Here is an 85,407-nt window from a genome sequence, read left to right as displayed (position 1 = left end):
ACAGTCGATCGCTCATCACAGTCGATCGCTCATCACAGTCGATCGCTCATCACAGTCGATCGCTCATCACAGTCGATCGCTTAATATTTCTTTATACCACACTGTTTATTTATGTCCTACTACTTATATAATGTAGTTGTCACAATAATTAGGTTTGGCAATTGAATCGCCCTATCCAGCTTCTTCGAGTTCGAGATCGACAGGTAGTTAATGCTATCCTGACATCCGTTACTGAGAAGCATTTAGAAGATGCCACAACCCTCTGGGAACCAACCCTTCGAGGGAGTGGAGAAGAAGATGAATACTGGAATTGGGTTAGCAAAAGCTATCGAACTCAATTTTTACCGGGAGATGAACTATATGCCATTGAGTGTGATGGCATAACTCAGGGTTTAATGACTATCGATATTTTAAAAAAACGCTGCTATATTGAGTCTCAATTGAGACGAAGATTGGTCTACGTCAGAGCCCTAGCAACGGCTCCGTGGAATCGACCAGCTATTAGCAATCCTCCCACTTATAAAGGAGTAGGTGGAACTCTGATAGATTTTGCGATCGCTCGTAGTGAGGAACTAGGATACCAAGGAAGGATAGGCTTCCACGCATTGCCTGGTGCGCTAGTATTTTATAGAAAGTTGAAAGTGGGGCTGCTAGACTGCGGTTCAGATCCTGAAGAACCAGACAATCTTAATTACTTTGAAACATTAAGGAAAGATAAATGAGTAACTCAATTCCCTCCCAGCCCCAATCCACAATAGATGATACAACCAGTTATCCGCGCTTGATGGAACTGATAGAAGCAGAAGATGCAGCTAATGGAGAAGTTGGCTGCGGTCGGAATTTGGGTAATAAACCTTCAGTTTATCTGAAAACCTGCGGTATCAATATCTCTGATGAAAAGCTAAGAAATTTGTTAAGGGAGTATTTAGGTCATTTATTGATGGAGCTAGATTTTGACTCAATCATCAACCAGGTGAGTCATTTCGTAGAGTCATTAGTCGTGCAGGAACACACTCAATTAGAGCAGACAAGACCAACATTAATGCTTTTAGAATCAGTTTTTGAGCAGATTCCTGCGAAAGAACTCAAACAATGTATTGAGTCAGAATTGAGGGAGTTTTGTTCGGAAACTGCGATCGAGCAAATTGTTCAGTATACTGGTCAAGTGATTCACTATTCAATTCTCCAACCTCGACATAAGTGGCCCAAACCTATTTGGGTACTAAGTGTTCTTGAGAAGGTGTATATTGCTCAGGCATCTAGTTTAGATGCAGCAATTGCCCAAGTTAAAGCACAATATCCCGACGAAACCGGAGAGCTGCAAGTAATAAAAGTTGGAGGTGTTCTTGCACCAAACCAAGTGATTTGCTTGGACTTAATGAACAATTAATAAAAAATGCAGAATATGTCCGGTATTCTGAGTAACGCTGGAGTATGTCTTGTGCAGTTAGCAGTTTCATTGCACGATCACAAAAAGTTTTCAGCGATGCGAGCGCGATCGCGGTTGGAAAAATGAACTTGCTCAAAATGTTGGGTACGATCGCTCTCTCCAGGTCAACTGTAGGTAATCATTGTAGATTCGGATTAGTTGGAAACCCACTTAGGGCATGATTATACATCTCCATAAATTACAGATAAGTCTAAGCAGGATAAGGGTTTCAGATTCATTTTTGGAGATGTCTATTGGTTCATTTCGACCGATCGCGAGATTTACTTTAGCAATTGCTCAACTCGCTTGTACACAAGAGCGAGTTTTTTAGTGCAATAATAACAACAATTGCTATTCCCTGTTATTAAAGCCCAAATGGAATAGCCCAAATTACAGGAGGACTCAGGCATGAACGTGTCTTTGACACCGGAGTTAGAGCAGTATGTCCAAGAGAAAGTCTCAAGCGGACTATATTATTCTGCCAGCGAGGTGATCCGTGAAGGGTTGCGCCTGTTGAAAGAACGGGAACAATCCCAGCAAACTCGCTTGCAGGAATTGCGGCAGGAAATTCAGCTAGGGCTAGACAGCGGTGAGGCAACTCCCTTGGATATGCCAGCAATCAAGGCAAAAGCGCGGCAGCGTCGGCGGAGGAAACCGCAGTAATGGCCACGATCGTTAAACGCCCGCGTGCTGAACTGGATTTGCTAGATATTTGGGACTACATCGCTGATGATAGTTTAGATCGGGCTGACGAGTTTTTAGATCGCGTTGAAGGAAAACTGCAAACCTTGGCACGTAATCCAGGATTGGGCAGAAGGCGTGAGGAACTGTTAGCTGGGTTGCACAGCTTTCCGATTGGGAACTATGTGGTGTTCTACCGGGAAATTGAAAATGGAATAGATGTAATTCGTGTTCTGCATGGTTCACGGGACATAGAAGACATTTTCAGTCGCGGCTAATTCCTTATACTTTATTTTTTGGCGTTAGCAAACTAACTCGGATTTGCGGAATCGTTAGGGTGCGTTGTGTGGCTGTAAATAGCAGAGATTTCATCGGAAGCTTAGGGTTACGCAGATCCTATCCTTTGTGCAGCTAAAGTTTAGCAAAACAGTATGATGACGAACAATCCAAGCAATATCAAGGTCAAGCTCATCCAGGTATTAGTTGCTTTAGGAGCGACTATAGGTGCTTTAGCAGGCATAGTCGCTATATTACAGTTTTGTGGTATCACGCTTATCAAACCTCCTCAATCGGTAACTTTCATTTGCGGTGTGAGCCGTGACAATGTACCCACTACGTTTGCACAAGAAACCACAAACGGGGGCATTCCAAAGAGTAAGTCAGTGATTCGTTGGGTTTCTGACTTTGGGGATAAAGTGAACTATACACCACAAAAACGCTGTGAAGAAGTATCGAACCGCTTTCAGGATTACAGTAATCAGGGACTCCTGGATTACATAACAACTGGTAAAGAGAATGGTTTAGACACCATCTGTGTAAAAGATAAAGAACGCGGCGGCCCTTGTCGTTTACTGTGGACGCTAAAGCCAAAAACAAACCCTAAACTTGTTCTCCACCAGTTATTGTCAGACCATCTAGGAACAGGCACACTAGAAGAAAAAGGTTCTAATGACTCTGACATCTACATTGATGTGAACAAGCTTCTTAGCAAAATTCCTGTTGATAAAAACTAAAAGCCAGGATACTCAAATGCCAGCCAATCGTCGTTATCTTACCTTAACTACCGTGAGTCTATTGTTCGCCACTGCTTGTATTGGTGGCGCAGTGACAATGAGAATTACAGGCACAAGAATATGGGATATTCCTGTCTTTGCGCCTAGTGAGAGCGCTCAACCACTGACAAACCAACTTTCTTCAGAAAAAGTACAGGTAATCGCTCGCTCGATTACTGTCAAAGTCCTATCAAACAAGACTAGCGGGTCGGGAATATTGGTTAGCCAAAAAGGAGCGAATGGCAAAAAAGAAGACATTTATAGTGTCTTAACCAATCGGCACGTCTTGGTTCCTGGTGAACCATATCGCATCCAGACACCAGATGGTAAAATTTATCAAGCTAATGTGGTTAAGGATGTCAACTTTAAACGTAGCGATTTGGCTTTGCTACAGTTTAATTCGGCTCAAGATTACACTTTAGCTGAGTTGATGAGTGTATCGACACTGGCTGTGAATCAGCAAGTATTTGCCGCTGGATTTGTCTCTGACACTAAGAAGCTGGTTTTTACAAGTGGCGAAGTTTCTCTGTTGCCAGATCTGGCATTTCAGGATGGCTATCAAATTGGTTATACCAATAATGTTCAAAAAGGAATGAGCGGGGGGCCGATTCTAAATCAGCGAGGTGAAGTAATAGGCATTAATGGTATTATTGCCAATCCTATCTGGGGCGATCCTTATGTGTTTAAGGATGGTTCAAAACCTAATAGCAGTGAACGTGAGAAGATGAGCCGTTATAGCTGGGGAATAGCAATTAAGACTGCTGTTGAGCTATCGCCTGAGTTTGTCGAAACCAATCAAGTGAAAGAATTAGACAGGATTGCGGAAGAGATTACGGTTCGTATTGATTTTCCTAATGGCAATGGTTCTGGGGCAATTATTGCCAAACAAAATGGACTTTTTACTAATAATTATTACATTTTGACTGCTTATCATGTCGTGGATGAAGCAGTAAAATATCAGGTTGTTACGCCGGATGGCAGGCGACATTCAGTAGATTATAGCACTGTGAAACGTTTACCAGGGGTGGACTTGGCAGTGTTGCAGTTTACTAGCAATCAATCTTATAGAGTGGCAAGTTTAGCTAGTAAATCTCTATTTAACAAAGACCATTATTGGAATTTTGTCTGTGTTTCTGGGTGGCCAATTTCAAAAAATACTGGTGATCAACCTAGTCGTTTATTTTCTGTTGGTGCAATTATTGAACCCAATCTTATAGAGTTTGTAAGAAAAAATTCCGGGTCTTTGACTGATGGGTATGAAATGGCTTATTCAAATATAACAACAGGTGGAGTTAGTGGTGGCCCGGTTTTAGACATTAAGGGACAAGTAATTGGAATTCACGGAAGAGCTGATGGGGAAGAGACAATAAATCAGGCTGGTCAACAGCGTCGTATCCAGTTAGGTTATAGTTTTGGTATTCCCATTAGTAAATTTTTAGGGATGACCTCGCAAATAGGATTAAAACTTGGTGAATTTAAAATTGGTTATCCTGTATTACTAGACCTAAGTTTAGACAGAAATAATGTTCGCTCAAAAGAAAAAAGGATGCGAGACCTACTAAACATACTTGTAGCTTTATTGACGACAAATCCCTATTATTCTAAAGATTTAGATACTTCTAAAGATCCAATTGAATTAACAAATTATGCAAATAGCTTGTGGAGAATAGGATTAAATGCAGAGGCTTTAGAAGTTTTAAATAGGGCAGTTAAAATACAGCCCGAACTATATCAAGCATGGTATTTACGGGGATTAGTCTTATCGCTTAACAAACAAAAGTCAAAAGAAATAAATCAAGAAGCGTTGGCATCTTTTGCAGTGGTCACTATTATTGAACCTAAATTTTCCGCCGCTTGGCGATGGCAAGGTATGTTTTTACAAGAATTAGAACAATATGAAGAAGCACTATTATCTATAAATAAAGCTATTGAGATTGACTTTAATGATAGTAGGCTCTATAATGTGAAAGCTCATGTTTTGGGAGAACAAAAGCGGTATAAAGAAGCAATTGCCGCCTATACTCGCTCCATAGAAATTCAACCTAATTGGTATGCTTATTTCAACCGAGGAGTGCTGAAAAATAATTACATGAAAGATCGGCAAAGAGCATTAGATGACTATACAAAAGCAATTGAACTTAAGCCTGATTTCTTTCAAGTTTATGCCTATCGAGGGGGGGAGCGTTATGCGTTAGGAGATGCAAAAGGAGCATTAGATGATTATGCAAAAGCAATTGAACTTAAGCCTGACTATGCAGAAGGTTATGTACAGCGAGGTATGGTACAATTTTTATTAAAAAATAAGAAAGAAGCATTAGCTGATTATGAAAAAGCTATTAAACTTAAGCCTGACTATGCAGAGGCGTACTTTGCACTTGGCAATTACTACTTCGACTCTGAAAACTTACAAGCAGCAATTATTAACTTGACGAAGGCTATTAACCTGAATCGCAACTTGTTTGCAGCTTACTCGCTCAGGGCATCAGCTTATTATAAGCGCAATGATATTAAGCTCAATGATATACAGAATACAAGAACTAATTTCACTCAATCAATTCAGATCAATTCTGACCATTTAGAAGCTTACCAAGGTCGCGGAGAACTGTATTATAATATAGGAGAATATCAAAATGCAATTCTTGACTTTAGCCAAGTTATTCGGCTGAAATCTAACGATTTGCAAGCTTACAATAACCGAGGATTATCTTACCTTAAAATTAATAATCTTCAGAATGCTCGTAGTGACTTCGAGCGGGTTATTCAACTCAATCCTAATTTAGCTGAGGCTTATCTTAGTAGTGGGATAACCAGATTTAAATTGAATGATTATTCGGGAGCAGTTGATGATTTGACTCAGGCAATTAAGCGCCCTAGTTCTGATAATATCTGTACTGCCTGCGCTTACAAAATAAGGGGGATTGCTCAATCTCAACTGGGAAATCGTCAAGGGGCCGTTGCAGACTTAGAAAAAGCTGCACAACTTTTCCGTGAACAAGGGGATATGGCTAAATACCAATCGGCATTGGATCTGCTTAGGAAAGTTCAGGAATAATTCGATTGCAGAAATTGGACAAGTTATTGCTCGAAATGCTAGTCCGGGGGAGAGTAAAGACAATGAGTTTTTTGAGAAAGCAGGCGAATTGATGGCGAAGGGTTTAGTGCAGTTGGCAAAAAGCAGTCCTTACCCGGATTTAGCTTTTGTGTACGCAATTATTCAACTGCCAGATTTGGTCAAGCGCATCGACCACGCCGTCCACCGACCCGACGGTCATCCCCTCAAAATGGACAGGTGGATTGCCTCTAGTTTTTCGCAGTTATTAAGTTCAAAAGATGCTGAAAAAACAGTGGCGGGCATTAAGGCAACCGCAGAGGCAACCTATTCCAGTTTCATTCAAAAAGATTTGCTGCGGGCATTTATTGGTCGCAGCACCATTCCAATTGCTTTAGAAGGTAAAAAGTGCATTATTTTCAAATTAAATAACAAGTGGCGCACTGTAGTGGGGCCACTGTTAGCTGCTGCTATTCACTTATGTGTGGTGTCTAATTTGAGTCGGGTACGTTCTGACCCATTTTTGTACTGCTTAGACGAGTTTCCGTCTCTCAAGTTCGACAGAATGGATCAGTGGGCTAACGAATATCGTTCTGCTGGCGGCGTGCCGATTGTTGGTATTCAATCGCTCAATCAACTCTATAATCTCTATGGGGATAAAAAAGGGGCGGCGATCGCCAGTGCTCTGTCAACTCATGTCCTCTTCAACCCCGGCGATTTTGAGACAGCCGAAAAATATTCTAAGCGGTACGGGGAAGTGGAAGTGCTGGTAAAAAATCGATCGACCGGCAGCTCGACGGGGCAGCAAACGAGCCGTTCTGTCAACTGGAGCGAACAGTTGCAAAAGAAACCGCTGATTAGTCCTGACGAAATTCTGAGGTTTCCTCAAGGCAAGTGCGTCATCACTTCACCGGCCTACGCAACGGGGACGGAAGCTTTATTTCCCTACCCTCTCAAGATTCCGGTGCGGCCCGGCGACATAAAGCGAGCTAAAGAGTCTGAACAACTGTGGGACAGCAGCATCAGACCGCAGCTTGAAAGGCGGGCGAAAGCTTTGTCAGTAGAGCAGCAGACGGGTAAACTGCTCAATATAGATGAAGAGCTGGATCAGCGGATTCGATTCGCTTACCAATTGCTGCCACATCCGAACGATCCAGAAGAACCCGTGACTGTGGCTGATGTTAAATCGCCTGTTAATGCTGCTGGTGCGAACAGCGCGGCTGAAAAAATAGCGGTTGACAATATTCGTAAAAAACTTAAAAATCTGTCATTTGGCGATCGATAATGGAGCAAACTGAACAATTTTTGGCTGACATTTTGATTGTTGACGATATTCCAGCTAACATTCAACTACTGTCTCAAGTGCTAATTGAAAACGGTTACAAAGTCAGGAAGTTGATTAGTGGACAGCGAGCTTTAAAAGCAGTAGAGTTGCAAGCGCCAGACTTGATTTTGCTCGACATAAAAATGCCCGGTATGGATGGCTATGAAGTTTGCCGTCAACTTAAAGCATCTGAAGCTACTTGTGATATCCCTATAATTTTCATCAGCGCTTTAGATGACGTATTTGACAAAGTAAAAGGGTTTGAGGCGGGCGGTGCTGACTACATTATAAAACCTTTTGAGCCTGTTGAAGTGTTAGCGCGGGTATCTGCCCAACTTAAAATGCAGCGCTTGCAGCAGCAACTTCGCTGCGCTAACGTGCAATTGGCTGCACAAAATGTTCAGCTAAGCCAGGAAATTCAAGAAAGACAGCAAGCAGAAGCTAATTTAAAAATGCTGTTGCACGCTGTTTCGCACGATTTGCGATCGCCTCTATCGGGAATGTCGCTGCTGCTGCGAAGTCGCCTCAATGATGCTGCCAGTAACATTGCTATTGATAGGCGGACTGTGGAGGTTATGGTGCAAAGTTGTTCGCGCCAACTCCAGTTGATTGAGTCACTAACAGCAACACAACAGTTTGATGTGAAAAGTGCTTCTTTAGCCATGAAGCCGCTGTCGCTGCCCACTTTAGTCCAAAATATTATTATTGAAAGATTACCAATTCTCAACCAGCATCGAGTTAAGGTAAAGCAGCTTTTTCCAGCAGATTTGCCTTTAGTCAATGCTGATGCTCAGCAGCTTTGGCGGGTTTTTGGCAATCTGATTGACAATGCTGTTAAATACAATCAGTCTGGGTTTATTTTGACTGTAGAAGCTAAAAAGGAAGGTAAGATGGTTCGCTGTACGGTTGCAGACAATGGGGCCGGAATTTCTCCTCAGCAATGTGCAAGATTATTCGAGCCTTATACGAGGGGAGTTGGGGTTACTTTAAGGCAAGGGTTGGGATTGGGACTTTTCATTTGCAGGCAAATTGTTGAGGCTCAAGGCGGAGAGATTGGTGTTGATAGCGAATTGGGAAAAGGAGCGAGGTTTTGGTTGACCTTGCCAAAGTTTGAAGATTGACAAGATGTCATAAACTATAATTGTTTTGCGACTAAAATTTATCAAATACGAACGCCTATTTGAGAACAATAAAAAAAAATACTGACCCGATTTATATCAAATCCGTTGGCCTCGAAATTATTCCTCTCTCTCTTCCTCTGCATCCTTAGCGCCTTCGCGGTTAAATCATTCCGAGCCAACCGGATTTGGTATTATTATTCACTATCGTGCAAGCCAAAGAATATCTCGAATAACTGCTGTCTCCACTAGGAACAGTTAATGTCGATCGCGATGTCATATCACTTCCGGCAGCATCGGAATGATATCATAGCGATTGCGATTGCTTCGCTAAGAGCTCGCAATGACATATTTCTATCAAATTTGAAATGATATCATTCCGGTATAAACGGAATTGATATCACTTCTTAAATACGCGAAATTAACGTTTACTTCAGTCCGACTGCCGTCACTCCAGAATATGCATAAACCCTGGGAGTTTTGGGAAAAATGGCAACCGCAACAGTAATCTTTGAACCGTTTAGTAACTCGGTTACAGGTGTAGGAAAATGTCACTTTCTCTATTCTAACGGTTAAACCAGCCCCAAGCGCAGTGCTTTAATGGCTGCCTGGGTGCGATCGCTCGCTTCAAATTTAGCTAGAATCATCTCTACATGACCTTTGGCGGTGTGGACGCTCATTCCTAGTTGAGCAGCGATTTGTTTATTGCTTCTACCCTCAACTAGCTGCTGCAAAACCTGCATTTCTCTTTCTGTCAGTTTGATGTCGTCATTCGCACAGTTATCGGGCAGTGGCGTTTTGAGATTTTGCAGCACGCAGTCGGCAATCTTAGGGTCCAAGTAGCTGCCACCTTCTTGCACAGCCGTAATCGCTGCTAGAAGTTGTTCTGCGTTAGTGCCTTTAACGCAGTAACCGTGAGCGCCGCTTGACAAAGCAGCCATAACTTGAGTTGGATTGCTGTGGTGGGTGAGCATCAGAATCCGAGTATGCGGCAGTGCGGCTCTGATTTGCTGCGCGGCTGCAATACCGTCGATTCCGGGCAAGTCAATGTCCATCAGCACAATGTCTGGTTGGTGTTGCAGTGCGACACTGACGGCTTCGTTACCGTTAACAGCTTGGGCGACAACTGTTAAATGGGGTTGCTGATTGAGGATATGCTTTAGACCGAGCTGCATCATCGGGTCATCTTCAACTATCAGGATGGTTTTTAGTTGGCTTGTTTTTGATTGTGTCGGGGTAATTGCAGTCACGGCTAACATTCCTACTACATTTTATCCATACTATATTGTTTTTCCTCATATTAAAGAGTGTCATCCTCCTATCGAGAGAATAAAAGTATTAACTTCTGGGCAATTTCGTCTGGAAGAGAGTGGAGGTCTCTCGATAGGAGGATGGCAACAAAGTCCGTTTTCCTGAGTTTTAGGTGATAATAAAAATTTTCGTGATGCGGGCCGGAAAGCCCGCGTGAGTGCCTCACACTACCGTTTTCACCACAAATTCAGGAGACCCATACAGTCTGAACAAATTAGATCGACACTTCGTTGATTTCATCCAAATTAATTTCATCCAAATTGATAGCTGTTACTACTTCCTTCGGTTGAGATGTTAGATAACCGTTGAGTTTGACAACTGTTTGTTCTGTCTCTCGTTCAATGGTAGTCAAAAGCCAATTTTGAGTTTTTCGGTGTTGCTTGCTGTCCCAGGCAAACTGAACTTTTTCTGCTGGTTGAGTCGGGTGCAGTGCCAAAATAATCAGTTGCAGCTTGTGAGGCTCGATCTCGAAAAATTCGGTAGCTACCCATAACTTAACTCGGTCTTGCCAAGTCAGTACAGGATGGCGAATCGCCCACTCAAATAGTCTGGGTGTTCCTTTGACTAAACCCACATTTGTACGGACTTGTATCACTTTGAATGGAGGAGAAGGGGAAGAGTTTTCTTCTGTCACTCCCCTTTTTGTTCGGTCTAGTTTTGTTTGAAGTGGAATGTCAACAAATAGTTTGCGCTGCGGTAAAAACAGTGATGGCGATAGTTCTTTGAGTTGGAAAACCCACTGCTGGAACTGGGGGTGACTGTTGAGAATTGGCTCGACAGGTAATCCCATTAAATTTTGCTTGACAAGCAGTTGCAAGCGTTCTTGCAGATAGGAAGGAACAAGAGGCGGCTCTTGTAGTGGGCTAGTATGAATAGTTTGATTGAGGTCTGATAGAGTAAGGAGGTACATTGCTCAGAGCATAAAAGACTGAGCAATAGCGGCGATCGCCAGAAGTCAGGGAGAGTCTTTGCTGACAACTTAAGACCGATCGCTGGAGTCAGGAGTCAGGATTCGGATACTTAACGATTTTTTGATCGCTCCGATTTGAGTTTTCTAGCCAAAATCCGAGTCAATTCTGATCGTAATTGCTGATTGACAAATGCTTCCTTAACTTAAGTTGTCACCAATTGGGGGAGTGGGGAATGAGACGGTGATTTTTCCGGCTTCTCAACTGAAAACCGTAAGGGTGCAGGCTGCTTGTTACCAACTATACAAGTTTGGCTAAAAATGCTACTGATGAAGAAATGATATCGGCAATATCATCTGGATCGAGGGAATAAATCTTTGCTAAAACTTCTTTTTTAATTTTTTCAGAGCCTACCCTCTTGCTGCCACTCACTTGACCGATCGCCACCTCATCCAAACCGCGTTGATAAACTGATAGGGATATTTCTCCATCCAAATAAAGTTGCAGAGTCTTGGTACTGCCACCGCTTAACTTTGCCAGTTGCCGAAAGTTCTTAGAATCGGATTCGGGTATCGTTTTCCCCTTTAACCACCGATATACAGTTGAAAAATCTACTCCGATAGCGGACGCTAAAGCGCTTTGAGTCCAGCCTTCTTTCAGCAGCAGCTCGATCAACTGAGTCAGCCGCTTTTGGCGATCGAGTATAAGAGAAGATACAGAGCTAACAGTCACAATTGCTTACCGAAAATTTAGGTTTAAAGTCCTGGGGCACACGGGAACTAACGCCCTTGCGAGACATCGACAAGAGTTTGGCTGAGGAGACTCCTCCGAGTGTAAGCCGAGTCGTGGAAAGACGAAGCCTAAAGAGCGGTCTTTGGAATCCCCGTGCACGAACGCACCCGGAGGATGTCAACTGACGCTTTTACCGTACACTATTTTACTTTTTGCTGCGTTGAAACCGATAGTTTTTCGCTATTTTACCCCCTTTCTACAAACTTTGAGCAATCAAGGCCTTAATCGATTACGCAACTATTCTTGCATTATGCAATACTTAATCTTGCACCGCGCAAGAAGGACGGAACATCAATGTCATCCTCCAACACAGTTCGCGGTTCTGATGCACATAACTTCTCTGTTGTTCGCAGCGCTGAACTCACTGCGAGAGTTGCACAGGACTGCCAGCTAAACAAAGCCGACGCTAAAGATTTGTCTGCCCAGAGCACGCTCACTGATGCTGAAGCATTAGAATTAAGCAGCTTGGAAGCTACAGTCGAACGGAGTTTGAAAGCTTTTTGGGAAATAGGGCAAGCTTTGCGCCATATCCGGGATCGACGTCTCTACCGACAAGACTTCTCGACTTTTGAAGACTATTGCACTAATCGGTGGGAAATGTCTCGTCGCTGGGCTTACCAATTGATCGAGGCGGCAACCGTGTACGAAAATGTGCGCCATGGCGCACAAATCCTTCCCGCCAATGAGCGCCAAGTTCGCCCTCTAACAGCACTACCCTCCCAAGAGCAGCCTAGGGCTTGGGCCCAAGCCGTTTCTACTGCTCCGAACGGCAAACTTACGGCTTTTCACGTTGCCCAAGTTGTTGAAGAACACCAGAAAAAAATTTCGAGGAATAAGTCTAACAACGAGAACAGTTCCAAAAACCAACGAACTCAAACAGCCAATCATCCGTCAAACCGTGAAATTTCAGCATCCACTCAAAAGAATGCTGGGGAATTGGGAGCAACATCCAGTCAGACAGAAACTCCATGCCGAAGCTGCTGGAATTGCTATCATTGCAGTTTTGAGCCTGTTCAAGACGACCCTCACAGTTTTTATTGTCAAAAGCTAGGCAAACTAAGCTTTATTGAGAAAGATGGTAACGAACGAGGATCTAAATGTAAATTGTGGCTCGATCGATGGATCGAGCCAGAGTTAGTCAAAAAGGCAAAACGAGCTGAACGAGATACTTTTACCTTAACTATACAGCTCCCGATACACCTGCAAGCCCAGATGCAAGATGTGGCTAAAACTCAAGGGCTGGCTGTAGTAGATTGGGCAGCACAAATCCTTCAAGCAGCAGTTGGTAAGTAGTATTGGACTAGAAATCGTCCAAATTAAACAGCGTAAATTGGTGAGGCGATGTCGTCGTCTTTCTGGGTCGGCGTTTGCCCTTAACAACTTCTTGAACTACTGAATTTGAGTGAATTGATGTCTTCTCATTCAAGTCAATAACTTCTGAGCTTTCTCCTGAACTTATTTCATGTTCGACTGGACAATCAGTATCATTTTTAGCCTGAGACTCGACAGGCTCAAACCACTCATTATACCAATAAGTGGCGTTCGTTGATTGAGGTCGATCGCTACTTAAAGTATTGCCAAGGAGCAAATCAGTTTGACCCAACCACCAAATCGGAACAGCCAGCCAAGGTGAAAACATATAAAATTGGAACAAAGCGCATTTTAACACAGTAGGATCTATATCTTGACCGATACCGCTCAGACAGTAATTTGACTGTGTTAACATTAAAGCACCCGTACCGCAAGCGGGTTCATTGAAGCTGGAAATTCGCTCTGTCTTATCCCCGCTGACTAACTTAGATATGAACTGACACAAAGCTAAGGGTGTCGGATAAAACCCTGAACTTTTTTGAGCAGTCTTTCCGCAAATTTGGGGCAGCAGCCGGCCCATGTAATCTTCAGGATACAGCATGACAATTGACAGGTCAAACATCTGATAAAGACGCATTGATGCACCTTCACAGCCGGCGGGTTCTTTGGGTAAAATCTTGTAAGCTGGATGTCCGAATGCGAACAAAACCCAGTCCAAGAAAAACTCCAAATAGTCCCAAGCTGACCAAGTTTTCCATTCTCCATGTTGAGGAATGCAATTGAGAGTGTTATCTAGCATGGCTTCTGCGGCAGGAGAATGCTGCCATTCGATTTGGGGAATCGGTTCTGCTGGCAAAGTTTCCTCAATTACAAATTTGGGTAAGCTTTCGGGTTTTCTGTTCTCCAGAAGGGCTAGCATTGGCTCCATCTTCCACCGCATCCAGGCATGACTGGGGACAGCTTGACACAAAGCCCAATAATCCCACCTTCCCCATAAACATCGGTCTATTTGTGCGAGAATTGTTAAAAGCCAGCCATGCTTTAAATCTCGTTTTAGGTTGGGGATTAAAGCTTGCTTTTTCTTTGGTTTATAGGGTTGATTTCTGAAATGTAACAGTGTTGACTCTCTAATTTTGGAGTCAATGATTGGCAAGACAAGCTTGTTTTTCATGAGTATAAGTCTGAAAAATGCACCCCTAAAAACCGCAGTAGCGGTTCGCACAATTCTATGTTGATGCAAGCAGCGTCTTGTTTAATAAAAACAGTAAAAACAAATTGGGAATAGAGCGTAGCTTTTTTGTTTTAAAAAAGCTACACTCTATTCCCCACTCCCCTCTTCCCTATTTCTCTCTCCCCCTTTCCCTTTCTCAGCCGTCTATTCCACCAATTATTTTGATATTTGAGGAGTAGAAAATGCTTCGCACAGCAGCAGCCCCACCTGCTTGAGTAAAGCTTTGTTACCATCAGGGCATCCCGACTGAATCAAACATTTAGGACAGCCAGAACTGCAAGAACAACTGCGGGCTAACTCAGCAGCCGCATGAGCTAATTGAGGGAGGGAACGAAAAATAGCTTCCGAGGTTCCCGAACCCCCTTCTGCTAAATCGTAAAAGAGTCCTGCATAGTCATTTGCACCTCTCTTCTCTACCACAAAATTCACATCATTAGCTGAAGCCAAAATAGTCAGAGGTAAAGCTGCTAAAATTTGATGGCCGAAACTGTGAATAGCCAACAAATTCGCGGGGTACTCCCACAACTGCTGATATCCGGGCGGAATCTCCTGTTGAGATTGAAGCAATTCCTGGCGAGTAGCTGTTACTACCTGTTGCAGATAACATTCAACCGGGGAATTAAAACTAATTTGCAGTACAGGAGTCGCAAATTTTATTTCGTAAGGTTGCTCAAAGTTTACCTCATTAAGAACCGATGTTAGCTCAGCAGAGCGAGTTCTCTTGCCACAAACAGGACAGGCAGTACATTTTGGTAAATGCTCTTTGTAATTGACACACTTTCTATTGAGACAAGTTAACTCGTAATTGCGAGTTAATAATTGATAACCAGTGACGAGTTGGCTAATTTCTCCCCAAACCAGTTCCAGAATAGCTTGAGCTGGAATTGCATTACTATCCGTTGAATTGGTTTGAACATTTCCTTCAACTTCTGGAATAACCAACGGGATTTGTTGAGGCAAACTCAAATTCTGCTTGAGGCTGGTATGAGTGTGGCTAATCGCTACAGTAAACAGTCGAGTTTCAGGGGTGTTTTGCAAAATAGCTTTGCCATTCAAGAGCGAGCGCGAAGTATAAGTCACCAAACAGCCGTCTGAGTTTTGCGTGCGGTAAATAGCACCAGGAAATACCTCTCGATAAGCAATCTCCGCACTGAGGAGTTCAATCTCTTCTTGAGTATCCGCATCCACCAGTTGTATCGTGCTAGCACCCGTTCCCCCTCGAAAGTTTACATCTTTATGCGGAAAGCCTTTAGCCCATAATTTATCCCGGCTTTTGTGAAGAACACCTTGCTCAATTAAAGCCGTTGCAATTATATGAGCGTTCTTGCCAAAGTAGTGCTTGAGCTTATTGGCAGGAATGCCTGTTTCGACAGCCGCGCACATCAAATGTTTGGCAATATCTATGGGATAATTGGCATTAAAGCTCACCACTTCAGATTCGGCCGACAGCAACAATTCAGGGCGCTCGGCAAAATAGTTATCCAAAGGTGATTGTGCAATGGGAATGAAGACAATTAAACCGGATTTTGTCCGACCGGCCCTGCCAGCCCTCTGCCTGAAAGCTTGCAAGCTTCCCGGCCATCCCCTAATAATAGCAAAATCAAGTTGAGGCAAATCAATTCCCGCTTCGAGAGCGCTGGTGCTGAGGATACACTTAACTGTTCCTGACTGCAAAGAGTTAATAATTCCCATGCGGCGCTCGCTTGTTAAACTGCCGTAGAAAATTGCTACTTGCGACTCAATTCCACAGTTAGTTTGAGCTATAGCTTCTTGCTTAAAAGTTGCCCACAAGTTCTTAATTGCTTGTCTGCCGTTACCGAAGCAAATTCCGCTTTTCCCTTGCTGCAACAAAAACATAATGATGCGAGCAACATCGGAATTAGCATCATGAGTGGGTTTAGTAACAATTAATTGCCGTTCTGGGACAGCAGCTCCGCTAGAGTTAATCCAAACTAACCGCTCGGGTTTATTGATATTTCGCTTTCGACTTCTACCAGATAGTAACTTCGCTAATTTAACGGGATTGCCAACGGTAGCACTTAACATCAGGAATTGCAGTTTTTGAGAAGAACCTCCGCGCTCGTCTACTGCCAATTTTAATCGGCGAATTAAGCTAGCCATGTTAGCTCCGTAAACTCCGTTAAAAGTGTGAGCTTCATCTAGGACAATATAGCGGAGGCGACTTAAAAAATGCTGCCAAGGCTGACTCCAGTGAACGCCTTTCAGCGCATAGTGAATTAACTCTGGTGTTGCGCTGATTATGCTAGGGTTTGCAGCTAATAATTGTTCTCGGGTTTTGGGAGGAGTATCCCCAGTTAGAAGGGCAAGGCGCGGGCGCGCAGGCTCAGGAATCAGTTGGAGCAAATCGGCAAGTTTTTGACTTTGGTCGGCTGTTAAAGCTTTCAAACCATAAATAGAGAGTGCAGTAAATTGATGTTGGAGAATGCCCTCTAAAATAGGCAAGTACGCACTTAAAGATTTGCCAGAAGCTGTTGCTGTGCTGAGGATGACATCTTTGCCCTGGCGCACGGCTTTAAGTGTTTTAATTTGGTGCGAATAAAGCTGTTGAATGCCTTGGCTGTGCAAAGCAGAAATTATTGAAGGCGGCAAGTCTTGAGGAATTTTGTAGAGCTTAGGAGTTATAGCAGGCGCGATTGTCTGATAAATAACCTCTTCGCCTAAAAACTCACACAAATCGGCTGTTGCAGTTGGCTGCAAATGGCTTGCTTCTGGGAAGTTATTTTGGTTAAAATCATGTCTGGCTATTAGTTGGGAAAGAAGGTTGATATAATTGGGAGGCATTGGTCACTCTATGAATGAATCTTTTCTCTCTTACTACCGATAGGTAGGAAAAAGAACGAGAGAGGAAATGGCAAAAAAAACAACTGGGAGTCGGACTGCTTTTGGTAGGAATTACAACCTTTTAAACTTGCGACGATCTTGACAAAATTTACAATTATGCTAGAATCAATTAGATTGATTAAACAAAATGCAATTTATTCCTATTTGAGACTGGTCTTAATTACAAAAAAATCAATAAAGGAGCATTAATTGAGTATGATAGAAAGGGATAACATCATGCAATTAAGTCAGGCTATTGTCAATGGATTTCAGCCAGAAAAAATTATTTTATTTGGCTCCTATGCTTATGGAAACCCTCAAAATGACTCGGATGTAGATCTGCTAGTGATTTTGCCATACAAAGGGAGCAATTTTCGCAAAACTTGGGAAATTTTAAATAAAGTTCAACCAAAGTTTGCCATAGATTTGTTAGTGCGAACTCCTGTAGAGATTGAGCAACGCCTAGCCTGGAATGATTTTTTCTTGCGAGAAATTATAGAAAAAGGAAAGGTGATTTATGAATCCGCTAACAGTTGAATGAGTTGATAAAGCTGAAGGGGATTTTACTACGGCTTTGCGGGAATTACGAGCGAGGAAATCTCCCAACTATGATGCGGCGTGTTTTCACGCTCAACAATGTGTTGAGAAATATCTAAAAGGGCGTTTACAAGAAGCGGGAATTAGTTTTAGTAAAACTCATAATTTGACATTTTTATTGGATTTACTTTTACCTGTTGAACCTAATTATGATATTTTTCGCCAGAAACTTTTAGCGTTAACTGCTTTTGCGGTTGCTTATCGTTATCCAGGGGCTTCTGCTGATAAGGATACAGCACGTCAAGCATTAAAGTTTTGCAAAGAAGTCCGGCAAGAAGTGAGGTTAAGTTTGGGATTGAGTCCATAAAAAAGCGATCGCACTTCCATTGAGTCAGAAACCGGGTTTCTTAAAGATATTTAGTTTTCCCCAACAGTCCCTAACTAGAAACCCGGTTTCTTGTCTTGGGAAAAAAGCGCGATCGCGTTTCCTTGAGAAACCGGGTTTCTGGAGATATCTGGTTTTCCCCAAAAGTCCCTGAGCAGAAACCCGGTTTCTTCCCTTAGAGGAGTTCGTCGGTTATCCAGACGACGTGCAAACCCACCTTAGCATCCGCGATCGCCTATATTTTCGGCTAATTCAGAGATAATTGCCGCTTAGAAACAACGCAGTCTTGCAAATAAAAATTAATTAGTTCCTGAGAAGATATACCTTTTTCCTGAGCCATCGTTTCAAAATATTCAATCACATCAATTCCGAGAGAAATAGTGACCTGTTTTTTTAACTGTTTAGCAAAAGGATTCGGTCTTTTTTTCATTTTTGACAGATCGTATTCCGGTTCCATTGTTTTATCTCCTATATTCTTGACTTTCATTCCCTGATTTTGGGGTGGTCACTTGGAAGCTGATTAGCCCGATAGTGGAAGTGATGAAATCATTGTCATTTTAGCCAATTAATACTATAATATAGATCTAGCTGATTGATGATTTACAGAAAACCGGGTTTCTTCAAGAAACCCGGTTTCTAAGGATAATCCCATGCCTAATATCAATTCAAATCCCCAGGAGCAAAACCTAGAACTGAATAATGCCGAAGTAATTTTCTATCCCGGCCTATTTCAACCTCCAGAAAGTCACCAACTCTTTACCGAATTATTGAATCAAATAGCCTGGAAAGAAGAACCGATAAAAATCTTTGGCAAATCGGTGCTTCAGCCTCGGTTAACCGCTTATTATGGAACTCAGGCTTATACCTATTCCGGTGTGACCATGCAGCCCTTACCCTGGAATGAACCGCTATTACAAATCAAAGAAAAAATCGAGCCTTTAGTTAATACTCAGTTTAATGGAGTTCTGCTGAATTTATATCGCAATGGTCAAGATTATATCGGCTGGCATAGTGATGATGAACACGACTTAGCCAAAGGTGCGGTAATTGGTTCTCTGAGTTTGGGAGAAACCAGGCGGTTTATTTTTAGACGTAGGGACGATCATCAAAACAAAATTGAACTGAATTTAAGTGATGGTGATTTTTTGGTGATGGGGAGTGGTACTCAGAAGTTTTGGCAGCATCATGTCCCGAAAACGGCTAAATCGACTCAGCCCAGAATTAATCTAACTTTTCGGGTGATTAAATAAATTAATGTGAGAAACCCGGTTTCTTTGGCCCTGCGTAAGTCCTAATTTATTTAGACTTGGGATGATCTTGACACACTTTTAACTTTTGTTTTTCCTCTGGACGAGTAACGAAATAATCTTTTAACCAATCGCACCCTGTCGCTAATAATTCATTTTTATTTGCTCTTTTATTAGTCTTTACTAATTCCGTCACAGAGGTGTCTATCACTATCGCTGACATTGGCACTGGGGTTGTGCAAATACGCACGCACCTTATCGCAACCGCGCACCAATAAATCGTCAAAATTCCAATTCCATAAATCCACTTTGTCCTCATTCCCAACAGCCAAGGTTTTACCATCGGGGCTAAAACTGACACTCCAAACCTCATACCTATACCCCCCGATACTCAAAATTTTGGAATCAGGGGTAGTGACATCCTCGACTTGGACGGTTTTATCCTCACTACTAGAAGCCAAGGTTTTGCCATCGGGGCTGAAACTCACACTTAAAACGTTCTTGATGTGTCTCTTGAGGGTACGGATTTCCTTGCCGGTGGCGACATCCCAGAGTTTGATGGTGTTGTCATCACTGCCAGAAGCCAAGGTTTTACCATCGGGGCTGAAACTGATACTCGTAACTAATCGGTTATGCCCATTGAGGGTGCGGATTTCCTTGCCGGTAGTGACATCCCAGAGTTTGATGGTTTTGTCATCACTACCAGAAGCTAAGGTTTTGCCATCAGGGCTGAAACTGACTACCCTAGACCCCTGGAGGGTGCGGATTTCCTTGCCGGTGGTGACATCCCAGAGTTTGATTGTGTTATCACCACTGCCAGAAGCTAAGGTTTTGCCATCGGGGCTGAAACTGACACTCAACACCATATTGCCATGCCCCTTGAGAGTGCGGATTTCCTTGCCGGTGGTGACATCCCAAAGTTTGATGGTGTTGTCCCAACTGCCAGAAGCCAAGGTTTTGCCATCGGGGCTGAAACTGACACTATAAACAAAATTGCGATGCCCCTTGAGGGTGCGGATTTCCTTGTTGGTGGTGACATCCCAGAGTTTGATTGTGTTGTCAGCACTGCCAGAAGCCAAGGTTTTGCCATCGTGGCTGAAACTGATGTCGAAAATTAGATTGCCATGACCCTTTAGGGTGTTGATTTCCGTGGGGGTGGAGACATCCCAGAGTTTGATTGTGTTGTCATCACTACCAGAAGCTAAGGTGTTGCCATCAGGGCTGAAACTGACACTCCAAACCTGATTGCTATGTTCCTTGAAGGTGCGGATTTCCTGTCCGGTCGAGACATCCCAAAGTTTGATGGTTTTGTCGTCACTACCAGAAGCCAAGGTTTTGCCATCGGGGCTGAAACTGATACTCAAAACCCCATCACTATGCCCCTTGAGGGTGCTGATTTCCTTGCCGGTGGCGACATCCCAGAGTTTGATGGTGTTGTCATCACTGCCAGAAGCCAAGGTTTTGCCATCATGGCTGAAACTGACTACCCTAGACCCCTGGAGGGTGCTGATTTCCTTGCCGGTGATGACATCCCAGAGTTTGACGGTTTTGTCAGGACTGCTAGAAGCCAAGGTTTTGCCATCATGGCTGAAACTGATACTCAAAACCTGATTGCTATGCCCCTTGAGGGTGCGGATTTCCTTGCCGGTGGTGACATCCCAGAGTTTGATTGTGTTATCACCACTGCCAGAAGCTAAGGTTTTGCCATCGGGGCTGAAACTGACACTCAACACCATATTGCCATGCCCCTTGAGAGTGCGGATTTCCTTGCCGGTGGTGACATCCCAGAGTTTGATGGTTTTGTCATTACTGCCAGAAGCCAAGGTTTTGCCATCGGGGCTGAAACTGACACTATAAACCGCACTGCTATGCCCCTGGAGGGTGCGGATTTCCTTGCCGGTGGAGACATCCCAAAGTTTGACGGTGTTGTCAGCACTGCCAGAAGCCAAGGTTTTGCTATCGGGGCTGAAACTGACACTCAAAACCTGACTGCTATGAGTTTCCAAGCGGTTACGTTCTCTTACCTCTAAAACTACTTTTTGCAAAGCACCTACTAACTCAATTGAGGGTTCCGCTTTGAGACGTTGAACTAATACTCCTGCCCGTAAACTTTGCATCAGCGCAGCCAACTCTTTCCCTTGGCTCAAACTTATGTACACAGAGCTAACAATAACATCGCTTTTGGTGATTTCGGCTTGTCGCCATTGCCAAACAGCACCGATAGCCAATAAAGAAACAGTTACTAAACCCGCAGTTAACCCAGAAATTAGTTGTTGACGTTGGCGATCGCGTTTTTTCTGACTTTTCTCAATATACCCCCTTTCCTTCTCAGAAATTTGTTTCCCCCGTTGTTCTAACCAACTTTCAGCCTCTTTTAATAACCCCCCGTCTAACAAATCCTCATCTTTCTTTTCCCTCTCCCATTTAATCAAATCGTCGCGTAACCGTTCTTGCCAGCGCCGAAAGTCCCAATCCCGATCAATCCAATTTTTTAAACGTTCCCAAGCAGTAATTAAAACTTCATGAATTAACTCAACAGAAGCCCCCTTTTCCTCATCTGTCACCACTAAACGTTGATCCGCAAACTTAGTTACTAATTGCCAATTTTCCTTACCAATATCTTCAATAGTCGCTATTTTCCGAGTAACGATGCGATTGACTTCCCCAGGATTTTGTTGTGTAATTGGTTGTACTAACTGTGTCATAATTTGGCGCGATCGCTCTTTTTCCTCTTCCCCTAATTTTAGATAAATATTCTCAGCATAATTTCCTAAAATTTTAGTTAAACCACCCATTTTTTCATAACTTTCTAAAAAAATAAATCCATAGTTTTGCTGTTTCCACAATTCCTCTAAAGCAAATTGCAACATCGGTAAATGACCGGAATTTTTTCGATAATCCTGAATAATTTTATTGATTAATTGTTCCGAAAATTCCACCTCAAAATTTTTTACAGGTAGAGTGATCGCTTCTATTAACTCCTCATCCGTCATCGCCGTAATCAACTCTTTCCCACCCTGGTTTAAAATCTTCCCTAACGCTTCATAGTCTAACGCTTGAGGTAAAAAATCAGCGCGTAAAGTTAAAACAATTTTCCAACCCGCTTCATGGTTAACCGCATACACTAAAGCGGATAAAAATGATTGACATTTATCAGAAGGACATAAAGTATAAAGTTCCTCAAATTGATCGATCGCTAATAAAATTTTACAAGCAGATTTTTCGACTTTAGTTTGTACAATCTGAGTTAGAATTTTAGTTAATTCCTGTTCATTGGCTTCTAAATTAACCACTAATTCTAAAAATTTTATTCTATCTTCAGTTAAAGAAGGTAAGATTTTTCCTAATTCTTCTGCTAAATTTTCCCAAGGATTACTCTGGGGAAAACCCGGACGAATTTTGACTACAAAACGGGGTAATATTTCTGTAGCTTCAGCTTTCCATACCGGAATTAAACCCGCAGAGACAACAGAAGATTTCCCACTTCCAGAAGCACCAATAACAGCTACCAGTTTTTCAGTTTCCACAACTTTGACAAGCTGCTTAGTAAAAGTTTCTCGCCCAAAAAATAAGGCTGCATCTTTCTCTTGAAAAGCCGATAAACCCTGATAAGGATTAGGGGGAATTACTAAATCGTGCCAACGTAGCGGAATTTCCGCTGGATTTTGGCATAAAACAGGCAACCAACTGACACAGGGAACATCACTTTCTAAGATTTGTAACCGTTTTCGACTATCACGGATAGCGGCAGATAAGGATAAACCTTGAGTATAAGCTTTTAGGAAATGTTGGAGAAATTTAGGGGCGATCGCTATCGGTAAAATCTCCCGCATCACAATAATTTGCGGTAAATATAAATCTTCTCCTTCTGCTAATTGATAGGCAATCCCTAACCCATCGCAAGCATTAAAAATTGCTAACTTTAAACCATTATTTATAGCCCTTTTGAGATGATTCTTAATTTCATCAATTGTCAACCAGTCTTGAGAATTAATTTTAATCTTGCCGATACTTCCATCACTCTCTGTTTTTCCATGACCCGCAAAAAATAAAATATCCCATTGTTTCTCCCATAAAGGTGCATCTAAATCGCGCCGTTGAGGTTCTTTTAACCAACAAATTTCAGCATCAGGAATTAATTTCTGAATGACGGCTTCATCCGCATCTGTTCCCGCATTATCTCCCAAAATGACTAAAATTTTAACTTTCTCTTTTTTCCCTGAATTTCCTGAACCTTTAACCTGTTTAAACTTAGGAGAAGCTAAAACAATTTCCGCGTTAGGAATATGCTCTAATAAATTCCATTCATACCAAGGTAAACGTCGCAACCAGTGATTTTCTGTGGCTAATAAAATTCTGGTGCTGGTTGAGTCTTGTAAATGATTAAGGAGTAAATTGACTATTGATTGAAAATCGGGCGATTGTAACCAATTATTTAAGGTGTCCGCTAATAACTTAGCCGCCTTTCTACAAGCTGCAAAAGCTTCATCCTTATCAGAAGCATTCGTCCAACCACCTGTCTTACTTAACCGGCTAGGAAAAAATTCCTCTAAATTCTTGTATAAGCTTTGCCAATGACGATATTGTTCTAATAGTTCAATATGTGGTGGTAACTTCCCTGATGCACCCGCAATGGCCAAATTAGCTTGATTTTTTGTGGTTCCTCCATCTTGCCGGACTTCTGCCTGTACGACAAAACCCTTGTCAAATTCCCCACTAATATTGAGAGTAACTAACTTTTCCATAAACCCTCCTAATTTTATGAATTCTGTTACCAACTGGAGCAATATTGAATTTGTTTGAAATTTATCATTAGGAGTTATGCAAAGAAACCGGGTTTCTCTGAAATTCCTTCGTTTCCCAACTAGATATCTACGAAGAAACCCTGTTTCTGCCCTCGGTTTCTGCCTTCGGTGTGCGTAAGCCCTGTATCATATTTTTCAAGGAAAATTATACCACATTCATAATACAAGGGGTATCTAGCTTTACAAATTGTAAAAAATGCCTAACAGCTATCTGGATTAAATGACAAAATCTTCTGTTACTACCACATCCCCTAAAACTAATTGTACTGAAAATTCTTCTCCTACTTCCCCTTCAAATTGACATCGCATGAAAACATCAGCACTTCTAGCTGTCACTTCTTCAAACACTTCATTGTCTTCACTTAAAACCAGCAGCTTTAAACTAGGAGGTAAATAGACATCATCGCCAGTTGGATAAACCCGCAAAGTTATTTCTATAGAAGAGGAATCATCATTATCGCGGGTTAAATTAACCAGCAACACGACAGAATGACTCAACAAATCTGCGCGCAAATCAATTAATTTTCCCCGTTCAAGTTTTTGAGTCCGTGCGGTAGCTTGCAACTGTTGGGGATTTAATAATTCTGTTGCAGTTTGCCAACCTGCGGTAAAAGCATTGTCAAACCATTGATTGAGATTTACTTGAGGTTGTAAATCTGAAATCGTAGAACCCAACAACTCACTTAATTCTCCTCGTTGATAACAGCTTAAAATGTTTTGATAGGATTCATCAGAACTTTCTAAGCCTATGATAATACTTCCCTTTTTAACGTATTTAACAATAATCATGCCTTTGCCCACGTTTTCAAGTTTAGCCATGATCTCAGGTAAGAGATTTTCTTGAAAATCTGATAAATCATCGATCGTTACCTCAAGATTCAAATTCCAAGACTGAATTGACTGGGAAAATTTTTGATGTTCCATATCTGAGATGTCTCTCCATTTATCAAAAAACATTTCAATTTCTTTCCTTTCATTTTCTTTGTCTGTTTCATTTCTTTTAGAAAAAGCAGTGGCTAACTTTTTTATAGTTGTCTAATTTGGATTCAGGATCGTTTGTTTCGTCATTTTACTGAAGTAGGATTTGCTAAGATGACTTATTTTAGCTAGATCGTAAGCTGACTCAAAATTTTTACTTTTGTAAAATTCTCTGAAAGCTTTTGCAAAATCGGAGGCAAAATCGGACATAGCGATCGAACTCCTTAATTTTTCGCTCTGGTTTATGGCAGATTACACGACACCTAATGATGTTAATGGTACGTCACACCAATTTTAGTATAATCGCAAACAAGGATTAAGTGTGATGTGACATACCGGGCAAATCACCAGGCGTAAGAATCTTAGCTTACTTATAAGGTTCAGATTCTAGTGCCGATGCTTTCCCATGTTCCAAACTGCACCAATACCGACGATCGCACCTAAAGCATAACCAATTGGAGCCCCAGCCGGGCCAGCGATCGCGGTTCCGATCATCCCACCAATTTTGATAGGTGCCATAAAAGCTAATTGGTAAGCTTGGGTGTGCGGATCGTTGTGAACCGGTGGCATTAGATTGTTATTCATTGATTTGTCCAAGTAACAATAACTAAAACATACAGCTATCAAAAAAATATATCAATGATTGAATAGATGAATTCAATTAATTGAGCAGCCAGCATATAAATCAAGGGTTTCAGACTTATTGGTTGAATTATTTAGTCATTATTCTTGGATTTGATAAAGTGAAAAGTGTGGAGGATAACAACTCCGCTAGACTATAAAACTTCAAAAACACTGAACTAAGTCAGGAGAAAATATGACACGCGAAAAATCAGAAAGCCTAAAACTATCACATCACCTTCCCCATTATCACGTTCCTCACTACCACTACCACGCGCCACACAAGCACGATTTTTCTAACTTAGGCAACGGGCTGGCTACTGGATTTTTGGCTTCCAATGTTGTTCCGGCTGCCACGATGGGTTCTACCCTCGCAGCTATTGCAGTAGTGGCTATTCCAGTTGTGGCAATCGGCGGACTAATTTGGTGGGCTGCTTCCCAAGATGAATAACAAATAGCGTGTGTGGGAGATTTTCACACGCGCAAAAACCAAAGTAGCTGCCGAATATTTGGAAATCATTTGTCTCAATTTCGGTAGCTACTTAGCAATTAACAACGATATATTTGACAACAGGAGAGTTTTGAATGAGAACGGAGTCGTTTAAGGTTCTACAGACTTTTGGGCTTGAGTATCCCAACTATAAAATGCTGGTTCAAGCCAAGAGTGGTAATCGTTATATTGTGTGGTATCCCGACAGTCTTGGGGTAGATGTAGGTCAAGAAGTCCTAATCGATTTCAATGACGATTCCTGGCGCACAATAGATAATCCGAGAAATGGGAAAAAGTCGGATATCGCAAAAGTTAGCAAAGTCAATTAGCAGAAAGGCAGAATTATCAAGGGATAATTTTCCTTTTAGATCGCCTTATTACCTTCAACTTCAAAGGAGTTTTTCAATTATGAACAATAATGGTTTAGCCACTACTGCCGGCGGTGCCTTAATTGCCGCCAAATTAGCCACCGCTACTGGTGCAACTGCTACTGGGATTGCTACTACCACTGGTGGTGTTGGTATCACTACTGTGGCTACAGCAACAGGAACCGCAATGTCAGTCGCGATCGCACCCGCCGTTGCAATTGCAGCACCAGTAATCGCTGTTGGAGCATTAATTTGGTGGTTAGCGCGTGATTAATTCTCGCTAAAATACCGATCAAAGCGGTTAATGAAAGGCTGCCGAATTAACTCGGCAGCGCTTTCCTGTTATTTAAGGTGAGTGATTCTGAGGAAAGCAGGCAACATCGAGTCAGGCTTATCTCCTGTTTTGAGAGCAATTTCTAAATCAAACAAAATGGAGAGCGATCGACTTAAGAAGTTCGCAGATACTTCCTTAACCTCCTGCTTAAGGAAATACAGCCGTTTGGGGTTACTAATTCCGCACATACTAGCAATTTCGCTATCAGAACGTTGTTGGTCGGAATTGATAGTAGCTTTTACCCACAGCCAAGTTTTAAACTGAGTTTGGAGAGTGGCAATAATTGCTAAAGGAAACTCTGCCCGAGATAGCAATTCATCAAGCACCTTAATTGCTGCCACTGCTTGACCTTTTAAAAGAGCTTCTGCCAGTTGAAAACAGTTGGCTGTGGTAGCTGGAACGAGGATTTTAGCAGATTCTTTGGTAATGCGATCGCCCGCAGCATAAATGGCTAATTTCTCCAGTTCACTAACTCTTCTAGCAGAATCGTTACCAATCGCTACCGCTAGATAACTGACAGCATCTCTGGCAATTGAGAGATTTTTTTGTTTAGCAGTAACAGCGATCGCACTTTCAATCAAATCAGTACGCCAAGGAGGAATGAGAGTAAACTCCTTGAGGTTACCAAACTGCAACAAATGCTTGACTACCTTGAGTCGTTTGTCGATAACAGCAGCAGTGAAGACTAAGTGCGTTGTAGCGGGTAATTGGGGCAAAATTTGCAGCAATTCTAGCCCCATTTCTCCAAATTGCTTGAAATCGCAATTTTCAACGACAATAAGTTTGTTTCCACCGCCGAAAGGAACTGAAGCAGCAGCAGAGAGGGCTGCATCCAGGGAAGAAGCATCCAAGCGGTGGATGTTGAAATCTCGCCAGAGAGGATGAGTTTGAGTCTTAAACTTTTCAACTTCTCGTTCAATTGCGTAGGTATCATTCCCAATTAGGATGCTAATCATGCTGCTAACTCTTCCTGTTGTTTGACAGTTACAGTAACAGAGCGGCCTAAAGCTTTAGTAACGATCCGCTGCACGGATTCAAGGTGACTCTGAAACTTGTTCGCGTATTTTCTTTCTACTGCTAACACACATGAATCAGCAGAAAGTTCGGCAATTTGAGCGCGGTTTAAGAGGCTACGATTGCCTGGTTTCGCTGCTGCTACTACTTGCGCCCAAGTTGTCTCAAAGTCAGGAGAATCTGCCTCTATTTTTTGAGGGGTTTTATCAAATTTGTCAGGCTGATTAGATTGGGAAGTTGCCGACAACCGCGTTTCGGGGGCAGCGGGTTTGCTTGACAGCATCAAGTTCAGCAGGCAGACTTCTAACCAGGTAGCCGCATTGGTGCTAGTTCTCAATTGAAATTCTGATTTCTGCAATTGTACACAAGCCGCATCAATTGTTTCAAAATCAAGAGTGCTAGCGATCGATCGCAGTTGTGAATAGCCTACTGGCCCTGCAATTAAATTCTGGCAGTGGCGCGTTGATTTGACAATGAGCAAATCTCTCATTGCTGCTAGCAAGCTACTGAGAATAAGTTTGGGGGTTTTGCCGCTGTCAATGAGCGTTCTCGAAGATTGCAGTACGCTTAAGGTATCGCCAGAATGAATGGCTTTAAGAAGGGCGATCGACTCTTGCTCGCTGATACTGCCAGATACTTCTGCAACTTGAGTTAGGGTAATCTCTGAGTTTAGCAGTGAAAGCTGAGAAAGTAATTGCAGGGCATCTCTTAACCCCCCGTCACAGGTGCGAGCGATCGCCCGCATGGCCTCACTTGCGATCTCAATAGATTCAGTGGAGCTAATTTTGTGCAATTGTCCGACAATAGCATCAACTGACAAGGCTCGGAAGTTAAAAGTTTGGCAGCGGGAGATAATTGTCGGCAGGACTTTATGTGCTTCAGTCGTACAGAGAATAAACACCACATGAGCCGGAGGTTCTTCAAGGCATTTGAGGAGAGCATTTTGAGCGCTGGTACTGAGTTGGTGGCACTCGTCTAAAATCCAGATGCGGTAAGGGCTCATCGCTGGCGCAAAGTTGCTGTGTTGTATTAATTCTCTGGCATCATCCACGCCATTATGTGAAGCAGCATCGATTTCAGTTACGTCTAAGCTTGAACAGGAGTCAATGGTTTTGCAGCTTGAACATTCTCCGCAAGGAGTGGCGGTTTGCTTTTTGCTATTCAAACAATTGAGGGATTTAGCAAGGATGCGAGCGGTTGAGGTTTTGCCTGTTCCTCTGGGGCCAGTAAACAGGTAAGCTTGAGCAATTTTGTCGGAGGTGATGGCATTGGTCAAGGTTGTTTTGATGGTGTCTTGACCCACTAATTCTTGTAGGTTTTTGGGGCGGTATTTGAGGTGCAGTGGTTGGTACATTTTGAGTCGTTAGAATACTTCTGGTAACTATTCCCCGATAGGGGAGCCGTGAGCCGTGCCTGAAGTTAAACTCATAGGACTTACGCATAAGCTCTATCTGTAGTATAAAAATTGTGCATTTTACCGCTACCAATAGTGTTACCAAGTATTTTTTGCGTAAGTCCTGGCTCAGTTGTTGACGCTGGCGCGCCGAACACACTACCGCAAGGAAAAATTGCTAAACCATCTGCTGCTGAGATACAGCAAAAAAGCACGGCATGAAGCAATACGCTTGGGATAAGACACTCATGGAGACAAAACACTGTGAAAAATAGATACTGCGAAGGCGCGTGCCTGCCCGAAGGGCTTATGCTTCGCCCAAAGCTCTCTTCGGACAAAAAAAAATTAACTGAACCGTATTGCGGCATGAAGGAAAAATCGCAAGCAAAAAGTTTGAGCAAGTGGAAACTGATTCCCGATCGCAAAACAGGGGCAATTTACACCCCGCTTACTTGCGGTGTTGGGAGTTTTAAAGATGCCAAATTGTCGGCTGTCGCGAGCTTATTTAAACGAATGGAGAGAAACATTCAAACTCACTAATTTACTAGCAAATATTTTGCTTAAATCACAAAAATAAATAGTAAAAAATATGTGGTTTTTTTTCGACAATGTACTCTTGCAAAAAAACCCTTAAACCCTCCTAATTTATACAGCAATAGGCTCCGATTTGTTGCAGGAGAGGGCATTAAATTTAGATGCCCCTCCCCACCTTTCAACTATTCTTGCGGAGCGACAATATATTCGCACTCTAAAGCCTCTGTACCCGACGCAGGCGTTCCAAACGGTGCAATCAGTAGGGGAGCGGTAGGAGTTGCCATTAACACCCGCAAATCAGAGCTGGAAATCGCTTTAGCTGTATCAATCAAATAGCGGATGTCGCACTTGAGACAAAACTCACAGCCCCAGAGTTTAGCATCAACTGTTTCAGTTCCTGAACTGAGAGTATTGTTGAGTGATGCTCGCACTTGTTGGGCATCTAAATCGAATTCTAAAATAGCTGTTAGGTGAGACTTGTCGCTGTGAGAAGCTAACCTCTCTAAGGCTTTTAAAAAGCTCAGCCTCTCAACCACCACTTGATGGCTAAATTCAGGGCGGTAGGGAGCGATAATTTGGTCGCAAACCGGATATTGCCCTTCTAGCAACTTCGTTGTCAACCGCCAATTATTCCACTCGAATGCGACAAAATTACTAGGTTGCTCTGGCAAACCTTCATAGTAAATCGTAACTTTGTCAGCAGAATTCAAAGAACGCTCCAATAACCGGAGTACCTTAGCAGGGACAGTAAAATTAATTATTTGACTGCTCAAAAGGTGGGAATTGCTGCTTTCGTTCAATCCTAAAACCATTGCTACCCGATGCCCGTCTGTCGTCCAAACTCTCAGTTTATCGAGGCCTCTGTCTGCGTCGCGGCTGAGTTGAAAATTACCTCCAGTTAAAATGCGTTTATTTTCCTCGGAACTAACAGCAAATAAGCTAGCTTTGAGGACAGAAATTAACACGCTAGCAGGAAGCGTTACAAGTTTCTGTTGAACGCTGGGGATAGCCGGAAATTCGTCCGCAGCTAGCCCACGAATGGCGTGCTTGCTTCTTGACGCACTCAGAGTGGCACTGACTGATGGAACGTCGCTTCCTTTAATAATTTCAGAAGAACTCTTTAAGGTAAGGCTGCCGTTAGGAAATTTTCCCAAAATGTCAGCAAGTATGGGTGCGGGGAGGGTAAGCTTTCCAGATTGATTGACATTCGCACCAAAGCTCACTTGCATTCCAAATTCTAAATTGTAAGCAGTCAGGTGCAAATGTTGAGTTTCAGCATCAGCTTCTATCAAAATATTGGACAAAATGGGATGGCTGCTATTGCTGGGAATGATGCCTTTCAGAGCTTGCACGTAATCGTTGAATTCTCTTGAATCGCAGGCAACTTCAATAGGTGATGGGAGAGGGGAAAAAGAAGGCAAAATTACCTCATTTGGCAATGTTTCTAGAGAAGGAGCATCGACTGCTGGAAGTGCTGCAAAATTTGTGCAAGTTTGCGAAGCTTCTACTTTTTGTGGAGAGATTGTTAAGGGTTCGCAAACCGAGTCAGTTTCAGTTGTTGGTTTGACTGATTTCTTCACAGTTTTGGCAGAATTATGTGCTGTGGCAGTCGAGCGTTTTTTCTTAACTGTTCTCTCCAAATTTTCCTCTTTAGGCGGTGTTCCTGTTAGTCGAGATTTTGCCATAATTAGCCTGGTGTCAGGGGTGCGATTGGCCGCTGCGGTAGCAGCACTTGTTATGATGCCTCAGAAAGGGGAGTGAGAAAGGGGAAAGATAAGGGAAAGGGGAAGGAAAATAGGAAAGAGAATATAGCAATCCTAAATGATTCAATGGCACATCTTACTACTACAAATAGTGTAAAAATAGAAGGAATGCAACGTAAGTCCCGATGGAAAAGCTTTCTAAAAGTTGAGCGTTACCGACTGTTTTCTACAAAAGTATGTGCCTGTTAGTTAAGGACTTTACCTGTTATAGCAACCGCCAAGATGGTTAGGACACTTCGACGTAGTTTATCCTGAGTCCTTCACTACGCTCAGGATAAACTACGTCGAAGGGCTCATTGCATCGCATTCCTAATCGCTGTAATCATTGCTATTACTGCTTCTTCCTTCTGCTAGAGTTGAGGACTTTACCTCTTGGTTGAGAACTTTACCTCTTGGTTGAGAACTTTACCTCTTGGTTGAGAACTTTATTGTTTGAGTACAAGTCATTGGGGGCAACAAATAATATCCGATATCGGCAGCGACTTGCACCGACATAATAAAGTCGATGGTACTCTTTAAGTTTCTGTTGACTGCTCAAATCTTTGCCGATTAACAATCTGCTGAAAAGGTCGCTTCCGTCAATACCAACTTCATCAAAAGTGCTGCCTTGCGAATTGTGAATAGTCAGAGCAAAGCAATTGTCAATTTCAGCAAACAAGTCATCTTTGAACCAGTAATATTTCCTCCAAAGAAATCCATTGCGTTTAGCACTCTTGAGCTTTTCTTTAAGTTCAGCCTGGTAACGCTTATTTTCAGACTCGTGCAGGACAAAGATTTGCCGAAATAAACCGTCATCAGTCACAATTTTTAGCAGCCAAACTCGGTAGCCGCAGTGCTGGTTAATCTCAACTTCCTTGACGGTAAATTCCGTTGAAGTCGGCAAAATTACGGTTTTGCCGTCAGGTGCCATGACGGGTTTTTTGGTAATTAGCCTTTCTCCCGGTACAAATTGGGGTGCAGCTTGACCGTAGACTTGTTCTCTGATAAGCTGATTGTAGTATCTGACTCGTTTGTTAGTCCAGCACAGAATTCTGAAACGATCGGGATTTTGACTAAATTCTCGATCGATCGTTTTGACGGCATATTGTAGCAGCGTTTCTGATTTAACTTTGAATGCACCGTTTGACTTGTCTCCTTTCTTGTATTTGGAATGCGGCAAAAATATGTCGGCTTTGCTATTGACAAAAGAGCGGCATTCTGTTATGAAATCGAGTACAGGGCTTTCCCCTGCTTGCCTGACAACTTGGGTCAGTACAGCTTTATTGGTAATGCTGAAAGCAGGCGACTTTTTTTCTCCTACAGGATTGAGTTGAGCGGGGTCGCCCATTAAAATTAGCTTGCGGTGATTGAAGAATGTGCGTTCAAAATTGCGTTCTATCCATTTCCACAATTCGCTTCCGACCATCGAACATTCGTCGAGGAAGATGATATCGTAGAGGTGAAGGCTGCTGGAACTTGTCTGTGACAAAGCTTTTTCTTGTTCTTTTCTGACCATGCCTAATCCTAAAAGTTGGTGTATTGTCATAAAATCAACTCCGAAAATGCCTTGAGACGCTGCCATTTTTCTGAGGATGCCGACTGCTTTGTTAGTAGGTGCTGTGAGGGCAATGCGTTTGCTTTGACTCAAGAGTTCTTGGATAATTTGAAAAACGATTGTGGATTTTCCAGTTCCTGCATAGCCGCACAGCAAGAAGAATGACTCGGTAGTGGTTAGAAATGTTCTCAATTTGTCAAGGGCTTGCTGCTGTTGCGGTTTGAGCGTGAAGGGAAATTGTGTAAGTTTTTGGGGTTGTTCGAGTAAGGCTTGAATCATTAGTTAATGTCCATTACTAATTTTATCAATCTCTGATTAAGCGTTAGCTTGACGGGGAAGTCTTTCAAGAGTAGGTTTTTTAGATTCCGGGCAAGGGAGAGAGGGAGAGAGGGAGAGAGGGATAAGCGAAAAAGCCCGGATTTCGACTTGTTATGCCTTTAAAACTTGCCTCTTGCTTGCCCTCAATTTCTGAATTGTAAAAAACCTACCCTTGAGGGGAGAGGGGAATGGACGCTTATTAAGTAGTCCGATAATCCCTCTTAATCGCTCATGATTTACGCAGCGAGAATGATTTTTTGTCATTCACAAGTGTTGGCTTTCACTGCGTTCTGCAATAGGAGTTACGTTACGCGAAAACCGTTTTTTTTTAGGAAAATACTGCATTTGAGTCTTTAATAGGAGTTAAAAAACCAGTTTCTTTGGTATTTATGCGTCCAGGACTATGCAAGTAAACTCCAAATCCCAAACCCTTATGTTGCCCTTACAATTCGTAAGTCCTGTTATAAAAATTTTAAGACAAATAGGAAATTTTTCTGTATTTTGTCCCAGCAAAAAAGCACCGTTTACACCCTACGGAGTGCTCGCTACTTCCCACTCATCTCGTAAATGGCGTCCTTTCTAAATCAAGTTCAGCAACTTTGGCGAGAGCTTCTAAACGCCTGTTTAATGTTTTATGTCGGGGACATTCTACAGCATACTCGTATTTATAACCCGTATGTTGAAGTTCCGAAATTTGGCAATCAATTAAATTGCTAAGGTGGCCGATTAGCTTTTTGACAGGTATTAGCCACGCTTTAGCTAACGCTTTAGTACGAAACCCAATCCAAGCTGTAAAGTAGGAGCCGTCTTCGCTAATTTGATAAGCCACATTGGGCGATAATTTAACAATAGGTTTGATGCGGGCAATACCCAAACCTTTGAGTTCTCTCAAGCTGTAACTTAGGAGTTCTCCGCTGTTCCACTGGATGTGAAATGGACGTGGCTCTTCAACGTTCAAGTGTTGGACTCTCCCCATTCGTTGAAATCCTTCTCGGTGCTGTAAAATGCAATCTCCCTCTCTAAATCCGTAGAAGCCTTGTTTCTTTGTTAGGTTTTCTAACTGCTGCTTCCAGGCTTCTTCCCAAGCTATGTCAAAGTCGAGAAGTTGGTAATTTTCTTCGCTCAATTGTTGAGCTATTTTTTCTTTTAACTGCTGTTTGTAGATTGGCATAGCGAATTCTAAAAAGTTGTCGGGTACTTCGAGAGCTAAATGCGTTTTAGCTCTGATTATGATATCGGTAACAGATAAATAGCTGGCGGCTTTTAATTGCTGGGGTGTCGGGATATCTATGGTACAAATTGTCGGGTAGCCGGGAAACAGGTTGATGGGAAAGTGATACAATTGGTCGAGAGCCCAGATGAGAATGTGGTGTTCGCTCAGCGATTCTACTTTGAAAGGAGTTGCATTGCTGAATTGTACCTGTTGGGAATTAGCGAGTACGATGGTTGTGCAATTTGGAAGTTCTCCAGCAGTCTTTTTAGGGATAAAGTGAGGCACGATGGAGATTTTAAGGGCGCGGATTTCATCAAGGCTATAAGTCCAAAAAAATGCCTTTTCGCCCGAACTTGCGTCCCAAGTAATTGTCACAGGTTTTTCAGTTTGATTTAGAGAAGTAACAGTACCGTATTGGTTACCAGTTTTAACGATATCATTTAACCTGAAGGGATGTTCTTCAGCAGGTGCGGGAATGAGGAAAGGAAAAATTACTGCAACTACTTCTTTGGCTTGAGGGAAGTGCTGGCTAGCTGATTCAGGAAAGGTCTTGTGGGGGTTTATAATAGACTTGTTAGCGTTCATAACAGCAAGAAGTTGGTTATCCCTCAACTTCTCCCGCTAGGGAATAGCTTTTAATTTAGAGATTTCCTCAACAAATGCTTCTTGCATTGCCGGAAATGACTTAGCTGTTGTTAGAGGGGAGACTCTGTTGCGATCGCCAGCTATACTGGTATCACCCACATTTACGATCGCACAGCTATTAGTGTGAGTATATTTACTCATATAATTAGAGTGATCGGTACAAAATGCGATCGCCTTGTCGCGTTAATCAAGACTAGAATAACAAGCTATACACTTAGTACACTTTGACAAGCCTGCCTTTGACAATCTATCCAGTTAATAGCACCTAATTGATAAAAAATTCTCCCAGTTATCAGTTGCTTCTATAAACTGGGAGAATTTGCGGGAAAGCCGATATATTCAGGACTTACACAAAAATTGGCTTAACACACTACTCATAGCGGTAACGTGCGCCAAGTGCACCTACGGATAGAGTCTGTGGGTAATTCCTGATATTAATCTAACGCAGGTATCTCGATTAATTCGATTTCAAACAGAGCTGCGTCGTTATTCTTTAGGCAAAGTAGGCTTTGGTGGAATGTCAAAAACAATCACAAATGTGAATTCTTTGACAAACCGTTGCAAAACCCGAAAATGATCGTCTGCATCCCTCCTGCTGCGAAATCGCGCCACAACAATACGCTGACAATTAGGAAGCAGCTTAATGATGCACCACGGATGCAATCTCTCAAAATAAGTCATTTTAACCTCACCAGCGACAGTAATAGGTTGCGTTCTTTTTTCCTTGCTTGCCATTACGCTAGTTGAGAGAATATTCTTCAAGACAGGTCACGCTGACCTTGACAATTAATTAGGTTTGTGCTTTCAACCGCTCAAATTCTTTTCTAACGCACCTTCTTATCTTCGGAATGCGGACACAGCAAGTTCGCCAGTATGTCGGGAATCTCCTCAAAATGTTCCAGCAGAAAATCCATTACTGCCAAATGGCGCAAATCAACAGCAGTAGGAAATCTTCGATTTTTCCCGCGTTTAAACCAACCCTGTACCGTCGAATCAGAGCGGGAACAAATGGAGGCAATTTGCTCGTAACTTACGCCCCACTTGACATAAAACTGTTTCGGCGTCATGCCCAATTGGCATTGGCTGTAAACTGCAATCAAATTGCGTTCTCTATCTGTCAAAGTATGCGGGTTTTTCATCCTCACACCTCTCTAAATCTTCCTCCCACGCCGTATCAAATTGACACCAAGCTGCACTCTTGGAATCAGGAGCCAACCAAATTATGTAGCACCACATCCAACAGCAACGGCGCGGTTCGTAGTTGTAAAAATTGCCAATAACTATTCCCCAATCGGCTTCTTCGCCAACATCGGCCCAGCGCACCATCTCGCCACACTCAAAGCGCGGGGGATGAATTTTGGCAAAATTTGCAGGCAACTCAGTTGCAGGCGGCATATCCTTCAACTGTTTTAGTGGCAGGGTCGAAATCAAATCTCGCTTTCCTTTTGAGATTGACATGAGTTTTTAACTGTGCATCGACTGCAACAGATTTGTTTTGATAGGTTTTTAGGCCAATTTCTTGATAAAGAAATTGCAGCGCGATATTTCCTTAAATCAATCAATTGGAATCTATATTTGACGAACTATTCTCAAAGCCCAACTCTGGCTAGGCTATCAGTTTTTTGAGATACCGCCCAATCGCGTTGATGTCAAGTCCGGTTGCAGCAGACTGGTATAGTAAAGGTGTAGTTGCTTTCGTCAGCGAGGTGCGATGATCGACAAACGTCTCCAAATCGAACCACACCGGGAAGTAGAAGAACTATTGGAGAATATTGATGACTTGTTCTTCAGAATATAACCAGCCCGCAAAAAAGGTTGCAGGTAGAATCAAACAATAGTATAATTAGATTAGTTACTAATAATTTTCTTGGTAGCGCGGTGTTATGAACGCCCAAAAACCTGTTACCTTCAGAGACCTCATCGACGCGATCGCCACCTTGCCGATTATCAACTTTCCCGAGAATTCGAGTCAGTTGAATAGCAATAAGCGGGAAGTAAGTATTTAAAGGCTTACAATCCAGATGTGGGTTTTTTGTTTCCGGGGCGAGACAATACGAAGCCTTTGACTCGCGCCGCATCGGATGTGATTTTTAAAGAAGCTTGCAAGCGGGTAAGAATTAAGGGGGCTTCAACACATTCGATGCGGCGGACGGCGCTGACTAATTTGAGCAATGCGGGGGTGCCGCTGCGGGTGATTATGGAGATTTCGGGACACAAAAATTTGTCGAGTCTCCAGCGCTATTTGGAGGTACAGCCGGAACAGCTTGTCAAGGCGATTGGGCTTTTGAAGTGAGGCGACAGAGTTCAATATTTTCCTGTCTGTCCTTTAATATTACCGGAGTTTATAGATATTCCGAAACCGACAGCATTCAGCATCAAACAGCAACTTAACCGTTCCCGTTCCGCTATTCCGTCCTTTCAATCCAATAATTTCAGCCGTTCCCCCATCAGGAGAATCAGGATTGTAATAATCGTCCCTGTAAACTCCAAGCACAACATCCGCATCCTGTTCAATTCCACCAGAGCCACGCAAATCTGATAAACTTGGACGCTTGTTCGTGCGAGTCTCTACCCCCCGATTGAGCTGAGAAAGCAGCACAACCGGCGCGTCAACCTCGCGAGCCAAAATCTTCATCTGCCGCGTAATTTCGCTAATTTTATTGACAACATTTTCATCCGCCGAATTCACCATCAATTGCAAGTAATCAACAATTACCAAACCCAATGGGCCGCGCTCACAAACAAACTCCCTAACTCTGGAACGAATCTCCAAGGGAGACGGTTCCAAACTTTCGTCTATCCAAAAATCAGCATCGCTAATTTTCCCCAAAGCCGAAGCTAGCACTTCGTACTTACCAGCTAGGTTAACTTGCCTGATATCTTTCACCGACACCCCACTCTCAAGTGCCATTAACCGCGCTGCCAAGTCCCGACCCGGCATTTCCATCGAAAACATCAAAACCCGACCGTTCCTGGGGAGGGAAGCAATGTTGTACCCAAGCGCGCAAGCCAAAGCTGTTTTGCCGCTGCCGGGGCGACCTCCTATGACAATCAATTCGCCTCGGTAAAATCCCCCTCCCAAGAGGTCGTCGAGGTCATAAAACCCCGTGCTGATTCCAGGACAGTAGTTAGCAGTCTCCAAGCGCTGTTCCTCAATTTCATCTAGATATCGCCAAAGTTCGTGGCAGTATTCCGAAAGAGGCCTCATAGCTTTTTGCCGCTCTTCTTTGTACTTATTGAGGACAAAAATCTTTTCCTCGGCTTTATTTAGTATCGCATCCAATTCGGTGGAAGTCTCGTAGCCAAGCTGTACGATGTCATTGCCAACTTTGATGAGTTCGCGCCGGACAAACTTGTCCACGACTAGCAAAGCATATTGGTCGATGTTGACGGCTGAAACAGTTCGGTCTACCAGCATTACCAGTTTGGTTTGACCCCCTACTACTTCCAGCAGGTTGTGGTCGTCGAGGAAGGTGGTGATGTTCATCAAATCTGTGGGCTGCTCCTTAGAGTGCAGCGCTAAAGCGGCCCGATAAATATGTTGATGGACTGTAATTGCCAATGCTTCGGGACGCAGGATATTTGCGATTCTTTTAATGGCGATTGGGTCAATCAGAATTCCGCCTAAAACTGCTTCCTCTGCATCAATGTTGCTCGGCATAATTTTGTCAAAAAAACTGACTGCCATATCTGGTATTCTCCTTTGAGATTGTTGTTACTTGAACTGTTTTCAAAGTTGTCTAAAGGATTAGATGCTGTCCACATGGATTAAATAATCACTGTTTTCACAGCTAAGCTAAATAGCTAAGTAGTAGATAATTTGTTGAAAATTTGTTTTACGTGCTGAGGAAATCGCTGCATCCACTGCAAGTAAATTTGCTGCTGAATACCTACCGCTGCGAAAGCTTCTTCGCCTAGTTCCTGGAACTGTTCGCATAACTTTCTATGAGTTTTTAATGGCATATACTGAGGGTCAATATAATCCTCAGTTATTCTTGTTGTCTGTGCAGAAGGAGAATTTTTTGGAGTTGGAGAAGAGCCTGTTGAAGCTGGAGATGACACAACATTTGTTGGGTTAGAGTTTTGAAAACCGTTAGTTTTTTCCCACCAACGACCGCGCAAACAGTCAACGATCCATCCTGAAGGGTTAGATATTTGCTTTGTTTGGCTTCTGATTTGCAGCAGGTTTATGGCTGCTTGGATTTCCTCTAAGTTGTACTGGAGGACGCAAACTCTCAATTCGGGATTCATCCCTCGTGTGGTTTGCATAACTATCTCGACAATCTCAGTCGCATCGGGGTTGGTAATTGCAACCGCTTCAGAGTTAGGAATTGCATTAGGGTCGGCAATTTCAGTCGTTTCGGAATTGACAATTGCAACCACTTCGATAATTTCAGTTACATCAGGATTGGCAATTACAACCGCTTCATGATTGGCAATTGCAACCACTTCGACAATTTCAGTTGCTTCGGAGTTAGCAATCGCAACTGCTTCGGCAATTTCAGTTACATCAGGGTTGGCAATTGCAATTACTTCGGCAATTTCAGTTGCTTTGAAATTGGCAATTACAACTGTTTCGACAATTTTAGCGACTTGAGGATTAACGAACGAAGATGTTTCGAGATTTAACCGGACAGCTTTGTTGGTTATTGTTGGTTCGGCGCCAGAGATTCTTTGATGGTGGAGGCTGTCGAGTTTTGTGGGTAGTTTTTGCGGGGGTTCAGACGTTAAACCTGTTTGTTCTGAACTGCAAGGTATTGTCGCATCATCGATCGCTTGAATTTTATCTGAATTAGTATTCAGATATTCAGCGGTCGGGGCGGAATATTTGTCCTCAGCCAGAATTTCTAGTTTTTGTTGTGAATTTTCATTTAACTGACTGTCTTTGGTCTGGACTTGAGTAGCAAGTTTTGGTTCTACATTTTTTAGTTTTACATCTGTCTTGGCTAAATTTTCTCTTTCTTCAAAAAACCTTAAAAAAACAGCAGCATTTTTGGTGCTTTGTTGCTCTTTTTTATCCTCTGTAAAGAGTACGGCACCATAAGGGTTTGAACCCTCTGTTTGCTCAATTTTTGACTGTTGACGTTGATTTTTTGATGGGTTGCTCAGTTTTTGGAATTTTGAGTGGGTATGAGTGAAGGGGCGAACGTCGCCCAGGTGCTGTACTGCTATGCGGAAAATGCCACGCCCATAGTTTTTAAGGATTTTGACCAAGCCAAGTTTTTCGAGTTGTCTGAGGGCTGCCCGCCTGGTGTTGGGGCTGTAGGGCTTGCCGTTGCGGACTGGGGTGGCTCGTTTTTCGCCCAAGGGGATGCAGTTGATGTCGATTTCCTCTGGTTTGCCACCGATGCAGGTTCTGTACAGGTAGAGGGCGAGTTTTAGGGCGCTGGGAGTAGCTCCTTCTAGTATGTCGGCTAGGGCTTCGTAAACTGCTGCGTGTCTAGCGAGTGGTGGCTTGTGCCAGGTAGTTGTAGCTACAACCATTTTTTTCTCCGGGGTAAAAATGAGCGTAAATGTCAGGAATTGTGGCTGTGACAGTCGCAAGGTGTGCCACAGCGGTTGTTGTGAATTTGACCGCAGGGTATTGAGCGCGAATGCAGCCGCTGCACTCAGCAGGATTTTGGGCAGGCTGCAACAACCAGGCGTGGTAGTTGCGCTGGAATTAGATTCATAGCGCCGTCGCTTGAACTGTCGGCAAACTTTGCTAAGGCGAGGCGGTTTTAAGGTCTTGTACTTTTGCGATCGCCTTTTTGTAGCGATGCAGTTGTACTAACTCCAGCAGTGTTTAGACTTACCGCCCCGCTAAAAGATCAGAAAGGGTGCGCGACTATTTTTTAAATCCTGCCAGACCATCCGACACGGGATTTTGTGGTGCATTAGTCTTATCAGACTAATAAGAGTTGTTCTAAAGGCTGAAAACTTTACGTGGCAAGAGTTTCAGAAATGAGTTGTCGCGGCATTCTAGAGGTTTTGTCGCGGCATTCTAGAGGTTTTGTCGCGGCATTCTAGAGGTTTTGTTCTAACGGTCAAACTTATATTGGGTATGGATTTGAGAGCTATTTTCAATACCTACTTTTTTTAGAACAAGTTTCAGAACAGTCCGAGCATCCTTTGCTGAAAAAAAAACCAGCCGGGAAAGGTGGGTTTGTAGGGTCGCTTTGGTGAGAGTTATGTCCTGGACACACGGGTGGTCATCACCTGAGTTTGATGGACGAGAATACAGAGGCTACAGCCCTTGAACCGGGGAAAAAACTAAGGTGATGGCGATGTTAGTCAAGCTCTGCTTGCTGTCGCTGTTTGAGCGTAGAATCCCCGTCTCTTGACTAGCGGGGAGTATGTCAAATTAGGACTAAGGCTAAGCATCATCAGGATAGAGGCTCTTCAGGGGGGGTTGCCCCTACTTTCACACCGTATATTGAGGCTGTGCGTAAGTCCTAAATATGTCAATCTGAAATGCTTAACAGATGCCAGATTTGGGATTCTAGTTCTGGTGCAGGGATTCGCTCCCCACGTTCCAACATGGATACATAACGCTGCGACACCCCTAGCCAGCCAGCCAATTGTGCTTGAGTCCAACCTTTGGCTGTTCTTGCTTCTTTTATCTCATTGCTTGTCAGTTTAGGTTTGGGAGCTTCTTTCAGGCGGGGTTGAACCTGTTTGAGTTCAGCTTTGCTTGCCAGGAGTTGGGGGATAGGTGCTGGCGGATGGATGGTAATTTTGGCTGCCAATAGCGTGTCAAAGTATCCTCGTTTTTTTCGATCCTTGCTACCGGGTCTCAGCCATTCTGGGTAGGTCTCTTGGTCAAACTCGATTTGAAACGCTCGCTGGAGTTTCAACAGCACTTCCAGGGTGTGATTCCAGCTATTCATCAGCGTGTAAGCTTTTCTACGGTCAGACCGGGCTATATCGATTACCGTTTGGGATAGGAGCGCTTTTAGAAGGGTTTCCACTTTGTAACTGCCACTGGTGTGAAATCGGCTTTCCATCGTCAGATGAAGTGCTAAGCGCAAAGCCAGTTCATCATGGTAGGCATCGATTTTGAGAATCTCCTGGGCTAAATAGCCAAACTGATACAAGGCTTCTTTGGCGAAGTAACCTGCTTTGTTCAAGAAGGCATGAGTCCAGAGCCCCGGTTGGACTGTGATGTAGACTTCATCAGGCTGCTCTATTTTGCCCTCCAGATTCTGCTGACCTGTTAACTGAATTTGAATATTCCACATTCGCGAGGTGTCAACGCTGGCTCTAATTCCACCTTTTTTGTGTTTGCCTTCAACCCATGTGGCTTTGATTGCTAGGCAACCTAGAGCATACGCTGTTTTAGCTAGTTCATTCAGTTTTTTAGACGCGGGCAAGTCTGTGCGTTTGTCCCAGCCCATTTCCTTGATTAAGTCACTGCCTTCGAGAGTGAATAAGCTTTCCCACGGCTCTTCTTGTCTCATAATATGAGCGGCAAAAATCAGGTGTAACTTGGCAGCGGTCAGCCCAAACTTGTCAATAATTTGCATGGCCTCGTCTAAGGGCAGCAGCGTGATGTCGCCGGGGTTGGCGATGTAGTGCTCGATGATGTTGTTGGGGTTGCCCTTGGCTCGGTGTTGGAAGTAGCCGACACCTGAAGGGTATTGCTGCCACAAGTCTGTTCTCAGTTGTGCGTGGAGGCTGGATACCATAGGAGGGGGTGTCGCAACAGGGGCGATCGGTCTACTCTGGTACAGACGAGGTTCTGTAATGGGTTTGTCTGGGGTATCTCTAACTTCAGCCAGACTTTCTGAGCTGGTGCTGTCACTCATAGTTTAGTCAATGGAAGAGAGGGCATAGCTATTTCGATCTCACGATTAGTCCTGAAGGGAAACATGAAGAATCGCAACATTAACCTCAATGGCTCGCGCGATCATTACTGTTGTTTGTATCATGTAGTTTGGGAATTGTGAGAATAATCAGCGTAGTAAAAAGGGAGAACGCACCTCATTTTTTCGGTAGATTCAGCTTTCTCACCACATCCTCCCTAATCTCTGGTTCTAGCGTAAAAAGTATCTCGCTGCCAACTTTCACTTTTTTGATTAGGGAACGAGCTACTAGAGATTGCAAATTATCAATTAATTTTGATGCTACTTTTGGAAAAAATATTCGCAAAGTTTCCACGGAAACGGGAGCTGCGTCTGAAGCCAATTTGTACATAATATCCTTTTCCAAATTAGTCAATTTTGAAAATTGCTGTTCTACAATTATCTCATGTATACATTGCAAAATCACTTGCGGGCTCTGCGGTCTGTTACCCGGAAAAGGTGCCATCAAGTAATCGATAACATTAGCAAAAGGATCTGAAATATGGGGTGCTACTTTTCGCCACATCAATCTACCTGTTCGTGGATTCTCTGGAAAAGCAGTAGGGGATTTGCCTGTTAGCAAATGGACAAAAGTGCGACCGAGGGCAAAAAAATCAGATTGAGGAACAGCTTTACCATTCGCCTGCTCTGGTGGCGTGTAACCTGGAGAAATAATCACTGTAACACTTCCCCCTTGACCAACTTTTGCAAAATAGGTAGCTGTGACTTCCCTAACTGCACCAAAGTCAATCAAGACTAACTTACCATTTGGTTGAACCATAATGTTACTCGGTTTGATATCTCGATGAAAATAATTTAAACGGTGGACTTGATCGAGGATATATGCTAGTTGTTTTAACCAGTTAATAGCTAAATATTCATTAATAGGTCGGTTTCTTTTAATCAGCCATTGCTCTAAATTAACTCCATTTATTTTTTCCATAACAAAACAGTGTACTCGTTCTAATTTTCCTTTGGTAATCAAGGTAAAATAGCCATCGCGCTCGGCTCTCGGAATTCCTGGATGGCGCAAACGACATAATATATCGGCTTCTTGTTTAAATGATTCGACTAACTTGCCTTTGTGTTCCTCGTCTACAGCATCAAGTTTTAAAATTTTTAGAATTTTGATAGTACCTCTATCATCCACTTCATAAATACGACTGAAACCTCCTTTGCTTACTTGTCGAATAACTTGATATCGGTTAGCTATGAGAGGTCGTTTAGAGACTGTTTTAATAGGTAAACTTGGAGTAATATTCAACTTTACTCCAGCAGGTGCTACCTTTTTTTGGGGCGCAGATACTTGATTGGGCTGAGCGACTGTACCTGCCAAATCACCGCGAGTAAACTTATCAATACTGCGCGCGTAAACTAATAAGGGCTCAAATTCTGCCAATGGTTCTGCAAAAGTCTCTACTAACGAAGCCATCCGCACCACTTCAGACCTATCCTGCTGATAAGCATTCTTTAATGCTAATGCCAATTCACGCGCCGCCTCACTCGGTCTGGTATAGGCCAAAGCTGTCCACCGCTGCGCCTGAGCAAAATCTCGCACCTCTTGGTCATTACTTTGAAGTTGCTGCCGCACATAAACTAACAGAAAATCAGACAACTCATTAATCCGCTGCTGACCAAAATTATCATTCTCTTTCAACCGATTCAACAGCGAATTTCGCACTGCTGTATCCATCTCATAGAGTTCTCTCCCTACCTCATCGCACAAACTCGAAAGTAGCAAATCCGCCACAGCTACCCAAGGAATTCCTAACACAAATCCGTGAATATCTCGCTGGAAATTAGCCCACAACTTGTATAATAAATCCGGTGTCAAAGCCAAGGGAAACGCCGCATGACACGCAAAAATTAAGTGCGTTTTTCCAAAACGCCTCTCGAAAGCTTCAATTCGTCTGCGGGCTACTTCAGGTTTCATTTCATCCCCCTTATTCAGTCCCAACAAAAACCGAACTCTGACTTTTTCCCCGCAACAAGCCGATCGCATCTTGCAATCCCCGCCGCGCCATCTCAAACATCGGCACTAAACGGGCCACCTTACCCGCAGTCGTCCCCTCCCAGCGCGACTCCGGCATCGGATTTAGCCAAGCTACATACCGCACCTTTGCCTTAATTTGCTGGAGAAACGCCGCCGTCAACTCCACCCTTTCCTCACTGTAACCCCCGCGAGCCGCCCCAGCATCGCTAAAAATTAACATAGCAGACTTCTCAGGCCGCAAGTTAGCAAGCAAGCGATCGATTTTCTCGCCTTCCAACTGATAGGGGTCATGGTATAGATACTCCCCCGGACAATTCTGAAAATAATAAATGCCAGCATTGCCCAAACGCCCGCCTCGGACTGCCGTTTCTGCCAGCCGGTGGGACAAATCGTGAAACGGCACCATCGAACCGTCGCGATCGATTAATAACAGTAATTGCGATCGATTTATACGGCGCGGCACCAACACCGGACTTAACAAAATGCCCTGTCGCCCAATCTGGTTAACTGTGGCTTCCACATCCAATTCTACGGGCGGCCCTTCCCGCACGGGACGGCGCAAGTAACGCCAACTTTGCTTCATCTGCCGCCGCGTCACTGGAAAATATTCGGATGTCAGGATGAATTGGCGATCGGAAATTGCCTCATATTTATTAGTAGCTTGCATTACTGCTTTTGCTGCTTGCACCTCATCTTCTATTGCCTTTACTAATTCAGGAGGCGGGGCAGAGATAATGGGCTTGCTTGTTTCCTCAGTTAGTATTGGTGCTGTTTCGATTATACCAGAATCCTCTGTTTCCGGTGCAGAATTGGCTGGTTTTTCTGGAATTGCTGGTATAGCTTCCTGACTTTCTTTAACAATTAGTTCAAAGTGATAGTCAAATAGGCGCTTATCCTCAGCAGATTTTACCCATAAAGTTTTGCACAGGCGGTATAAAGAAGTGCGATCGCTCGTTCCAAAGCCCTTTTGTAAAGCTTCCAGTAACAGCTTATATTCACCGATGCCAAGGGGAAAACCAGCTTCTCGCAGTTGACTAAAAAGCTCCATTAGAGGTAGTTCGTCCGCAATCACAATTCACCCCCAGCCCGCCTTGGCTTAGCATAGCGATTGTAATCATCCCAGCTTTTCAGCAGCACGCCCGGATACAAAAGTTTCTTACCCAATTCATCCAGAACCCGATCTTCAGGATAGTGTCGCAGTATCCGAAACCAATCCATCAATTCACTGGTACTAACTTTTTTGCCCGATTCTCCCTTATCTTTCCGCATTTCTTCACGCAACTGCAAAAACCTGTCAAGAATTGCATTCACTAGCGATTCAGGAGATGCCACAAAGTGAGCATTGACAATCTCAATTAACTGCTGGCGCTTGGGGAATTCAACATAGTGAAACAAGCACCGCCGCAAAAAAGCATCGGGCAAATCTTTCTCATCATTGCTAGTAATAAACACAATCGGTGTTGCCTTAGCTTGAATTTTCTCTCCCGTTTCTTCGATCGCAAACCGCTGTTCGTCAAGTTCCAAGAGCAAATCATTAGGAAAGTCAATATCAGCCTTGTCGATTTCATCAATCAGCACCACCGTCGTTTGTTCCTTCAGAAAAGCTCGCCCCAAAGGCCCCCATTTGATATAAGTCTCAGATTTATCAATTTCTTGAATTTTATCGTCGCTGAGGCGTCCAGCCGCCGCTAATTGAGCATCCCGCAAACGCCCCACAGCATCATAAGTGTAAAGTCCATCTTTTGCCCTGCTTGTAGACTTAATATTCCAAGTTTCATAAGGTAGTCCCAACTCATAGGCAACAGCACGGGCTAATTTAGTTTTGCCACACCCCGGTTCTCCTTTAATCAGCAGGGGACGTTCTAATTGAATTGCTAAGTTAACAGCTTCAATTAAATCTTCGTCAGGAAGATAAGGATAAAGCATTTGACCGTTTTCATCGATTTGTCCTAGTTGAGGCTGTACTTTACCTGTGTATTTAAAGGCTTCTCTGTTCAGTGTTTCAGCCATATTTTCTCCCATTCATACCAATTACAATCGCACAAATCACAAATTCTGTACAGAGCTAGTTGAGGCAAGCCGCCTTCACTGCTTTCAAGAATGTCTCGGACTGATTCCTCAACTTGAGTAGTCAGTTTAAGGGGTAACTCATCGATAGAATATTCAATCCAAAGTTGCAAATCTTTTTCGCATAGTAGAGTAATTTTAGGTAGCTTAACGGGAATGTGCGGTTCCCAACTAGGGTAAAGTGTGTCAGCAAAATCTAGATTCCAGTCTTCAACACAACCGCTATGGTCAATTAAAAACATTAGTAAGCGAGACGGCGATTGAGTTACGCCGGAGACGCTTTTTACCAATGGCCACCAAAATTGTCCCATAAATTGACTCCTACATTCCTCTGGCATTTCATCGACTCTATCGAAGATTAAAACCACAGTTCTATTTTGACATAATTGAGCAATTTTATCTATAATTTGTGTTGGTGAAGGCTGATTAATTAAACCGACACGACCGCCTAGTTCTTGCCACAAAGCTTTCGTATAAGTAGCGCGAGATTTTCGACTAAGTGTAACTGGAATTACTTTAACATTTGTCCAATTAGGAAATTGCTTCATCAGCCGATTCAACAGCCATTTTTGACCGCTGTCTTCTTCGCCGTGAATCAAATAAGCACCGATGGGATGCTGTTCAACAAATGTTCGGAAAAATTTAACTTGATGATGATAATTTAACCGCTGTAAAGCTTGGTGAAGTTTATCATAAGATTGTTGAGGTTGAGGTGAATTGGTTAGCGTTTTTGTTTCTTCTGCGGTAGTGTTCCGTAATTGTTTCCAAGTTGGCGAAGCTTCTACAGTAAAACATTGATCGTACATCACTGGCAACCAACTGGCTAGAGGGTATTCTCTCTCTAATCCTTGGAGATTTTCTCTAGCCTGTCGCAAGGCTAAGTATAAAGTTTTTTCATTTTTTACAAAAGCTTCTAGAAAAAATTTCAAGAATTTGTGTGCGACTTCATCGGGTATTGGTGTCCGCATGACAATAACTTGGGGAACGTTCCAACTAGCTAGAGTTTTCGCTAAGCCCAAACCATCGCAAGAGTTAAAAATAGCTAGTCTCAACCCTTTGCCAATGGCTTGCTTAACAGCATTTTGTAAATCTTTAATGTTGATTTTATCTGTTTGATTAATAGAAAGAATACCTTCTCCGTCTGTTGTTTTGCTATGACCTGCAAAAAATAAAATGTCCCAGGATTCTTCATCCCTCAATTCCCTAAAAATAGTTTCCTGGTCTTTTTCAGGCAAAAAACAGGGTTCAAGCGATAATTGCTTGAATTCTCGTTTATCTACGGTAAGGTCAATTCCTTGACTATTTCCCAGAATTGCTAGAATTCTGACTTCTGTTCTGGTTGAGTAACAAGGTTTAACTTTGTATTCTGACAAGCTAAAAGCCATCTCGGCTAGAGGATAATTTTCAAATAAATTCCAGAGATGCCAGGGAAGCTTTGCCAGATCGGAGTCGGAAGTTTGGAGAATAACTCGAATAATATCCTGAGATGTGCAATCAGTTTTTAATTCGTGCCATTTTTCGAGAAATTGCGAAGATGAAAGCCAATCATTAAGAAGTTTTTTAGCATTTAAAGGCTGGTATTTGTCCTTGAGATTAGCTTTAAAGCCGTGTTCCTTTAAGTTTTCATAAAATCTGTCGAGTTCTGGATCTGGAGGTAAACTGGCATCTAGCTCATTATGGTACGGCTTGCCATCTTCCGCAATTCGCAGAAAAACTGGAAAACCTATCTTGAAACTCCCTTCACACAATCGGATAACAATTAATTTTCCCATAGATTAACTTTTGTAAGCGCCGATGACAAAAAAGTCCGATCGCCCTTTTTACCCGATCTTTCAAACATTCCCCCCAACCTCTACAGTACCAGACGATCGCAGCAGAAAGCCCCAGAGGAAAGCATTTCTTCCCCTGGGGCTTTCTATCGCATCAATAATATTCAGCTTTGACTTAAGAACGAGAAGCGTTCAATGCAGCCCGAATTCCATCAGCTTGCACACTCTGTAACGCGATCGATCGCGGGTCAACCCGATGGTGTACAGTACCGCAGACGGGACATTCCTCCCGACTCTTTGCTGTCAACCAAACGCTTTGATAAGCATACTGTCCGGGAGTATCTCCAAACACGCCTGGATAAAACCAGTAATCGGGAACCATCGACAGTGTGAGATAATTTAACCCCCCATCGATCGCCGGATTCAAGAAACCTTTAAGTTTCGCCTCAGCATCCTCCGGCAACAGCAGCGACAGCGCCATTTTCACCGCCACACTGGTAACATGATGAATATCCGCCGCGATCGCCACTTCACCCATCACTCGACCGTTATTCCCGTAGTCGGCCTCCACACTCACCCGTCCCAAATCCGCTTCGGCTTTGTGGCGGTTGGCCGTAGCACAAAGATAGCAAGGAGTGCGATCTGGAATCGTCACAATTACCTCTCCTCCTTCGGCACCTTTGTAAAGCCCCACAAACAAAGCAGGTTTGCCGTGAAAATAAGCAAAACGATTGAGAATGCGCTGGGCGGCGGGGTCATCGGTAGTAGCAACTATCAAGTCGGCTTGTTGCACCAAAGCATCAAAGGTTTCAACCTCATAATCCAACAAACTTTTAGGCTGTACGGTTAGTTCCAGCAGCGGGTTGATGTGCAGCAGTCGCTTCGCCAGGGCTTCCACTTTCGGATTGCCCAAATCGGTAAAATCGTAGGTAGTGCGGCACAGATTCGCTGTTTCAACGGTTTCTGGATCGATGAGAGTGAGAGCACCGACACCGCTGCGAACCAGTTGTTCGGCGAAGTACGAACCGACAGAACCCGTCCCCGCAATCAACACCCGTTTGCTGCTGATGTGCTGGCTGAGAATTCCTTGACTGCGCGCAAATAATCCTTGCTGGATTTCGGCTGCGGCAATTTTGGGGTCAAGGCCCGAATAGCAACCACTCCAGCCAGCCAAACGCGCGCGATCCGCGTCTGCTGTGATTGGGGACTTTCCCAAAGGGCCGTACACCTTCTGGTAGGGGCCAGAACCTGCGATCGCACTTTTGACTGCTGTTAACAAACGGTCTTCTGGTGGCGTTTCCAACGACCAATCTAACTTGATTTCTTCTGTGTTTCCGCCCTCTGGTGTCACCATCAGCAGAGGTGGCGTGACGGGATAAGACTCGCTGACGAGAAACAGCAGTTCCAAACCGCCGTCGAGAATAACGCGACCGGCCGGCATCGCCTTTCCTTCCATTTCGGTGATAAATACTTCCGGTGGTTTACTGCTACCAAAAGTACGGCAAAGTTGCTGTAGGTTTTCCAACAGCGGTATGCGTTTGGGTGCAGCCGTCGGTTCTAGTGTTTGCAGGATACGGGGTAAATCGCGATCGCACACTTCCTTGACTGGCAGCATTTCTACTCGCAATTGGTTGCGATCGCGGGAAGCGACATAACAGGAAATTTTACCTTGTGCCATCGGCAATTCATGTTCGCGCAATTGCCCCCAAGGACGCTGTAAAGTGACGATCGGGGCTACAAAGTAGGGAATGTGAGGGTTGAGATTCAGCCCTTCTAGCATCGCAGTTTCATCGGGGCCGGAAGGACGGTCTAGACCGCCTGGGTGCGAGTGGATAACGCCTTTAAACTCCAGTCCTTGATTGAGTTCTAGCTGCTGCACCCGCTGAGTTAATTGCGGGGATGGCAAGTAGCTAGCACCGCTGGTATGGGCTTCTTCGTCCAAAAGAAAGCGGGTGATAATTGGCTGACCTACGGGGCCTAGAATGGCTCCTCCGCGTTCGGGAGGATGGTTGGCGATCTCAGTTTCAATGTCGTGCAGAACTGACTGTGAAATGTATAACATCATGGTTTTAAGTTGAGAGTAGGTAAATTTTGGGAACCCAGAAACCGGGTTTTTGGCTAAATACTTCGTTGCAGCCGACAGATGCGGTAAAAACCCGGTTTCTTTGGTCGGAGTGGATCGGTTGCGATCGCCCTTTTAGAGGTTGTTGATGGAGAATGGGAATAGATCGGTACGCAGATAACTGCTGAAGCCAGTTGCCCAGAGGACTGATTTGGCAAAGGCTTGTTCTAATGTAGGCAAGCCGCCTCCATCGCCGAAGCAGATGCGACCATCGCTAAACAGGTGGGCATCGTGGACATTGAACTTACCGGCGACTGCTGGAAACAAAACCATCACTTGGTATAGGCTGCCGTCGCTGTAAGCGAACATGGTATACTGGTCGCCGAGTTCGCTGGTAATGCTGTAAACCCAGCCTGTAACGCCACTGACGGACATTTCCTGGGTGTTGTTGGGGAGTTTTTGAGCTACGATTTGGCGATCGGCTGTCACAGTGGCTGCGAAGGTTTTCTGGGGAACGCGGGAGAGTTGGCGTTCAGTACCGGGTTGGGGGCGGAGGATGATGTTACCTTCGGAGTCTACAAACACGCTGCGATCTGTTGCATTGGGCAAGTCGGTGCCGCTTTGTTGGTTAGCGATCACGCGGTTTCTGACTTCGTTGAGATCTACTTGGTTGGTCATAAGTACCTCTGGATTGTTCTCTGTTATTGAGTCGTGTGGAGTTTTCAGTTTTATGCAGCGTTAGCCTGGTTTTGTTGGGGCTAGTTGCTGTGGAATCGCCTGATATTGCTTTATCGCTGGTGGGTGGGGGAGTTATGCGAAGTGGGGAGAATTTTTTGGGGTGCGATCGCTGCTGGCTGCGATGATATGATGGCGGAGTGGTAATTAATAGCGATCGGTTAAGCAATTTTGTGGCTATGATATGTCAGTTAAAGATATCTTTCACAATGCTGTTCGTTCAGCTTTAGAAAAAGAGGGATGGATCATCACTCACGATCCTCTTTTTATCAAGGTAGAGGAACTTGATTTTTTTATTGACTTAGCAGGGGAGAAAATTTTAGCAGCAGAGAAAGATGGCTTCTAAATCGCTGTAGAGATTAAGTCTTTTATCGGTGCATCAGATTTAGCCAGTTTTTATATAGCTTTGGGTCAATTTCTCAGCTATCGTTCTGCCCTGAGAAAAAAGCAACCAAATAGAATTTTGTATTTAGCAATAAACAAAGATGTGTATAACGATTTTTTCAGCAATCGTTTTATTCAAGAATTAATCGCTGAACATCAGCTCAAATTACTCATTTTTGATGCTATTCAACAGGGTATAATTTTATGGAAAGAATAGATTACAAACAATTAATCCAAACAATTTTGTCTCAACACTCAAGGAATGACTTGGATACTGAAACAGAAGTTCAATTACTTTTTGATATCGAGCGGGAGCATTATCATGTCGTTCATTTGGGCTGGGACGAGCAAAAACGGGTTTACGGCTGTGTGATTCACGTCGATATAAAAGATGGTAAATTTTGGATTCAGAGGGATAGAACGGAAGCAGGAATAGCGAATGAGTTAGTAGCGGCTGGAGTTCCCAAGGAAGATATTGTTTTGGCTTTTAAATCTCCTTATGTGCGTCAATTTACTGAGTTTGCACTGGGATAATAACGTCCAGATATTGCAGTTCAAGGCTTGAGCCTTTTATTCAAAGTTAGCTTTATCCCTAACTTTGAATAAAAAGATCCCACCCACGGCGGGATATGAGTTTGAGCCTCAAAAACTGCTCAAATTCTGTCCGAAGTATTGTTATAGCATATTCTGGTTAATAGATTTCTTCCAGCCAACTTTGAATCGCACTTTCTAAGTTAGGTTGATTAGGTAAAAACCCTCTCAAAGGTGGCTCAATTGGTTCTGATGTTATCCAAGCAATGTGCAAACCCAGGTTAGCATCGGCTATTTTGCGACAGCAGGTGATGAGTGTTGGATGAGGGGTACATTCATGTAGAATTAGGGCTAGGTGGCGTTTTTGCAGTTGGCGTTTTGCCGTGAGAATGTGGCGTTTGAGTTCGGCGAAGTTGTTGGCGGTGGGGATGTCTGCATCGGGTAGTGCTAGGTAGTAAATTTGGGTGCAGATTTCTTGGCAAATAGCGTTTATATCTGTTTCGTCTGTTAGGGATTGAATGTTGATAAGTAGGGGGTAAGTTTGGGGAGTTGGTTGTAGTTGAGAGAAGTTTGGGGTAATTTGGTTTTCGAGAGATTGAATTTGATCGTTTTGATTGTGTACAGCTTGATAAAAATCTTTGTAATTTATATTAAGCGAGCAAAGATATAAAAACTCTTTTACACAACTAGAATCCCGTATTATCTTATGTAAAGTATCCTCGCCTAATAAATTCGCTAATAAATCAATCAAATTAGGATTGTTTGTATGATTTTCTAATTCTTGATATAGAGTATAAACATCGTTATATGTACGTTTGTTGACAATTATAATTTTCAGCATTTTAATAACCTAATTTTTTATTTATTAATTGATTAATTTGGAAGAATTATGTCTGATCTTGTATCAACTATATATATCTGTCAAAAATTTTTGTGCTGCTTTTGTAGACCAGTTATTTTTATTATTCACCATATAATTAGTAATACAATATATTACATTTTTACGGTCAAGCATTCTCAGTAATTTTATTGCCTGCTCCTCGATAGTATCAAGATAGCGCTTTATTTGCGACTCACGGGAACGAGCATTAGCTCTCATTTTGGAATTTTTTTCTAGAGCTTTTGACATATCATAATCACTAAATCCATACTCAACAAGTTGTTCAACAATTTTATCAGTGAGATTACATTCTTTAAATTCCAAAAGGCTTTCGGCGGCTAAAAGATATGCCTGATCTTGATAAGCTCCATAGCACCCATCCTGAAACTCAACTAACGCTTTCATAAACTCTTCTTTCTTCTCCTTCTCCACATCCTCCCGCCCAAACCACAGCAAAATAACTTGTTTCCACTGCTTCTCAAAAATCCGATAAATTCCCAACCCAGGATTATCCGGTACATGATGTAAAAAATAACCCCAATCATCCACCCCCAACGCCGCAAAATACTCCTGAAAAGTGGGATGATAAAACGCATAAACCTGTTCCTCTGGCCTTTCCGCCGCCACACCAACCCGATTAATCCAACCCAACTGCAAAGCTAACTCACACAAAGGCTCATCCGTTTCTCCCAAAACCTCCCGCACCCAACCCTGACGCAACCGAAACCGCGACTCTTCTTGTTCCATTCCCCGCAAAGCTAACGTCGTCAAAGCTTTGTTTAACTCCCGTCGCTGCTGGGAAGTTGTGGGGAATTGCTGGCGCTTCCACTCATACACCGCCTCGGTAAACTGCGCGTATAAATCTGCCTGAGTTTTGGTAGTAAAATCTCCTTGACGGATGTGCCAAGCTAAACATAACAACGTCAGTCGCAAAGGATTTTTCACCGTATCTCGCAACCGCGCATTTTCTGATTCTGCTAACTTCTCGCACAACCTTTCCCCTAAATCTGACTGCTGAAAAACACTTCTAATAAATTGGGGAATTTGTTCCTCTTCATCAAAATCTAAATTGCGATAAACATCAAACTCAGCTAAAGCATTTTTCCCCGCATCCCACACATTATACCGACAAGTCAACACCACCCGCGCCTCAGCCATCCATCCCCGCAATTGGGATTTGATCTCATCCAAAGGATTACCCGCGCTCATCTCATCAGCAGCATCCAGTAATAACCAAACTTGATGATTGTTAAACAGTGTCACCAAATCTTGGCGCATTTGAGCCGTGACATCCGCTACATTTAAGGCAATTTTTAGCCACTTTTGCAGTAGATAATCTTCTAAACTGAATTTACCCAAATCCGCTAAGGAAACCCAAATCGGCACAACTTCAGTTTCTGCCAACACCCAATCCGCGATTTTTTGCAATAGCGTCGTTTTTCCCGAACCCGGTTCGCCAATAATGCCGATGCGTTTGCCTTTACTTTTATCAGTTTGTCCTTGCTTTAATACTTGCTCAAAAAACTCATCATTTTTAAATGTCTTGGTAATTTCATACTGAGTTTCCGCTCCGTATAATTGCGAACCTTTTTCCGGTATAATTTCTTTGTCACGTTTAGATGTCTGCTTTCTCTCCACTAAACCCAAGGGTACATAAACATCATCGACATTCAAATTCAATCCATCATTCGCCATCAGCGAATTACTGGTTAATTTACCTCGATCGGGTATGCTTCTGTGACACGCATCACGCCAATTAATCCCTGGTGCAATCCCCCGTAAGTCTTGCCAAGTCACGGAATTTTCTGCGGGATTTTGACAAATTACAGGCAACCAAGAAGCACAGGGAGACTCTTTTTCTACTCCATGCAACCGTTCCCGCGCTTCTCTGACAGCTAGATATAAAATATTACCGCTAGAAAAGGAACTTAAAAAATATTTCAAAAATTCTTTAGCTACAGAATCGGGTACAGGTTCCCGCATCGCGATGATTTGGGGAATCTGCAACTCGGCTAAATCTCTGGCAATTCCCAACCCATCGCAGGAATTAAAAATCGCTAACTGCAACCCTCTTTCGATCGCTTTTTTCAGAGCTAATTTTAAATCTTCAACCGTCAAACTTTCTTGAGAATTGATATACATTTTCCCGGTAGTACCATCAGGTTGACTGCTACTGTGTCCGGCAAAAAATAAAATATCCCATCCCCGATCGTCCCAAAGTTGCTCGTGAAATTCGTGGCTTTTTGGTTCAACCAAAAATACGGTTTCCGCATCGGGCAAACTATCCAAAAACTGCTTGTCTGCATTGATATCGAGGCGGATTCCAGTTCGAGGATCGGGGGGAGAGGAATCGCCTAAAATAGCCAATATCCTCACCTTAGCTTTGGGCTGCACCGATTTGTGAGCGCGATCGAATGTAGGGGAAGAAAGCGCCACTTCTGCAAAACGGTAACGTTCAACAAATAAGTCCCACAAATACCAAGGTAATCGCCGCAACTGGGGATTTTCAGTCTGGACAATTACTCGCACAGTCTCTCTGGTGTTTACCTTTTCCAGGAACTTCTCTTTTATGGGGCGAAATGTCTCGGAATTGAGCCAGTTATTTAACTCGTCTTTTAAAAGCTTGCTGTTTGCGATTAAATCAGTATCTGAACGGTTGCTGATTTGTGCTGGTTTTGGTGTCATTCTGCCAGACACCTTTTGGCGGTAATCTGACTGCCATCGATCGTACAATGAATCGATCGCAGATGCCGGGAGTTTTCCGAGGAAGGAGGTGTGAAAACCGCCCTCTTCCCACACCTGTAACGTCACGGGAAAACCCCGTTGAAAGTCTCCCTCTCCCAGACTCAAAACAACTAATTTACCCATGACTTACCCTTTACTCTCAGTTAGATAACAAAATCTTCCACAAGACTCGCATCGCCTAAAGCCACTTTAACACTAAACCGCTCCCCAGGCTCACCGCTAAATTCCAATTGTATCCAATTATCCGCTTGGCGCGATCGCGCTTCCAAAAACACCTCACCAGCATCATCCAATACAATCATCTGCACGTCGGGCGGCAAGTAAGTTTGACCGCCACCTGGTCTTAACTGTAAAAGGATATTCCATTTATTGTTTGATTCAGGACTTAAATAGACAATTAATGCGACCGGATGACCTACTAATTGAATTCCTAAATCTATCATTCTACCCCGTGCTTGAGCCGGGCGATCGCCTTCATTTTCTTCGGTTCGACTTCCCCCTCTAGCTGCTAACAAATTCACACCATGAACTTCCACTAATTCATCCAAAAAAAACCACAAGTTAGAAAAAATACTTTTAGTCAAACTCACAACTTTTTGCAGGGCAAATTCCTTCCCTATTCGGCGATTGTAAAGCTGTTCCCTCAAATCCTCAACAGCTAACAGCGCCCCCCACTGGGCAAAGGGTATCTTCAATCTAGGTGAATAAAGTGAAGGTTGACCCAAATCACCTATGAACCTTTCTATTTGGTTATGAGATAATGTCGGTAACGGTTGAATATCGGCTTTCTCGGCAGGACAAAGTTGCTGAGAAACCCAGAGAGTATTCAGGTTTTCAAACAGAGCCTCTACATCGAGGGAATAAGTGCGATCGCCCCCATCATACCTTCCCTCAGTTTTCAGTTTGCGATGGGTGCTGAAACCCCACACCCGCAACCATCCATCCTCCAAATTCACCTGCACAGCCAGATAATAATCCGCCGCCAATGCAGGAATATCCACCCATTCTTGAGGCACGGAAAATTCATCGGTATCGATGGTTTCACTGGGAATGATTACTAGGCGACTTTTGCCCAGATTCACGGCAAAACCAGTCACAAATTCCCACAGGTTTTCTGAGGATGCAAGTTGGACAGAGGTTTCGGATGCGGCTGAAAATTCAGGTGACAAAACTGCCAGGGTTAGCCGATTTAAGAAAGCCCGATGATGTGCTGCTTCATAGGAGTAATTTTGGGTTACAGGCCAAGCTGTTTTCTGTTCGCTTTCGGAAAACTCTAGCCAGAGTTGATGGGGACAGGCTAGGCTTAATTGTGCTAAGGTTAATGTCATTGTAATTATCTCCGTTCTAGTGTTAACAGGGCGTAGGGGGCGTTGGCTAAAAATTGTTCTACTAACAATGCTGATGACTTATCGATCGCGCTGAGAGAACAGGGTTTGAGTGCAAGATTTTGGTGCAACCAATTGTGTAATTCCGTTTGCAAAATTGTTTTAACTTGCACTAATTTTCCTTGCAATTCAGTTGGTGTTATGTTAAGATTGTGGGCGATCGCTCTTTCGTCTACTCTCTCACATCCATAGTAGTGGCACAACAGGGTAATTTCCAACTTCAGGGCTGGATGCAGCTTTAACGTGGTTTCCAAGAATTTGTACAGAATCGCGTTTTGGCAATACCAAGTCAGCCATTCATCAAGCAGAGTTGAGAGGCGATCGACATCTTTTACACTCAAGGTAACATTTGCTTGGGTTTGACTCCACTTCACCAAACTTGTTAACAGATATTTTTTGTAGCTAGTTAACTGTCGCGAAATTTTATATTGCTTGATGCCAAATTCTTTACCGATGTAACTTTGGTTAAACCCAGTAAAGCCATGTTCCAAGATTAACATTTTTCTGGCATCAGGAAAGTCACGAGAGAGGGATATGATCGCACTGGCTAATTCAGTTGTCATCTGTTGCAGGCGATCGCATTGCTCCATTTCTTGCTGTCTGTTCGATGCTTGCTGCTCGGATTGCTCAGCGGTTTCTAATTCTAACTCCGGGTTTTCTGCATCCAGGGAATCAAATTGAATGTGAGTAGATGCTCGCAGCGCCTTAACACAAGTTTGCAAGAATGCTTTGATTTCCGGCACTGTGAATGGTTGAATGGAGTGGGGGAATCGTTGTTCGGTGCAAAAAAGGGCGATCGCCTCCCATTGTTCCGCTGTTGGCTCCGGTAATCGCTGATTTATGCCTGCTTTAACTGGGGCATAAACTGCTAAAAAACCTTGCCAAGTTAGGAAGCAACGGGATAAATTTGGCTCTGGAATTCCGAAGTTTTGCAAAGCACTTTTCAGACCTTTTTTCGGGGTACTCCGTAGCAGTCCCCAGTCACTTTGCCTTTGTGTTGGGTCGTTTTTACGCACTTTGCTCATAATAGCGTCGCGCAGAGGCCGATAGAGATAGGTTTGGATTTGGCTTTGGGTGCGATCGAACTTAGTGCACAATTCTACCGCTCTGTCAACCATATAAAGTTTGGCAATTTGCAAATAATCTGCCAAAGTCAGCTCCGGTGTCTGGAAGGCGTCGTAAGTGGATTTCGCCGCCGAATAGCAAGCAACATCCACATAAGCAAGTAGATGGCTGAGTGCTAAGGAATCTGAGTTATTCTTAGCAGCTTGGTTGCAGAAATATTTCAGCAAAACAGTTTCATTCTTTAGCTTTGGAGCGGCATCGAGCAAGTCTTTTACATTTTGTCTTAGCCGAGGATACTGCACTTTACGAGGGTAGGGATTGACTTCATAAGAAGTCGAAAATCGAGCAATAATTATCTCTGTCATTCTATCTGTCATTCTAGTGACTACTCCCAGATCATTTTTGAGTGGCTGAAGTTATATCGATCGCGATCGGGCAAATTATGCGATGAGGAATTAGCCGAGGTTTTTGGCGGCGACTTCAGTTTGAGTAAGGATGGGGAGTTGGGGATTGGGAGGGGTATTTGGAGCAGGGGTTTTCCAGAAACCGGGCTATCTGGAGTAGGGTGGCGCATGAGTACCTCGTTGGGGGGCTGTATGGCTTGCTATATATGTATCGTGGGGAATTGGGAAAATTATGCAGTTTCGTTGGGAAGTTGTTTTTTGGAGGTGTTAGGGATTTTGGAGCGATCGCCATGTTGGGGGCACTTCGGCGGGGTTTTGACAGATAACCGGCAGCCACGAAGCACAAGGAAAGTGATTTTCTAGACTTTGCAACCTCTCCCGCGCTTCTCTTACTGCTAGATAGAAAGATTTACCGCTAGCGAAGGCGGTGAGGAAGTTTTTCAAGAATTCTTGTGCGACGCGATCGGGGACTGGTTCTCGAAAAACAATAATTTGCGGAATGTGCAATTGAGCCAGTTGATTCGCTAATCCTAAGCCGTCGCAAGAGTTGAAAATGGCGATTTGCAAGCCGCGTGCGATCGCGGTTTGGAGAGCATTTTTTAAATCGGGAATGCTGAGCTTATCAGTATCGTTGATATAAATATAACCAGTGCTGCCATCCATTTCGCTGGAAGTGTGGCCGGAAAAGCATATGATATCCCAGCCTTCTTCTGACCACAATTCTGCATCTAATTGTTGCCGACTGGGCGTAATAATCAATGCTGTTTCTGCATCTAACTGTCCTAGTAACTGTTTGTCTCGATCGACATCAATTCCTCTATCATAACCCAAAATTGATAAGATTCTGATTCTGTTTCTAGTAACAGCAGTTTTTAAAGTTCGGTCATAAAAAGGTGAACTTAAAGCAATTTCAGCTTTGCGGTAAGACTTGATAAAATCCCACAGATGCCAAGGGAGGCGGCGCACATTAATATTGTCGGATTGAATAATAAACTGTATTTCATCCGAACGGTTGAATTTCTCACGCAACATTCTATCTATAACTCCAAACCCCTCTGAATTGAGCCATTTGTTTAATAAGTCTTCTAACTCTTCAGCAATTTGATAAATCTCTATTTTAGAAATATTGCTAATTTGATTCTTTTGTTTTTTTATTCGATAGCTCAATTCCAGCCGATGATAAATTGACTGCCACTTTTCATAAAGTACAGAAATATTTGGCGCTGGTGGTAACTTACCTACTCCCTGGATTGGTAGTCTATCGCTCCCTGTCCAAATTTGAGCAATAACAGAAGGAAATCCTTTCTCTAAGTCCCCACTTGCCAGTGTGAGGACAACTAAATTAACTGCTGTTTGGCGTTCAGCTATAGCTTTAACTTCAGACTCGTTAACAGGAACATTAACGGCTGGCTTCGCCAAGACATCAAGAATTCTTTCCATCTGAGAATTTTGCAGAATTAGCTGCTGGCGATAAAGGATTATTTGCTGATCTTTGCTTTCTAGTTTAGCTTGATATTTTTCCTCTATGGCTTTGATGCCAAGTTCATAATATTTGGTAAATTCCCTATGAATCTTTTCTTTGTTACTATCTGGGGGAACGTTAACTCTAACAACTACAACTCCATCGCCTTTGTTTTCGATGCTTTGGATGGTGAGTTCGGTATCTTCATTCTCAACTTGCATTTGTTGGAAGGCAGGGATAAAGGCTTTCCAGTCAACGCCGTTGCGGAAAATTAAGTCAATATTAGTTAGAACAGCTTGGAATAATTTGGTAAAATCTCCTGGGGCAAATTCGCCACTACTGGGACGGCGTTCGCGGTCATCAGTTCCAGCTTTTGGAGATTCTAAAAGATAAATAAATCTACAATCGACATTATCCAAATTAGTGTTACTTTCTATATTCCATGCTTCAATACAAGCACCTGTGATTTGAGCGCTGCTGAAGTCAGTACCAATTGCTTCTGTGAGCGCTAAATTTGCCATTTCTAAATTCGCTTCTTGGAAAGTCGCCTCGCTGATATTTGAGCCTTTAAGATTAGCACCTCTGAGGTCTGCACCTATCAAATTGGCTCCTCTCAAATTAACGCCAACATATGATTTATATTGACCGTTACCAGTAACCAGTAATGTGCGAATGGATACAGGCTCTAAGATAGACTTACCAACTCTGGCAAAAAGCATTTTTTTTGCTTTATAGAAGAGAGTACGAGTTAGATTTGCTCCGATAAATTTTGTACATTTGAGGGTTGCTTGCGTGAAATTAGCATCAGTTAAATCAGCACAGCGAAAGCTGGTTCCACCCGTAGCAGCAAAGGCAGTAGCAATCTTCCTAATCAAGGCAAATTTTGGCTCTCCAACAGAGGCTTGCCAACCAATGTAACCACCAAGTAATACAAAAAGACTAGCTACAGCCCCAACTTTGATTCCAGCATAAACCAATGTAGCAAGCAAAGCTGCAATCAACGTCGCAACTCCAGCATAAGCGGCAGATGCTACCACAGCCCCAGCTAAAGCTAAGGCAGCCAATACAGTGCCACTTACGAACAGTACCACAGCGCCCGGTAAGCCGACTGCCACAGGCAATGTTGCAGTACCAGTCACAGCCATAGCTATGCCTACAATTGCAGCTACAGCCACAGCCCATATAGCTGCTTCCAAACCTTTGCGAATACTAGAAACAAAGAAAACAGCAAGTAGTATTAATCCGATCGCGGTGGGAACATTGATTAGCACATAGTAGATCCAAGCACTAGCGATCGCGGAAGTTAATCCCGATACTCTTGCTAGTAAAAATGAAACTATTACTAAGAAAATAGCCCAGTGATGTTGCAGTCCAGCTTTGGCATAACTGAAGTTAGCCCCTCTTAAAATCGCATTGCTAAAGTCTGCACCTCGAATGTCGGCGTAGCTAAAATTGGCTCCTGTTAGGTCTTGACCTTTAAAAGATCGTCCTCGCAGATTTTTACGGGAGAAGTCTTGACTCATATTTAGTCAAACAGAGATTGGGCAAGCAAGCTGTTATATAAGGAAATCTTCTATGACGCTAGCATCTCCCATAGCAACTTTGACACTAAAACTTTCTCCTGCTACACCACTGAACTGAAGTTGAATCCAATTATCAGCGTCTCTGGATTGGGCTTCTAAAAAGGTTTCTCCAGACTCATCCAGGACAATGAGTTGCAAATTAGGCGGTAAGCACTCTTGCTCACCAGTAGGATACAGCCGTAACAGTATGCCTAGTTCTCCTTCTGGGTTGAGAGCTACCACAACAACAAGGGCTACAGGGTTTCCTGCCAGTTGCATTCCCAGATTGATCGGCTTACCCATTCTCACATCATCTGCCGTCCGTCTTCTCGATCGAACTAGATGTGGGCTTCCCGCGCCAAAAATTGATTCGAGAGTCTGCCAACTTGCATCAAAGACATTCTCAAACCACTGGCTCAAAGGTACTGGCTCAAGTAAATGGAGGTACTGATGATAGTTATGGGCAATCTCTTGAAGTATGGGGCGACAGCTCCGGTCCCAACGTGAGTAAATCGTGATTGGGGGAATTCCAAATTTCTCTGCTAGTGCTGGTACACTTAACTCCGGTTTGTTTAGGTATCGTGCTTGAGCTATGGCTTGGCAGTTGCATTTTGAGCAATTTGCAGGATAACAATTTCTTAGCTTTCCCTCTGGATCTCTCTCTACATAACGTTTGAGAACTAAACTCTGCGTTTGGGATTCCTCTTGTTCCAGCCAATGATCGAGTGTCCTAGGATCTGGTAGCTGCTTTATAAAAGTAGTTTCTCCCTCTTCACCTGTTATTGCGTTATCTAGACTTAGAGGTAGCTTTCGGCTGCGGTACAAATCGTAAATATCAAAACGGAGAAATCTATTAACCCATCTGACAAAATTTTCTCGCAAAACAGATGCTGGGGCTTCATCTATTTTCAAACCAAGAGTCCCCATAAATCCATCAATTTTTTGCCGAATATCCTCTGAGCTTTGGTCTACAGCTTTTGAGTAGTCTGGGTGACGGTCTTGCCAAATACCTGGGAGATGTGGAATCAAGGATAGTAGATGCTCCAAAGCCTTTGTGTACTCTGGACTCTCAATAGGGTAGTGATAAAGTTTTCTGATGAGTTGGCCTAACAGTTCGTCCATAATCCTAAATCAGGGAAAGGGGGTAGTCCTAATCAAAGAGGATGTTCTCGAAAATTTTGGGAAAACGTCCTATCTGCAAGTAGTCGAGTTTAGTTCAGTAAATTATGCAGAAACCTCAGAAAAATTTGCGGTACTTTCTTGTGTTCCCGTGCCTGCATAGTTTTATACGGTTGGCATTAGCTATAGAGCGCAGCCAATGAACCTGCTCGGTATTTGGTATTTTTTGCTACAGTAATCGGGTTGGCGGTGTGAACTTATTCAGCTTTTTCCTCTCCACATCGCCTAAAAATTTATGCGAACTTCCCGTAACTGTCGATCGCGCTCCACAGTCAACAGCATTGTATCGGGGCTACCTTCCAAAAACCTCAGCAACTGGTCAATTTGTCGCAACCGGCTGCCGTTAACTGCCACCAGCCGATCGCCGCGTCTCAATCCTGCCACCGCCGCCACAGAACCCCTTTCCACCGACTCGATGGACAAATTAGAGCGATCGATATTCACCCCCAAACGTCTCGGAGAACCTGTCTCGGACGAATTTGTTTCCGGGGAACTTCTTCTAGCAATTACCTGTTGGATAAACCGTTGCGCCACGGGTGCGGAAGTTGCAAAGCCAATCCCCGAATTGCTGCGGCCGTCAGGACTCAAAATCGCCTTATTTACCCCAATTAATTGACCTTGAGAATTCAGCAACGGGCCGCCAGAATTCCCAGGATTTAAGTTCGCATCCGTCTGCAAATCTCCATTACGCCCAATGCGACTGAGAATTCCCGTTGTGAGAGTTCCCGACAGCCCAAAAGGACTGCCAATGGCGTACACCCGCTGACCTACTTGAATCCCTGAAGTTTCAGCTACAGGAATCACCGGAAAGTGATCGTTTGTTTCCAATTGAATCAAAGCTAGATCGTTAGCGACATCTGTTGCTAGCACTCGCCCCCGATAGCGATTACCATTACTGTTAACAACTGCCACTAAACCCTGTCTTGCACCCCGAACAACGTGTTCGTTTGTGAGCACTAAACCGTCGGCACGCACCACACTTCCCGAGCCAGAACTACCGCCAGCATTAATCGTCACAAATGCGGGCAGTGCCCTTTGATAAACTTGAATTCCCACTTGTTCCGAATCCCCACGAATAGGAGGTTGAGGGGAAGTTTGGCGGTTTTGAGCGAGGATGGGTTCAGCAGGAGAAATGGCGATGGGTAGAGGCATCGCAGCTTCTAGGGCGTCGGTACAGTATTAAAAGTTGACAAAAGTAGAAAAGGATGATAAGTGAATCTAGGAGCTTGTTAAATCCTAACAATCAGGAAAAAGAAAAAAACCCTATGCGTCCTCCCTTATGGCATCCTCCAATTGAGCTATCAGACCATGAAGCGTTGATTATCAAACGCATTAAACGAGCCAAGCTATTCACCTTCCTGCGACTTAACCGTTTATTCATCTTTAATGATGAGTTCCAAGAAGAACTCGCTACCATTTTTAAAGACAGCACCGTGGGTAATAGCCCAGTTCCTCCGGCACAAATTGCCTTAGCAATTATTCTGCAAGCCTATCTAGGGATTTCTGATGATGAAGTGATTGAAGAAATGCTAATGGATCAGCGTTGGCAGTTAGTTCTCGATTGCCTTAATTGTGAAAATCCCCCTTTCAGCAAACCGACTTTAATTAGATTCAGAAATCGATTAATTAAAAAAGAATTAGATCAACGTTTAATTGACCGCACGGTAGAAATTGCCAAACAAAAAGGTGGATTTGGCTCATCTCAACTCAAAGCAGCTTTAGATTCATCCCCGTTATGGGGAGCTGGGAAAGTCGAAGACACATATAATCTATTGGGTCATGCTTTGCGTAAGGCGGTGAGTGTGATAGCTGCTGTGCAGGGGAGGGAGCCAGCAGAAATTGCCCTGGAAGCCGGTGCACCCATCCTGAATAGTTCCAGCTTAAAAACGGCCTTAGATTTAAACTGGGATAATCCAGTAGAACGTCAAAATGCGCTCTTAATTATCTTAAATAGCTTAAATTCCGTAGAAGAATGGATACAAAGCCAGGCTAATTGTGATGACTTTGAAGCGGCTCAAGATTCTTTGTATGTTGCCCGAGTCATTGAATCCCAAAATGTGACTTTAGACTCTCAAGGAGTTCCTAATCTGGCTTTTGGAGTAGCCAAAGATCGTCGCATTTCTATTGAGGACTCCGATATGCGGCACGGGCGTAAAAGCCGGTCTAAAAAAATAGATGGATATAAACGCCATATCCTCAAAGATTTAGAGAGTGGTGTAGTTTGCGCGGTGGCGTTGACTCGCGCTAATACTCCAGAAGCCACTGCTACAGTTGACCTAGAACGTGACTTAAAATCTCAAAATATTCACCTAGCTGAGTTACATATTGACCGGGCTTATTTATCTAGTCATTGGGTTACACAACGAGATAATAAATTACAGATATTTTGTAAGGCGTGGCCTGTCAAAAATTCTGGACGGTTTGATAAAAATTCTTTTTTTCTTGACTGGGATACGCATTTAATTAGCTGTCCCAATCAGGTAAGTATCCCATTTGAACCCGGAAAAACTGTTCATTTTCCTTTGAGTGAATGTGCCATCTGTCCTCTGAGAGCCGACTGTACAAACAGTAAAAAAGGACGTAGTGTATCAATTCATCAAGATGAAGCCTTAATGCAAGAGTTGCGAGCGCGTCAGTCCACTGCTATTGGTCGCCAAGACTTGAGAAAACGTACTACAGTTGAACATTCTCTGGCTCATATTGGGCATTGGCAGGGGAATCGTGCTCGCTATATTGGACAGCGGAAAAATCTCTTCGATCTACGGCGAGTCGCTGTTGTCCATAATCTTCATGTCATTGCTCGAATGGATCAGGTTCTGCTAATTAAACCGGGCATAGAATCTAAGTCATTGACCGGGTAATTTCATACATCTGTTTTCTTGTCAACTCCTAATACTGTACCGACGCCCTAAAATTAATGTCGATTCAAAGGGATTGTCAAAGCGCGACTGGGCGTGGTGGCTAGAGTGGAGGATTTGGACGGTTTGCGCTAGTTCTCGATAGTTACTAACCGTGGCTTGATCGCGACCTTTTAAGCGTCGATTGTCTGGGATGCTATAAAGAACTGCGAGTTGCTCTCCTTCAAAGCTGGCGCAAGGCAAGTCGCCCGTCGCATCTTCAATTGTGCCCCATTTAAGGTTACTGCCCAAGGTCGGGCGCTGCTGGCAGAATTCTAGGACTTGACAACTCGGTGCGTAACGAATCAGAAATTTGTCTCCTAAATATCGGTTGTCTCCGATGGGTAGTGCAGCGAAGGGGATTTGGTGAAGGGCAAAATGAGGAACTATAATCAGTTCAGAAATTCCTTCTAAATGCCACAAAATCAGGTCATTCAAATTTAACTGTTTTGCGATTTCAGCTAGCATCCCAACTAACTCTTTTTTCCAAGAATCTTTATCCTTAACATATTGTCCTAACCAATTTTGGAAAATCCATTCGTGCAAAGCCTCAAATCCTAAATCAGCGCAACTTTGCAGGGTAATCTCGTTTTGCCGCACGACGAAGATCAAGGTGTCGCTAACAGTGGTGTAAAAGCTAATAATTGCTGTGGTGGGTTTGTCGATAAGCTGCTGGATGGATGGGAATTTGAGAGGATTGACTCGAATTTGACCGGCAAGCACTGGATCTAGGCGGCGGAGTTGTTCCCAAATTAGGAGTTTTTCAGCTTCAAGATCGGCTATTGTTTGATTGTAAGCTGCTAGGGCTGCGCGGCTGTTATCAAGTTTGCTGCTATCAAGTTTGCTGCTATCAAGTTTGCTGCTATCAAGTTTGCTGTTATCAACAAAGTCGTTGCTAGGTTGATTGCGCCCTCGTTCCCGATCTATTTGCTGCTGTAGCCGTTCAAAATCCTGTAAATACTGTTGAATTTCAGCAGGAATTTCTGCACTTGAATAGAGGTCATTGCTTGCCATTAAGTCTACAAGGCGTTTAGAGCGCGATCTCTCTACATATTCAAGAGCTTTATCTAACTGTTTGTTATTGATGCAAGCTTGCACGATGTTTGCGTAAATGTCGATCGCCTCTTCCAAAATTTCTTGGCGGCGAAATTCAGAAGTTGCCCAAGTACGGCTAATTTCAACGGCTTCAATCGCGTTACTGTATCCCTCAATGGCTAATTTCCAATCTTTCATTCCAAATGCTATTTTTCCAAGAATTTCTCCAGCGTTCAAGCATTCAAATGGAAAAGCTGTTGGCGTGCAAACTGTTAAAGCAGATTGATAACAAGCTATCGCTTTTTCGCGTGATTCAACCATCAAGTAACATTTACCCAGATTCATTTGAGCCATAGCCCACTCTCTAGGAAAATCATCGGGGTTAAAGATTTGTAAAGCAGCTTGATGGGCGGCAATAGCCATTTCTAAATTCTCATTTCGATCGCCCTCAAGTCGATGCACGTAAGCGTTGCCCAGATTCGTCTGCACTCCTGCCCAACCTGAAGGAAAAGCGTCTTGAGTATAAACTTGCAATGCTGCTTTGTTAGCTGCGATCGCCTTTTCAATATTTTCTACCGGATCGCCATGAAGTCGGTAGCGGTAAGCAGAGGCAAGATTCATTTGAGTTTGCGCCCAAAGTTCCGGGGAATCTTCGCGGGTGCGGAATAACAGGGCATTTTCATAACAGGCGATCGCTTGTTCCAAGTTTTCCGCCTTGTCGCCGCAAATGCGATCGCGGTAAATAATACCCAAATTGTTTTGGACTTGAGCCCATGATTTCGGATTTGTTTCGCGGGTGTCAACTTCCATTGCTGCAAAACAAGCGGTTCTTGCCAATTCTGCATTCTCTAATTGATCTCCGCGAATTCGGTTGCCATAAGCAAGAGCTAATATATTTTGAATTGCTGCCCACATTTCTGGAAAGGATTCGCGGGTATATACTTGTAGAGCATTTTGACAGCAGGCGATCGATCTTTCTTGATTCTCGGCCCAATCTCCTTTAAAGCGGCGGTGATAAGCATTGCCAAAAAACATCTGACAATCTGCCCACATTTCTGGAGTAGATTCGCGGGTTAAGACAGTAGCAGCAATTTCATAACCTGCAATCGCAATCTCTAAATTGTTAGCTTGATTTCCTTTTTTAAATTCATGGATGCACAGGCTTAAACCTATAATGCCAGCAGCGATTTCTTTTTTCCCTTCTGGTGGCACTTCAGATAGCATAGCAGACGACTTATCTCGCAACACCTTAATAAAGTATTCATCAAGTCGATCTTGGTTAGCTTCAAGCACAAGGTTAACTTCTGGCAGTCCCCTGAAAAAATGCTTGCCGAATCGTTCTGCATTTGTTTCCACCAATCTGTCAACGATGTCGAGTCTATCTGGGTTTGTTTCCACCAATCTGTCAACGGTGTCGAGTCTATCTGGGTTTGTTTCCACCAATCTGTCAACGGTGTCGAGTCTATCTGGGTTTGTTTCCACCAATCTGTCAGCGGTGTCGAGTCTATTTGAGTTTGTTTCCACCAATCTGTCAGCGGTGTCGAATCTATTTGAGTTTGTTTCCACCAATCGATCGACAGTTGGGAAATTTCTTTGACTTTCGTCAAGAGCTTTGAATAATTGAAACAATAAACGATCGCGAGTTTCCTTTTGGATCGCATCCCACTGTTCTGGAAATTTTTCTTGGGTAAAAACAGCAGCCGCAACTTCGTAGCCTGCCTTAGAAATTTTCCAGTTGTTCTCTTCATCACCTTTATCAAAATGTTGAATCAGTCTGCAAAAACTGAGAATTGCCGCTGCTATATTGATTTCTTCGGCTGGTCCCAATGCAGGAAAAAATAATTTTATAGTGTTTAATCTTTCTACTAAACTATCGTTGAGTTGCTCTAGGTTATCTTCTAGAAGTTGGTAGAAAGCTTGCGGATTATTTTCGTTTTCTACAACTGTTTTTAAAGCTAGATCGAAAAACTGCCCCAATGAAGTTATTTGCTGGAGTTGAACATTTTGTAAGAGGTCTAAAATAAAAGGAGAGTCTGAGCGTTCGGCATATTCTCTGGCTTTTTCGCGCTCTCCACAAGCGAGGCAAAGCGTTACTATTTGTATGTAAGCAGAAATATTTGCAGGAACTTCTAGATGTAAAGATTCATAATTTCCCCAACGGCTGAGTATCTCTACAGCTTCAATAACCTTTGCAAAACATTGAAAAGCTTCCGCCTTTTGGCCAGCAGCCAATGTTAGCTTGCCCAACTCAAGTCCGGTTCCGATGCACTCTCTAGGGAATGAAGCAGGTGTAAAGACTGTTAATGCCGCTTCAAAACACGTTAAAGCGTCAGCAATTTGTCCCAATTTGCGGTAAGCTTTTCCCAAATCAGACTGGGTATTAGCCCATCTTTCTGGATAGGTTTCGGGAGTATAAATTTGTAAGGCTGCTTGATAAGCCGCGATCGCCCTTTCCAGATTCTGCGTTTTATCTCCTAAAATCCTTTCGCTATAAGCAGTGCCGAGGTGCCATTGACTGCTAGCCCAATCGGCATCTGTGCGAAGTTTTAAGGCAACTTGATAACAGGCGATCGCTTTCTCGAAATTTTGCGCTCGCTCTCCTTCAACTCGGCGAGTGTAAACAACTGCGAGGTTATTTTGCAGTCTTCCCCAAAGTTCAGGATCTTGATCGCGGTTAACAACTTGCAAGGCTCCTTCAAAACAGGCGATCGCCTTTTCTAAATTCTCAGATTCATCTCCGACGATTCTGTCACTGTAAACAAGACCGAGATTATTTTGCACCATCGCCCACTCTTGGGGAGAAGTATCGCGAGTGAAAATTTGCAAAGCATTGGTGCAAGCGGTTAGGGCTTTTTCAAGGTTTTCGGAGCGATCGCCTCTGGGACGATGGCGGTATGCTGGGGCTAAATCAGTTTGGATTTGCACCCACACTTGTGGGTCAGCCTCATAAGTTAAAATTTTGGCAGATCCTTCCAAACCTGCGATCGCAATTTCCAGGTTAATTGCCCTATTGCCCAGTGGAAACAGCCAGAGCATTTTGCAGAAAGATATCAGAAAAAGTGCGATCGCTTTTTTGAGTTTTGGCTCGGACTTCAGGAGCGTACTGTCTATCCACAGACAGAATTGCCACAAAAAATATTCATTCAGTTTGTCTGAGTTAATTGCTAGTATCTGGTAAGCAGTTTGCTGGTTATTTATGTTACGCAGAATTGTCCGCAATACTTCCCACAAAAAAGCCGGAGCTTTAACAAAATTACCTGTTACTGGTGAGCCATCTGCTCCTATGTAAGACCTGTATAAAAAATCAGCCAAATCGATTAACAAATTAGCACCAGAAAACTCCCCCTGTGCTACCAGTATTGTCACTACCATTTCCATCATTTCCACCAAGCCAACATCCACCAAGTCCGGGTGCTTCCTTAAAATCTTCAGTTCCTTACCGCGAGGACATTGGAGGATCTTTTGAATTAGTTTGAAATAAGCTGTCTGGCGTTTTGTCGTTTGGGGAGTTTTTTTCGGGCCGAATCCTTTTGCCATATTCTTTACAGGTTACGAAGGGGAGACTACATATACACATCAGCCATCCGTTCCAAAATTACGCAGCATCCCTCCATATTTCTGCTAACTTTTCCAGCAGTGCTTCGGCTAAATCTTGTAAATCAGTGTCGGCGCTATCTACACTTTCACGAGTAAACTCCCCTCCTGCGGCACTCCCAGCTAACATCTCTCCCCCTGCGTACCGCCACTCGTACTCCTCACAAGTTCGATAAATCCGCTCCAATTGGGCAACAATATTGCTCTGCGATCGAGTTTCTACCCGAGCTCGCACTTGTACGGCCACCGGATCGTCTGTCTCTAAGAAGGCGATCGCTTCTTCTAAACGACTAATCTGTTCAATTAAAGTGTCGATCGGCATCAGTTCTGCTACTGCTATTTGTTGCCGTGGATTTGAGCTATCTAAGCTGGGAACAAATCCCAATAGTTGCACGGAGTCAAGGCGATCGCTAAACTGTACTCCCACATATCCAATCCGATTTTCTATTACTTCGTCGGGCAGAAAAATGGCTGTTTCTCCGGGTAAAACTGGGCGGCATTCTAAGGAGCCAATGCCAGTAATTACCAAGTCAGCGACATTAGCTAGCGCCGTTTTTGCTGGATTGAAGCTATCGGAAGAATTAAAATCAGTTTCGATTTGCAGCCATTTTAAATAACTGTGAACTGCGTAAACTGCCAGTGCATTCAAGTAAACTCGTTTTCCTTTTTGGACTGTACTTTGAGCCGCTGCCAAATGTCGCGCCATTTCATGAGCTTTTAACTCTATTGGTACTGTTAACAGAGGTAGTTCTGCGATGTTCATGGTTGTGGTTCCTGTTTATATCCTAGAGTGCGGGCTATTTCTTGCAACGATGGTTCGCATTTTCTCTTCCAGTGAGAATTCAGAGTTGTGTACTTAACGTTTAACTCTTCTGCTAAGTCTTGAAACTTGTCAGGAGGGTCTTTTAACACTCTTCTTTTGCTGAGAAATTGGCAGTTGCACTCCGGGTAAGAGCGAGGGTAGCTATTTTTTAGCTTGCCTTCTGGATCTTGCTCTATGTAAAGTTCTAGTTGGAGACCAATTCGCTGAGTGGTTTCTTTCTGAGCAATTTCGATCATGCCATCCAAACCGCTGAGCGTAGGATCGGGGAGTAGTTCGAGCCGAGTTGTTTCTCCAGCATCCACCGCGATCGGAGCATCTAAACTAATTGGAGCATCTTTGTCAGGAGAGTACAAATCTTTAATTCGCCAACCCAGGTAGCCGTTGATCCAGTTGACAAAACTTTTTGAAACAGAAGGTGATCGCGGCTCAAAATTAGCAATCTCGCGACTAACCCATTGAAAAGTACGATTGAGGGCTTCAGGATAATCTTGATGGTCTGATTTTTTGACTCCTGGTAGTTGCTGAATTTGCAATAACAGCTTGTTCATGGCTGTTCGCCATTTTCTACTTTTAGCTGGGTTGTGGCGCACCTCTGCAATTAGAGCGCTTAACCGTCCATCTAGGTCATCCATGCGACTTTTTTGAGGAGCAAGTTAGTTTGTTTATTAGCTATGAAAATTCGCGATCGTGCGAAAATCCTAAGCTATTTTCTCATGTGGTTGAGTTCTTTGTGTGCGTAAATTCTTGCCGGGAGGAGGCAAGAGGCTATTTCCACGCGAATTATTGCAACTGAAGCAAGCTAAACGCAGGTTGGAAAGCGCATTAGATCCGCCCCGGCTTTTAGGGAGTAAATGTTCGATGGTTCTTTCAGATTTCTGCATCGACTTGTTGCACCAGTGGCAGTGATTTCCGTACAGTTCCAGAAGTTGGCGTCTCTTGCTGCGTCTTGAAGCTGGGGACATAAAGCTTTGGGAGCCTCACGGCTGTTACGTGTTCATTTACGTATCAGCTCCCTGCTAAAAATTTACGCAGCCATAATTTAAAGTCTACTGGTGCCTTTCATCCCTGGACTTTAGTCTCAGGGTTTTCAGGCTAGTTTTTGATGATTTTTCTTTATTTTGGTTGGTAATCAGAAGACTTCAGTGCCCAAGCCAAAAAGCGTTCTGTGTAATACAAAGCCAGTTGATTGCTTACACCATTAAAAACCGCATCAAAAGCGTGTTCAGCCCAAGGAATTTCGAGCATTACCGCACGGTTTCCAGTGGCTCGTAATTGTTCATAGAGAGAGCGTCCAAACTTGGCCTCAACTATATGGTCGCGACCTGCATAAACCAGCAGAGAAGGGGGAAGGTTGGGTTTAACATAATTGATGGGAGAAGCTTGACGGTAAAGCTCTCCTAATTGGTCGGGGGTTCCTCCCAGAAAGTCACGCAGAATGGCTCGGACGTTTAGGGGGTCGGGAAAAGGTGGATCGTAATATCCCCGAAGCAGGTTATTTGGCCCGTAGTAATTCACTACTGCCCGAACTGGAACTGTAGTTGAACGATAAGCATAAAGTGATGCTAAATGGGCACCGGCTGACCTTCCCATCAGAGCAATTCTGTTAATATCAATGAACCACTCATCGGCATGGGTTTTGATATACGATAGAGCGGTTTCTACGTCCTCCAACTGAGCTGGAAACCGATACTGGGGAGCATGGCGGTAATCAATTGCTACTACGCAATAGCCCCTCGCTGCCATGTAGCGGCTAAATTCCTCATTGCTATTTGGAGTGCCTCTTTGCCAAGCTCCTCCGTAGAGGATGACGATCGCCGGATATCTACCAATTTGCATCGGCCGGTAAACGTTGAGTTGCAGTTTCACTCCATCCGGGTTGGCAAATACAACGCCTTCATTCGTGCGAACTTCCCGCAGGGGAATTCCCCGGAAGGCATCTGCTAGGATAAACGGTTGTTGTCGTCGCCCGGCCTGTTCAACTTGAGGAACCGCTGCTAAATAGTTTGTCCCTAAAACTGCTTGAACTTCGGCCGCCATCCGTGCATTGGCTGCTGGGAACTGTAGCAGGGGGATTAGGCTGAGGATCAGGGCAAGCAGGCTACAAACCAGAGATGTGTTGTAGAGCCAGCCTTGTTGTCGTCTGAAGATGGTTAGCAAAAGGGCGATCGCATTAATACCCACAAGCCAAGGGCTAATTTCTGGGGCTCCCACTGCCAAAGGAAACAGGGACAGTGTGGGCGCTGGTACGATGACCCAGAGGCTGAGAAATAATCCAACTGCACTCATAAAAGAAGGGAACAGCGAGACTAGAAACGATACCAATGAGACTAGCTTTTTGCCGTTATTTTTAGGTCGCACAGATTTTTTCCCAAAGCCAGATTTTTAATTATTACGCCGTAAGTCCCCACTAGAGTACACTTTAAACCCAAGAGCTGCTGAGGGGCTGATATTCATAACTTGAAAAGGGGCGAAAGTCATTATAGCATTGAGCAGTTATATTACACAGCAGGCGAAACTGGAGTGGTGTCGGCGGTAGATTGACTTGCTCTACGCGCACCTCTACTAAACTGGGATTCCTCAATAGAACTTCAAAAATCTCACTATTCAAATATCGCGGACAATACCCAACAATGTGGTGGTCTTCTGTATTTAAAGTCAATGCTTTAGAATCATAATGATTTTGAAATTCGTGAGCTAACCACAAATTTTCTCCAGGTTCTAAACAGTTAATTCGCTCAATCGCACATTGTGGTAAGTAGCGCAGTCCGTGCAAGAAAAAGTGAAGGCGATACCGCCCTTCTGAATCTGGCTCAGGAATAGGAAAAACACTGAGCGTGTCTGTTTCTCGCCGCCCACCGCTGCGGGCTAGCATGGCAATTGGATCGCTTTCATTTTGAGTCAGATTTAGCCAGTGAATAAAACTTGGGTAATCGGGGCGATTTTTCGGCATCAGCCGATTAGCAAATACGGGAAATAAGTAGGTTGATGTATATACTTCACCTAAGCGCGGAAACGAGGGCAAGGGTTCAAAACCGCACTTCTGTTGAGCTTCTAAAACGCCTTGCGTGTAGGTAAATTGGTAGTTGGTTCCGTCAAATGTTAGCCTGCCAATGGGAAACCAGGAACGGCTGTTTGGATCTTGCCAAGCCAAAAAAAGCGTTGAGTGTGTTTTCACGGTAGCGTTTTCCTCAAGTTAAGCAGTCTGTGTTGATTGAATTCAAGAATTTTTTGGGCAAACTCGGCTGCAATCGGTGAGATACGAGTGTTAGGAATTCGATTAAAAATATCTAGTAGATTCGCCTTTGAAATACTTTCAAGTCGCTCAATCCATATATGCGCTGCATTCGGATAACAACGTGCAGCGCAGTCAAATACATCAAGAGTTTTGAGGGGCTTTTTGTCATCAACGTTGCCATAAAACGCTGAGAAACATTTGTTAGCATAAGCGTCTACTGAGCGTTTGTGCCTTTGTTCATCTGAGAGGTCGCGCCCCAGACTGGAAGCATGATCGTAACTTGGTGCTAGGTGTGCTGTTTTGGATGTAGGGGACGCTAGATTTACTGTTTCAGATGCAGTGGGTGCTAGATTTACTGTTTCGGATGTAGTAGGCACTGCCTTATTTCGGACGACACCCCAGTTTTCGTGGTGGCGATCGCCATTGCCTATCCACGCATCTAACAGGAGATAGCCGACAAAGACTTCTACAGCTTTTTGGATGCCACTGGGTACTGTGCAACCAATAGGTAAATTCACAGATTCATCAGAGATAATTCTCAACACTAGATCAATTGTATGTTGTGACAGGTTGTAGGTTGCAAAGGTGGGGTAATTTGGCACGATGGGAGTAAGAAGTTCGTTACCATGAACGAGGGTGCCACCGTTAGGCAAAAAGTAAGAAGAGACTACACCGAGATTCCCCTCACTCGTGGCGGCCAGTTCATAATTAGCATGAGGAATTCCCAGTAATTCGCACAATTCGGAGGCCACTTTTTCTGCCCAATCTTCGCCTAAATCAAGTCTTGCTTGTTTGTACAGACAGCGGCCGAGTTCTGGGTGTTCAAACCAAAACTTATACTTGCTCCCCATTGCTTCCTGATTAGAGAGTTCGTAAGCTTGAGGGGTGACAATAATGATGGGGAATTCATCGGACATAAATTGGAGAACCTATTTCTTTCGCCGTACTCGCAGTTGACAAATATAGCAACCGCTTTCGTCGGTTAGAACACAAAGTCCGGTAGGGTTCATGAATGACCCCTACCTTGTGCTAACCCGACGCTCATCTTTCAGATAGAGCGCGGGACTTCCCGCGAGTTAGTTAAAATCAGCTTCAATTTTCCAATCCCTCACCCACCAATGCTTCCAGTTCAGCTAACAGCTTCTCTAGTTTCTTTTGCTTTTTGGGATCATCCCAAACCTTAGACTTTTTAACTCGCTGCAAAGCTGCATCTACGCGACTTTTAAGCGATCGATCCGGTGCAGTCGCCTCCCCCGTATTTTTCGCTTTTAAATCGGCAATGCGCTGTTTGATTTGAGTCAGAGAGAGGTCGAGAGCGATCGCCTCCTCTAGTAATTGCGAGCGATCGTCGAGATCCTTAACTCGGGCGATCGCTCTGGCTTTGGTATACTCAATTCGTCCTTTCCGCAGCGCTCCAATCACATCATCTGGCAGGTTCAGCAAGGGGAGGCGATTGGTTCGGAAGCTCTCTGGAGTGTACTTCCCAACGAGTGCAAATATATCGATTACTATTTGCCAGTCCGAGCTGTGGATAACGTTATCCACACCCGTGCGTTCCGGGTGCGCGGCCGCTCCTAGCAAAGCAATAACTGACGAGGAGGTAGAGTTCAATTTCATTGCCAGCAATTGCAGAATTCCCTCAGTTTCCTCAATCGCATTCAAATCTTCCCGCTGCAAGTTCTCCAGCAGTGCAATTTGCAGAGCCTCTGTGTCTGTCAGTTCCCGAATTACGACAGGAACTTCAGTCAAGCCTAACGACGACGCGGCTCGATAGCGCCGTTCTCCCGCTACCAATTCGTACTTGTTGCCATCTATGGGGCGTACCAGGAGCGGTTGCAGAATTCCTAGCTGCTTGACTGACTCCACCAGTTCTTGCATAGCTGTCGGCTCGAAATAGCGGCGTGGCTGCTGCTGGGGCAAGACAATTTTGTGTATTGAGACAAGTTCGGATGCGGCATCTGCACTGTTGCTGGTTCCTAATAGAGCCTCAACCCCTTTGATTTGATAAGGCTGATTGTCGCGCTTTTGATTCATGCCAGAGCTAAGAGTCCTTGTGCAATAGTATCGAGTACGGCGACGGCTGGATGTTTTGGATTGTACACGGCCAGAGGTACGTGTTGCTGTGACGCATCGGCAAAAGCCACAGTCCGAGGCACAGGGGGGTAAATCGCACCAATCTTCTCCAGAGAAGTAGTAATTGACTGCAAACTTTGAAAGGCCTGTACAGTACGGGTATCGTACAGCGTCGGAATCACTCCAGCAATCTGCAATTTCCGATTAGCGCGTTTCCTGACGCGAGCAATGGTTTGCAACAGCAATTCGGTTCCTTTGAGAGCTTTATATTCAGTCTGAATTGGAATTAAGACATGAGTGGAGGCAACTAGGCTGATATAGGATAGGATGCCGAGCGAGGGAGGGCAGTCTATCAATATGAAGTCATAGTTCGAGCTCAGGGGGTCAATGACTTCTTTTAGCCGACTATCTCTCATATCAGCCACCACCAGTTCCAACTCTGCTCCGCTCAAATTAATATTGGAAGGAAGCAAGTCCATGTTGTGAAGGTTTTTGCAGAGCACCGCTTCAGAACCGTTCATAATAGACTCGTAGACAGTCTCCTGTAACTCAGATGGCTCCAAGCCCATGAAGGTGGTAAGTGAGGCTTGGGGGTCCATATCTACTAACAAGACTTTTTGCGAACGCTTGGCTAAATGGTAGCCTAAATTCATTGTCAAACTGGTTTTGGAGACACCGCCTGACTGGTTGAACAGCGCAATAATTTTGCTCATCTATTTTTAAGCACGCTCTGAAACGTGTTGATTAAACAATATTAGTGGACTGCGGCTTATTGTAGACTAATCCTGGAAAGAACTTTGAGAACCGCGTCTGATAACTAACTGCGATCGCAGTTAGCACTGAGCAGAGATGTTCAGCGCAGTCCCTACCCATAACTTGGATTTTGGTGGGGTTCATTCAAAGGTAGTGTTGAGTCAAATCGCTGATAATATCTAAGCTCATATTGTCAACTAATTTAGTCAGAGCCGCCGCAATTTGCTTCTGCGACAGCTCCATTCGCTCAATCAACAGCCTTACCGCTTGCTCGTCTCCACAAGCGGCTGCTTTATAAAGCTTCTCAATCGACTCCCTCGGCAATACAGACAGCGACTCAGGAGTCAGTTGCATAACAGGCTCATCCTGTTCAGACTTCCTTGGCGACTCCTCTTCATAGATATAGCGAACTCCCAAATGAAGCGCCATCTTCTCAAAAATTACTGTTTCTCGGAACGGTTTGGCAACAAAATCATCAAAGCCATTCGACAAGGCAAGTTCCTGGGTTTTAACAAAAGCATTAGCGCTCAAAGCAATAATTTTAGTGTTAGAACCGTCAGGCAAAGCTCTAATTTTTTGAGCAGCTTGAAAACCGTCTAAAACAGGCATCCTCAAATCCATCCAAATTAAATCCGGCTTGTACTTTCGCCACAATTTAACAGCCTCAATTCCGTTATCCGCGAACCACACAAGAAAGCCAGCCGACTTCAATATCTGAGTTAGCAGCAACCGATTTGCCGACTCATCGTCCGCTACCAAAATGCGATATATTTGTTGGTTCGATGCCAACCCCTTCACTCGTTTTTGCGGCTGTCTGTCATAAATTTCGCTCTCAGTAGCATGACTGACTTTAATGTAAAAACTAAAAACCGTTCCTTTCCCCACAGAACTTTTGACCTTAATCTCGCCACCCATCAGCTTCACAAAAGAGTTACTGATTGGCAATCCCAAGCCCGTTCCCGTTTGCGATTTCCTGCCAGCTTCAGTTTGCACGAACGGCTTAAACAAACGGCTAACCTCATCAGGCGCAATGCCTGGGCCTGTATCCTTCACAGAGAATTGGAGAAAGAATTTGGGTAAAGGTTTTTTAGCCATAGACTGAAGGCATTTTACAGTCAGCTTCACCCTACCCGCCTCAGTAAATTTAACAGCATTGCCCAACAGATTAATCAAAACTTGGCGCAGCTTGCTTTCATCAGTTCGGACGTATTGCGGTACATCTGAACTGCGTTCAAAAACAAGTTGCAATCCCGACGATTGAGTTTTGAGTTGGAACATCCCTTCTATGTCCGAGAGCAAACTGTACAGGTCAAAAGCATTTGATTCGAGGGTAATTTGACCAGCTTCAATCTTAGACAGCGACAAAATATCGTTGATTAGTTTCAACAAATGCTCGCCACTGCGATTGATAATATCTAAACTCGACTGCTGTTCCGGTGCAGTTTTTTTAGAGTGCACAAGGAGGTGAGCAAAGCCGATAATCGCATTCAGAGGCGTTCTCAGTTCGTGGCTCATATTAGCCAGAAAGGTACTTTTAGCGCGATTGGCACTTTCGGCGGCAATTTTAGCTTGTTTTAGTTCCTTTGTTTTCTGTGCAACTTGCCGTTTTAAATCGCCAGAATATTCTTCTAGCCGCTGGCGAGATGCTTTTAACTGGGAATTCATGCGCTTGAAAGCACAGGCTAGGGCTTCGAGTTCGGCAACGCCGCTACCTGAAACTGTTGAGTCGAAGTCGCCGCCAGCTATCGCCTCTGTTGCCGAAATTAACCGCAGCAGCCGCTGTTCTATTCTTAGGGAAATGGACAGCAAAAGGCAGATAGAAAGAACCAAAGCCAGCAGCACGAGCAAAATAGTGTTGCGAGTATTGGCCTGAACTTTTTCCGTGAAGTCGGTTTCGGGTACAACTGCTACAATCAGCCAGTTTAAGCTTGAAGAGTTTTCAAAAGGTCTGACTTGCAGTAAGTATCTAGAGTTGCTGGCAGTAAAGTTAAGATTTTGGCTGCTGTTAATAGCAGCGAGGCTGCCATAATGTTTAAGCAAATACTCTGTTGAAAGCTGGATTACTTTTTGTTGTTGCAGAGCTCGGGCGCGAACTCGCTGCTGGGAGTCAACAGAAATAGACGGTTTTGGTTCAGTTACCTCGTTCCAAGCAACTAAATGCCCCGAACGGTCTAAGATAAAGGCTTGACAGTTAGGGCTGATGTGGAAATCGTGCAAGTTGAATGTTGAGGTTGGGGTGGGAAAAGCAGGATTTGTTTTTTGTTGACGGAATATTGTTTTTGGAGAGTCTGACCCATTTCTTTTCCCATTTGGTTTGATTGTGACTCCGGCTGTTTGACTTGGGGGAAGTTGGTTTACCGAACCAGTTTGCATTTTTTTATAAGTCCCTTCTCCTTTCCCAACCCCAACCCCTTCTTTTAAGTAGTTGTCAAGGCGGTCAGAGATGCGGCTCGTTGCTTCTGCCAATAGCTGTGCAACTAAGTCATTCATTGTCTGCCGCCCTGTTTGAAAAGAAAGCCATCCGGTCAGACATAGTAAAGTCGAAATCAGGAGAGCGTTGGGAACTGTAAGCACAACGCGCAGCGGGAGGGCAGACTTTTTTTGAACTGAGCTTTTTGGGCTGAACATTGGTTGAAAAAAGGAGTGGGGAATGAGGAAAAAAACGTTCTTCCGAGAAAGTATTACTGCCGAATTGTTCCACAAACAAATATTTAAAATGTCAATTCACAACTCATAATCAAAGCTTCGCGTTGAGCAGGAAGTAGAAGAATTCTGCTATTTTCCCTTACCATCCCCGCTCGCTTTTGTTATGCTTTTTGACTAATCGCTATTTATAGCGCAGCTTCAAACCAACCTGAATCAGTCAAAAGCTATAAGTTCTCAGAGCGAGCGGTTAGCGACACAGGCTCCCGCCTGACTCAGCGCGGGCAGTATGGAGGAGATGATTTGCATCTCAACTTTTCGATAATCGGATGGGTAATAGGAAGTTATGAGATTGCCGAGAGCCTCCCCCCAAGCGCTCTTCGGTTATGAGTTATGAGTTGGACTTGCATAGCCAAAAAGTTTACTAAACTTAGTCATACTTAACTTGACTGGTTAACATTCTGGGCGGTACGATCAAATCATTGCCGAAAAAAAGGCTTAATTATCTGGGAAAGTAAACCACAGCGCATCTCAAAACTGACCAGCCTGTTACAAGGTCGAACAAATTCTCTCCCATTCCCCATTCCCCATTCCCCATTCCCGTTACCTATTCCCGTTACCTATTCCCGCAGCTCCGGCTCCAATCAAAAAGCAGAGCGACTATTAAGAAGCCGAGTAGTTCGGGCTGTTGGCGGTTGTGGCTGTTGAAATCTTGTTCCAGGGTAGTTGAATTCTTCTCGTGCAATGCGGCTCAGCTCGACAATCACAGACAAGTCTACTCCGGCTCGTGCAGCAGCATCGGCCGCCGATAGATTCTGATTTCTTACCAGAGCTAAAAATTGTCGCACGCTGTAGACTACTGGGTCGTTGGCTGCTGTGTAGCCTCTTTGAATGGCAATTAGCAATCCTTTTTCAACATCTGATGCTGCGGGGGCGCGACCTCTATCAACGTTCACAGTCGGCTCCATTCTCGGAGTTAGGGGAGCAATGCGAATTCCTAAGTGTTCTGGTTCTTTGTTGGTAGGAACGATGTTGAAGTTGTAAAGTCGCTGTTTCCCTTTTGAATCTACAGTTTTGATTGAGATATTGGTGATGGTAGCTGTGGTAGCTCCCGGAAAATTGAGCGCTTGAATGGGACGCAAGAAAACAGTTTTGGCTTTGCCGCTTGCCAATTGTGCGTCGGTGCTGAAAACTATTTTTGAGGGGTCGGCAATTAAAACGTAGGCGAGAGCTTCGTCGGTTGAGCTGAAGTCGATCGCACTTGCGCGACCGGGATAGACTAAAATATCGATCGCACTATTGACGGCAATATCTCGACCCACAGTTTGATAGCCTGTTACTCTTGATTGAGCAAAAGCACAGTCGGGGTAGCTTGCAGCGGCGAACACTGCTGCAAGGATTGACAAACTGAGAGTTTTAATTCTTGGGAAAAGCATTGTAGCATTCATAATTGTTATCGGCAGATATTGAGAAAGCTATTCAATTTTGGTTGCACCGGAATGATGGGAATGGGGAATGGGGAATGGGGAGTTGGGAATGATGGAGAATCATTGACCTCAACTTTAGAATTCCGATGGTAACGGATTTGATATCAAGCATTGATTACACTCCTGAGCGGGCTGAGTAAAACCACCCACTCCCCACTCCCCACTCCCCACTCCCCCGCTCACGACGGCTCCGTTATCGGTAAATGTTGAGAAAGCTGTTAACAGTAATAGAAACGGGAGTTCCTTTATTAACCACAGCTACATTAGGGCGGTTTAAAAGTTCTTCAGTTGCTCTATCTGAGCGGCTTTCCATCCGTTTTGCCAGGGGGCTGAAGAAGCCATCGAGGACGGCTGACCAAATTTGGGGGTCTCGACTTTCAACGGTGGTTGTACTGCCCCCAAACCTACCGCTAATACTGCTAGAGCTCCTGACTTTAGGCTCTGCGAACACTTGACCGACTCGTCCAACTCCCGACAGCACTGCGGTGAGGATATCCTGTCCGGCAATATCGGAACCTGGGTCGAAGTAGCCTGAAGCAATCAACGGCCCTCCGCCCTCTCCTGCAATCAAAATTGCGCCTTCTGGAATGGGCTGCTGTTTAATCTGACCGTTTCTATCAGAGTAGACGAGCGCCACAGCAGTAGCTTGTACCATGCGATTGGTTTTGCTGACGGTGCTGGCTTTGGCAATGACAACCGTGCCCGGAGGAAAAGCAATAGAGCCGTCAGTTGCCGTGAAGTCGGCTGTGAGAGTGACGGCAAATTTGTCGTAAAGCTGTTTGCCTGAGCCTTCATCCCACAGCAGGGGAACCGAAACTATGCCGTTGGCTGTGGTTCCAAGGGGAACCTGAGCTGTTTGGGAGGTTGAGCCCGTTTGGGGCGTGCGGTTGAGAATGCCTTTTGCCCCTGGGGAGTTTACTTGTTCCAGAGTTGGGGAATTTGTTAAGGCATCCGCCTCTGGAGCAGTTTCTGGGGAAAGGGTTTGAAATTCTGTATCAGGCAAGGATGTTCGGCTCGCGCTCAGTCGAGCCGCAGTCTCGATTGGGCTATCGGTAGAATCGGAACTTGTTTGGGGTGAAAGGGCAGCCGGAGTTAATTGGTTAGTCGAGTTTTGGGAGTTATCAGTGGTTTCGAGGCTGTCCTCTCCTGCGGGAAACTCCGGGTGTAGCCTTTGCCCGGTGGCGTTATTTGGGCGGTTATATAATTCTTGTGGGATTTGTTCCAAAGAAACGTATGAGGGTTGCAACTTTTGGTTGCCGATATTGACTGTTAGGAATTCACTTGTTGGAGTTGGGTTCGTACTAGCGGCGGCGGTAGCACTTGTTGTCGCTGGAGTGCTTGGTGTTGCACTCACGGCATTCGCTATTCGGTTAGGGTCAAAATTTCCCCTAATTTGTCCGAGTTGGGCGAGTTGGTTCCACCGCTCAAACGGGTCGATTTTTTCTTCTCTTGGAGTTGGAATTAAAGGTGGGGGTATTAACGGTTTGAGTATGGGGCCCGGTGCAGGTGTTCTTGAGGGTACTCTTTGAGGTATGGGTGCGGGTAGTGTTACCGTCCGCACTACTGTTCTGGGTAGGGGTTCGCGTAGAGGAGTAGGTGGCGGTGCAGCGCTCCGGGTAGCGACTAGACGCGGAGTTCGAGGAGAAAGCGGGGCTCTTGACGGTTTGGGCGACGGTTCTGTTTTGGGTTTTGCGGTTTTTTGCGGTTTTTCGGCTAACAGTTTTTGTTGGTCTTGGTAAGCTAATTTAGCCAGCAACTCCGGTTTTTCATCTTTAATGGTGGGAGAAGAGCTTTCTTTTGGTGTTGATTGTGCGATAGGTTCGCGAGGTGATTTAGGCTTGATAAATTGCCAAATCAGCAGTCCTAGCAATAGTATTCCACCAGTCAACAGCAGCATTGTCACTGCTCTAGGAACGCCTCTTTCGGAAACAGGTGGCGGTAGTGGTCTTTCCTCATCTTGAGCGAGTTGATATTGAGTTTCAAGTGTTAGGGGTGCATTGGGGTCAAAGTTAGCAATGAAGTTTTCATCAATATCATCGTCAGAAGGGGAAGGGTTTGGAGAAGGGGAAATAGGGGAATTGATGTTATCGTCATCATTATTAGGGGTATATTCACTTGATGCAGTTGTATGATTCATATTGGCTGTAGTGCTACTATTATCAGGAGTGGTTTTAATTGGATTTTCGGTTAATCCATTTCTTTTGTTAGTCATGGCTTTAGAGTTGAATGTGTTGTGTTTAACTGTACATAAAAAAGCAAAGAGAGAAGACTTCAAGCAAAGGGATGAAACATACTAAATGTTTAAATTATTTAGTTGTTACGGTAGGTTTTTAAATTTACCCACTTGCCGGTTCGTCCCCTTTCCATGTCTCTTTCCTCTTCTATGGTTTGAATTCGACAATTCGGGAAATTTCTAATCCGGCTGCTCTCAAAGAGTGAATAGTCTTCTCTAATTCATTAGCGTTTTCTTTGAGAGGGGATTTGGGAATTTCTACGGCTTTGACGGTGAAGGTTCGATTAAACTGTTCTCGGCTTTCTCCAATACCTTGCTCTAGCACTACGCGAGTAGCAATTACATCTATTTCCCAAACTCCTCTTTTTATTTCTCTGGGTTCTCCTATGTGAGAGATATAGACTCCAGAGCGGGTTTTTCCTGAATAGATGGTGTTGGGAACGAGTGGGGCAAGTTCGACAAGGGAAGCTTTACCAAACTCTGATTCCATCATCAACGAACCCATCCAAGCAGTTGTAGGAACTTTGGCACTGCCTTTAACTTTAATGCCGGGGTCGGGGTCATTTGTGCCAGGAATTTTGCCTGACCAAGCCCAGGTTAAATTCACCCAACTTGACACGAAAGTTTGGATGGTTTTAGGCTCTCTGTAAAACTCATCTTGTTCTGCGATTCGGGCTGCGGTTCCGTCTTTGAGCTGAACAAATGTGACTTTTTTTTGAGATAAAGCTCTCAAACTAACTGTGTTAACTAAAACAGCAATTGTCAGGAGAAAAACAAAGCTGGTTAGCAGGATAAAACACAAGGCTAAGGTGTTTTTAGATTCAGGAAGCAATGGTTGAGATTGCTTGAATTTGACATTCATAAATTCTAATGTTGAGTAGTGGTAAATTTGAACAAATTTGGGTGGACGAATTCAGTCCTAAAGGAGTTTTCCGGCAACAAGACCAATCGCGTTACTGGCAATATCTGTAAGCTGTTTGGTGCTATTGGCGATCGCACTGTACAAAGCAGTCCCTCCACCCTTGGCAATTAACACGGCAAGAATGGGAGAAAACACAGCTAAAAAGAATAAAAAGGCGATATCTGTAACTAACTCTGCATCGGATTTGACAATCACTACAGCGACTAAGCCAACGACGATGTTGTAGCCCAATTGCACTCCAAATAAGGACATAAATCCTATTAGCCAAGCCCAGATTGGTTTTCCTTGCAGCGGCAGTAGCGACAAGCCCATTGCAATAGACATCTCCAATAATTCCAATCCCTTCCCCCGCTTGGTTTCGGGAGTTGAGCCCTTTAAGGGGCTCAACTCCCGAAACCAACGCTTTAATAAGGGTTTCAACGGTTGGTCAACAAGAACTA

The 85,407-nt window shown here is 43.9% G+C and carries 66 protein-coding genes and 3 pseudogenes; 21 read left to right on the top strand and 48 right to left on the bottom strand.

The window, feature by feature from the left end; genetic code table 11:
- The first annotated feature begins 161 nt into the window (after positions 1-161).
- The 8 genes from AAFP11_RS14230 (at position 162) to AAFP11_RS14195 (ending at position 8,656) form a co-directional block, all read left to right on the top strand.
- A complete protein-coding gene (locus AAFP11_RS14230; protein WP_341737655.1) occupies positions 162-722 on the top strand; it encodes a hypothetical protein in 561 nt (186 codons plus the stop codon).
- Positions 719-1,390, top strand: coding sequence for a hypothetical protein (locus AAFP11_RS14225; protein WP_341737654.1), 672 nt, complete (start codon positions 719-721; stop codon positions 1,388-1,390). Before AAFP11_RS14230 ends, AAFP11_RS14225 begins: the two co-directional genes overlap by 4 nt.
- Positions 1,391-1,837: 447 nt before the next feature.
- Complete coding sequence (locus tag AAFP11_RS14220) at positions 1,838-2,092, top strand: type II toxin-antitoxin system ParD family antitoxin (protein ID WP_341737653.1); 255 nt, start codon at positions 1,838-1,840, stop codon at positions 2,090-2,092.
- Positions 2,092-2,388: a type II toxin-antitoxin system RelE/ParE family toxin gene (locus tag AAFP11_RS14215; RefSeq protein ID WP_333058482.1), complete on the top strand. Its 297-nt coding sequence runs from the start codon at positions 2,092-2,094 to the stop codon at positions 2,386-2,388. Before AAFP11_RS14220 ends, AAFP11_RS14215 begins: the two co-directional genes overlap by 1 nt.
- Positions 2,389-2,541: 153 nt before the next feature.
- A complete protein-coding gene (locus tag AAFP11_RS14210; RefSeq protein ID WP_341737652.1) occupies positions 2,542-3,123 on the top strand; it encodes a COP23 domain-containing protein in 582 nt (193 codons plus the stop codon).
- 16 nt (positions 3,124-3,139) lie between these two features.
- Positions 3,140-6,214, top strand: a complete 3,075-nt coding sequence (locus AAFP11_RS14205) for a tetratricopeptide repeat protein (RefSeq protein WP_341737651.1) — start codon at positions 3,140-3,142, stop codon at positions 6,212-6,214.
- Between the two features lie 91 nt (positions 6,215-6,305).
- Positions 6,306-7,496 carry a TraM recognition domain-containing protein gene (locus AAFP11_RS14200; RefSeq protein ID WP_341737650.1) on the top strand — a complete coding sequence of 397 codons (1,191 nt, stop codon included), beginning with the start codon at positions 6,306-6,308 and terminating at the stop codon, positions 7,494-7,496.
- Positions 7,496-8,656 (top strand): hybrid sensor histidine kinase/response regulator, encoded by a 1,161-nt coding sequence (locus AAFP11_RS14195; protein WP_341737649.1) that lies wholly within the window; start codon positions 7,496-7,498, stop codon positions 8,654-8,656. Before AAFP11_RS14200 ends, AAFP11_RS14195 begins: the two co-directional genes overlap by 1 nt.
- A gap of 569 nt (positions 8,657-9,225) precedes the next feature.
- On the opposite strand, the gene AAFP11_RS14190 is transcribed toward AAFP11_RS14195, so the two are convergent.
- From AAFP11_RS14190 to AAFP11_RS14180, 3 genes are all read right to left on the bottom strand, one after another.
- The gene (locus AAFP11_RS14190) at positions 9,226-9,903 is read right to left on the bottom strand and encodes a response regulator transcription factor (RefSeq protein ID WP_341737648.1); all 678 of its coding nucleotides are present in this window, start codon (positions 9,901-9,903) and stop codon (positions 9,226-9,228) included.
- A 275-nt stretch (positions 9,904-10,178) separates the two neighbouring features.
- Positions 10,179-10,874 (bottom strand): hypothetical protein, encoded by a 696-nt coding sequence (locus tag AAFP11_RS14185; protein WP_341737647.1) that lies wholly within the window; start codon positions 10,872-10,874, stop codon positions 10,179-10,181.
- 298 nt (positions 10,875-11,172) lie between these two features.
- Positions 11,173-11,604: a helix-turn-helix transcriptional regulator gene (locus AAFP11_RS14180; RefSeq protein WP_333205516.1), complete on the bottom strand. Its 432-nt coding sequence runs from the start codon at positions 11,602-11,604 to the stop codon at positions 11,173-11,175.
- 354 nt (positions 11,605-11,958) lie between these two features.
- On the opposite strand from AAFP11_RS14180, the gene AAFP11_RS14175 reads away from it, so the two are divergent.
- The gene (locus AAFP11_RS14175) at positions 11,959-12,957 is read left to right on the top strand and encodes a hypothetical protein (protein WP_341737646.1); all 999 of its coding nucleotides are present in this window, start codon (positions 11,959-11,961) and stop codon (positions 12,955-12,957) included.
- Positions 12,958-12,964: 7 nt separating this feature from the next.
- Here AAFP11_RS14175 and AAFP11_RS14170 read toward each other — a convergent pair whose 3' ends face one another.
- Together AAFP11_RS14170 and AAFP11_RS14165 are read right to left on the bottom strand one after the other, a co-directional pair.
- Positions 12,965-14,146, bottom strand: coding sequence for a hypothetical protein (locus AAFP11_RS14170; protein ID WP_341737645.1), 1,182 nt, complete (start codon positions 14,144-14,146; stop codon positions 12,965-12,967).
- A gap of 216 nt (positions 14,147-14,362) precedes the next feature.
- Positions 14,363-17,008: a DEAD/DEAH box helicase gene (locus AAFP11_RS14165; protein WP_341737644.1), complete on the bottom strand. Its 2,646-nt coding sequence runs from the start codon at positions 17,006-17,008 to the stop codon at positions 14,363-14,365.
- Between the two features lie 276 nt (positions 17,009-17,284).
- Here AAFP11_RS14165 and AAFP11_RS14160 point away from each other — a divergent pair, with 276 nt between their 5' ends.
- Complete coding sequence (locus AAFP11_RS14160; protein ID WP_341737643.1) at positions 17,285-17,584, top strand: nucleotidyltransferase domain-containing protein; 300 nt, start codon at positions 17,285-17,287, stop codon at positions 17,582-17,584.
- A gap of 19 nt (positions 17,585-17,603) precedes the next feature.
- A pseudogene (locus AAFP11_RS14155) lies at positions 17,604-17,951 on the top strand (HEPN domain-containing protein); the annotation flags it as partial.
- A 265-nt stretch (positions 17,952-18,216) separates the two neighbouring features.
- Here the strand turns inward: AAFP11_RS14155 and AAFP11_RS14150 are convergent.
- Positions 18,217-18,456 carry an antitoxin gene (locus AAFP11_RS14150; RefSeq protein ID WP_341737642.1) on the bottom strand — a complete coding sequence of 80 codons (240 nt, stop codon included), beginning with the start codon at positions 18,454-18,456 and terminating at the stop codon, positions 18,217-18,219.
- A 163-nt stretch (positions 18,457-18,619) separates the two neighbouring features.
- Here AAFP11_RS14150 and AAFP11_RS14145 point away from each other — a divergent pair, with 163 nt between their 5' ends.
- Positions 18,620-19,219, top strand: a complete 600-nt coding sequence (locus AAFP11_RS14145; RefSeq protein ID WP_341737641.1) for an alpha-ketoglutarate-dependent dioxygenase AlkB — start codon at positions 18,620-18,622, stop codon at positions 19,217-19,219.
- 170 nt (positions 19,220-19,389) lie between these two features.
- Here AAFP11_RS14145 and AAFP11_RS14140 read toward each other — a convergent pair whose 3' ends face one another.
- The 3 genes from AAFP11_RS14140 to AAFP11_RS14130 all read right to left on the bottom strand — a co-directional run bounded on the left by AAFP11_RS14140 (position 19,390) and on the right by AAFP11_RS14130 (position 25,584).
- A complete protein-coding gene (locus tag AAFP11_RS14140; protein WP_341737640.1) occupies positions 19,390-23,961 on the bottom strand; it encodes a CHAT domain-containing protein in 4,572 nt (1,523 codons plus the stop codon).
- A 276-nt stretch (positions 23,962-24,237) separates the two neighbouring features.
- On the bottom strand, positions 24,238-24,978 hold the full coding sequence (locus tag AAFP11_RS14135) for a DUF1822 family protein (protein WP_341737639.1): 741 nt from the start codon (positions 24,976-24,978) through the stop codon (positions 24,238-24,240).
- A 408-nt stretch (positions 24,979-25,386) separates the two neighbouring features.
- A complete protein-coding gene (locus AAFP11_RS14130) occupies positions 25,387-25,584 on the bottom strand; it encodes a hypothetical protein (protein ID WP_341737638.1) in 198 nt (65 codons plus the stop codon).
- Positions 25,585-25,816: 232 nt separating this feature from the next.
- Between AAFP11_RS14130 and AAFP11_RS14125 the strand changes: the two genes are divergently transcribed.
- The 3 genes from AAFP11_RS14125 (at position 25,817) to AAFP11_RS14115 (ending at position 26,752) form a co-directional block, all read left to right on the top strand.
- On the top strand, positions 25,817-26,071 hold the full coding sequence (locus AAFP11_RS14125; protein ID WP_341737637.1) for a hypothetical protein: 255 nt from the start codon (positions 25,817-25,819) through the stop codon (positions 26,069-26,071).
- 134 nt (positions 26,072-26,205) lie between these two features.
- Complete coding sequence (locus AAFP11_RS14120; RefSeq protein ID WP_341737636.1) at positions 26,206-26,439, top strand: hypothetical protein; 234 nt, start codon at positions 26,206-26,208, stop codon at positions 26,437-26,439.
- 79 nt (positions 26,440-26,518) lie between these two features.
- The gene (locus AAFP11_RS14115) at positions 26,519-26,752 is read left to right on the top strand and encodes a hypothetical protein (protein WP_341737635.1); all 234 of its coding nucleotides are present in this window, start codon (positions 26,519-26,521) and stop codon (positions 26,750-26,752) included.
- Positions 26,753-26,820: 68 nt separating this feature from the next.
- On the opposite strand, the gene holA is transcribed toward AAFP11_RS14115, so the two are convergent.
- Together holA and dnaX are read right to left on the bottom strand one after the other, a co-directional pair.
- Positions 26,821-27,768: a DNA polymerase III subunit delta gene (gene holA, locus AAFP11_RS14110; protein ID WP_341737634.1), complete on the bottom strand. Its 948-nt coding sequence runs from the start codon at positions 27,766-27,768 to the stop codon at positions 26,821-26,823.
- Positions 27,765-29,180: a DNA polymerase III subunit gamma/tau gene (gene dnaX, locus AAFP11_RS14105; protein ID WP_341737633.1), complete on the bottom strand. Its 1,416-nt coding sequence runs from the start codon at positions 29,178-29,180 to the stop codon at positions 27,765-27,767. Before dnaX ends, holA begins: the two co-directional genes overlap by 4 nt.
- 303 nt (positions 29,181-29,483) lie before the next feature.
- On the opposite strand from dnaX, the gene AAFP11_RS14100 reads away from it, so the two are divergent.
- On the top strand, positions 29,484-29,759 hold the full coding sequence (locus AAFP11_RS14100; protein ID WP_341737632.1) for a hypothetical protein: 276 nt from the start codon (positions 29,484-29,486) through the stop codon (positions 29,757-29,759).
- Positions 29,760-29,935: 176 nt separating this feature from the next.
- Here the strand turns inward: AAFP11_RS14100 and dnaN are convergent, their stop codons facing one another.
- The 7 genes from dnaN to AAFP11_RS14065 all read right to left on the bottom strand — a co-directional run bounded on the left by dnaN (position 29,936) and on the right by AAFP11_RS14065 (position 36,684).
- Positions 29,936-31,438 (bottom strand): DNA polymerase III subunit beta, encoded by a 1,503-nt coding sequence (gene dnaN, locus AAFP11_RS14095; RefSeq protein ID WP_341737631.1) that lies wholly within the window; start codon positions 31,436-31,438, stop codon positions 29,936-29,938.
- Positions 31,439-31,901: 463 nt separating this feature from the next.
- Complete coding sequence (locus AAFP11_RS14090) at positions 31,902-33,329, bottom strand: AAA family ATPase (protein WP_341737630.1); 1,428 nt, start codon at positions 33,327-33,329, stop codon at positions 31,902-31,904.
- A gap of 595 nt (positions 33,330-33,924) precedes the next feature.
- Positions 33,925-35,166 (bottom strand): hypothetical protein, encoded by a 1,242-nt coding sequence (locus AAFP11_RS14085; protein WP_341737629.1) that lies wholly within the window; start codon positions 35,164-35,166, stop codon positions 33,925-33,927.
- A gap of 36 nt (positions 35,167-35,202) precedes the next feature.
- Positions 35,203-35,367: a hypothetical protein gene (locus tag AAFP11_RS14080; protein WP_333265957.1), complete on the bottom strand. Its 165-nt coding sequence runs from the start codon at positions 35,365-35,367 to the stop codon at positions 35,203-35,205.
- Positions 35,368-35,712: 345 nt separating this feature from the next.
- The gene (locus tag AAFP11_RS14075; RefSeq protein ID WP_106331284.1) at positions 35,713-35,907 is read right to left on the bottom strand and encodes a hypothetical protein; all 195 of its coding nucleotides are present in this window, start codon (positions 35,905-35,907) and stop codon (positions 35,713-35,715) included.
- A gap of 143 nt (positions 35,908-36,050) precedes the next feature.
- A complete protein-coding gene (locus AAFP11_RS14070) occupies positions 36,051-36,365 on the bottom strand; it encodes a helix-turn-helix domain-containing protein (RefSeq protein WP_341737628.1) in 315 nt (104 codons plus the stop codon).
- Positions 36,337-36,684 (bottom strand): hypothetical protein, encoded by a 348-nt coding sequence (locus tag AAFP11_RS14065; protein ID WP_341737627.1) that lies wholly within the window; start codon positions 36,682-36,684, stop codon positions 36,337-36,339. The genes AAFP11_RS14070 and AAFP11_RS14065 overlap by 29 nt, the downstream gene beginning before the upstream one ends.
- A gap of 425 nt (positions 36,685-37,109) precedes the next feature.
- On the opposite strand from AAFP11_RS14065, the gene AAFP11_RS14060 reads away from it, so the two are divergent.
- Both AAFP11_RS14060 and AAFP11_RS14055 read left to right on the top strand, forming a co-directional pair.
- Complete coding sequence (locus tag AAFP11_RS14060; RefSeq protein WP_341737626.1) at positions 37,110-37,232, top strand: hypothetical protein; 123 nt, start codon at positions 37,110-37,112, stop codon at positions 37,230-37,232.
- Between the two features lie 17 nt (positions 37,233-37,249).
- Positions 37,250-37,519, top strand: a complete 270-nt coding sequence (locus AAFP11_RS14055) for a tyrosine-type recombinase/integrase (protein WP_341737625.1) — start codon at positions 37,250-37,252, stop codon at positions 37,517-37,519.
- Positions 37,520-37,558: 39 nt separating this feature from the next.
- On the opposite strand, the gene dnaB is transcribed toward AAFP11_RS14055, so the two are convergent.
- The 9 genes from dnaB to AAFP11_RS14010 all read right to left on the bottom strand — a co-directional run bounded on the left by dnaB (position 37,559) and on the right by AAFP11_RS14010 (position 51,618).
- On the bottom strand, positions 37,559-38,914 hold the full coding sequence (gene dnaB, locus AAFP11_RS14050; RefSeq protein WP_341737624.1) for a replicative DNA helicase: 1,356 nt from the start codon (positions 38,912-38,914) through the stop codon (positions 37,559-37,561).
- A 116-nt stretch (positions 38,915-39,030) separates the two neighbouring features.
- Positions 39,031-40,710: a hypothetical protein gene (locus AAFP11_RS14045; protein ID WP_341737623.1), complete on the bottom strand. Its 1,680-nt coding sequence runs from the start codon at positions 40,708-40,710 to the stop codon at positions 39,031-39,033.
- 959 nt (positions 40,711-41,669) lie between these two features.
- Entirely contained in the window at positions 41,670-43,013 is a 1,344-nt protein-coding gene (locus AAFP11_RS14040; RefSeq protein WP_333265944.1) for a helix-turn-helix transcriptional regulator, read from the bottom strand.
- 175 nt (positions 43,014-43,188) lie between these two features.
- Positions 43,189-44,982, bottom strand: coding sequence for a serine/threonine-protein kinase (locus AAFP11_RS14035; protein WP_341737622.1), 1,794 nt, complete (start codon positions 44,980-44,982; stop codon positions 43,189-43,191).
- Between the two features lie 10 nt (positions 44,983-44,992).
- The gene (locus tag AAFP11_RS14030; RefSeq protein ID WP_341737621.1) at positions 44,993-46,090 is read right to left on the bottom strand and encodes a CoxE; all 1,098 of its coding nucleotides are present in this window, start codon (positions 46,088-46,090) and stop codon (positions 44,993-44,995) included.
- Positions 46,091-46,110: 20 nt separating this feature from the next.
- Positions 46,111-47,052, bottom strand: a complete 942-nt coding sequence (locus tag AAFP11_RS14025; protein ID WP_341737620.1) for a MoxR family ATPase — start codon at positions 47,050-47,052, stop codon at positions 46,111-46,113.
- The gene (locus AAFP11_RS14020) at positions 47,037-48,881 is read right to left on the bottom strand and encodes a CHAT domain-containing protein (RefSeq protein WP_341737619.1); all 1,845 of its coding nucleotides are present in this window, start codon (positions 48,879-48,881) and stop codon (positions 47,037-47,039) included. Before AAFP11_RS14020 ends, AAFP11_RS14025 begins: the two co-directional genes overlap by 16 nt.
- A gap of 172 nt (positions 48,882-49,053) precedes the next feature.
- Positions 49,054-50,943 carry a ThiF family adenylyltransferase gene (locus AAFP11_RS14015; RefSeq protein ID WP_341737618.1) on the bottom strand — a complete coding sequence of 630 codons (1,890 nt, stop codon included), beginning with the start codon at positions 50,941-50,943 and terminating at the stop codon, positions 49,054-49,056.
- 132 nt (positions 50,944-51,075) lie between these two features.
- Positions 51,076-51,618, bottom strand: a complete 543-nt coding sequence (locus AAFP11_RS14010) for a hypothetical protein (RefSeq protein ID WP_341737617.1) — start codon at positions 51,616-51,618, stop codon at positions 51,076-51,078.
- Positions 51,619-51,859: 241 nt separating this feature from the next.
- Between AAFP11_RS14010 and AAFP11_RS14005 the strand changes: the two are divergent.
- Positions 51,860-52,276: pseudogene (locus AAFP11_RS14005) on the top strand (element excision factor XisH family protein).
- Positions 52,264-52,593, top strand: a complete 330-nt coding sequence (locus tag AAFP11_RS14000; RefSeq protein ID WP_341737616.1) for a XisI protein — start codon at positions 52,264-52,266, stop codon at positions 52,591-52,593. Before AAFP11_RS14005 ends, AAFP11_RS14000 begins: the two are co-directional and overlap by 13 nt.
- A 157-nt stretch (positions 52,594-52,750) precedes the next feature.
- Here the strand turns inward: AAFP11_RS14000 and AAFP11_RS13995 are convergent, their stop codons facing one another.
- From AAFP11_RS13995 to AAFP11_RS13965, 7 genes are all read right to left on the bottom strand, one after another.
- Entirely contained in the window at positions 52,751-53,431 is a 681-nt protein-coding gene (locus tag AAFP11_RS13995; RefSeq protein ID WP_341737615.1) for a hypothetical protein, read from the bottom strand.
- Between the two features lie 63 nt (positions 53,432-53,494).
- Positions 53,495-56,338 carry a CHAT domain-containing protein gene (locus AAFP11_RS13990; protein ID WP_341737614.1) on the bottom strand — a complete coding sequence of 948 codons (2,844 nt, stop codon included), beginning with the start codon at positions 56,336-56,338 and terminating at the stop codon, positions 53,495-53,497.
- Between the two features lie 20 nt (positions 56,339-56,358).
- Positions 56,359-57,543: a DUF1822 family protein gene (locus tag AAFP11_RS13985; protein WP_341737613.1), complete on the bottom strand. Its 1,185-nt coding sequence runs from the start codon at positions 57,541-57,543 to the stop codon at positions 56,359-56,361.
- A gap of 5 nt (positions 57,544-57,548) precedes the next feature.
- On the bottom strand, positions 57,549-59,042 hold the full coding sequence (locus AAFP11_RS13980; RefSeq protein WP_341737612.1) for a hypothetical protein: 1,494 nt from the start codon (positions 59,040-59,042) through the stop codon (positions 57,549-57,551).
- Between the two features lie 294 nt (positions 59,043-59,336).
- Positions 59,337-62,054: a pentapeptide repeat-containing protein gene (locus AAFP11_RS13975; RefSeq protein ID WP_341737611.1), complete on the bottom strand. Its 2,718-nt coding sequence runs from the start codon at positions 62,052-62,054 to the stop codon at positions 59,337-59,339.
- A 33-nt stretch (positions 62,055-62,087) separates the two neighbouring features.
- A complete protein-coding gene (locus AAFP11_RS13970; RefSeq protein ID WP_341737610.1) occupies positions 62,088-63,215 on the bottom strand; it encodes a DUF1822 family protein in 1,128 nt (375 codons plus the stop codon).
- A 282-nt stretch (positions 63,216-63,497) separates the two neighbouring features.
- Positions 63,498-64,424 carry a trypsin-like peptidase domain-containing protein gene (locus tag AAFP11_RS13965; protein WP_341737609.1) on the bottom strand — a complete coding sequence of 309 codons (927 nt, stop codon included), beginning with the start codon at positions 64,422-64,424 and terminating at the stop codon, positions 63,498-63,500.
- Positions 64,425-64,537: 113 nt separating this feature from the next.
- On the opposite strand from AAFP11_RS13965, the gene AAFP11_RS13960 reads away from it, so the two are divergent.
- A complete protein-coding gene (locus AAFP11_RS13960) occupies positions 64,538-66,133 on the top strand; it encodes an IS1182 family transposase (RefSeq protein ID WP_341737608.1) in 1,596 nt (531 codons plus the stop codon).
- 21 nt (positions 66,134-66,154) lie between these two features.
- On the opposite strand, the gene AAFP11_RS13955 is transcribed toward AAFP11_RS13960, so the two are convergent.
- The 14 genes and pseudogenes from AAFP11_RS13955 to AAFP11_RS13890 form a co-directional block, all read right to left on the bottom strand.
- Positions 66,155-70,741, bottom strand: coding sequence for a CHAT domain-containing protein (locus AAFP11_RS13955; protein ID WP_341737607.1), 4,587 nt, complete (start codon positions 70,739-70,741; stop codon positions 66,155-66,157).
- 58 nt (positions 70,742-70,799) lie between these two features.
- Complete coding sequence (locus AAFP11_RS13950; RefSeq protein WP_341737606.1) at positions 70,800-71,561, bottom strand: DUF1822 family protein; 762 nt, start codon at positions 71,559-71,561, stop codon at positions 70,800-70,802.
- Positions 71,558-72,253 carry a hypothetical protein gene (locus tag AAFP11_RS13945; protein ID WP_341737605.1) on the bottom strand — a complete coding sequence of 232 codons (696 nt, stop codon included), beginning with the start codon at positions 72,251-72,253 and terminating at the stop codon, positions 71,558-71,560. Before AAFP11_RS13945 ends, AAFP11_RS13950 begins: the two co-directional genes overlap by 4 nt.
- Before the next feature lie 66 nt (positions 72,254-72,319).
- Positions 72,320-72,583, bottom strand: a complete 264-nt coding sequence (locus AAFP11_RS13940; protein WP_341737604.1) for an HNH endonuclease — start codon at positions 72,581-72,583, stop codon at positions 72,320-72,322.
- 151 nt (positions 72,584-72,734) lie between these two features.
- Positions 72,735-73,907, bottom strand: coding sequence for an alpha/beta hydrolase (locus tag AAFP11_RS13935; RefSeq protein WP_341737603.1), 1,173 nt, complete (start codon positions 73,905-73,907; stop codon positions 72,735-72,737).
- 133 nt (positions 73,908-74,040) lie between these two features.
- The gene (locus tag AAFP11_RS13930) at positions 74,041-74,796 is read right to left on the bottom strand and encodes an HIRAN domain-containing protein (protein ID WP_341737602.1); all 756 of its coding nucleotides are present in this window, start codon (positions 74,794-74,796) and stop codon (positions 74,041-74,043) included.
- Positions 74,793-75,773, bottom strand: coding sequence for a hypothetical protein (locus AAFP11_RS13925; RefSeq protein WP_341737601.1), 981 nt, complete (start codon positions 75,771-75,773; stop codon positions 74,793-74,795). Before AAFP11_RS13925 ends, AAFP11_RS13930 begins: the two co-directional genes overlap by 4 nt.
- A 175-nt stretch (positions 75,774-75,948) precedes the next feature.
- Positions 75,949-76,890, bottom strand: a complete 942-nt coding sequence (locus AAFP11_RS13920) for a ParB/RepB/Spo0J family partition protein (RefSeq protein WP_341737600.1) — start codon at positions 76,888-76,890, stop codon at positions 75,949-75,951.
- A complete protein-coding gene (locus AAFP11_RS13915) occupies positions 76,887-77,642 on the bottom strand; it encodes a ParA family protein (RefSeq protein ID WP_341737599.1) in 756 nt (251 codons plus the stop codon). Before AAFP11_RS13915 ends, AAFP11_RS13920 begins: the two co-directional genes overlap by 4 nt.
- 184 nt (positions 77,643-77,826) lie before the next feature.
- On the bottom strand, positions 77,827-80,172 hold the full coding sequence (locus AAFP11_RS13910; protein ID WP_341737598.1) for an ATP-binding protein: 2,346 nt from the start codon (positions 80,170-80,172) through the stop codon (positions 77,827-77,829).
- Between the two features lie 797 nt (positions 80,173-80,969).
- Complete coding sequence (locus AAFP11_RS13905; protein ID WP_341737597.1) at positions 80,970-81,773, bottom strand: hypothetical protein; 804 nt, start codon at positions 81,771-81,773, stop codon at positions 80,970-80,972.
- 232 nt (positions 81,774-82,005) lie between these two features.
- Positions 82,006-84,024 carry a hypothetical protein gene (locus AAFP11_RS13900; RefSeq protein ID WP_341737596.1) on the bottom strand — a complete coding sequence of 673 codons (2,019 nt, stop codon included), beginning with the start codon at positions 84,022-84,024 and terminating at the stop codon, positions 82,006-82,008.
- Positions 84,025-84,193: 169 nt separating this feature from the next.
- Positions 84,194-84,907: a hypothetical protein gene (locus AAFP11_RS13895; protein ID WP_341737595.1), complete on the bottom strand. Its 714-nt coding sequence runs from the start codon at positions 84,905-84,907 to the stop codon at positions 84,194-84,196.
- Positions 84,908-84,964: 57 nt separating this feature from the next.
- Positions 84,965-85,407: pseudogene (locus tag AAFP11_RS13890) on the bottom strand (hypothetical protein); the annotation flags it as partial.

This window comes from Microcoleus sp. CAWBG640, assembly GCF_020883015.1.
Lineage (GTDB): Bacteria > Cyanobacteriota > Cyanobacteriia > Cyanobacteriales > Microcoleaceae > Microcoleus > Microcoleus anatoxicus.
This window is presented reverse-complemented; position numbering and strand designations above follow the sequence as displayed.

What these genes read in the sequence shown, in the direction of transcription:
- AAFP11_RS14225 (WP_341737654.1), top strand. Translation starts at nt 719, where the DNA reads ATGAGTAACTCAATTCCCTCCCAGCCCCAATCCACAATAGATGATACA.
- AAFP11_RS14220 (WP_341737653.1), top strand. Translation starts at nt 1,838, where the DNA reads ATGAACGTGTCTTTGACACCGGAGTTAGAGCAGTATGTCCAAGAGAAA.
- AAFP11_RS14215 (WP_333058482.1), top strand. Translation starts at nt 2,092, where the DNA reads ATGGCCACGATCGTTAAACGCCCGCGTGCTGAACTGGATTTGCTAGAT.
- AAFP11_RS14210 (WP_341737652.1), top strand. Translation starts at nt 2,542, where the DNA reads ATGATGACGAACAATCCAAGCAATATCAAGGTCAAGCTCATCCAGGTA.
- AAFP11_RS14205 (WP_341737651.1), top strand. Translation starts at nt 3,140, where the DNA reads ATGCCAGCCAATCGTCGTTATCTTACCTTAACTACCGTGAGTCTATTG.
- AAFP11_RS14200 (WP_341737650.1), top strand. Translation starts at nt 6,306, where the DNA reads ATGGCGAAGGGTTTAGTGCAGTTGGCAAAAAGCAGTCCTTACCCGGAT.
- AAFP11_RS14195 (WP_341737649.1), top strand. Translation starts at nt 7,496, where the DNA reads ATGGAGCAAACTGAACAATTTTTGGCTGACATTTTGATTGTTGACGAT.
- AAFP11_RS14185 (WP_341737647.1), bottom strand. Translation starts at nt 10,874, where the DNA reads ATGTACCTCCTTACTCTATCAGACCTCAATCAAACTATTCATACTAGC.
- AAFP11_RS14175 (WP_341737646.1), top strand. Translation starts at nt 11,959, where the DNA reads ATGTCATCCTCCAACACAGTTCGCGGTTCTGATGCACATAACTTCTCT.
- AAFP11_RS14170 (WP_341737645.1), bottom strand. Translation starts at nt 14,146, where the DNA reads ATGAAAAACAAGCTTGTCTTGCCAATCATTGACTCCAAAATTAGAGAG.
- AAFP11_RS14165 (WP_341737644.1), bottom strand. Translation starts at nt 17,008, where the DNA reads ATGCCTCCCAATTATATCAACCTTCTTTCCCAACTAATAGCCAGACAT.
- AAFP11_RS14160 (WP_341737643.1), top strand. Translation starts at nt 17,285, where the DNA reads ATGCAATTAAGTCAGGCTATTGTCAATGGATTTCAGCCAGAAAAAATT.
- AAFP11_RS14150 (WP_341737642.1), bottom strand. Translation starts at nt 18,456, where the DNA reads ATGAAAGTCAAGAATATAGGAGATAAAACAATGGAACCGGAATACGAT.
- AAFP11_RS14145 (WP_341737641.1), top strand. Translation starts at nt 18,620, where the DNA reads ATGCCTAATATCAATTCAAATCCCCAGGAGCAAAACCTAGAACTGAAT.
- AAFP11_RS14140 (WP_341737640.1), bottom strand. Translation starts at nt 23,961, where the DNA reads ATGGAAAAGTTAGTTACTCTCAATATTAGTGGGGAATTTGACAAGGGT.
- AAFP11_RS14135 (WP_341737639.1), bottom strand. Translation starts at nt 24,978, where the DNA reads ATGTTTTTTGATAAATGGAGAGACATCTCAGATATGGAACATCAAAAA.
- AAFP11_RS14130 (WP_341737638.1), bottom strand. Translation starts at nt 25,584, where the DNA reads ATGAATAACAATCTAATGCCACCGGTTCACAACGATCCGCACACCCAA.
- AAFP11_RS14125 (WP_341737637.1), top strand. Translation starts at nt 25,817, where the DNA reads ATGACACGCGAAAAATCAGAAAGCCTAAAACTATCACATCACCTTCCC.
- AAFP11_RS14120 (WP_341737636.1), top strand. Translation starts at nt 26,206, where the DNA reads ATGAGAACGGAGTCGTTTAAGGTTCTACAGACTTTTGGGCTTGAGTAT.
- AAFP11_RS14115 (WP_341737635.1), top strand. Translation starts at nt 26,519, where the DNA reads ATGAACAATAATGGTTTAGCCACTACTGCCGGCGGTGCCTTAATTGCC.
- holA (WP_341737634.1), bottom strand. Translation starts at nt 27,768, where the DNA reads ATGATTAGCATCCTAATTGGGAATGATACCTACGCAATTGAACGAGAA.
- dnaX (WP_341737633.1), bottom strand. Translation starts at nt 29,180, where the DNA reads ATGTACCAACCACTGCACCTCAAATACCGCCCCAAAAACCTACAAGAA.
- dnaN (WP_341737631.1), bottom strand. Translation starts at nt 31,438, where the DNA reads ATGGCAAAATCTCGACTAACAGGAACACCGCCTAAAGAGGAAAATTTG.
- AAFP11_RS14090 (WP_341737630.1), bottom strand. Translation starts at nt 33,329, where the DNA reads ATGATTCAAGCCTTACTCGAACAACCCCAAAAACTTACACAATTTCCC.
- AAFP11_RS14085 (WP_341737629.1), bottom strand. Translation starts at nt 35,166, where the DNA reads ATGAACGCTAACAAGTCTATTATAAACCCCCACAAGACCTTTCCTGAA.
- AAFP11_RS14080 (WP_333265957.1), bottom strand. Translation starts at nt 35,367, where the DNA reads ATGAGTAAATATACTCACACTAATAGCTGTGCGATCGTAAATGTGGGT.
- AAFP11_RS14075 (WP_106331284.1), bottom strand. Translation starts at nt 35,907, where the DNA reads ATGACTTATTTTGAGAGATTGCATCCGTGGTGCATCATTAAGCTGCTT.
- AAFP11_RS14070 (WP_341737628.1), bottom strand. Translation starts at nt 36,365, where the DNA reads ATGAAAAACCCGCATACTTTGACAGATAGAGAACGCAATTTGATTGCA.
- AAFP11_RS14065 (WP_341737627.1), bottom strand. Translation starts at nt 36,684, where the DNA reads ATGTCAATCTCAAAAGGAAAGCGAGATTTGATTTCGACCCTGCCACTA.
- AAFP11_RS14060 (WP_341737626.1), top strand. Translation starts at nt 37,110, where the DNA reads ATGAACGCCCAAAAACCTGTTACCTTCAGAGACCTCATCGACGCGATC.
- dnaB (WP_341737624.1), bottom strand. Translation starts at nt 38,914, where the DNA reads ATGGCAGTCAGTTTTTTTGACAAAATTATGCCGAGCAACATTGATGCA.
- AAFP11_RS14045 (WP_341737623.1), bottom strand. Translation starts at nt 40,710, where the DNA reads ATGGTTGTAGCTACAACTACCTGGCACAAGCCACCACTCGCTAGACAC.
- AAFP11_RS14040 (WP_333265944.1), bottom strand. Translation starts at nt 43,013, where the DNA reads ATGAGTGACAGCACCAGCTCAGAAAGTCTGGCTGAAGTTAGAGATACC.
- AAFP11_RS14035 (WP_341737622.1), bottom strand. Translation starts at nt 44,982, where the DNA reads ATGAAACCTGAAGTAGCCCGCAGACGAATTGAAGCTTTCGAGAGGCGT.
- AAFP11_RS14030 (WP_341737621.1), bottom strand. Translation starts at nt 46,090, where the DNA reads ATGGAGCTTTTTAGTCAACTGCGAGAAGCTGGTTTTCCCCTTGGCATC.
- AAFP11_RS14025 (WP_341737620.1), bottom strand. Translation starts at nt 47,052, where the DNA reads ATGGCTGAAACACTGAACAGAGAAGCCTTTAAATACACAGGTAAAGTA.
- AAFP11_RS14020 (WP_341737619.1), bottom strand. Translation starts at nt 48,881, where the DNA reads ATGGGAAAATTAATTGTTATCCGATTGTGTGAAGGGAGTTTCAAGATA.
- AAFP11_RS14015 (WP_341737618.1), bottom strand. Translation starts at nt 50,943, where the DNA reads ATGATGTTATACATTTCACAGTCAGTTCTGCACGACATTGAAACTGAG.
- AAFP11_RS14010 (WP_341737617.1), bottom strand. Translation starts at nt 51,618, where the DNA reads ATGACCAACCAAGTAGATCTCAACGAAGTCAGAAACCGCGTGATCGCT.
- AAFP11_RS14000 (WP_341737616.1), top strand. Translation starts at nt 52,264, where the DNA reads ATGGAAAGAATAGATTACAAACAATTAATCCAAACAATTTTGTCTCAA.
- AAFP11_RS13995 (WP_341737615.1), bottom strand. Translation starts at nt 53,431, where the DNA reads ATGCTGAAAATTATAATTGTCAACAAACGTACATATAACGATGTTTAT.
- AAFP11_RS13990 (WP_341737614.1), bottom strand. Translation starts at nt 56,338, where the DNA reads ATGGGTAAATTAGTTGTTTTGAGTCTGGGAGAGGGAGACTTTCAACGG.
- AAFP11_RS13985 (WP_341737613.1), bottom strand. Translation starts at nt 57,543, where the DNA reads ATGACATTAACCTTAGCACAATTAAGCCTAGCCTGTCCCCATCAACTC.
- AAFP11_RS13980 (WP_341737612.1), bottom strand. Translation starts at nt 59,042, where the DNA reads ATGACAGATAGAATGACAGAGATAATTATTGCTCGATTTTCGACTTCT.
- AAFP11_RS13975 (WP_341737611.1), bottom strand. Translation starts at nt 62,054, where the DNA reads ATGAGTCAAGACTTCTCCCGTAAAAATCTGCGAGGACGATCTTTTAAA.
- AAFP11_RS13970 (WP_341737610.1), bottom strand. Translation starts at nt 63,215, where the DNA reads ATGGACGAACTGTTAGGCCAACTCATCAGAAAACTTTATCACTACCCT.
- AAFP11_RS13965 (WP_341737609.1), bottom strand. Translation starts at nt 64,424, where the DNA reads ATGCCTCTACCCATCGCCATTTCTCCTGCTGAACCCATCCTCGCTCAA.
- AAFP11_RS13960 (WP_341737608.1), top strand. Translation starts at nt 64,538, where the DNA reads ATGCGTCCTCCCTTATGGCATCCTCCAATTGAGCTATCAGACCATGAA.
- AAFP11_RS13955 (WP_341737607.1), bottom strand. Translation starts at nt 70,741, where the DNA reads ATGGCAAAAGGATTCGGCCCGAAAAAAACTCCCCAAACGACAAAACGC.
- AAFP11_RS13950 (WP_341737606.1), bottom strand. Translation starts at nt 71,561, where the DNA reads ATGAACATCGCAGAACTACCTCTGTTAACAGTACCAATAGAGTTAAAA.
- AAFP11_RS13945 (WP_341737605.1), bottom strand. Translation starts at nt 72,253, where the DNA reads ATGGATGACCTAGATGGACGGTTAAGCGCTCTAATTGCAGAGGTGCGC.
- AAFP11_RS13940 (WP_341737604.1), bottom strand. Translation starts at nt 72,583, where the DNA reads ATGTCCCCAGCTTCAAGACGCAGCAAGAGACGCCAACTTCTGGAACTG.
- AAFP11_RS13935 (WP_341737603.1), bottom strand. Translation starts at nt 73,907, where the DNA reads ATGAGTGCAGTTGGATTATTTCTCAGCCTCTGGGTCATCGTACCAGCG.
- AAFP11_RS13925 (WP_341737601.1), bottom strand. Translation starts at nt 75,773, where the DNA reads ATGTCCGATGAATTCCCCATCATTATTGTCACCCCTCAAGCTTACGAA.
- AAFP11_RS13920 (WP_341737600.1), bottom strand. Translation starts at nt 76,890, where the DNA reads ATGAATCAAAAGCGCGACAATCAGCCTTATCAAATCAAAGGGGTTGAG.
- AAFP11_RS13915 (WP_341737599.1), bottom strand. Translation starts at nt 77,642, where the DNA reads ATGAGCAAAATTATTGCGCTGTTCAACCAGTCAGGCGGTGTCTCCAAA.
- AAFP11_RS13910 (WP_341737598.1), bottom strand. Translation starts at nt 80,172, where the DNA reads ATGAATGACTTAGTTGCACAGCTATTGGCAGAAGCAACGAGCCGCATC.
- AAFP11_RS13905 (WP_341737597.1), bottom strand. Translation starts at nt 81,773, where the DNA reads ATGAATGCTACAATGCTTTTCCCAAGAATTAAAACTCTCAGTTTGTCA.
- AAFP11_RS13900 (WP_341737596.1), bottom strand. Translation starts at nt 84,024, where the DNA reads ATGACTAACAAAAGAAATGGATTAACCGAAAATCCAATTAAAACCACT.
- AAFP11_RS13895 (WP_341737595.1), bottom strand. Translation starts at nt 84,907, where the DNA reads ATGAATGTCAAATTCAAGCAATCTCAACCATTGCTTCCTGAATCTAAA.